Raw genomic sequence first — 115,343 nt, 5'->3', positions numbered from 1 at the left:
GACGAGCGCCCCGGGCGCTGGGTGGCGGAACCGTCCTGGCCGGGTCCCGGCATCGGCGAACATACGCTCGCGCTCTCGCCCGGCAAACTTGCCGAAGACGCCGGCAGCGACGACGTGCTGACGATCCGTTCGCCAATGACGGCGGGGCTCTCCTCTGGCGCGTGGTGCGGCTACGGCGTGCTGCCGACCTTGCCGGTCGACCAGCGCATGGAAGCCGGCAACGCGCTCGTCTTCGAGACCGAGCCGCTGGAGGAAGCCTTGGAGATCCTCGGCTTCCCGGAATTCGAGGTGAAGCTCGCCTTGGACAAGCCGGTCGCGCTGATCTCCGCGACCCTATCATTGGTGCTGGAAGATGGCGGGGCCTCGCGCATCAGCTACGGCATCCTCAACCTCACGCATCGGCATGACGATCTCGATCTCAAGCCGATGACACCGGGCAAAGCCGAGACGGTGCGCTTCAAATTGCGCTGCTGCGGCCAGCGCTTCGAGAAAGGCCAGCGCATCCGGCTCGCCATCGCCACCGGGCATTGGCCGATCGTCTTCCCGGGGCCGGAGAACGCGACGCTGTCGATCCATTGCGCCGGCAGCAGGCTGATCCTGCCGGTACGAAAGCCGCAGCCGTTGGATAAGACGCTCGCGGCATTCAAGGGGCCGGAAAGCGCCGCGCCGATGGCGCAGGACGTGATCAAGGCGGGTGAGCCTTTCCGGCGCGAGGTGACCACGAACCAGATCACCGGCGAGGCCACCTACACCATCATCAGCGACGCGGGAACGGTGCGCCATCCGCACACCGGCATGACTCTGACGCAGAGACAGACCGAGATCTTCATTGTCCATCCGGACGATCCGAATTCGGCGCGCGGGACCGTGACCTGGGACAAGACCTACGCGCGCGGCGACTGGAACGCCCATGTTTCGGTCTCCGCCACGGTGCGCGCATTGCGCGATGTCTGGCGCATGGAAACACATCTCGTCGCGCGCGCCGGTGACGAGGTCGTGGTCGACCGCGAGGAGGTCAAGGAATTTCCCCGCGACCTGAATTGATGTGATCGCGAATGGCGGGGCTGGTCAGCCGGGGCTTTTCAGCAGCATCTTTTCGGCGAAGGCCTCGACCTCCCCTGCGCGCGGTTCCTTACCGGTGTGCGTGAGCAGGTAGGCCGGCGTCAGGAAAAGACGGTTGCTCACCGGCTCGACGATCTCGAGCGAGTAATAGCCGATCTGGGTGAAGTAGAGCACGCGCGCCCGCACGAACGCTTCCGTGTCCGCATAGCCGTGCCGCGAGAACATCGCGCGGATGGCGTCGACCCGCGTATCGTCCTCCTCGTTGACGATCCGATGCACTTTTGCCGACTGGCGCGACCAGGCGCGCACGGCGAAGTCCAGCCGCGGATTGAACAGCGATTCATCCAGCCAGCACTCGAAGACATTGAGCACCGCCTGCGTGATCGACGCAGCCGGCCTACCGGCCTGCTCGACGATGAACCGCGTGTTGTTGTTGCGCCAATAATCCAGCAACTGGTCGAGCAGGTCCTGGCGGCTCTTGAAGTACCAGTAGAAACTGGAACGGGAGACGTTCAGCTTCAGCCCGAGCGCGAGAACACGCACCGCTTCCACGCCTTCGGAGATCAGCGTCTCCAGCGCGAGGTTCATCCAGTCCTCGCGCGTCACCTTGGTGTTGCCGATCAGACCGGACCGCCGCACGACTTCATCAGCATTGGAATCGGAGAACATAGCGGACCGGCCAAGATTGAACGCCGGCTAGATAGACCTGAAACCATGCCGCTACAACACTTGCGCCTGTTCAAGCCATTCCCAGAGATACGGGGCAAGACCCCGGTCGACATGGAGACGCGCCCGATCGGAGTTGCCGAACCGGTAGAAAAGGACGCTGACGCCGGCGAAAAGGATCGACGCCGAGCGGCTTGCCGCTGCCAGATCAAGCGCCGTCCCCATGGCGATCAGGCGATCCAGGTCCGGCCCCTCGATCTCGAACACATGCAGTCCGTCATCCATGACCGAAACCGCGAAACCGGCCGCGTGCCAGCCGGCAGCAATGGGGAACGGCTGCACGCCGACCGCAAGAACGCGGTCGCGCGCAACCCGCACCATGTATTTGTCGCCACTGGCGATCGCGCCGGCGCCAACACCGTCGCCGGCGAGCCCCGAAACCTTCGACCAGGCAGCAAGGTCGCCGCTGACCAGAAGCTGGCTCAGCCCGCCAAGTGTCCGCACGGTCACGCCATCCTTGTTCAGCGCCGCAGTGGCGAAGTCGGGTGCCGCCGGCCACTTTTCGGCAAGGTTACGCATGGAGCCGCCTCCCTTCCGGATCGAAGGCGCAAGGCGCGACGATCGTCGCCTGGCGCACGACACCCAGATGTTGAACGTCGATCGTCTCGCCATGCCGCGCCGCGCCCCGTTCGATGAGCGCGAGCGCAACAGGGCGCCCCAGGGTCGGGCTCTGATAGCTGGAAGTGACGAAGCCGATGCTTCTCGGCCGGCCCTCGCGCTTCTCCACGCCATGCGCGCCGGTCGCCAACGGCGCTTCGCCTTCGCGCAGCGCAAGGCCGACGAGCTGGTTGCGGTCCGTGCTGTTCCCCGCTTCGGTGAACAGCGAACGCCGGCCGACGAACTCGTTGGCGCGTTTGGTGCGTGGTCCGGCGACGCCCAGATCGTGCGGCATGGTGGTTCCGTCGGTATCCTTGCCGATGACGATGTATCCCTTCTCGGCGCGCAGGATCATCAGCGATTCAAGCCCGAGCAGCACGGCGTCGAAGGCGCGGCCCTCCTGCTGCATCCTTGTCCACAACGCCTCGGCCCGATCGGCGCGGATGGAAATCTCGTAACTGCGGTCGCCGGTGAAGGAGACACGCGCGATGCGCACCTCGTCGCCGGCAAAACGGCCGGCGGCGATCGCCATATGCGGCAGGCTGGCATCATCGAGTGCTGCGCCCAGATCAAGCGCTTCCACGACCTGGCGCGCATTCGGACCCGAAACGGTCAAGGTCGCGTATTGCGCGGTGGCGTTGTGGATATAGACCGCGTCGCGGCCGAAGCGGTCATGCCGCCATTCTTCGAGGCGCGCGTGGACGGCGGCGACATGCGACGACGAGCAGGAGACGATGAAGCGGTGCTCGTCCAGGCGGACCAGGACTCCGTCATCGAAGACGACGCCGTTTTCCGACAGCATGAAGCCGTAGCGGCAATGGCCCGGCTTCAGGGTCGACATGGTGTTGTAATAGATGAAGTCGACAAACTCGGCCGCGCGCGGGCCGATCACTTCGATCTTGCCCAGCGTCGAGCCGTCAAAGAGCGCGACCGACTGCCGGGCCCGCCGCGCCTCCTCCTGGATCGAGGCGCCTGCTTCCCCGCCACCATAATAGGCAGGCCTCAGCCAACCGCCATATTCCTGGAACACCCCTTTTGCGGCGCGGTGGTTTGCTTCCAGCGGCAGGCGGCGGACCGGGGCGTGCATGCTACCCCGGCGCGCTCCGGCCAGGCTGGCGAACGGAACGGGCGTGAATGGCGGCCGGTAGGTCGTGGTGCCGACGTCCGGGATGCCGCGCCCGGTGATGTCCGCCAGCAGCGCCAGGCCGTTCAGGTTCGAGGTCTTGCCCTGGTCGGTCGCCATGCCAAGCGTGGTGTAGCGCTTCAGGTGCTCGACCGAGACGAAGTTCTCCCGCGCCGCGAGCTCGACGTCCTTGGCGGTGACGTCGCTCTGGTAGTCGATCCAGACGCGGCCCTTGGCCTTGGGTTTCGGCCACAGGCTGGCGACGCCGAGTGTCGCTTCCGCTCCCGTGCCGCGAGGCGCCAGCGATGGCGAACCGAAGGTGCCGGGGGCAGCGGCGCCGCTGGCCAAGGCGTCAGAAAGCGAGACCGTGCCGGCGACGGCGCCGGCAACGCCAATCCCTTCGACAGCTTCTCCGGGGACGAACGCCGCCAGTTGATCGCTCCAGGCGAGCTTGCCTTTCGCCTGCGAGAACAAATGCACGGTGGGTGTCCAGCCGCCGGAGACGAGGACGCAATCGGCGGCAAGCGTCGTGCCGTCGTCGAGCAGGACGCCCTGGACGGCATTGCGCCCGCGCGCGCCGACTACCGTCCGGCCGGCCAGGACTCGAACACCTTCTTTTCCTTGAGCACCGCCGTCGCGCCGGCAATCGACCACCGTTACCGAAGCGCCGGCCGCAGCGAGCGCCGAGGCAGGCTCATAGGCGCTGTCGTTGTTGGTCGCGACCACGATTTCGCGGCCGACAAGCACGCCATGCCGGCGCAGATAGGCAAGCGCTGCATCGGCGGACAATATCCCCGGAAGGTCGTTGTTGGCGAACGGCACGGGCCGCTCGATCGCGCCCGTCGCCAGCACGATGCGGCGCGGCCGCACGCGCCAAAGCGTGTCCGGCCTGCCGTCGGTATGCCGCTGGTTGAGCGCGACCAGATTGTGGTCGTAGAGGCCGAAGGCGGTTGTGTCGCTGAGCACGAGCTGACCACCGCTCTTCAGCCCGGCAACTGTCGCCTCGACCCACGCCCTGCCCTCGACGCCGTCGACTTCGCCGGCGCGGTGGCGCAACGATCCGCCCGGATGCGTCCTGTCGTCGACCAGGACAACTGAATGTCCTGCCGCCGCCGCGCTGGCTGCCGCGGCAAGGCCGGCAGGCCCGGCGCCGACCACCAGGACGTCGCAATGATGGTTGATCTGGTCGGAGACCTGGCGCGGCTTCCAGTCTGGATCGACGATGCCAAGTCCCGCCATGGCGCGGATGCGCGGCTCGAACAGGTGCCAGTCCGGCCACATGAAGGTCTTGTAGTAGAAGGCGGCGGGCAGGAAGCGCGCGAAGCGATCCAGAACCGCGTTGCGGTCGCTCTCAGCTGTCGGCGAAGCGTTGACGCTCCTGACCTTGATGCCGTCGACGGCCTGCACGGTCGTCGCGCGCGCATTCGGCACACGGCCGACCGCGCTCTCGACATCGACCAGCGCGTTGGGCTCCTCGACGCCGGAGCCCCAGATGCCGCGCGGGCGGTGATATTTGAAACTGCGGCCGACGACGGTACGTCCACTCGCCAGCAAGGCGGAGGCGATCGTGTCGCCAGCGAAGCCTTCGACGCGCCTGCCGTCGAAGGTGAAGCTCAGCGGGCGAGCGCGATCGATGTCGCTGCCACCGGTGGTGAGACGGGAAGCGCTCATGCGCCGTGCTCCGCTTCGCCGAGCACGGAAGAGCCCGACACCTTGTGATTGACGCTGTCGCGGCTCATGGCGAAGAACTCGCCGCAAGTCAGATGCACCCAGATCTCCCGGGTCGGCCCCTTCGGATTGTCGCGCATGTGGAGATAGCCGGCCCAGCGCTCGGCGGTTACATCGCTGCCGTCCGGCCTCAGATTGCCGGCCTCGCCGCCATAGTGAAACTCACTTTCTTCGCGCGGCCCGCAGAAGGGGCAGGGAAAGAGCTGCATCTTTTCTATACCTTCAATGGGCAATGCCGGAGCCGGCGGCCTCGTCGATCAGGCGGCCGCGGGCGAAGCGATCGAGATCGAAGGGCCGGCTGATGTCGTGGTGCCTGCCTGTGGCAAGCAGGTGGGCAAGCAGGGTGCCGCCGGCGGGGATCGCCTTGAAGCCGCCCGTGCCCCAGCCGCAATTGAGGAAAAGGCCGGGCAGCGGCGACTCGCCAATGATGGGCGAGGAATCCGGGACCACGTCGACGATGCCGGCCCACTGCCGCATCATCTTCAACTGGCCGAAGATCGGGAACATCTCGAGCATGCCGGCGATGACGCCTTCCAGCACCGGCAGGTTGCCGCGCTGGCCGTAGGACGGGATGCGGTCGAGCGCCCCGCCGATCACCAACTCGCCCTTGTCCGATTGGCTGACATAGACGCCCGTGTCCGGCGAGATCACCACCGTGTCGATGATCGGCTTGACCGGTTCGGACACGCAGGCCTGGAGCGCGTAGGAATTGACCGGCAGCCGGAAGCCCGCTTTCGCCGCCAGCACCGATGAATGGCCGGCGACCGCCATGCCGGTGCGCTCGGCCCGGATCGCGCCGCGCGAGGTGACGACGCCGCGGCAGCGTCCGTCTTCGATGATGAAGTCGGTGATCTCGCAATTCTGGATGATGTCGACGCCGAGACGGCTTGCCGCGCGCGCGTAGCCCCAGGCGACGGCGTCGTGGCGGGCGGTGCCGCCGCTTGGCTGCCAGGTGCCGCCATAGACGGGGTAGCGTGTGCCCGGACTGAAATTGTAGATCGGCACGACGCGGCGCACGTCCTCGACCGAGAACAGCTCGCAATCGATGCCGTTGACCTGGATGGCGTTGACGGAGCGCGCAGCGGTTTCCATTCCCGCTTCGCTGTGCGCAAGGGTCAGGATGCCGCGCGCGGAAAACATCGCATTGTAGTTCAGGTCCGTCGACAGCGTCTTGTAGAGGCTGTGGGCCAGCCCGTAGATCGCCGCGCTTTCGGGGTAGAAATAGTTCGAACGCACCACCGTCGTGTTGCGGCCTGTGTTGCCGCCGCCGATCCAGCCTTTCTCCAGGAGCGCGACATTGGTGATGCCGTGATTTTTGGCGAGATAATAGGCGGTGGCAAGCCCATGCCCGCCGCCGCCGATTATGATCGCGTCGTAGCGCGGTTTCGGATCGGGAGAGCGCCAGGCCCTTTCCCAACCGGTCTGGCCGGCGATGCCTTCCTTGAAGAGCGAAAGCGCCGAATACTGCCTCGTCATGCGCGCAAGCCGCCTTCACAGGCCGGAGACATCGCTCCGCCGCAAGGGCCTGGCCGCCGTGTCTCCAGCTCGAACATGTGCATCGATCGCCCCATAAGATACCTGCTTTGCGGTTGGTGCAGAACATCCCAAAGCAGCGTCAGGCGCACATTTAGCGCGAATGTACACCTGTGTCCATTCAAAGCGTGTAGCGCGCTCCCGCGCATTTCGCAGATTTCGGGATGTTCGGTCAGACAAGCTGCGGCACGCTCATTGAAGCCACTTCGGTGGGCTCGGCGGCATGAAGGGAAAGCGCCCCGCAAGCAGGGCTCCTATAGCGTTTCACCGTTTCACGGAAACGGCGAACCGCTCTATCCCTTTGTTTTTACGCAATTCCGGACGGAAAACCGCTCACACTTTTCCTGGAATTGCTCTAGGGGCTGGACCGCTTTGGTTTGCGCCCGGCTCTCTCGGCAACTTCCGGTTCTAGATATCAGGCGACCACGTCGGCGGCACGCCGGCTTCTTGCTTCGGCGGCCTGCAGGAAAGCGGCGAGCTTTTCGTTGAAGGTCGCCGGCTTCAAAAGGAAAGGCGCGTGCTTGCCGTCATGGATATCGTCCGGCTCGCCGGTCCATTGCTCGAGCTTGAGGTCCCGGAAATACTGGTGGTTCAGGAACGGGTCGTTCGAGCCGTTCAGGATGGCGAACGGGACCGCGGCCGAGCGCAGGAAGCGCATCTGTCGCGGCCAGTCCACGATCTGGAGCTTGCCCAGCGTATAGGCGCGGGCACGCCCGTCTGTCCTTCGCACGGCGCGATGGAAGTGGAGCGTCTCGGCTGTCTTCGGACCGGTCGTCGACGCCGCGAAGTCGCGACTCTCGGCCGGCGACAGGAAGGTCTTGCTCGCCAGAACGAAATGGCTGGTCGCGTCATAGGCGCGGCCGACATCTTCCGGAACGACCCTGAGGGGCGGCGTGCCGGAAAGGGCAAGCGCCTTCACGGGATAGCTGCGGGCCGCAAGCTCGATGGCAATATAGCCACCCAGCGACCATCCGAACACAAAGGGGTTCGCCGTGCCGAGCGCCTTGAGCACATCTTCGGCGACGTCGGCGAACGCCTCGACGCTGTAATCCTTTTCCGGGTCGGCATTGTCGGACACGCCGTGACCGGGCAGGTCGAAGGAGATGACCCGGTAGCGGTCGCGGAACGCCTTGAACTGGTTGGCGAACACTTCCTTGGCGGAGGAGTTGCCGTGGATGAGGAGAAGCGCCGGCTTGTCGCCGCCGGTGTCGGCAACGGCGATCCTGCCATGGCGGGTGGCGACCATCGTCTCATGCGCTCCGGTCATCGCTTCGCGTTGGCCGAGGCCGAAGCGGCGGCGCAAGGTGGCCGTCGCCTGCGAACGCACCACGTCGAGGGCTTCGCGAAGCGTCTGCAGCAATGCCCACAGGCCACCCGGATAGAAGATCAGGATGACGATCAGCAACAGCGACATGATGATGTTGCGCCAGGCGCCGTAGGCGGCGAAGACCTCGGACACCATGGTCACGAAGAAGGCTGCAAGGATCGGACCCCAGATCGTCCCGGCGCCGCCAAGCAGAAGCATCGAGAGCAGCAGGCCGAGCAGCCCGAGGCCGAAATTGTCGGGAGAGGCAACGCGCATGTAGGAGCCGTAGAAGCCGCCGGCCACACCGCTCAGCGCGGCGCTCACCGTCAGCGTGAACAGCCGGGTGCGCGTTTCCGACATGCCGCGCGAGATGGCGTAGTATTTATGGTCGCGCATGGCCACGATGGCGCGGCCGAAACGCGAGCGGGTGATCTTGTAGAGGATGATGGTGGAGGCCACCAGCATCAGCAGGGCCAGATAGTAATAGCCGACCTTGCCGCCGCGGTTGAAGCGGTAGCCGAAGAGCTCGAGCGCCGGCAGGCTCACCATGCCCGACGTGCCGCCGGTGATGTCGGACTGGCTGATGATGATCTGGTAGAGCACCTGCGAGGCCGCGATGGTGACCAGAATGATGTAGATGCCTGAAAGCCTGAGGATGGGCAATGTTATGAGGGCCGCGACGAGGCCCGCGGCAACGCCGGCGAACGCGATGCCCAGCCATGGCGACAGGCCGAGAGTCTGGCCGACCAGCCCGAACGCATAGGTGCCGATGGTGAAGAGCGCGACATGGGCGAAATTGAACAGGCCGCCATAGCCGAGGCTGAGGTCCCAGCTCGAGGCGACGATGCCGAACACGAAGGCCAGCACCAGGAGATGCCGCAGATACATGCTCGACGAAAGCAGCGGCACAAGCGCCAGCACGGCCAGGACGATCAGGACCGGGATCAGCCCGGAACTGCGGGCGAAGGACGGGCTGTACCGCATCAGACGGATTTCCTGTATCGGCCAAACAGACCTTCTGGCTTGGCAACGAGCACGACGATCATGATGGCGAAGAGCACCGTCGGGCTCCAGTAGAGGCCGACGAGATAGGTCATGACAGCCTCAAGCAGGCCGACGATGAAGGCCGCGTAGATCGGGCCGGTGAAGCGCGCGATGCCGCCGAAGATCACCACGATCAGCGCTTTCATCAGCGGGTCGGAACCCATCGAAGGATTCATGAAGCGGGTCGATCCGATCAGGATGCCGGCCAGCGCCGCCAGCGCCGCCGACAGGCCGAAGGCGATGGCGTAGAGCCGCTCGACATCGATGCCCATGAGTTGAGCCGCCTCGCGGTTCTGCGCCACGGCGCGCATGGCTCGGCCAAGCGGCGCGCGCTGCAGGAACACGCCGAGCGCCGCCAGGATGACGAGCGCCAGCGCCACCACCGCCATCTCGTTGCGGGAAATGGTGATGCCGAGGAGCGACATGTCGCCGCCGAGCAGCGGCGAGAGCTGCTTGTTGCGCGGCCCCCAGACGAGGTTGATGACGTTCTCCAGGATGGTCGCGCCGGCAAGCGTGGTGATGACCGATTTCACCACGATGTCCGGGCTTCGTTCGAAAGGTTTGATCAGGAGGTAGTAGACGAGCATGCCGATGACGAACATGCCGATGATGGAAACCCCTGCCCCGGCCAGCAGGCCGGCGCCCGAAACCTCGGCGCTGGCGATCTGCCAGGCGATGTAGGCGCCGAGCGCGATGAAGGTGCCGTGGGCGAAATTGAAGATGCCGAGCGTCGTCCACACAAGCGCCAGCCCGGTCGCCATCAGCGCATAGAGCGCGCCCAGCACGATGCCGCCAATCAGGATCAGGTTAAGCGTCTCAAGGGTCAATGGTGATCCTCGCCGAACATCAGTTTCATGATCTCTTCATGCGTGGGCATGTCGGCCTTCTCGATGCGACGCGAGATGCGGCCGTGGTCGAAGAGGTAGAGCGTGTCGATCAGTTCCTCGAGGAAGGCGATGTCCTGATCGACCACGATCAGCGGCACGCCGGATCCGCGGATGGTCTGGATCGCCGAAGCGAGCTCGCCGCGCAGCTTTGGCGACAGCCCCAGCGTCGGCTCGTCGAGGATGAGAAGCTTCGGTGCGGCCATCAGGCCGACGCCTATGGCCACCATCTGGCGCTCGCCGCCCGAAAGGAAGCGGATCTTGTGGCCGAGCCGCTCGTGCACCCGAGGAAAGAGCCGGAAGACCTTGTCCAGCGTTTCGGCCGCGTTGGCGCGCCCGCGTGAAGCATAGGGCGCGATCGACAGAGTTTCGGCGACGGTCATGTCCGGGAAAAGCAGGTTCCCCTGCGGGACATGGATCAGCCCGGCGCGCGCTACGGCTTTCGGGTCCATCCGGCGCCAGGTTATGGCATCGTAGTTGAAATTGCGCCAGCGCCGGCTGCCGCGCGCGCCTGGACGGTTGAGTTGGACACCGTCGAAGAAAATATCCCCGTCCCACGGATCGATGATACCGGACAGGGTTCTCAGGAACGTCGTCTTGCCGTGACCGTTCGGGCCGAACAGCCCCACGCTCGCGCCTTGCACCAGCGAAAGGTCGATCTTGCGGAAAATCTGCAGCGGCTCGTAGCCGCCATCGAGGCCCCTGACATCGAGGAGAAGCGTGTCCGTCATCGTGCCTGCCCCAGATAGGCTTCGATCACCTTCGGATCGGCAACGACCTCGGAGGGAAGCCCCTGGGCGATCACCCGGCCCTGGTCGAGGACGATAAGCCGGTCGCAGACCGACATCAGCAGCGGCAGGACATGCTCTATGAGCAGGATGGCGATGCCGCGCTGGCGCAGCGCGAGAATGAGCGCCTTCATGTGCTCGATCTCGCCGGGCGTCAGGCTCGACGCCGGCTCGTCGAGCAAAAGCACGCGCGGCGACATGGCCAAGGCGCTGGCTATCATCAATATCTTGCGGAAGAAGATGGGAAGCGTTGCGGTCGGCGCGTTGTGCAGCGTCTGGGGAAAGCCCACGATGTCGAGCACCTCGATCGCGGCGATCTCATCCTGCTTTTGCCCCTGCCGCTTGCCGCTGTGCTCTATGGCCACCAGCACATTGTCGATGGCGCTCAGCGAGGTGAAGATGCTTTCGCGCTGGAAGGTGCGGGCGATGCCGGAACGGCTCACCTCCTCCGGCGCCACGTTCTGGATCTCCTTGCCTGCGAAAACGACGCGGCCGCTGTCGGCCGGAAAGGGGATGTTGGTCAGGATGTTGAACAGCGTGCTCTTGCCGCTGCCGTTCGGCCCGGCGACGCCGAGTATTTCGTTCTCGGCCAGCGCAAAGCTGACGCCGCCCACGGCGCGCAAGCCGCCGAAGGACTTGGTGAGATTTTCAGCCGTAAGGATCATGCAAGACTGCTTTGACGAAAGCGGAACGCTGTTGGGCTTCGGCGCCTGGAAAGACGTGCCGGCGCGATACGTCGCGCCGGCAGATCGGACATTTCGGGTACCGACCGAAAGGCTACTGCTTGATCCAAGGCGGAAGCTTGAAATCGCCCGTAGCGTATTTCTTCGGCCCGATCAGGAAGCGCTTGCCGTCCCAGATCTGGTAGAAGGTCACCGGAATGTGGTTCTCGTCCTGCACGGCGAGATGCGTCGCCGGATCGAATTCCACCGGCCCCGGCGCGGCGTCGACCTTGGTTTCGCCGAGCGCCTTGCCGATCGCGTCATGATCCTTGGGGTCGCCGACCTTCTCCAGCGCCGCGAAATACATCTCGGCCTCTTCATAGAGAGCCGAGCCGTAGACGCCCGGAGCGACCTTGTACTTGTCCTGGAACTTCTTCAGCACTTCCTGCCCGCGCGACCAGCCGGGCGAGTCGATGGCGCCGCCGATCAGGTTGTAGAGGATGCCGTTCGACTGTTCCTTGGTGAGGTCGACGAATTCCGGCACCGACGGCGCGTATTGCAGGAACACCAGGCTCTGGGTCGGTTGTTCCAGGAACTGCTTCAGGAACAGAGCGGAGTTCGAGGGCTGATAATCGGTGTTGACCACGAGGTCCGGCGGGTCCTGCCGCACCTTGGCAAGGATCGCGCGCCAATCGTTGACGGGGCCGAAAGGCACCATCTCGTCCACGGTCACGGTCCAGCCGGCGGCGGAGAAGGATTTCTTCATGCCTTCCGAGATGACCTTGGAATAAGGATTGTCGGACGAGATCATCGCCAGCTTCTTGCCGGTCGGCTTGAACTTGCCGTCGGCGATCAGCCCGTCCACCAGGGGAAGCACGTCCGTCTCGTAGCCCTTGTAGGACGGCGACAGCGACCAGCAGCAATTGTAGTTGCCAGGGTCCTTGGTCACGATGCCGGCAAACGAACCGGACGGGCCGGACGAGATGTAAGGCATGTTGGCGTCGGCGAAGAGATCGACCTCGAACAGCGACAGGCTGGCATAGCCGGTCAGCACGACCTGCACGCCTTCCGTGTTGATGAGACGCTGCGCGGCGCTGCTGACATTGTCGGGCGACCCGTCCTTGACGTCCGCCGAGATGATCTCGAACGTGTGGCCGGCCACGCCGCCCTTGGCGTTCCTTTCGTCGACGGCGAGCTCGACGCCCTTGATGAAGTCCGCGCCGTCGGAGGCCGAAGGTCCCGAAAGCGGCGCGAGCACGCCGATCTTGATGACGTCGGCCGCCGCCGCGCCCATTGCCGTGCCCAGAGCCGACGCGCCTAACGCGCCGACCAGAAGCAACTGTCTCAGTAGTCCCCTCTGCATGAGATCATTCCCCATTTTTGCGATGTTCAGTTCCACGGCATGCCCTCTCAGGCATGACGCGCATGGTCAATCAGCCGGTCGATGAAGCCGACACAACGTTCGAGCTGCTCGACGGTGATCCATTCGTCGGTTATGTGCGCCTCGCTGTCGCGCCCGGGGCCGCAGATGATGGTCGACATGCCGGCGGACTGGAAGATGCCGGCCTCGGATCCATAGTTCACGGCGGTCACCTCGTTGCGACCGGCAAAACGCTTGGCAAGCGTTTCAGCGTGCGAGCCCACGTGGGGGACGAAGGGCGGAACGTCATAGGCGATGTTGGTCACCACGCTGGAGTCGGCGAAGCCTTCCTTCATGGCCGGAACGACCTTGCCGTCGCTGAATGTCCGGAACCTTTCGACCAGCGTCTCCACGACGCCGCCGCTTGTGGCGCGGATGTCCCATTGGAAGGCGCAATCGCCGGGTATGGCGTTGCGCGCGGTGCCGCCCTGGACGACGCCGACGCTCACCGTCGTGTAGGGCACCTCGAACGGCGATCCGGTCTCCGGCGCCGAACGCAGTTCGTTCGCGTAGGAGCGCAATTCTCCCATCAGGTCCATGGCGTGGAAGATGGCGTTCACGCCGAGGTCGGGGCGCGACGAGTGACAGGCCTTGCCGGTCACGGTGGTGAGCAGGCCGGCGCTTCCCTTGTGACCGCCGACCACGCCCATGCCGGTCGGCTCGCCCACGAACACGGCAAGTTGCTGCGGCAAGGTCTTCGCCATGTGGTCGATAATGCCGTGCACGCCCAGGCATCCGACCTCTTCGTCATAGGACAAGGCAAAATGGATGGGCGCCGCAAGCGGCTCCTTCAGCATGGCGGGTACGCCGGCCAGCGCGCAGGCGATGAAACCCTTCATGTCCGAGGTGCCGCGGCCGTGGAGCCTGTCGCCGTCGCGCCACATGTTGAAGGGGTCGCGCGACCACTCCTGTCCAGCGACCGGGACGACGTCGGTATGGCCGCTCAAAACATAGCCTGGACGGTCGGCCGGTCCGATCGTGGCGAACAGGTTGGCCTTGGTGCCTGTCGCGTCGGGGATGATGATGCTCTCCACCCCGAAGCCGGCAAGGTAGGCCTTGATGAAGTCGATCGCTTCCAGATTCGACCGGCTGCTGACGGTGTTGAATCCCACCAGCCGGCTCAAGAGTTCGATCGCGGAAGAATGTGCCATTGTCTGTCCTGGTCCGTCCGGTTCTGCGCGGCGATTGCCGATCAAAGCCGGTAGAAGCGCTTGGCGTTGTCGTGGAACAATTGCGCTTGCTCCTGTGGCGACAGGACGGCCGCGATCTTCTTGAAGGTGTCGTAGATCTGGTTGAAGCTCATCTGGATCTTCGAGACCGGATAATCCGTGCCGAACATGCTGCGCCCGGTGCCGAAACAGTCGATGCAATGCATGGCGACGTCGCGCACGCTTTCCAGCGTCCAGTTGCGATCATAGGCGCCCGGGTTCGAGATCTTGATGGCGATGTTCGGACAGGCGGAGATATGCTTCAGGCCGTCGCGCCAGCGCTGCATGCCTTCCGGATCGCGGTCGATCGGACTGCCGCAATGATTGATGATGATCTGCAGGCCGGGAAGCGCCTCGGCGATCTCTCGCACGACGCCGGCCTGGTAGGGATACATCATCAGCTCGAGATTGAGCCCATGCTCCTGCAGCCGAGCGATATCGCGGCGCCACTGCGGGTTGCGACCGAGCTCGGGGTCGGTCACGAAGCATTTCTTCGGATCCGGATGCCAGCTCAAGATGCCCCGGATGCCGGTCACCCGGTCGAACGCCGCCTGTCTCGCGATGGCGTCTGCCGCTTCCGGCTTGCCCAGCGAAGCGCCGCCGACATAACGCGCGGCCACACCCTTCGACTTGTCCAGGGTTTCCAACCAGCGGGTCTCTCCCACCGGATCGCCGGCCCACAGCGCCTCTATATGAACCGTGGCAACGATATTATGTCCGCTGGAATCGCGCACATAATTGTCGACCAGATAGTCCGTGGCGATCTCGGAAAGACCGGCTACCGCCTGCACGGAAGGGTCGGTGGGCAGCAACCACGGATGCTTGCCCATGGAAAGATCCCACAGGTGATGGTGCGGATCGATGATCGGTCCCGAATACATGAACACTCCCGGTGTGGGGATGCGGCCAAACCGGGGAGGTCAGCGTTCACGACTCCCGCAGGAACCCGCATGCTAACCGTCCCTACCCGGTCCGCAACCCAAGCAGTCATAGTGATTGCAACAAAAAAGCCGGTATTGTCTTTCCGGGACAGGATTTCGCAGAAAGGACTCCACCGGCATCCATCTCATCTCAGTCCACGGCGACCGACCAGCCATGGCTGTCGGGCACGGTCCCGGCATGGAGCCCGGTCAGATGCTCGAACAACTTCGCCGCGACCGGCCCCGTCTGGCCGCCATTGACGACGATCTTTTCGCCACGCCAGGCGAGCTCGCCCACCGGAGAGATCACGGCGGCGGTGCCGACACCCCACATCTCCTCCAGCGTGCCCGTCCTCGACGCCGCTATGACATCCTCGATGTCGATGGGCGCCTCGGCCACCTCCATGGCCCAGTCGCGCATGAGCTTGAGCACGCTATCGCGCGTGATGCCCGGCAGGATCGAATCGCTCAATGGCGGCGTGAAGATGCGGCCGCCGATCTTGACCATGATATTCATGGTGCCGACCTCCTCCAGATAGCGGCGCTGGACGCTGTCCAGCCACAGGACCTGGCTGAAGCCGGCGGCGGCGGCCTCGCGGCCGACCTTGAGGCTGGCCGCATAGTTGGCACCGGCCTTGGCCGAGCCGATCGCGCCCTTGGCCGCGCGCACACGCGTCTCGGAAACGAGGATGCGGACTGGGCCGGCGCCTTCCGAATAATAGGAGCCGACCGGGCAGAGGAAGATGAGATAGGTGTAGGTCCTGGAAGGCCGCACCACCATGTAGCCCTCGGTTCCCACCATGGTCTGGCGCACATAGATGGCATTGCCACGCTTGGCCGGCACCCAGTCGCGGTCGAGATCGATCAACTGGCGCATCGCGGCAAGCACGAGGTCGGGATCGACCGCCGGCATGCACAACTCGCCCGCGCTGCGGTTAAGGCGCGCGATATGGGCCTGCGGCCGGAAGAGATGGATCGAGCCGTCTTCGCGGCGATAGCCCTTCGATCCGTCGAAGATCGCTTGGGCATATTGGATGACGGAGGACGAGGGGTGGAGCTGCAGCGGGCCGAACGGCACGATGCGGGGATCGTGCCAGCCAAGTCCCTCCGTGTACTCCATCTGGAACATGTGGTCGGAGAAGTAGTCGCCGAAGCTCGCCTTGAGGTCTTGCGGGATGGGCTTGTGCGCCGCGGCGCGCGTGACGGGAATGTCATGCATGATGCAATGGATGTCCTGATTGTCGATGAGGGCCGCGGGCCGTGCCCGCGCAACCGAGGGTGTCGCTCAGGCCGGAGACGCCAGATGCCCCAGGCAGTCGCCGGCTTCCACCAGCGAGAAGGTGCGGATGCAGACGGCGAAGCCGCCATGCCTGAAATAGACGGGCACCGGCTCGGCCCAGGGATTGTCCAGATCGTAGATCAGACCGGCAAGCGCGCCAGCCGGCACCTCGTCGCCGAGCGCGAAGCGCGGCTCGAAGAAACCCCGGCGCGGAGCGAAGGCATAGAGGCCTGGATCGTCCATCACCAGCCGGCGGACCTTTCCGCGGCGCTTCGGCAGCGATGTGGCGGGCGCCACCACCTTGAGATGCGACAGCACCGAGCGCAGGCCGTTCTCCACGACGGCCAGGCCCTCGATGTTGACGGTCGAGCCGCCGCCGAACTCTCCGGTGACGAAGAAGACGTTGTTCTGGTGCGCATAATTGCCGATGACGCGGTCTTCGCCGCTCAATGCACGGATGCTGTCGAAATACACCACGTTCGGCGGATCGAAGGCGTCGATGAATTCTTCCAGGCGCTCTTTCTGCGCGGGATCGGACCAGCGCGGCGCGAGCAGCGTCGGCAGGTATTGCAGCGAGCTGCCGCCGGCATGGAAATCGATCAGATAGTCAGAGCGCGGCAACAGCTCGGTGGTCACGTAATGCGCGATCATCTCCGTCGCGGTGCCGTTGCGCTTGCCCGGAAAGGTGCGATTGAGGTTGATGTCGTCGATGGGCGAGGTGCGGGTGCCGGCGACAAAGGCCGGATAGTTGACCGCCGGAACGACAATCAGCCGTCCCGAAAGCCGCGAAAGGTCAAGCTCGCGGACAAGCCGCGCCAGCGCGATCGGGCCCTCATATTCGTCGCCATGGACACCGCCCGTCAGCAGCACCGTCGGCCCTTCGCCATTCTTCGCGACTGCGATGGGGATGGCGATATGGCCATAGGCGGAGCGATGCACCGAATGCGGCAGCCGCAACGTGCCCGTCTGCAGCCCGTCGCGATCGAAGTCGATACTCGTTCCGATCATGGACTTGTCGTCGCTCATTGCATCTCTCCAGGCTTCGTCTGCATCGACTGGCGAGCGTAGGGCGAGCCGGAAAGGCAAGTCTTGCGCGATAGGGCCTAAAGCACACTGCGATCCTTGAGGTTCGCGGTGCGCTTTAGGTTCTTGATTTTATGCATGTCTTTGTCCCGGAACCGGTTCCCACTTTCGGGAGACATGCCTTGATCTTTCGCAGATCGGCCATGGCCGGCGCCGTCCGGGCCGGCCCGTCGCCTCAGACGAGCTCGCGCCGCCAGCGCAGCGGGGTCAGGCCGGTAGCCTTGCGGAAACAGGTGGTAAAATGGCTCTGATCGGCGAAACCGCAAGTGAGCGCGACGTCGGCCAGTTGCAGCTTCTGTTTCCTCAGCAAGTCCTTGGCGCGATCGACGCGTCTGTGCACAATGAAATTGTGCGGGGTCTGGCCTGTCGACTGGCGGAACATGCGGGTGAAATGCCGCACGCTCCACCCGGCCAGACGGGCGAGATCCGCGAGCGCGATTTCCTCCTGCAGATGGGCGTCGATGTAGTCGCAGACACGCCGCCAATCCCGCGAGGAGAAGGCGCCGGTCGCCGGATGCGGGGCCCCGGCTTTCGCAAGGATGAGAACCTGGCAGATCAGCGCAGCACCATGCTGTCCACCAACATGCGGCCCATCGGGCCTTCCGGATCGCCAAGCGTCCAAAGCTGCTGAAGCAGCGTGCTCACCACGGCGTTTGGCGCCGTGGATCCGGAAAGCGGCTCGAGCGCCGTTGACAGGTCGTCGGGACATTCCGGACCGAGCAAGCTTCTGACATGGTCGACCGGCACCGCCAATATGACCAGCTTGCGGGGACCGCCGACGCGCCAGCGACTCTCGACGTTGGGCGGCACCACGATAAGATCCCCGGTGCGGGACTTCCCCCCTGCCCATCCGGCCCCCATGTTCCAGTCGTAGGAACAGGCCGGCGCCGACAGCGGCGTGGATATGACGACTTCCTCGACGGCCGGGTCGGCAAGCTCATGCCGTCTCTGCTCGACCAGTATCATGCTGTAGCGTCCGGTGCCCTCGATGGTGCGATGCTGCTGGGGAAAGGCGGAATAGGAAGACTTGCGGTAGAATTCCGCATAGTTCTCATACGCTTCCCGCGCGACCTGCAAATTCTCGGTCCTCATGACGGGCCTCCAAGGAGCCAAACTTCGCCTCGCAAGTTCGACCTGAAGCGGGTCGGCGTTTCAAGGAAAACTCGCACTGTCCCGCTCTCGTTTGTAGCATGAACTTTTCCGGGGATCGCAAGATGCGCTCCCCGGATCGTGCTCCAAGTTTTTGTTTTTATGCATGTCGTTATCCCAGAACCGCAGCACACTTCTGGGCGACATGCATTAAGGACGCACTTTGCCGGCTCAACGGCCTGGTCGCTCAGACGAGCGGGTCGGGAGCGGCGCTTTCGCCGCGACCCTGCTGCAGGATCATCCGTCCGCGGTCGGAAGAGGCGCGGCGAAACTTCGACGCCGCCTGATAGTCGGTGTCGTCGTACCAGGCCTGGGCCGTAGCCTCGTCCGGAAACTCGAGGATGACCATGCGGTCGGTGAAGGTCTCGCCCTCGCAGGTGGTCACCGGATCGCCCCGCGTCAGGAACTTCCCGCCATACTTCTTCAGCGTGGCAGGGGTGAGCGCGGTGTACTTCTTGTACGTCTCGGGGTCGTGGACCCGCATCGTGCAGATCATATAAGCGGCCATGGCCTCCTCCTTGGTTTTCGATCGAGCTTATAGCTTTGTCGAAGCGCATTCACGATAAATTTCGGTTGTTATCGCCAGCTTTTCGCGCATAATCACCAAGGTATCAAGGAATTGTAGCTGAAAGCGCCATGGTCTCACTGGACGCCATCGACCATCGCATCCTGCGCGAGCTGCGGCAGGATGGCCGCATCTCGACGGTGGATCTGGCCGAGCGCGTCGGCCTTTCGCCCACGCCCTGCGCGCGCCGGCTGAAGAGGCTCGAGGAAACGGGCGTGATCCAGGGCTACGCGGCCCGCATTGATCCGGCAGCGCTGGGCCTCGGTGTCTGCGTGATGGTTTCCGTGCGTCTTGGACAGCAGGGCCCCGAAGGTGCCGGCCTGTTCCTGGACGAAGTGGCGAAACACCCGGAGATCACCGAATGCCTGCTCGTGACGGGGAATATCGACTACCTGTTGCGGGTGTGGGTCAAAGACATCGCGGCGCTTCGCGAATTCATCAGCAACGTGCTGCAATCAATTCCATCGGTGGCCGAGACGTCGACGATGGTCGTGCTCAACCCCGACGAGACCAATCTCTAGTTCGGGAAATCCTGATGCCGAAAACGCTTTGAGGGTTTGCGGCTTACGACGAAATTAGTCCGGCGAACCGTCGGACGGGAATGGAGAGACCTGACATGGCATTCGATATCGTTGGGGCCGCACAAGCGCTGGTGCGCGGCCATCGAGACAACACGCAGTTCGTGACGATCGAGGGGTTGTCGGACCTCGTCTCCGCCTACAAGGTGCAGGACGCCTACGTCGGGGCTATCATCGGGAACGACCGCATAGCCGGCTACAAGATCGGCTTGACCTCGCACAGCATGCAGAGCATGTGCGGGATCGATCACCCTGTCGCCGGCGCCGTTTTCGGGCGGCGGGTGATGCACAGCGGAGCGAAGCTCTCGCTGACCGGCTACGGCCATCTCGGCCTGGAATTCGAGATCTGCGCCCGGCTCGGCCGCGATCTCGCGCCGCGCGCCGCACTTTATACGCGCGACGAGGTCGCCGCGGCGGTCGATGGCGTCTGCGCGGCGGTCGAGGTGGTGGACGATCGCCATGCCGACTACTCGGTGCTGGATGTGCGCTCGCTGGTGGCCGACAATTCGTGGAATGCCGGCGTGGTGCTGGGCGATTTCGTCACCCCGCCGGCAGCATTGGAGAAAGTCGAGGCGATCGTCTACCAGGGCGGCGTCGAGATCGGCAGAGGGGTCGGCGCCGATGCGCTCGGCCACCCCTATGAGCCGCTGGCTTGGCTGGCAGACCATCTCGGCGCCTCCGGCAGGGGCATGAAGGCCGGCGACATCGTCATGACGGGCAGCATCGTGCGCACACGCTTCCCCGACAAGGCATTTTCCTATCGGTTCGACATTGCCGGTCTTGGCAGCGTCGAGGTCAGCGGCGCCTGAGGCGTAGCATCATCGGAGAGGACGGATGGATCTTGGATTGAAGGGCAGGAACGCGCTCGTGCTGGGCGCTTCGAAGGGACTCGGCCGCGCCGTGGCCAAGGAATTGCTGGACGAGGGCGCGCGTGTGGCAATCTGCGCCCGCACCGCCGCGGCGCTGGAGCAGACCGCCCGCGAGATCGGCGCGACGGCACTCGTCTGCGACCTCGCAAAGCCAGGCGCGGCGACGGAACTGGTGGAGCGGACCAAGGCGGCGCTGGGCGCGCCGGACATCGTTGTGGTCAACACCGGCGGCCCGCCGACCGCGCCCTTCGACGAAATCACCATCGAGCAATGGCGCGCGGCCTTCGACAATCTGTTCATGAGCGCCGTGGAGATCGTGCGGGCGGTGCTGCCGTCGATGCGCGAGAAGAAATGGGGCCGCGTGCTGTTCGTGACCTCCATCGCCGCGAAGGAGCCGATCAACCGCTTTGCACTCTCCAACTCGCTGCGCGCCGGCATCCACGGGCTGATCAACACGCTGAGCAAGGAAGAAGGGGCCAACGGCATCACCTTCAACGCGCTGATGCCGGGCTATACGCTGACCGAGAGGCTGGCGGACGCGAAGCTCGACCTGGAGAAGGTGAGCCAGGCGATACCCGCCAAGCGCATCGGCCGTCCCGAAGAGTTCGCGGCGCTGGCCGCCTTCCTTGCCTCCGACCGCGCCTCCTACATCACCGGCCAGGCCGTCGCCTGCGACGGCGGCGCGCTCTGGTCGATCTGAGGGCGGCATCCCTCACCATTGAGGCCTATTCGAACGCGTAGGTAAATCCTTCCGGCGACGCACCCACGATGACCTTCGCCATCTTCTTGCCCTCGAGCGAGCGGTTGAGCACGCCGCGGCTCAGTTCCGGCAGCAGCGTGTTGGTCAGGATGGCGTCGATCATGCGGCCGCCGGATTCGATCTCGGTGCAGCGCGCCTTGACCAGGTCCATCACGCCGTCGCCGATCACCAGCTCGGCGTCGTTGGTGGCCTTGAGGCGGCGCGCGATCTTGCCGAATTGATGGCGGGCGATCGCCTCGATCATGGAATCCGACAGCGGATAGTAGGGAATGGTCACCACGCGGCCAAGGAACGCCGCTGGAAACACTTTCAGCAACGGCGCGCGCAGCGCCGTGTCGAGATCGTCGATGCCGGTCCGCACCGTGCCGTTCCTGGTGCGATCCATGATGACGTCGGAGCCGACATTCGAGGTGAGCAGGATCAGCGTGTTCTTGAAGTCGATCCGGCGGCCTTCGCTGTCGTCCATCATGCCCTTGTCGAAGACCTGGAAGAAGATCTCGTGCACGTCGGGATGCGCCTTCTCGACCTCGTCGAGCAGGATCACCGAATAGGGTTTTCGGCGCACCGCCTCGGTCAGGATGCCGCCCTTGCCGTAGCCGACATAGCCGGGCGGCGCGCCCTTCAGCGTCGAGACGGTGTGCGCTTCCTGGAACTCCGACATGTTGATCGAGATCAGGTTCTGCTCGCCGCCGTAAAGCGTCTCGGCAAGCGCCAACGCAGTCTCGGTCTTGCCGACGCCGGAGGGGCCGCAGAGCAGGAACACGCCGACCGGCTTTTCCGGCGCGCCGAGGCCGGCGCGGCTGGTCTGCACGCGCTTCGCGATCATCTCCATCGCATGGTCCTGGCCGACCACGCGCTCGGACAGCGTTGCGGCGAGCCTGAGCGCCTTTTCGGTCTGGCTGGAGAGCATGCGCCCGGTCGGGATGCCGGTCCAATCCTGCACCACGGCGGCGACCGCATTGCGGTCGACTGACGGCAGGATGAGCGGCGTCTCGCCTTGCGCCGCGGCAAGTTCGGCCATCAGCTCGCGCAGCCGCTCAAGATCGGCGACAGCTTCATCCGCCGGTTTGGCGGAAGCTGTTTCGGCCTTCGCGGCCTTGGCCGCCTTGGCTTTAGAGGCTTTGGTCTTCTTGGTCTCGGCAGCCTTGCCATCGCCAGCCTTGCTTTCGGGAGCCTCCTGCTCGGGCTCCTTTGCCGTGCCCTCCGCCTCCACTGCGCCGTCATCGGCTGCTTCGTCGAGCGGCACACCCTCGCCGCGCAATTTTGCGCGCAGGTCGAGTATCTCGGTGACCAAGGCCTTTTCCCGATCCCAGCGTGCCTGGGCTGCGGCCAGACTTGTCTCGGTTTCCGCCAGCCCGGCATCGACGCGGGCCTGCCGGTCGGCGACGTCGATGCCGATCGCCGCCTCGCGGCCGATGATGCCGCTCTCGACCTCCAGCGCCTGGCGGCGGCGCAGGATATCCTCGACCTCGGCCGGCGTCGCATGCTGCGAGACCGCGACGCGGGCGCAGGCGGTGTCGAGCAGGCTGACGGCCTTGTCCGGCAATTGCCTGGCCGGGATATAGCGATGCGACAGCGAAACCGCCGCCTCGATCGCCTCGTCGAGGATCTGTACCTTGTGGTGCTGCTCCAGCACACCGGCGACGCCGCGCAGCATCAGCACGGCCACCGCTTCCGAGGGCTCGTCGATCTTGACCACCTGGAAACGGCGGGTGAGCGCCGGGTCCTTCTCGATGTGCTGCTTGTATTCTGCCCAGGTCGTGGCGGCGATGGTGCGAAGCTCGCCGCGCGCCAATGCCGGTTTCAAGAGATTGGCCGCATCGCCGGTGCCGGCCGCGCCGCCGGCGCCGATCAGCATGTGCGCCTCGTCGATGAACAGGATGATCGGCACCTCGGAGGCCTGGACCTCGTCGATGACCGCCTTCAGCCGCTTCTCGAACTCGCCCTTGACGCTGGCGCCCGCCTGCATAAGCCCGACATCAAGCATGCGCACGCTGACATTCTGCAATGTCGGCGGCACGTCGCCCTGGGCGATGCGCAGCGCAAATCCCTCGACCGCCGCCGTCTTGCCGACGCCGGCCTCGCCGGTCAGGATCGGGTTGTTTTGCCGGCGTCGCATCAGGATATCGACGATCTGCCGTATCTCAGGGTCGCGGCCGACGACCGGATCGATCTTGCCGTCGCGGGCGCGCTGGGTGAGGTCTGTAGCGTACTTGGCTAAAGCCGAATCCCCGCCCGGACCGTGCTTCTTCCGCGCCTCGGTGGCGGGCTCGGCAGGAGGTGAGCCGGCTTCGAGCGAGCCTTCCGTGACATCGGCGAAGCGGGAATCGACACTGTCGGCGTCGATCTTGTCGAACTCGGCGCTGATCTTGGACACCAGGCCTTCCAGCGCCGGCGTCTTCAGGCAGGCAAGCAGAATATGAGCGCTGCGCACCTCGTCCACGCCGAATTCCAGCGTCGCCAGGTTCCAACCCTCCTGGATGGCGTGGAAGATATGGTCGGAGAATTCCTCCACCGAGGTCGCGCCGTAAGGCAGCTTGTCGATGGCGCGGGTCATGTCGGCCGTCAGCCGGCTGACATCCAGTCCGGCGTCGGCGACGATCATCTGCACATCCGAGCGCTCGGACAGCACCAGCTGCTGGATGAAATGGGCGAGCTCGACATAGGGATTGCCGCGCAACTTGGCCGTGTCGGCCGCGGCCTTGAAGGCACGCACCCCCGTGGCGTTGAGCTTGGCGACCAGTTCCTTACGCTTGAAGCTCTGCGATGACCGGCGCTGTTCCATCGAACCTGCTCCCGCAATCTGCCGACCGTACCCTGCCATATAAGCGGCTGCTTGACAAAGCCGTGTGACGGATAAGGCGTTTGGACCTATCCGGGCGGCACCGCCCGGTTACACAAGCCTTGCAAACTCGTGGCCAACAAACACGATTGCTGTCCAGGCTATGCGAGCCATTTCACATACCGGGCCTGGCAATCGCGCAATGGGTTTCGCCGAAGAGAACGGTCGCGTTTAGCTTCCGTTAGTTTTTGCGCAGATGCTCAATTGTCGTCGCATGAGGCCGGTGATAACGTTACGTCACATAGGGGTCTCAGGGCCGCTGGCTGGGGGTTAGTGTGATTGATCTCGCACTCTGGCTGAATCCTCTGAACGGTGAGAATCCGTCGGGAGAGGACTTGCGCAACGACCCGGCCTTTCATGAGCTGGAGCGCCTGACCGAACCTCAGCTCAAAGTTGTTCACGACGGCAACGGCAAGCCCACATCGCAATCCAGTCCGGTCGACTGGGCGGCGGTGCTCGAAAGGGCCGAGGAGCTGCGCTCCCGCGGCCGGGACCTGCGCCTGCTCGTCATCGTCGCGCGGGCCTTGGCCAACGAGGAAGGGCTGGCCGGCCTCGCCCAGGGCCTGACGCTCATCGCCAGGACCTTCAACGAGCATTGGGACACGATGCATCCGGCATTGCGGGCGAACGCGCCGCCGCGCGACGCCGCCTTGCGCCGTATCAACGCGCTGCTCGATCTCCAGAATGCCCAGGAAGGCCTGCTGACGAACCTGCGCGGAACCGTCTTCTTCTCGCCGCGCCAGGTCGGGCCGATCAGCGGACGCGACCTGGAACAGGGCGCGCTCGACGAGCGCGTCATGCTGCAGGAAGCGGCCTCGGGACTGAACGCCGCCGAAAAGGCGGCGTTGGCAAGCGCCCACAACCAGATGCTGAACCGGGTACGCGCCGGATGCGCGGCGCAAATCGATCAGGCCGGCGAGGCGATGACGTCGCTGCTGGCCGACGCGCGTGCCGCGATCGCCGCCCTCGACGCGGTGGATGCCGCGCTCAACGCCCGCATCGAAGGCCATGGCGCCACTGTTCCGGAATTGAAGAAGTTCCTGCAGCGTTTGCTGACGACGCTGGAGCGGAATTCCGGTGCCGGCGCCATGGCGAACGGCGCCGCGAGGCCCGCTCCGCAGGCGGCAGCGGAACCAGCAATGCCCGCCCGCAACGGTCATGGAGCCGAGACGATGGCAAGTGTGGCAAGCCCCGTGGAAGCGAGCGCCGGTCTGCCGGACCGGATCAGCTCGCGCGACGAAGTCGTCAAATGCCTCGACCTCGTCGTCGCCTTCTACGACCGCACCGAACCCTCCAGCCCCATCCCGCATCTCGCCCGGCGCGTGCGCCGGATGGTGCACATGGATTTCGTGGAACTGATGGAAGATCTCGCCCCCTCGGGGCTGAAGGAGTTCCGGCAGCTTGCCGGCGTCCCCGATCCGAAGAAGCCGGCCCAGAAGGATGAAAGGTAGAAAAGCATGCCAGCAGAGAGCAAAGCGAAGGTCATCGAAAGAAACCGCGCGCCGCGCGTGCAGATCGCCTACGACGTCGAAACCTACGGCAGCCCAACGACGATCGAACTGCCGTTCGTCATGGCCGTGATGGCCGACCTTTCCGGCGCCTCGCAGACCAAGGAAGCGTCGAAGTCGGTGCTCGACCGCAACTTCGTCGAAACCGACGCCAACCGCTTCCCGAAATTCATGGAAGCGATGGGGCCGCGCGTGAAGGCGCGGGTGAAGAACACGCTGCCGCAGGCCGAGGGCCAGGAGCGCGACGAAGAGCTCGCCATCGACCTCACCTTCTCCAAGATGGGCGATTTCGCGCCGGACAAGATCGCCGAGCAGGTCCCGCAACTGGCCGAGATCCTGAAGATGCGTCGCCAGCTCGAGGAGCTGCTCGGCTTCATGGACGGCCGTGTCGACGCCGAAAAGCGCATCGCGCAGCTTCTGAACAACGAGCCGCTGCTGAGCAAGATCGCCAGCCAGGCGATGGATGACGGCAAGGGCGAGGAGTAAGTCATGGCCGAACAGCAAAAGACAGCAGCCGCCACCGCCGAGGCGGAAGCCATCGATCTCGGCGAATTCAGCGGACTCCTTGAAAAGGATTTCAAGGTCAAGAAGGACGACAGCGAGAAGCTGCAGCAACTGGTGCGCAACCTGGCTTTGGCCGCGCAATCGCGCTCCGAGACCACGACCATCTCTTCCAATGCGATCAAGTCGATCAAGTCGCTGATCGCCGGCATCGACAAGATGCTGACGACGCAGGTCAACGAGATCCTGCACGCGCCGGAAGTGCGCGAGATGGAAGGCACCTGGCGCGGCCTCTGGTACCTGATCAACAACACCGAGACGGATACCAAGCTCAAGATCCGGGTGATGAACATCTCCAAGGAGCAGCTGGCCGACACGCTGGAGGACTATGAAGGCCAGATGTGGGACCAGAGCCCGGTCTTCAAGAAGGTCTACACGGACGAGTATTCGATGCTGGGCGGCGAGCCGATCGGCTGCATCATCGGCGCCTATGAATTCTCGAACCACCCGCGCGACGTCGGCCTGCTGCGCAACATTTCCGGCGTCTGCGCCTCGGCGCATACGCCGTTCATCGCCGCCGCCTCGCCGCGTCTGTTCCGCATGGACAGCTGGCAGGAACTGCCGAACCCGCAAGACCTGCAGATGATCGTCAACAACCCGGCCTATGCGTCGTGGCAGTCGCTGCGCGAAAGCGAGGACGCCCGCTATATCGGCCTCACCATGCCGCGGGTGCTGGCGCGCCTGCCCTACGGCTCGGAAACCGTTCCGGTGAAGGGCTTCACCTTCGAGGAGGAGGTGGGCGGCGACCACAACAAATATGTCTGGATGAACGCCGCTTTCCCGATGGGCGTGAACATCAACCGCAGCCACAAGCTCTATGGCTGGGGCACGCAGATCCGCGGCGTCGAGAATGGCGGCACGGTGCTCAACCTGCCGGTGCACGCCTTCCCGACCGACGACGGCTCGATCGCGATGAAATGCCCGACCGAGGTCGCCATCGACGACCGGCGCGAGGCGGAGCTCGCCAAGCTCGGCCTGATGCCGATCCTGCATCGCAAGAACACCGACCTCGCGGCCTTCATCGGCGCGCATTCGCTGCAGGACGACGAGACGCGCGCCGGGCGCCTGGTCGACCCGGATGCGCAGTCGAACGAACGGCTCAGCGCCAACCTGCCTTACCTGTTCCCGGTCTCGCGCTTCGCGCATTACCTCAAGGCGATCGCGCGCGACAAGATCGGCTCGTTCAAGGAACGCACCGACATGGAGATCTGGTTGACCGAATGGATCAACCGGTACGTGCTGGCCAACCCTGCCTTCGCCGACGACAAGGCGCGCGCCAAGCGCCCGCTTGCCGCGGCCGAGGTCCAGGTCGACAGCGTCGAAGGCCGGCCCGGTTACTACAATGCCCGTTTCTACCTGCGTCCGCACTACCAGCTGGAAGGCATCAACGCCTCGCTCCGGCTGGTGTCGGAACTGCCGTCGGTGAAGGGCTGAACTCGTTAAGCAAAGTCATCTGTTTCGTAGCGGTGGAGAAAGACAATGCCAGACAGAACCGATGCGCCTTCGATGAAGATCGACGGCTTCCTGAAAGTCCCGGACATCAAGGGCCCGAGCAAGCGCGACGGCCATGAAGACGAGATCGAGATCCATGGCGTCGATTACAAGATGATCGCGCCCTACGACCCGAACTCGCTGTCGCGGCGCGGCCGCGTGTCGATGGGAATGATCAAATTCTTCAAGCATTACGACAAGTCGTCGCCCTACCTGAAGAAGGCGCTGTTCGAGAACAAGGCGCTGGACGAGGTGGTGTTCTCGGCACGCCGCACCATCGACGGCGAGACCAGCGACTATCTGGTGGTCACGCTCACCGACGCTTCGGTCATGGAATACGACATGCGGCAGGCCCACGATGAGGCGGACCTCATCGAGGAAGAGGTCAGCTTCGCCTACAAGAAGATCAAGTTCGTCTACAACAAGGACGACGAGATCGAAATGGACGTCTATGTCGGCAAGTGAGGCCAAGCGGCCTGGCGCGAAAGCGCAGCTTGCCGGCAGCTCGCGGGCAAAGCGCGAGGCGGTCCAGCCCTCCCTCTGGGACCGCCTCGTCAACGATCTGCCCGGGCTGACGTCGGAGATCGACGGGCTGCGCCGTCTGCTGGACGAAGAACTCGGCGCCGAGCGCGTCGAGGCTCTTCTTGCCGGCAGCGCGCGCGCCATCGATGCCGATGCGGAATTGACGCCGGAACAGAAACGGCGCCTGCACAGGCTGGTCTTTCAGACCGACCACCGCGCCGAGATCGAAAACCGCGGCGTGGTGGTGTCGGCGCGCGTGCTCAGGGAAGCGGTCCGTCGCGACATAGAGGCCCTGTTCAATACCGAGCGTTTCGAATCCGTGCCGATGCTTTCCGATGCCGAGCACGAACAGCCTTTGGATGAGTTGCCGCCGCTTGCCGACTTTCCGGAGGTGCGCCGCAGCGTCGTCAATTATGGCGTGCCGTCCTTTTCGGGTCGCTCGTCGCGGGATTTCGACCGCGATACGCTGGCGCGAGAGATCCGCGCTGTGCTCGCCACCTTCGAGCCGCGTCTCAAGGAAAGCGCCACGACGGTCAACGTCACCCTCGGCGACAAGAGCGTCGGTCTGAAGATCGAGATCGACGCCGTGCTGATCATGACGCCGACGCCGGAACGCATGCGGCTGCGCACCACGATCAATCTCGACAACGGCCTGGCGCGAACCGAATTCCGGGAGACCTGAGATGGATCGGGTCTTCGTGGAGTATTATGAAGAGGAACTGACCCATATCCGGGCGCTGGCCGCGGAATTCGCCGACATGCATCCGGCGGTCGCCCGCAACCTTTCCCTCGATACCGTCCCCTGCCCAGACCCTTATGTGGAGCGGCTGCTCGACGGCGTGGCCTTCCTTGCCGCGCGCACGCGGCTCAAGGTCGACGCGGAGCGCTCGCGCTTCTCGCGCGCCGTGCTCGACGTGCTCTATCCGGACCTGGTGACGCCAGCGCCGGCGACGGCGATGGCCGTGCTGAAACCCGGACAGCAGGTGCAGTCGATGATCGCAGGTCATGCTGTCGCGCGCGGCACGCGGCTGGTCTCCGGCCTGCATCCGGGGCTCTCGACGCGCTCGACCTTCACCACCGCGCAAGAGGTCACGCTGTGGCCGATCGCGATCACTTCGGTCAGCTATTTCCAGGACCGCAGCGCGCTGGCCGCCGCCGGCATCGCGCCGGTCGGCGGCGTGCGCGGCGAAGCGGCGTTCCGCATCGCGCTTACGCGAACCGGAAAAGGCAAGCTCGGCGAATTGTCGCTCGACCGTCTCGACCTCTATTTCGCCGGGCGCTCCAAGGCGCCGCTCATCTTCGACGCGATCTTCGGCGCCTGCTCGGCCGTCGGCGCGCGGGCGGAAGGCAAGACCAATCCGCTGACCGCGCTGCCCGAGCCCGAAATGATCGGGATCCACGACGACGAAGCGCTGATGCCGCGCACGCGGCCGACCTTCGAGGGATACCGGCTGCTGCGCGAGTATTTCATGATCCCCGAGCGCTTCCACTATGTGCGGGTCGCAGGCCTGCAGCCGGTGGTGCGCAAGTGTGATGCAGGGATCGAGATCATCTTCCTGTTCCGGCGCCCGGTGCCGGAACTCGCCGATGTGACGGCCGCCGATTTCGAGCTGTTCGCGACGCCGATCATCAATCTCTTCGAACGCGAGTGCAACGTCATCGAGATCGATCCGCGGCGGACGCGCCAGGTGCTGCATGCCGACCGCACGCGGGCGCGCGACTTCGAGATCTTCCGCGTCACCCGGGTGGAGGACGCCGAGGCCGAAGGCAGCGAAGCGGTCATTCCCGAATTGTTCAGCCTCGGCCAGAACCGCGGCAGCGGCTGGGTCTATTCGACGGAACGGCGCCCGCGCCGGGCCACGGAGGACGAGCGGCGCGACGGCCTGACCCGCACCTCCTACACCGGCGACGACGTCTTCCTTGCCGTCTCGCGGCCGGCCGGCAGCCAGCCCAACCGGCAGCTCAAGCGGCTCGACGTGATGGCGCTCTGCACCAACCGCGACCTGCCGATCTTGGACGACACGCCGACGCTGACGCTGGAGACCGCCGATCCGGTGGAAGCGGTGCGGCTGCTCGGCGCGCTGCGGCCGCCGCAGCCGGCGATCCCGGCAGCTCTGCCGGCCGGCGCCGAAGGCGAATCCCGCGCCGACAATCTTGCCTGGCGGCTGGTGGCGCAGCTCTCGCTCAACTTCCTCAGCCTCGCCAAGGAGGGCCGCGGCGTCGATCCCCTGCATGCCCTGCTCGACCTCTATGCCGACCGTGGCGATCCGAGCCTTGCCCGCAATGTGCATTCGATCACCCGCATCGACTCGCGTCCGGTGATCGAGCGGCTCAAGATCGACGGGCCCATGTGTTTCGGACGCGGCACGGAGGTCACGCTGCATGTCGACCAGTCGGTGCTGGCAGGCCAGAGCACGCTGCTGCTTTCGGCCCTGCTTGCGCGGCTGTTCGCCCGCCATGCCGGGATAAATGGTTTCGTGCGGACGCGTACGCGGCTGCTGCAGAAGCAGGAGGATGTGCCATGGCCGATGACGCCCGGCAATCGCTACCTGATCTAGCGCGGCCGGCCTCGAACGAAGCCGAAGCGCTGTCGGAGGGATACGATTTCTTCGAGCTGCTGCGCCGCCTGGAGCAGCGGCGCGGGCTGTTCGGTCATTCCGGAACCGCCGACCGCGAGCCGGCAAGGATCGGCCAGCATGTGCGCCTGAGCTTCTCGGCGCGGGACGTGGTCAAATTCCAGGATGCGGGTGAAAAGGCTCCGGCGCGGGTGACCGTCGCCAATCTCGGCCTGCTCGGGCCGGAAGGGCCGATGCCGCTGCATCTGACGCGCTGGGTGCTCGACCGGCTCTCGCAACGCTGGTTCACCGGTGCCGATGCCGAGCAGACCAGCGACACGACCTTCGTCGACTTCGTCAACATCCTGCAGCACCGTATGATCGCGCTCTACTATCGCGCGTGGGCGGATGCGCATCCGGCGGTGCAGGTCGAACGTTCAATCGGCGGGCGCGTCCGCGCCATGCTGGAGGCCATGGCGGGCATCGGCCTTCCCGGCACCCAGGATCCCGAGCTCGACACGGTGCGGCTGCGCCAGGCCGGCTCGCTGGCCAATCAAGTCGACGGCGCCGAGCGGCTGACGCTGTTTTTGGCCACGGCCTTCAAGGTGCCGGTTGAGATCAAGGAGTTCGTCGCCGCCTGGATCACCATTCCGAAGGCGCTGCAGAGCCAGGTCGGCAAGGCCTATGCGGCGCTGGGCAGCGGCGCGACGATAGGCCCGCGCGTCTTCAGCCGCCAGAGCCGGATCGAATTGCGCGTCGGGCCGCTCAGCCTCGACGACTTTAGGTCGTTCCTGCCCGGCGAACGTCGTCTAGCGCTGTTCAAGAAGGCGGTGCGCGACATGATCGGCGAGGCGCTCGACGTCGATCTCAGGATCGTGCTTGCGCGCGACGCCGTGCCGGCGCCGAAGATGGGAACCATCCAGCTCGGCCGGACCTCCTGGCTTTCGCGTCCCACCGAAATGGGGGACGCCGACGATCTCAGGCTGCGCACCATCGTCGGCTGGCGGCCGGACATGGCGGAGGCAGCCGCATGAGCCTGCTGCTGACGCTCGAACAAGGTCCGCGCTCGCAGGTGGTCAGGCAGACCCGGCTGGACGAGGGCGAACTGGTGATCGGTCGCAGCGCCGATGCCGGCTGGCAGATCGACGATCCGGACATGTTCGTCTCACGGGCGCACTGCAAGATCAGCGGCGGCCGCGACGGCTATTACGTCACCGACACGTCGAGCAGCGGGTTGTTCATCGACGATTCCGACAGCCCGCTCGGCACCGGCAGGTCGGCACGACTGCAAAGCGGCATGCGGCTGCGCCTGGGCGACTATGTGCTCCATGTCGAGGTTCAACCGAGCGCCGGCCACACCTCGATCGGTCAGGCGCCGATCGCCAACGCAGCGCCGGCATGGTCGTCGCCGCAATCGCGGACGCCAGCCAGCATCGGCGGGGACGATTTCTTCTCTGCCAAGGTCGAGGAGGAGCCGCAGCGGCCGCGTCCAGCCGGGCTGCCCGATCCGTTCGAGCAGCCAGTGCCCGGAGCCTACGATCGCGCCTCGAGCCAGCGCAGCTCGCCGGCCTTCGACGACCCGTTCAGCCTCGATCCGGTGGCAACGCCGGCCTCGGACGAAGGGGCCGCCGCCGGCCGGTCTGATCCGTTCGGCTTCGGCGACATGCCAATGCGCAGCGGCACGCCCGAACCGGTGCAGAGGCCGTCCGGCTTCGACGATTTCAGCTTCGGTTCGGCCGCGACGCCCGCTTCCGGCAACGGCGCCGATCGGGCCGATCGCGTTGAGCGGCCCGCCGAGAAGCCGAAGGCGGCCCGTCCGTGGGAGATACCGGCGCAGGCCGAACCCGCTGTGTCGCCGCCGCGCCGCGATCCCAAACCGTCACGCCCGACGTCACCGGCACCGAGCGACATGGCGCTGCGCGCGGCGTTCCTGCGCGGCATGGGCGTCGAGGAGGCCGATTTTCCCGGACGCGATCCGATCGCCGAGATGGAAAAGTTCGGGCGCGAATACCGGCTTATGCTCGATGGCCTGATGCAGCTCTTGCGCAAGCGCGCCGAGGAGAAGGGCAGCGCGCGCGTCGCCCAGACCATGGTCGGCGCTTCCGAGGTCAACCCGCTCAAGTTCCTGCCGACGGTCGAGGATGTCATCGTCACCATCATCGCGGAACGCAGCCCGGGCTTCCTCTCCGGCGAGGCGGCGATCGGCGACGCGGTCAAGGACCTCGCGCAGCATCACGTGCGCGCCTGGCGCGGCGTGCAAGCGGCGCTCCGGCGCATGATCGACCGCTTCGATCCGGCCGTGATCGAGGAAGAGCTCAAGTCCAATTCCGCGATCGGCAATCTGCTCGCCGGCGGGCGCAACGCCAAGCTGTGGGAGCTTTACCAGAAACGCCATCGCGACATCGCCCAGAGCGCGGAATCGAGCTTCCTGGGCGAGATCGGCGCAGACTTCAGGGACGCATATGAAGAGGAGTAGGGACATGATCGACAGACGCGAATTCATCGTTGCCATCGGCGCCACGGGGCTGCTTGCGGCTTGCCAGAGCGGCCCGCCGAAGCCATCGGTCATCTCGGTCAACGTGACCGGTGGCGCCGGCATGAACCCGGGACCAGGCGGCGGTGATCGGCCGGTGACGGTGCTGGTGATGCGGCTTGCCAGCACCGGCAAGTTCAATTCGGCCGATTATTTCGCGTTGCAGGGGGGCGCCAGCGCGGCGCTCGGGGCCGATCTGATCGGCATGGATACGATCTCGGTCGCACCGGGCAAGACGGCGGCCAAGACCATCACAGTCGAGCCGAACGCGACGGCGCTCGGCTTCGTCGCGCTGATCCGCGAACCGGGCGGACGCAATTGGCGCACGACCAAATCCGTTTCGCCAGGGTCGAAATTCACCATCAATGTCAGCCTCGGCAAGGGCGGCATCTCCGCCTAGCGACGCAACGACAAGGCAGTGCAGAGAGCAGTGGCATGAGCGACGCAAACAGGGTGCTGTGGTCCGAGGGCCTGTTTCTCAGGACCCAGCATTTCCAGCAGCAGGACCGGTTCTTCGAGGGGATGGTGCGCGGCGCCTTGCAGGCCGGCCAGCTCCATACGTTCGGCTTCCAGCAGCTGACGCTCGACCAGTCGCTGCTCGACGCCGGCCAGGTGTCGATCGTGTCCGCCCGGGGTATCTTCCCGGACGGCACACCCTTCTCCATCCCTGAGCTGATGGACGCGCCGAAGCCGTTGCCGGTCACGGCGGACACAGGCGCCGGGCCGGTGCTGGTGGCGCTGCCGCTCGAGCCGCCCGGCGGCGTCGGCTTCGATCCGGCGCATGCGGCATCGACGGGCGCACGCTACCACGGCAAGATCGTCCCGGTGCGCGATGCCGTGCAGGGCGGCGCCGATCCGGAAGAGATCGAGATCGCCCGGCCGCAGGCGGTGCTGCTGGCGCCCGGCAAATCAGTCGGCGGCTACACCGCGCTGCCGGTCGCCGACATCAAGGGTGTGCGCGCCGATGGCGGCGTCTCGCTCGACCCGGCCTTCCTGCCGCCGACGCTGATCACCGGCGCGGTCCACTGGTACCGGCAATTGCTGCAGGAGGTCGTCACCGGCCTCGACCAGATCGCCGAGGCGCATGGCAAGATGGTGATGGGCGGGGCAGGCCGCAGCGTCGAAGACTTGCTGATGCTGCACCTCGCCAATGCCGCGCGGCCGCGCCTTGCGCATATGCTGGCGCAGGATGTCTTCCATCCGGCCGAGCTCTATCTCGAGCTTGCCGGCCTCGCCGGCGAGATGGCCACCTACGGCTCAAGCTCGCGGCGGCTCGGCGAATTGCCGGCCTACGATCACATGGCGCCAGGCCCCGCCTATATGGCGCTCGCCGACGCGTTGCGTTCGCTCATCCTCAGCCTGCGCTACATCGAGCCGAAATCGCGCGCGCTGCCGGTCATGCGGCACGCGACCAATGTCTGGAAGGTGCGCATCGACAACCCGAAGCTGCTTGTCGCCAGCCGCATCGTCATCCGCGTCGGCTCCGAGCTTTCGGAGGACGCGCTGCGCAAGATCTTCGTCAACCAGGCGACCGTCGGCTCGGCGGACCAATTCGAGGGCCTGTGGAAGTCGCGACTGCCGGGCATTCCGCTGAAGCCGCTGCATTCGCAGCCGCGTGAGATCCCCTATGACGGCGACCGGCTCTGCCTGGAACTGGACCAGAAGAGCGAGCATTGGGCCTCGCTGCTCGACGCGCCGGGCTTCGTCATCGGCGTTTCCGGCGTGCTGCCCAGCGAGCCTCAGGTCGACTGCTATTCGGTGAACAGGTGAGGCCATGAGCCGGGATGATCCTTTCGGACTGTCGGAGGATCGCGAACGCACACGCATCCGGCTGACCGGTGCTGCGCCCCGGCCGATGGCGCCGCTGGCACCGGGCGCGCCGGTCAAGCGGGCGCGCGCCCACCCCAACACGCTGATCAATATCTTCGCGCCGCTGCTGGAATTCGCGCCCGAGCTCGAAAGCGCGCTGGCGCCGGAGAACCCGGAAGTGATGCGCACGCGCCTGCTCGACGAGCTGGTGCGGGCGCGCGATGCCGCTGTTGCCGCAGGCTCGTCGCTGGAGCGCGCGGACCAGGCGGCCTGGGCGGTAGCGGCGCTGCTCGACGATCTCGCGCTCAACACGCCATGGGGCGGCGCCAGCGCCTGGCCGCGCCAGCCGCTTGTGGTCATGCTGCGCGGGGATGTCGATGCCGGCACCCAGTTCTTCACGCGCCTCGACGAGCTGGAGCGACATCCCAACCGCGACCGCGAGATGCTGGAGCTGCAATATTACTGCCTGGCGCTCGGCTTCCGCGGCAAGTACCGCGTGCCCGGCCGCGCCGGCGACCGTTCGCTCAACGCCGTGCGTGTTGCGGCGGCACGCTTCCTGCGCAATGCGGACGCCGAGGACGCGCCGCTGTCGCCGAACTGGAAAGGCGTGACCGCCTCCGACGAGCCGCAACGCTTCATCGTGCCGATCTGGGTGATGGCGCTTGCCGCGGTCGTCGTCGCCGCAGCCGCCTATATCGGCCTGTCGATGGGCCTGAGCAGCCAGGCGGTCGAGCTGTCCGCGCTCGTGCGCACGCTGCCGCCGGCCTCGCGCGGCGACGTGACCCGCGCCGCGCCCAAGCAGGATGCCCCCGAACCCGAAGCGCCGCAGCCCGTCGATTTCGCGCTGCTGCCGGAGTTCAAAGCCGCGGCGCCGGACGAGCTGAAGGGCGCGCTCAGCGGCACCGAAAGCGTCTCGCTGGCCAAGCTTGTCATCCAGTCCTCCAACCCTGAGCTCTTCCAGTCGTCGCGGCCGACGCTGACGGAAGGCTACGAGCCGCTGATCGCTTCGATCGCCAAGGTGATCCTGGATAACAAGGAGCTGGTCGGGAAAATCACCGTCGTCGGCCATACCGACAATGTGCGCCTGCAAAAATCCAATCCGCTCGCCAGCAACCAGCGCCTGTCGGAAGCGCGCGCCGAAACCATAGCCAAGCTTCTGGTGCAGGCCGGCGTGCCACAGGAGAGTATTTCTTCCGAGGGCCGCGCCGAAACCGATCCGGTGGCCGACAACACGACGCGCGAGGGCCGCGCGCTCAACCGGCGCGTCGAGGTCTTGGTCGAGAAGAGGCTCTGAGATGTTCATCCTGCGCTTCCTCTGGGCCGTTATCACCTCGCGTTTTCTCTGGACGCTGATCGGCATCGCGCTGCTTTCGCTGTTGATCTGGGTGTTCGGCCCGATCGTGCAGGTCGGGCCTTACGCGCCGTTCGAGTCCGACAATGTGCGCATCGCCATCATCGCCGGGCTGATCATCCTGTGGCTCATCTGGCTGATCATCGCGCAACGTCGCGCGATCCGCGCCAACCGCATGTTCGTCGCCGAGATCGCGGCGCCGGTGACCGAAAAGCAGCTCACGCCCGGCGAGGAGAGCGTCGCGGCCGTCGGCGCCAAGTTCGGCGAGGTGATGGCAGAGCTCAAGCGGCGCAAGCTCGGCGGCAGGAAGTTCCTGCGCGAGATGCCCTGGTACGTGATTGTCGGACCGCCGGCGACCGGCAAGACCACGGCGCTGCGCCAATCCGGGCTCAACTTCCCGATCGACCTCACCGACGATCTGCAAGGCGTCGGCGGCACGCGCAATTGCGACTGGTTCTTCTCCGAGAACGCGGTGCTGATCGACACGGCGGGCCGCTACGTCCAGCAGGAGAGCCAGCCAGATATCGACGCGGCGGAGTGGCTGGGCTTCCTCGATCTTTTGAAGAAGCACCGGGGGCGCCGCGCGCTCAACGGCGTCATCGTCGCGCTGTCGATCGACGCGCTGTCGGAGGGCGACGACGCGATCAAGGCGCATGGCAGAAAAATCCGTCGCCGGCTGGCGGAGCTTAACGACCGGCTGGAGATCCGCCTGCCGGTCTACCTGATGCTGACCAAGGCCGACCTGATCAAAGGCTTCGAGGCATTCTTCGGCGGCTTGTCGACCACGGCGCGCGAGCAGGTGTGGGGAACCACCTTCCCGCTCGACGCCCGTGTCAACGCCGGCACGATCCAGACCGAGCTTGCCAGGCTCGCCGCCGAACTGGAGCGGCGGCTGGTGCCGCGGCTGGAAGACGAGGACAAGCTCGGGCAGCGCGCCGAGATCTTCCGTTTCCCGGCGCAGCTGGCGAGCCTCTCCGAGCCGATCCAGGTGCTGGTCGAGGCGATGTTCGGCGAAAGCCGCTATGAGGAGGCTGCCTGGCTGCGCGGCCTCTATCTGACCTCGGCAACGCAGGAGGGCGCGCCGATCGACCGGCTGACCGCAGCGCTGTCCTCATCCTTCGGGCTGCCGCCGCGTCGCGCCATGCCTGCGGCGCGCGTCGAGAAGCGCAGCTTCTTCCTGAGGAACCTGCTCACCGAAGTGATTTTCAAGGAAGCCGGGCTCGGCACATTCGATCCGCTGGCGCAGCGCCGCCGCGCCTGGATCTGGCGCGGCGCGGCCGCCGCCTGCGCGCTGGCCGCCCTGTTCGCCGGCGGGCTGTTCACCTGGTCCTATCTCGACAACCGTAATGCGATCACCGAACAGGCCGGCCAGTTCGAGGCACTGCAGCAGCCGCTGACCGATGTCGCCGCCATGCCGGCCGCGGTCGAGCAGCCGACCATGGATGGCGCGCTGGCGGCGATGGACGCGGTGGCGGCGGCTCGCACCGCGCCACCGGACGCGGTTCACAATCTGCTCGGCCCGACCGCCTCGGCCGAGCTGGTGCGCGCGCAGACCGACACCTATGAGCATGCGCTGCGCAACGTGCTCGAGCCGCATATGGTCGCGTTGCTCGAGGCCACGATGTGGCGGCAGATCCGCGATCCCGATTTCATGCTCGGCGCGCTGAAGACCTACCGGATGATGACCGGCCTGTCGCAGATGGACACCGACTTCGTCCAGAACTGGTGGGTGAACAGCCTGCCGCAATTCGCGCCGGCCGCGCCCTTCCCGACCGCGGACGCCGAGGAGCACCAGCTCGCCGCGATCCGCCGCATGGCGGTCGACGACAGCTACATCGCGCCGGACAAGGAACTGGTGGCCGAAGCGCTGAAGACGGTGTGCACGATCTCGCTGCCGGAGCGCGCCTACAAGCAGCTTCTGGCCGACCCGGAAGTGGCGGCGGTCAAAGAATGGGTGCCGGCCAATTTCGCCGGACCGAACGGCGCCAAAGTGTTCGCGCGCCGCTCCGACAAGACGCTGCGCGTCGGCGTTCCGGGCCCCTACACCTATGCCGGCTTCCATGACGCGATCCTCGACCGGGTCGAGGATGTCGCCGGGCAGGCGGCGCTCGACCGCGCGGTGTTTGCCGGCGGCTGCTCGGAGAATTCCGAGACGTCGGTCTCGGCGCTGTCGGAAGATATCCTGAAGCTCTATTACGACGACTATATCGCGCAATGGGATAGTTTCCTGCGCGACATGCGGCTGGCGCCGCTGACCGATCTCAATGTCGCCAGCGAGAACCTCAAGGATCTCTCGAGCGCCGACTCCGCGTTGAAGCGCTTGTTGACGGCGGTGGTGCAGGAGACCGACCTGACCCGCTCGGACGACGCAGCGGCCAACGACAAGAACGCCGCCAACACCGGTTCGAAGCTTTGGAGCAAGCTCGGCAAATTGGGCAAGGTGGTGAAGACGGGAGCGAAATTGCTGCCTCGCGCGGGCTCGGCCGATCAGGTCGACATGACCGGCAGCCTGGTGGCCGAGCATTTCAAGCCGCTCAAGGGCACGATCGCCCAGGTCGACGGCCAGCCGCCGGCGCTCGATGCCGCCGTGGTGGCACTGACGGCGCTGTCCAACGTGCTGCAGACGGTAACCGCCAACCCCGATCCGCAGGACGCCATCAAGAAGCAGGGTGGGCTTGCCGAACTGACAGGCGCGGTCGCCAGGCAGGCGCAGATCCTGCCCTCGCCGATCAACGACTGGCTGGGCGGCATTGCCGGCGACACAAGCGGCCTGTCGCAGAAGGCCGTCACCAACGAGCTCAACGCCATCTGGCGCGCCGACATCCTGCCCTTCTGCCAGGCGGCGCTCAACAACCGCTATCCGTTCAGCCCGGACAGCGCGGTCGACGTCAATGTGCGCGACTTCCAGCGCCTGTTCGGACCAACCGGACTGATCGATGCCTTCACCAACGACCACCTGATCAACTATGTCGACACCGCCAGCGAGCCGTGGAAATGGCGCGCCGATTTCGGTCTCGATCCGGCGGCGCTCGCGGCCTTCGAGCAGGCGCGCCACATCCGCGACGACCTCTTCCCCGGCGGCACCGGCCCGGTGATGAATTTTACGCTGGAGCCGAAGGACCTGTCGCCCAATGTGGCTCGCATGACGCTCAACCTCGATGGCCAGACCATGGAATACTACAACAACGCGACCAGGCCGCAGCCGATGACGTGGCCGGGCAAGGACGGCACCGGCGTGATCTCGCTCGCCTTCCAGCCGGTCGACGGCTCGCCCGAGGTGATGCTCAACGAAACCGGCAGCTGGGCGTGGCTGAGGATGCTGCGCGGCGGCCGCTTCAACGCGACCAAGCTCACCGACGTCTACAGCCTGCGGCTCGGCACCAAGGGGATGTGGGCCGATTTCGAGCTCAAGGCGGCCAGCGTCGAGAACCCCTACACGCTCGAGATGTTCAAGAAGTTCACATGTCCGCCGCAGATCTGATCCTGCCCGGCTTCTACGGCAAGATGCCCGCCGCCGGCGATTTCGTGACGCGGCGGTTGCCGGGCGATTTCGTACGCGTGTGGGACCGCTGGCTGGCGCAGCACATCGTGCCGCTGTTCGGGGTAGAGACCTGGCCGGCGGGCACGGCGCTGCGCTTCCTCAGCGGCCCTGGTTCCTTCGGCGCCTCCGCGGGCATCGTGCTGCAAAGCGCCGACAGGGTCGGCAGGCAATTTCCATTGAGCGTCGTCGCAAGGCTGTCGGAGGCGCCCCTTAAGCTGGCCTATGCCGACGCATGGTTCGAAAGCATCGAGGCCCCCGCTTTGGCCGCGCAGCGGGGGGAGCTGGCGCCCGACGAGCTCGACACGGCGCTGGGCGCGCTGCCGGTTCCACTTGTCGATGGCGATGTCATCGACGACCTGGTCATGTGGACCGCGCATACGGACATTTTCGACGTCGATCCGCAGGCGCCGCAACCGATGCTGGAGCAGATCTTCGCCGCGAGTTGGGAGACCAGCTGATGTTCGTCAGCCAGAACACCACGCCGTTTCTCGCCGAGACTTTTCCCTATCAGGATAAGCATTGCGTGAAGTTCTGCGTCGCGGTCGTTCGCGCGACATACGATGTCGATGAGCAAGGCAACTGCACGCCCAGCAAGACACAATCACCATTCGTCTACGCCGATACCCACTACGGCGATCCTGAAGTCACGTCCATTCGCGTCGAAACCGATTTTGCCCCCGTCAAACCCAAAAGCGAGGTCCTGCTCGATGCGGTGGCGATGGCGCCGCCTGGACAGCAGGCCGAATCGGTCGAAGTGCGCCTGGTTGGCCCAGGATTGGACAAGCGCGCGGTGGTTACCGGCCAACGGCGCTGGTTCAGAGGCGGGTTGGGCATCCAGGCTTCGCGGCCGACGCCCTTTGTTTCGATGCCGCTGGCATGGCACCTTGCCTTCGGCGGCACCGATCGAACGGATCCAGACCCGGCGAAGCATCGCAGCGACGCCATCAACCCGATCGGCAGCGGCTACCTTGCGGGTCAGGGCAATATTGATGGAACTCCGCTGCCTTGTGTCGAGCATCCCGATTCCCGAATGCGCATCTGGAACGATAGGCCCAAGCCGATCGGCTTTGGCCCCGTGCCGCGTTTTGCCAAGGAGCGCGCACGCTATGCCGGCACCTATGACAAACACTGGATGGAGAATGTGCTGCCGTTCCTGCCGCAGGATTTCGATGACCGCTACTTTCAGGCGGCGCCGGAGGACCAATGGCTCGACAAGCTCTCCGAGGGCATGATGTTCGGCTGCGCGGGCATGAACAAAGGTGGCATCTTCAAGGTGAAGCTGCCGGCGCTATCGGTGCCGGTGCGCTTCATGTTCGACGACAGGACCGAGCACAAGATGGCGACACCGGACACCCTGATCATAGTGCCGCATGAAAGCAGGATCGTGCTGGTGGGGCGGATCGGCGTCAGGCTACCTAGGAAGTTTGTGAAATTGCAGCAGGTCCAGGTGGGGAAGGAAACGAGGCATATCGGTCCGAAGACGCACTATGCCGGTTTGAAGGAGGCTGTTGCTGCGTTGGCCGGAAAGCGCAAGCAAAGATGACCGCTGTTACCTGCATCAGCCTCGTTTGCCCTGTTGGTTACACGCCGGCAAGCGCAGCCGCTGCAATGCGCGCGAGCATCTCGGTATTCGAAGAGCTGATGTATATGGACAGAGGCGGTCAGCCGCTGCGCGGCGCCAGGGTCGAAGCTGTTTCGCTTGAGATGCGCGGCCGCCACCGTCTCCGGGCGCTAGCCGAGCTCGCTGCCCGGCAGGTGGATGAAAAGGTGGCTGCCCTGCTTCCTTGGGGCGAGATGCCATTCTTCCTATGCATGCGGGACGCAGGCATGCCAGGGGCGCGCATCAACGGAATTCTGTCGGGCCTTGCGGTCATGGGTGGAAAGCCGTTGGTCGGGTCTCGTGCGTTCCAGGTCGCTCATGGGCAGATCTCGGCTTTTGTCGCGATGGAACAGGCACGCAAGCTACTCAATGAACGCGATGTCGAAGCTTGCGTTATCATGGCGATCGACAGTCTGATCGACGCTCGCTCGCTCAGTTGGCTGGATAGCCAGATGCGACTGAAGACGAGCGAGGTAACGGACGGCCTCATCCCCGGTGAAGCGGCCTGCATCCTGGTGGTCACCAAACGTCCGATCGTTGATGGCTCTTTGCGGTTGCGGGGGCTGGGGCTGGCGGTCGAAACGGCAACAGCCAGCAACGAGGAACCGCTGAGGGCCGAAGGCCTTGGAGCGGCGCTGAGAGCGGCGCTCGGTGAGGCTGGCGTCCAGATGCATGAGATCGCATTCCGCCTCAGCGATGTGGCAGGCGAATCCTACGCCTTTGAGGAAGTGGTGTTGGCGCAGATGCGCAACATGCGCCAGACACGACCGGAACAGCCGCTATGGCATGCTGCGGATTGCATGGGCGATTGCGGTTCGGCTGCCGGCCTTGTTCAATTCGCCTGGGCGGAGCAAGCGTTCAGGCGCGGTTACGCGCCTGGTCAACTTGCAGCCCTGCATGGCAGTTCGATGGGTTTCGGCGGTCGCGCTGCCGCCGTGGTTTCCGCGTAAAGGAGGCCACAATGACAAAAAACGTCTTCGCCGGAATGTGGGAAATTGCCGCCCAGAACGGCATGAACAAGTCGATCGCGCGGTTTCCCGACGTTTGCATGTCACCGCCTTCGCCACCAGCCGGACCCATTCCGATTCCGTACCCGGACACCTCGTTCTCGAACAATCTCAAGTCCGCTTCGTCCACCGTGCTGATTGGCGGCAACGGCGCGGCCTTGGCGCAGCAGTCCTACTATCAAGAGTCTGTCCTGGGAGACGAAGCGGCCACGCGCACCTTCGGGGCCAATGTCGTCACGCACCAGATCACCGGCAAGACCTATTTTCAGGCCTGGTGCATGGACGTGAAGTTCGAAGGCAAGAATGTATGCCGGCATCTCGACATCACGACCAGCAATCATGCTTCAGGCGGCACCACCACGGCACCGTTGACAACGGTTGAGACCATGAGCATGGCGGATCAAGATGCGTTGCTGGACAAGGGCATATGCCCTTGTTGCAAAGGGCCCATACACAATGCGGAACAGAAGAAGGGCAACAGCATCACTCCGCAGGAATTTTACAAGCCCGATCTGACGCAGAACAGGAAGGCGACCGGGCGTCCGGTGAAGAAGGATATTGTGGAGCGGGCGCAGTTGGCGATTACAGTGATGGATAAGATTCGCGACGAAGCCGCCAAGGCCGGCTGCGACGCCGCAATACCCGAAGACAATCCCGATGATGCCTGTGGTCGGCACTACATTATCAAGAGCGGCAAGAATTCCCGTGAGGAATTCATCGCCCAGGATAGCCCACTGACGCCCGAGGAGCACTATGACACGACCGGGCCGTACGGGGCGGCTGGTCCCGCGATCCTAACCCAGGCCAAGAAAATCCATGCCGCCAAGAAGGCTGGCGATGTGGCAATCGTGGGGCACAAGACCGCGCTTGGCGCGGGCGGCTGCCCCGTCGGGGCAGGCAATCATCAGGGTGTGAGCAATGAATGCGCGAAATTCGAAAAGCGACTGGCGACTGCCCAGAGCGATCTGATGAATTTCCACCGGGAAGTCCATTTCTAACATCGATTTTGGGCGCGAGAGCAAGGAGGTCTAGATGGCTGGAGCGGCACTTCCCAGCTTTCTTCATGGCACATTCGACTGGCGTTTTCGTGGACTGACCTTTGCGCGAGAGCCGCCCGAAGGCTTGCTGTCACGTGCCTCTCTGAACGATTCGAACCCGTGGATAGTGCTTGCAACGGTCGTGCAACTCGCAAGGCAAGGTGACCATACGCATGTTCCGGTGCTGAGCCGCTACTACGAGGACAGGGATGTTCCCGCATTGTCGCGCACGTCGCTCCTCCTCACCGGAGATCTCGCGACAAGCTCGGATCTGAAGTTGCTGCAGCAGGCGCTGCGCAGCGTCAGTCCCCTTACAAGAATGCATGCGGCAGAGGGGGCAGCGCTGTGTGGCCACCTGTGGCTTGTGGCCGATATGCTGAACGCGTGGGAGAATGCCGAGGACGTCAATGACCATGAAGTCATCGGCTACAAAATCAGCGAGTTGCTCGAAGAGCCAGGCGGCCCGCTCGAAACCTATGCGGGCACCTTCAGCTTCAGGAACGTCGATCAGCTCATTGCCGACATGCCCGGATTGAAAGAGGTCGAGAAGGAACTTCGGCTCCTCGCCGAAGGGCCCGTGGAATTCGTCGAGCAGACGAGAAAAACATATCGTGCCGTTCGCAAGCGTATCGACGATCAAAACCTATTCGTCAGCGAAGGCAAAATCTGGAGCATGGAGAGCTTCATCAACCGGCTCATGGTCGAGATTTCGAAAGAGGTCCCCCCGACCTTCTATAACTATCGACACCGCTTCGAAGCATATACCGGCATAGATTGCACCAATTTTTTCCGAGGCGGGTCCTCGGACAGGCTAGCGATCATAGCTACGATCGAGGAATTTCTTGAATCAGGCTCCATCGATACTTTCCTACCTGGGCAAAGATACTTCAATAGTCATCCCATCCCCAATTAAAGAAGATACCGAGAAAAACCCCGCCGGGAACTTGATCGCACAACCGCCTCACGGACCCAGCGAAACCGCTCTATCTTCTTTTTTACGGAAATCCGGATGGAAAGCGTTTCACGCTTCTTCTGGAGCAGCTCTAATCGCCCAAAATACCGGTGTTGCGGGCCCATGCCACGACCTTGTCCGCTATGGGCAAATTGACCAGTCGGGCTTCGAAATATTCCGTAAACTCGGGGCCTGCATCGGCGGGGTCCGTCGAAAAGAGCCCCTTCTCGTTGCGGGCTTCTGGAAAGAGCTCGACGAATGCCGCGCCGGCAGCGGCGGAAACGATGGGTTCTCGCATTCGTTCGATCAGCCATGACAGAGCGGATCGGTCGCCCAGCATGCCGATGCCGCGAACCGCTATGGGAGCGGTCAGGTGCGACTTCATCAGTCCTCCCATCCATCCGCGCAAGGCTGCATCGTCGCCTGAGCGAACCAACGTACGCAACGCCATCTGCGCATCGGGGCCTGCTCCTTCCACAACGTTGCGCAGTGCTTCTGTCGCGAGCGTGCCCGCGCCAAGCTCGGCCAAGGCCCAGCCCGCATGGAACCGCACAGTCTGATGGTCATCGTCGAGCGCAGCCTGCAGGTCACGGGCCAGATCCGAGCGCTTCACTTTACCCGCGAGACGAGCAGCCTGGCCCCGCACCTTCGCGTCGGGGTCTTGGATCAGTCGTACCAGCATCTGCCTTGGATCGACGTCGTGCGCGATGCATGCGGACACACCAACGAAGCGCCGGAAGCTGTCCGGTGCGACGATCCAATCGCGAACTGATGGTGCAATCGCGCGAGGGTCATGCCAGGCAAGCGCGCCGATCAAACCGCGCGCATCATCTTCCGCCGCCCTGCCGAGTTCCAACGCTTCAGAGATGCGCCGCTGGTCACGTTGCTCGATCGCCAGCCAGGAATATGCAAACAGTTCGCCCTTTTCCGGAAAATTTCGATACTGTTCCACAACAAACGGCCATGCATCCGCGCCGGCGAGGCGCAAGCCGTCCAAGTTGACCTCGACGCGACCCCGGATTTCCTCCGCTACTTTAACGTCAGGCGGGTCTTCGTTCAGAAGAGTGTCCCTTTGCGCCCAAAGGAACGCCACCAATTCGGAGTGCTGTCGAAGCACTTCGGATACGACGATCGAGGAGGAGTCGGCCTTCAAGGGTTTCGCCAGCATCAATTCAAGTCGATCGAGCCGCCGCGAATCCTGTTCGAACCGCTGGCATGGCTGACAAGACGTGTTCCGCGGATCGTGATCCGACCGTCTTTCTCCATGATGATAGTTGACTTGCCACAGCGCAGTTCGATGCTTTTCTCGCCGGTGATTTTGATGTGTTCCCCATCGTGGATGACGTGCACCGCATCATGATCATGCGAACGCTGCCCGGGTTTCACTATGCGCCCTACGATCAGCGGCTTGCGCGGGTCTCCGTCCTGGAACATCAGCGCAACCTCGCAGCCAATCATGTCCGGGGTGAGCTCGCACAAACTTCGTGCCGACTGCGCCGTCTCATCCGGATTTCCGGGGAATACGACCAAAGGCGCGTCTCCGCCGAAGCCGAGAAACGCACCGATGACCACACCCTCTATCCGTTCCCTGGCTTCGCTCATCGCCATCTCAATTCTGATTGATCTTCGAACCCTTGATGATCACGTCACTCGATGCCTTAATGCTGATCTTGCCCGATCCCTTGACCGAAATGTCCTTGCCTTCGATCGCGATCGTGCCGTCCTTCTTCATCATGATCTTCGCCGATCCGGTCTGGATCAGGATTTCGTCGCCGGCATCGATCACCAGCTTCTTGCCGACCTTGATCGAACTGTCTTCGCCGATGTCGATGGCGCTGCCTTTCGCTATGCCCAGCGAATGGGCGCCGCCCACACTTGTGGAATCGTCGGCCCCGATACTGGCGCTACGCGCCGCGCCGACGCTGAAAGTCTGGGCGCTTCCGACAGTGACACTTTGATCCGCGCCGACATTGACAGTCTGCGCCGCGCCAATGTCCCAACTGTCCGCGGCACCGATACTGTGGCTCTGACTGATCCCAACGCTCACCGAGCGGGTCGCGCCGATGGTGTTCGTCTGCGAAGCGCCTACGGTCCTCGCTTCCGCGGCCCCCACCGTATCCACGCGCGCCACGGCCACCGTTACCGTCTGATTGAGGCCCACGGTCTGCGAATGGTTGGCGTCTATGTTTTCCGTGGAATTGGCGACGACATGGATGGTTTCGTTCGCCATCACCGTCAGCGACCGGTTGGCGCCCACCGTCTCGGTATCGTTGCTGCCGATGTTGGTGGTCTGGTCGACGCCGATCTTGACCGTCTTGTTGTTGCCGACGTCCTCGTCGAGGTTGTGGCCGACGGAGTGCTTGGCGTCGTGGTCGATGCGGTCGGACTGGTCGTGCTGGACCGTCTTGTTGCGGTCGTGCTTGATGAGCAGGTGATGGTCCTTCTGGGCCTGGAAGTTGACCAGCTCGGAGCCCGCCTTGTCCTCGAACATCAGCTCGTTGTAGCCGCCGCCGCCTTTCGAGGAATTCGACTTCCAGCCGGATTGCGTGGCGTTGCCCGGCAGCCCGTAGGGCGGCATCTGCGAGGCGTTGTAGACGCGGCCGGTGATGATCGGCAGGTCGGGGTCGCCCTCGATGAAGTCGACGATGACCTCCTGGCCGATGCGCGGGATCTGGATGAAGCCCCAATTGCTGCCGGCCCAGGTCTGCGAGACGCGCACGAAGCAGGAAGAATTCTGGTCCTTCTTGCCGAGGCGGTCCCAGTGGAACTGCACCTTCACGCGGGCATATTTGTCGGTGAAGATCTCCTCGCCCGAAGGGCCGACGACGGTCGCCGTCTGCGGGCCGCGCATGATCGGGCGCGGCGTGATGCGCGGCGGCCGGTAGGGCAGTTTGGTGGGCGCCACGCCGAGCACCACCTTGAAATTCTCATTGTGGGCCTCGTTCTGGGTCCGGTAGCCCGGATCGAACAGCCGGTATTCGGCGCTGATCACCAGATAGTCCTGGTTCTGGTCGTCGCGCGGAAAGCTCTCCAGCGTGAACTTGCAGCCGGAAAAGAGGCCGCGCACCGTGCCAACCGCCGTGCTGTGCTGGTGCACGGCCTGGAGTTCCTCGCGGCGGATCCCGGCGATCTTGTCGCCGCGCCCGACATCGAGATGCGCGCCGGGCTGGCGATAGTTCTCGCCAGAGGCTTCCTTATGGGCGAAAGGCTGGGCGGACTTCGCCATCAGATCCGCGCCGGGCTTCTCGAAATCATAGTCGGTATGGGCATAGGCGCCCGGCCGCACTGCGCTGCCAGGGATCCATTCGGTGATGTATTCGACATCGCGCCGTGAAGCCTGGCCTTCGAAGTTGTAAAGCACCTTCTCGTAGCCGGGCGCCGGCTTCAGCTTGCTCATCGCGTCGCAGAGGATGAGCGTGTGCTTGCCCTCGTCATGCTCGAAGAAATAGAAGATGCCTTCGTGCTCGAGCAGCCGCTGGACGAAATCGAGATCGCTCTCATCGTACTGGACGCAATATTCGCGCGAGGGATAGGAACCCTGCAGCCGCTTATCGAATTTGGCGATGCCGTATTTCGAGAAGATCTTCTCGACGATCTCCACCGCCGTCATGTTCTGGAAGATACGGCAGTCGGTGGTGTTGCCGAGGAACCAGAGCCATGGCCTGACGGTGGCCTCGTAGAAGGCCAGCCGGTCTTCGATGCGGGTCAGCTTGAAATCCGACACAAGGCCGCTGAACCAGCGCTTCGGATCGGATTCGCCCTCGACCGAAACGGCCCCGCCCAGCATCGTCAACGGATCGACGTCGCGGTTCTTCGAGACGAAACCGACCGTATAGGCGAAACAGCGGCTGATCTCATCGCGGCCGATGAGATGGGTGAAGGTCAGGTCGGCGCCAGCCGGCGTCTGTACAACCGTGGCACGTTCGTTCGGCATGGGTCGTGCCCCTCCTCGACGCGGCCGCCAGTGTGATGGTTTGAAACCCCCGCTCTATTAACTGCATCACGTTCGGGAGCGTTCGAGTTCACCGCACCGTACCCTCCACAACCTAGCACATGTTTGATGGAGGCCAAATAACAGCGACAGCTAAAGCGCGCCCATGCGCCGATGTGAAACGCTCCTCTCCCGCTCAGCCTGCAAGCTGCTAGAATACCGAAGCAATTCCGGGAAAGCGCCTGGCGGCTTTTCGCCCGGAATTGCGCGAAAGATAAGCATTTGTTGACCAAGTTCGGCGACGCTTCCGGATGTTCATCTCGCTCCAGATCAGCAATGTCGACAGGCTGCCGGCCGGCACCAGCGCCAGCTATGCCGCCCGCGACCGCAGCTTCGAGATCGGCCGCGAGAATTGCGACTGGACGCTGTCCGATCCGGACAAGTTCATCTCGGGCCGGCACTGCGAGGTCCGCTACCAGGCCGGTTCGTTCTGGCTCTACGACCTCTCGCGCAACGGCACTTTCGTCAATGGATCGAGCCAGCGCGTGAGCGGGCCGCATCGGCTGGCCCAGGGCGACCGGCTGCTGATCGGCCGCTATGTCGTCGGCGTTTCGATCGAAGACGATCGGGCCGCGACCGGCCATCCGCAGACCAGGACCGGGTCGACGCAGCGCGAGTTGCCGCCTTCGACCGGCCGCCCGCGGGATCCCGGCCATGCGCCGTTCTTCAATCCGGCGGAGCAGCGCCCGAGCAGGGCGGCGCCTGTCTCGACATCCTCTGCCCTGCAGCCCGGGCCGGCGGCCCCGGCCAATCGGCCTGCCGAAGCGGACGCAATACTGCGGGAGATCGCCAAAGCTGCCGGCATCGCGCCGGACTTGCTGCAGGCGCGCGACCCGCACGAGGTCGCGGCCGAGATCGGCTCCGTGCTGAGGACCACGGTCGAGCAGCTGTCGCTGCTTCTCAAGGCGCGCGCGGCGGCAAAGGTGCTCGCCAAGAGCGCGCACCGCACGATGATCGGCGCCGAGGACAACAACCCGCTGAAATTCGTGCCAGGCACAGACGACATAATGGAGATCATGTTCGCCAGGCGAAGGGCGGGCTATCTCGATGCAAGACACAGCGTCGAGGATGCGTTCCGCGATCTGAAGACGCATGAGATCGCGACCTACGCCGCCATGCAGGCCGCGCTGTCGCGGCTGCTCGACGACCTGTCGCCGGAAGCGATCGCCAAGAAGATCCCGCCGGCGTCCTTCTCGTCCAGGAAGAGCCAGGCCTGGGATGCGCTCGTCGCGACCTGGCGGGCGATGGAAGACAAGCACGAAAACGGCATGCTGGATGTCTTCCTCGCCTATTTCGCCGAAGCCTACGCCAAGGCCGACAAGCAGAAATAGAAGCAAGGGCACGGACCGCACCCGCCGTATGTGATGGGTCTCATAGAAGAAGCCGCCTCTTCGAGCATCTTGCTTTCCGATTTCAATCGGCCCCGTTTCAATTGGGTATCCGGGCGACTAGAATGCGCAAGGACGCTTGCCCGGCGGGCAAAGCGGCGCGGCTTGGGGCGTGTGCAGCAATGTCATGTTTCAGCGAGATGAGCCTTTCCATGCGGGCCGCCGCCGGGGCTCAGCCTGAAGCGCGTTTCCCTGGGCAAAGGCATGGTCGTCGCGCCGCGACGCCTGGTTCTCGCCTATGAGCCCGAAGGACGATCCCTCCGGGCCGGCGGACAAGACCGTCATCCGCGCGTCGCGGCCGAAGCAGAAGCCGCTTGCGGCGCCTGAGAGGCCCGGTCCGGAAGGCGCGCGACCTGCTCCCTCGCCTTCCCGCGAAGCGACGGTGTTCGATCCCGTCGTCGGCCGACAGATGCCAGCCGGCTGGTCGTCCGGAACCGTGCTCTTCCAGGGGCCAACTCCGGGAGCGGCCGCGAATGCGGCGCCGGGGGTGCAGCAGGATGCCCTGCTCGACGCCGCCGGCAGCGTGCAATACGCCGCGGCAAATCCGATCCTTGCCGCCGCGGCGCCGCTGCTGATGCTCTTCGGCCAATTGCGGCTGATGCCGGTCGAACGGCAAGCGGCGTCCCTGGCGGAGCATATCGCCGACGCGATCGAGACCTTCGACCGTGCAATCGCCAAAGCCGGCGTAGCCGAGGAAGACGCGCGGGTCGCCAAATTCGCCCTTTGCGAAACCGCCGACGACCTCGTCGGCAATTTGCCGTGGCCAGGCAAGGACAGCTGGCTTCGGCACAGCCTCGTGGCGCAATTCTTCCACAGCCAACCGACGGGCGCCGGCTTCTACGAAGCGCTGAACAATATCCTCGCCAGGCCGGAAGCGCATTACGACCTGCTCGAGCTGATGCATGCCTGCCTGTCGCTGGGTTTCGAAGGCCAGTATCGCGGGCTCGCCAAAGAGCGAAACACGCTCGAACGCGTCCGGCGCGACGTCTACGACACGCTGCGCTACTTCAAGCCACGCGCCGGCGACGATATCTCGTCGCGCTGGCAGGGCATGGCGGCCGCGTTGCCGAAGCCAAGGTCGCGGCTGCCGCTCTGGGCGGTCGCGGCCGCCGCGGCGACGCTGGTGACGGCGGCCTTCTTCGGATTGCGGGTGCTGATCACCGACGAAGGCGACGCAACCGCCGGCGAGTTGCTGGCGCTCAATCCGTCGACGCCCGTCACCATCGAGCGCGCCAGCGTGGCGGCGCCCACTGAGCCGGCGCAAGCCAGCCCGCCGCCGCCCACGGTCCCGGATACCGCCCAGATCGACCGCATCCGCGCCGCGCTTGCCGAGGAGATCGCCGGCGGCGGACTGAACGTCGGCGAGAAGGGCGAATTCATCGTCGTCGAGATCAACAACCAGCGCTTGTTCGCGCCCGGCATGGCGGAGCTGAAGCCGCAGTTCCAGCCGATCGCGGCCGAGGTCGCCACGGCACTCGACGCCGAACCGGGGCCGATCCGGATCGTCGGCCACACCGACAATGTGAAGCCGAAAAAGTCGAGCACGTTCAAATCGAATTTTGACCTTTCCGTCGCTCGCGCCAAGGCCGTCCAGGCGGTGGTGGCCAAGCAATTGAAAGACCCGTCGCGGCTGAGTGCCGATGGCAGGGGCGAGGACGAACCGATCGCCGACAATGGAACGGCGGACGGCCGCGCCAGGAACCGCCGCGTCGACATAATGATCCCGAAACAGGAGACCTTGCAGACCGGCGCGGCGGAGAACGGCGACTGATGCGCTGGATGCTGCGGATCTTCAGCCTGGCTGCGCTCGCCGGCTTCTCGGCGGCGATCTGGTATGCCGGGCCGCTGATCCGCTTCGCCGATACACACCCGCTTGGGCCTGCGTGGCTCAGGGCCACGATCATCGGCGTCACCATCGCGGTGCTCGCCCTGTTCTACGGGGTCCGCTTCTGGCAGCGGCGCAAGGCGCAAAAGGCGCTCGAAACGGCCATCGCGCACAGCGACGAGCGCAACGACGATTCACAGGTGCTGGAAGCGCGGATGAGCGAAGCCATCGCGACGCTGAAGCGGACGAGCGGCAAGCGCAATTTCCTCTATGACATCCCCTGGTACATCATCATCGGCCCGCCGGGTGCCGGCAAGACGACGGCGCTGGTCAATTCCGGGCTGAAGTTCCCGCTTGCCGGCTCCGGCAGCGCGCAGCCGGTGGCTGGCGTCGGCGGCACGCGATCCTGCGACTGGTGGTTCACGGACGAGGCGGTGCTGATCGACACGGCCGGCCGCTACACGACGCAAGAATCGGACCGCGAGCGCGACAAAGCGAGCTGGCTCGCCTTCCTGGGGCTGCTCAAGAAACACCGCACCAGGCAACCTATCAACGGCGTGATTTTGGCCATCAGCCTTGCCGACCTGGTCGGCTTCGACGACCAACAGCTCGAGGCGCATGTCAGCGAGATCAGGAGCCGCCTGCGCGAACTGCACGAGACGCTGAAGATCCAGTTCCCAGTCTATCTCATCTTCACCAAGGCCGATCTCGTCTCCGGTTTCATGGACTATTTCGGCAACCTTGACGAGACGCGCAGGCGCAAGGTGTGGGGCGCGACATTCCAGACGGCCGACCGCACCAGGAACATGGCCGGCGAGGCGCCGGCGGAATTCGACGGGTTGGCGAAGCGGCTCGCCGAAGAGGTCGCCGACCGCCTGCAGGAAGAGCCCGACCCGGTGGCGCGGATCGCGCTGTTCGGTTTTCCGGCGCAGTTCGGCGCGCTGAGGACCCGGATAACGCAGTTTGTCGGCAGCCTGTTCGATACATCGCGCAGCCAGGTCAATGTCAGCCTGCGTGGGCTCTATTTCTCGTCGGGAACCCAGGAAGGCACGCCCTTCGACCAGGTGCTGGGCGTGATCGGCCGCAGTTTCGGCAGCGCTTCGCAAGCGCATCTTTCCGGCGCCGGCAAGAGCTTCTTCCTGCATGATCTGCTGACCAAGGTGATCTTCCCGGAATCGGGCTGGGTTTCCTTCGATCGGGCCGCCGAGCGGCGTGCCAGACTGGCGAGGTTCGGCGGCCTGGCCGCGATCGCCCTGGCGGCCTTGGCGGCGCTCGGTGTGCTTGGCCTCAGCTTCTTCGCCAACAAGCAGCTGATCGCCTCCACAAGGCAAGCCATGGCGCATTATCGTGACAGCGCCGATACGCTGCTCAAGAGCATGACGGTGACCGACGTCGACCTCGAAAACGTCATCGGTCCGCTCGACCAGTTGCGCAACCTGCCGGCCGGGTTCGAAAACGGCGACCAGGGCAAGCCGATCGAGGAGATGTTCGGGCTCAGCCAGCGCGAGAGGCTGCTGTCGGCCTCCAAGGCCGCCTACCGGCAGGCGCTGGAGCGTACCTTCCGCTCACGGCTGCTGGTGCAGGCCGAGCGGACGATCCAGGCCAGGATGGCCGATCCGATCGCGCTCTACGAGCCGCTCAAGATCTACCTGATGCTGGGCGGCAAGGCGCCGAAGGTCGACGATGAGCTGGTCGTCTCCTGGATGAAGCAGGACTGGGAGGAGAACCGCTACCCCGGCGAGAACAACCGCGAGGGCCGCGCGCAGCTCGAAAAGCATCTGCGCGCCATGCTTGCGCTCGACGACGCCTACGATCCAACCTTCGCGCTCAACCAGCCGCTGGTCGAGGCAGCGCAGCGCTCGCTCGGACGCATGAGCCTCGCCGACCGCGCTTCGGCGCAGATCAAGTCGGCGGTCTACGCGGCGAGGCTGCAGGATTTCTCCATCGCCGCGAAAGCCGGCCCGGAAGCGCAGCTGCTGTTCGAGCGCACGGATGGCAGCGAGCTGGCCGATCTCCAGGTCCCTGGCCTTTACACGCGCGCCGGGTTCAATCGCTTCTTCCTGCCGCAGCTCTCGCGTATCGCGCAGATGCTCGTCGACGACCGGTGGGTGCTTGGCGGTGGCGGCGAACAAGGCGGCATCGACCAGGACCTGCCCAAGCTCGGTCCCGAGCTCATCGACCGCTACGGCAAGGAATTCGCCGCCGCCTGGAACGGCGCGCTCGATCAGTTGAAGCTCAAGGCGATGCTGAAGGACAAGCCGCAATATCTGGCGCTCTCCGCCATCGCCGCGGCGGACTCGCCGCTCGACCAGCTCTTCAGCGCGATCGCCGATGAAACCGCATTGACGAAGGACAGCCTCGCCGAGGGCGATACCGGCACGTCGCAGCAGAACCCCGCCAGCATGGCCAAGGGCCTCGCCCGTATCGGCCTGCAGATCGCCGGCGGCAAATCGCAAAGCCGCGCCGGCGCAAGCTCGGCCGTCGCGCAGAATGCCGGCGCGAGCGTCGAGGCGCAGTTCCGCTCGTTCCAGGCGCTGGTCGGCGGGGCGGCCGGGCGCCGGCCGCTCGACGCGCTGACGCAGAATTTCCACGACATCTTCCAGAGCCTGAAGCTCGCGGCCGATGTCCCCACGCAGACCGAGCGCGTCAACGCCAACCTACAACTGCAGATCTCGACGCTTCGCGCCAATGTCTCGCGCCTGCCCAAGCCGCTGGCGCGCATGGTCAACGCGGCGGCGGACGAGCTCGAAGGCAATGTCGCCGAAACCTCCGTCGCCAACCTCAACCAGACCCTCGACCAGACGGTGACGCGCGCCTGCGAGGAGGCTGTCAACGGCCGCTATCCCTTCACCCGCGACAGCACCGACGAGATCTCGATGGCGGATTTCACCAAGCTTTTCGCGCCGGGCGGCCTGATGGACCGCTTCTTCGCGCAGAACCTCGCGCCGCTGATCGACATGACCGGCCAGGAATGGACCTGGAAGCAGGATGCGCGTTCCAGCCGCGCTTTGGCCAAATCGACCTTGAAGGCGTTCCAGGCGGCGGCGGAAATCCGCAGCGCCTTCTTCCCTTCCGGCGGCTCGGTGCCCTCGGTCTCGATCACCATCACTCCCACGTCGGTGAACAGCGAAGTCGACAGCGCCGTGCTCAACGTCGACGGGCAGACAGTCCAGAGCGCGCAGGCCGGCAACGCGCCGAGCATCGTGACATGGCCGAGCGGCGCTGCTTCCGGATCGGCGAGCCTCAGCCTGGTGCCGGAAATGCCTGGACGCGAGTCCGCGCTCAAATTCGAAGGACCGTGGGCGCTGAAGCGGCTGTTCGACAAGGCGACCATCACCGGCGACGGCGCCAACACGGAAGCCCGCTTCGTGATCGGCGGACGCGATGTCGCCTACACGATCCAGGCCGGCTCAGGCGCCAATCCCTTGCTGCTGCCGGCCTTGTCCGGCTTCAGCTGTCCGAAGGCGTTCTGAGATGGCTGGATCAAGCCTTCATTTCGATACTCTAATGTACACGCTTGTGGCAGAGTGGCCCGGGCATGCGGCCCGTGGCTGGTCACAGAGGACGCTTTCGAAGCGCTTGGTGGCAAATTGAGCACTGTCGCCCTCCCCATCGACAGCTTCGGCGTCAGCCACCAGGGCTGCGTGCGCGATCACAACGAGGACAACTACCTCATCGAACCGCAGACCGGCCTCTGGGTGGTGGCCGACGGCATGGGCGGGCATGAGGCCGGCGAGGTTGCCTCGGCCAGCATCGTCGATCACCTCGCGACAATCGGCATCGCGAGCTCCGCGCCGGACCTTCGCGCCCGCTTCGAGGATAGGCTCAGCCGCGCCAACGCCGAGATCCGCGATATATCGCGCTCGCGCGGCATCACCATCGGCTCCACTTTCGCGGCCCTGCTTGCCATGGACGGACGCTTCGCCTGCCTTTGGGCCGGCGACAGCCGCATCTACCTTGTCCGAAACGGCTCGATCTTCCAGGTTTCGAAGGACCACACCGAGGTGCAGGAACTGCTCGACCGCGGCATGATCAGCGCGGAGGAAGCGCTGACCTGGCCGCGCCGCAATGTGATCACGCATGCGGTCGGCGTCAGCGACGAGCTCGAGATCGATTTCCAGCAGGGCGAGCTGATGGCGGGCGACGTCTTCGTGCTGGGCACCGACGGACTGACCGCGCATGTCAGCGATGCCGAGATCGAGGCCGCGGTCAGATCCGCCACGCCGCGGGCCGCATGCCAGACGCTGCTGGACCTGGTGCTGGCGCGCGGCGGAACCGACAATGTGACAATCGTACTCGTGAAGATCGGCAGCGGGCGCAACGGAGCGCACCATTCGGATCGGTCCGGAGCGGAGGCCCTGGCCAGATGAGCGACGACGACAAGACGCGGATTGCGGCGAAGGTCACCTATGCGGGTGTCGGCACGCAGCTCAGCGGCATTTACGAGCTCGACGAGAGGATCGCCTCCGGCGGCATGGGCGAAGTCTATCGCGGCCACAACATCCAGACGGGCGACCATGTGGCGATCAAGATCGTGCTGCCCGAATTCGCCCGCGACCAGACGATCCTGTCGCTGTTCCGCAAGGAAGCGTCTATCCTCAATCACCTGTCGCATGACGCGGTGGTGCGCTACCACGTCTTCACCATCGATCCGGGGATTGGCCGCCCCTATCTCGCGATGGAGTTCGTGGACGGCCAATCGCTGTTCGACATCATGCGGCGCGGGCCGATGCCTGCGGAGGACGTACGCCGGCTATGCCATCGCCTCGCCTCCGCCTTGAGCGCCGTGCACCAGGCCGGCGCAGTGCATCGCGACCTCTCGCCGGACAACATCATCCTGCCCGGCGGACGGGTGGAGCGCGCCAAGATCATCGATTTCGGCATCGCCCGTTCAGCCACCGTCGGCGGCGAGACGCTGATCGGCGGAAAATTCGCCGGCAAATACAATTACGTCTCGCCGGAGCAGCTCGGCCTCTATGGCGGCGAGGTCAGCGAGCAGTCCGATATCTACAGCCTCGGGCTGGTGCTGGCCGCGGCGCTGCGCGGAAAGCCGCTCGACATGAGCGGGTCGCAATATGAGGTCATCGAAAAGCGCCGGGCGGTGCCGGACCTCTCGGATATCGATCCCGATTTCCACGAGCTCATCGAAGCAATGCTGCAGCCGGACCCGCGCGACCGTCCCGCCAGCATGGCCGAGATCGCCCGGGCGACGCGCAGCGAAGACCTCGAGCCGACATTGCCGCCACCGGTGCCGTTCGGCGCGCGCGAACGCTCCGGCCTGCCGCGTGCCGGCTGGACGGCGCCGCCGGACTCAAAGCCGCAGCCGCCGGAGCCTCAAGGCGAACCCCGCTTCGTCGAGCATGTGCGCCCCGCATATCTGTCGGAGCCACGGCCCGCGCCGGCGGCTACCCCCGCCAGCGTGCCCGCACCGGCCGCGCCCAAAAAGGCTTCGCGCATGCCAGCGATCGCGGGCAGCGTCGCGGCGCTCGCCGTCTTGGCGGGGGCAGGCCTTTATTTCAGCGGCGTGCTTTCGCCTCCGCCGGTGACGGAAACATCCAAGCCGCTGATGCCGAAGCCGGCCGCGGAAGCTGCCAAACCAGTGGCGGAAGCGCAGCAGCCGGAAGCGCCGCAACCGCAGGCCACGCCTCAGCCGGAACCGCCAAAACCCGACACTGCGAAGCCATCCGCCCAACCCGATGCGAAGGCCAAGACACCCGCCGTGCAGCCGACGCCGCCAGCCACGCAGCCGGAGACCGAAGCCAACAGCCAGGCGCATGTTCCCCCGGTCGAGACCAACCCCGTGCAACGCTCGGCGGAGCAATCACCGACGCTTGCGCCCGCACCGAAGGGCGCCGAGAGCCAGAAACCGGCACAGCCTGCAAGCGAACCGGCGGTCAAGACGCCGGAGCCGACCCAAACAGCCAAAAACCAGCCCGCGCAGGAGGCAAGCCCGCCGAAGCCCAGCGTGAAAGACCTCGTGGACATGCTTTCCAAGCTGCCCAAGCCGAACGCGTCCCCGCCCCCCGCCTCGGAAAGCCAGGCATCGGCGCAGCCGACCACCCCGCTGCCCGAGCCGAAGGCAAAGACCCCGACAGCCAGTCAATCGGAAACGCCAACCGCGCCGACGGCGCAGCAACCGCAGACGCCAGCGACCAAGCAGCCGGGCAACACCGACGTCGCCATTAATGTGCCGAAGCCGGCGGTTCCGTCGCAGGAAGACGATACGGCCAGGTGGAACGACCAGCGCTCCTGGGTGCGCGATTTCAGCGGTGGCAGTTGCTTTTACGCAAACCTGACATCGGGCCCCGGCGCCGCGCCGACGATCGAAGGATACGCAACCGCGGTCCAACCCTTCGAGCAATTGCTCAACGACTTCCAGGCGCGGTTCCATGTCGAGCCGGACATCAGCGTGCGCCTCATCACGCTCTCCCAGTGTGGCGTGCCTACCTTCCTTCGCTTCCTCGACCGGAGCTCGGCTGCGAAGCCGCAGCTTGTGCTGGACCGGACATCGGTTCCGGACGGCGCGCCAATCAGCGGCGCGCTCTATACGGGCGGCGGGCTCGTCTCGAACGTCATGCTGATCGACCACAAGGGCGTCGCCTTCAATCTCGACGACCGCATGGTGCCGCAGACCGACAAGGTGACCTTCAACATCCCGATCGGCCTCGCCGCCGCCGACAAGGCGGCCGGCAAATCGGTGCCGCAGATCATGCTGGTGATCACCGGACCTAAGGACATCCAGGCCGCCATGTTCTCCAGGCCGACGCCGGCCTCGGAGCTTTTGCCCAGGATCCTCGAAGAGATCGAGGCCGACGGATCGCAGTTCTCCGCCACGGCCACCTATTTCCGGCTTGGCGGATAGCATGAACGCCGATGGACCTTCGCACCCTGCGTATCTTGAGCCGGTCCTTGCCACGCAAGCAGCGTAGCCGGCTCCGATTGCTGTTGCCGGACCGCATGCCGCTTGCCGCGCTGCTCGGCGCGGCGCTGTTCTCGATCCTTTCGCCCGGCAAGGCGCATGCCGAATTCACCGTCTGCAACCAGACGCTCGACGTCGTCAATCTGGCGGTCGGACAGAAGGTCGACAACGCCGACCAGACCGATGGCTGGTGGACCATCGGCGCCAACCAGTGCGTCAACGTCATCCGCGAGGAGCTGACAAACCGCTATATCTACCTCTACGCGACGGACGTCTTCGGCCACGCGATTCTCAACGGATCGACCGAGATGTGCATCGACCGGCGGCGCTTCTCGATCCGCGGCATCGAGGAGTGCTGGCAGCGCGGCCATATCGCGGCGCGCTTCGTCGAGGTCGACACGCTCGAGCAGGTGCGCTGGACCTATTTCCTGACCGGAAACAGCCCGTGACGCACTCGATCGACACGAGCTTCAAAAAGAAGAAGCAGGCGCGCGTAGCCGAGCGCCGGCGCAAGCTCTGGCGCCGGGCTCTGGCCGGCCTTGCCACGCTCGCCGTCGTCGCTTTAGCCACCGGCTTCTACCTGACCAAGGACTATTGGTCGTTCGGCGACGAGGACGAAGAATTGCATCCGGTCGAGGGCATGGAAGACGTGCCGCCTGACGCCTCTGTCTATGTGCCGGCGATCATCGATCTCGCCGGCGATCCGATGTGGATCACGCTGGCGCCCGATGCCGAGACCGCGACCAAGGGCAAGACCGTCGCGCGCCCGGCCGAGCTCGACAGTTCGGGCGCCTCGCCGCAGATCGAAATCATGTCCGACGTGATGTTGAGCGCCAGCGAAAAGTTCATGACGACGATCCCGTCGACGCAGGAGGATTTCGCCTTCTTCCAGGCGCAGCGCCAGGCCGCTCCGAAGCCTTCGGCAACGGCGCCCGACGATCAGCAACCGGCGGCGCCCGCTCCGGCCGCTGCGCCGAGCGACCAACAGGGCGATCCGCAAGGCGACCTTGAGAACGACCTGCAGGCGGCACCTGACGCGAGCGACGCCGCCTCGGCGCCCAAAGCCGATGCCGACGACCCCGAGGCGGGCTGGGGCGAGACCATCGACCAGGGCGAGGCAGCGCTCCCGGCTTTCAAGAAAACAGCGATCGAGAACAACACGACCGTTGCGACCGTCACCAGCGAATATCAGCGCTTCGAGGCGACCGAGGACACTTTCGTGAAGATCCTCAACGACCGCAGCCTGGACGGCGTGGCGCTCGACGCGCATTTCTCCGCCGACGACGCGAAACTCGCGGGCGAAGCGCTGAAGGCGCTATTCAACCGCGACGGGCTGGAGTCCGGCTTTGTGGTGGCCATGCGCGGGTTCCGGCCGAACCGCGAGACGACGACCATGTCGCTGATGCAGGTCTCGATCTACGCCAAGAACGTCTATGTCGGCACGCTGACGCGCAATGCGGCCGGCGCCTTCGTGTCGGGCGTCGACCCTTGGGTCCGCGAGGATCTGTTCAATTATTCCGGCGCTTCGGACCAGGGCGGCCCGAAGCGTCAGTACCGCCTGCTCGATGCGATCTATTCGACCGCGGCGCGCAACAAGGTGCCGACCAACGTCATCGGCGAGGCGATCATGTATCTGTCGCGCGGGCAGGACCTCGACGCCTTCGCCAGCGAGGACCAGCGCCTGGTGCTGATCTATTCGCAGACGCCGCGCGGCCAAAGCGAGATCTCCGGGCGGGTGCTCTATGTCGGCGTCCACGGCACGGACAAGAGCCTCGATTGTTTCGTCTTCCAGCAGAGCGACGGCCAGTATGCCTGTGTGACCGGCGACGACCAGGTCCGTTCGCTGACCGTCACCAACGGCATGGTCACGCCGGTCGCCGGGGTGATGACCTCGACCTTCGGCCCGCGCAAGCATCCGATCCTCGGCACGGTGCGTATCCACAAGGGCGTCGATTGGGCGGCGCCGGTCGGCACGCCGGTGATGGCCGCCTTCGACGGCGAGATCTCCTTCCAGGGGGATGGCGGCAGCTATGGCAATCTGGTGAAGATCGCGCATGCCAACGGCCGCGAGACGCGTTACGCGCACATGCAGAAATTCGCCATTGCCAGCGGCGTCGGCACCAAGGTGAAGGCAGGCGACGTCATCGGCTATATCGGCACCACAGGACTTTCGACCGGCCCGCATCTGCATTTCGAGCTCTATCAGAATGGCGAGGCGATCGACCCGCTGGGGACAGTCACCACGGTCGCCACCGCCGTCTCCGTCAGCTCCGGCGGCTCCGGCGATTCAGCGGTCGAGACGCTGACCGATCGGATCGTGCATGTCGAAAGCGGCGGCAGCTCCCGCGCCAAGAACCCGCTTTCCTCGGCAACCGGCGCCGGCCAGTTCATCTCTAAGACCTGGATCCGGATGATGAACACCTATCGGCCCGACCTTGCCGGCTCGCTGTCGACGGCCGATCTGCTCGCGCTTCGCTACGACGCGACGCTGTCGCGCGAAATGGTGCGCAACCTGGCGCGCGAGGGCGAGGCCTATCTTCGCGCCCGCGGCCACCAGATTACGGCCGGTCGGCTTTATCTTTGCCATTTCCTCGGCATGGAAGGCGCGGCTCAGGTTCTGGCGGCCCCCGGCTCGACGCAACTGAGCGCCGTGCTGGGGTCGGCCGTCATCCAGGCCAACCCGTTCCTGACCGGCAAGACCGCCAGCTACGTGGTCGACTGGGCCGAGCGAAAAATGGGGCAGAAAGCGCCACGCGTGGCAACCGACCAGGGCCAACCCACGACGACCACGACCGAAGTCCGGCAGACGTCGCCGGAATTCGAAAAATACAAGCAGGCGATCACGGCGCTGATAGGCTCCGTCCAGGATACGCTGGAGCCCGGTTAGCGCTTAGCCGTTCGGGGAAAGCGGCCGGCTCACATCCGAGGCTGGAACATTTCAGAGGATTCTACGTTGCCCGCCATGGTCAAAAAGCAATCCGACGACAACGTTTCATACTTCGAATTCGACGTCATGCGCGAAGCGTTCAAACGCTGGGTCGACGAGGATAAGGTTCCTGAAGAACAATGGCGGCCGCGCGCAACGAAGCTTGTCCGTATCGTGACCGGGGACGATTATGTCGACCCCAACTTGGTCGAATGGATCATACGTAAAAAGCTCCAGCGCTGAGGGGGGGTCGGCGCCAAGGCTCTTGGGCAGTACGCTGCAACAGTTGGTCAGCGCCAGCGGCCTATTCCGTCCTGATCCGCATTTCCACACGGCGGTTGACTGGGTCGTAGGGATCGGCGACGCGCGGGTGCGACTTGCCGAGGCCGATCGCTTCGAGCCGCGCCGATTGAACGCCGTTCGCTTCGAGGAAGGAGGCCACCGATTGCGCCCTTCGCTGCGACAGGTCCTGGTTGTAGCGGTCCGTGCCGGTCGCGTCGGTGTGACCCTCGACGACGAAGCTGAACGTGCTCAGCCTATTGTCCTTCAGCGCCTTGGCGAATTCGTCCAGTTCGGTGCGTGCGGTCTGGTCGAGCTGGGCCGAATCCAGGGCAAAATTGATCATCATGTCGAGGCCGGCCTTCTGGGGAGGCGCCTCGTTCTTCGCGGTCTTGCTCTTGCACTCTTCCTCGGTGCCGACGCAGATGCCGCGTGAGGCGCCAAGGTTGCCCTGACCGGCGAAGAACTTCACAATGTCTTCCGATTTCTGAAGCGGATCGGCGTAAACGTGCGTTGAAAAAAGCACGGTCGCCAATGCCAAGGCTGAGCTGCCCCACCGCATGACCGTCACTCCTGTTTGAGCCCTTGTTTGAGCGGGTTTTCGCTGGCGCGGACTATATCAAATCCCGAAACGATTGTCTGTGAACAAGCGCACGTTGCCGATGGCCGCCGCCTGTTAAAGGTTGAGGCTTGACCGGCACTCAGCCGCGGATTTGAGTGCTAGAATGTTTCGCCGTTTCGCTGAAACGGCGAACATTCTAACTGTTTTGTTTTTACGCAATTCCGGACGGAAAACCGCTTCACACTTTTCCTGGAATTGCTCTATTTCTGCCTGTGCTCGGGGTGTGGCGGCCATGGCCAATGAACTCGGATACAGAACGGCGAGGGATCTGTTTCTCGCCTGTCCCGCGATCGCCCGGGACATGAAATCGCCGGCCGCCGCCCAACCCCCGCTGGAATTCTGCCGCGCTCTGCTCGCCGGGCGCGTGCCGGAGGAAGCCGTCACGTTCTGCGCCTATCTCCTGCCCGAGCGCGCCGCGGTGTGGTGGGCGCATGAATGCCTCAGCAATCTTGCCGAGCTCCTTGCCGAAAGGGATCTCGAATTGCTCGCCCTCGTCAATGACTGGGTGGGCGAGCCCGGCAATCCCCGCCATCGAGCAGCGCTCAGCAGCGCCGTCGATCCGTCGCCAGCGACGCCGGCTGCATGGATCGCCCTGTCCGCAGCATGGCGCGACCCGGTTTTCGATATGCTGTCGACTGGATTTCCCGCCGCCCACGCCGTCAATGCGGGGATCCTGGCGGGGCTGGCGCGCGTCTCGACCGCAGACCGCTTTGGCGTGCTTTCCGCCTTCGTCGAAATGGGCATCCAGATGGTGGAGATGGAGACGCAGCGGCCATCGGTCGACGCCTATTAGGGCTTTCCGTCAGGCATGGCTGCCAAAGCCCTGATTCACGATCATTTGCAGCCACCTTGCGCCCACCTGGCCAAAGCCACCTTGAAGCGGGTGCCGAGCGGATGCTGCAGCCGCAGGACGGAAACGTCGTTGGCGGCGAAATTCTTCGCCTGATCGCAGAGGCGGGTCTCGTTCCACTCGTGACATCCGTCGCAGTGCTTGCCTTGCCATACCGATTTGTCGAGGCCCTCGACCGGGCTGAAAAGCGGCTCCCCCTTGATCAATTGGGCAATGCTCTTGCCGTCGATCGCCGGGTCGCCGAACTTGACCGGGCGATCGAAAAGGATCGGCCCGTCCGTCGCCAGCTTCGGGATCTTCTCGCGCAGCGCGTTGAGCGCAAGCTGGTCGCCGGCCTGGCCGGCCGCGCCCGTATTGCGCGTTTCGGAACCCGCTTCGGCCTGCGGCGCGCTCGCCTCGCCGACGATCAGCGGCGCATTGAGATCGACCTTGTGCAGCACGACCTCGGTGGTCAGCGAGACATTGATCCAGGGACGCTGCTTGCCAGCGGTCGCCTTGAAGACGTCGCTGGTCACCCTGTTCATGGCTTCGGTGATGGAGACGTTGGATTCGCCGATATGCTGGAGCAACCCCATGGTGAAAGGCGAGTGGTCGCCCGACCCGTCATAGGCGAGTTGGTTCGGGCTGGCGGCGAAAGCGACCAGCGTGCCGGCACCGCCATTCTCGATCGGGATTTCGGCAAGGCCGCTGCTTGCGCTTTTGATGCCCGCGCTCTTCGCCAGCACGTCGGCAAGCGGATTGTCCCGGCACGCATCCAGGAACACCAGCCTTATGCTGGTCTCGCGCGACATCTGGCGCAGGATGAAATCGACCGAGACAGCCTCGAAATCGAGCGAGGTCTCGTCCTCGAGCGCGGCGTCGACCGGAAGCAGATAGTTCTTGCCGGAGACCTGCAGGCCATGGCCGGCATAGAAGAAAAGTGCGATGTCGGCGCCGCGTACCTCCCTGGCGAACTGCGCGACCGTGGCTTGCGTCTGCTGCTTGGTGAGGTCGAAGCCGGAGACCACCTCGAAGCCGAGGTCCTTGAGCCGCTCGGCCATGGCCTGCCCATCCCTTGCCGGATTGGCGAGGGGTGCGGCGTGCTGATATTGCGAGTTGCCGAGCACCAGCGCGACGCGCCGCTCGGCGCTCGCGGCCGCCAGCGTCAAGAGCAGGACCAACGCGGCCAGCCCCGCAGCGCGAAGCAGGCCACCGCAAAAAGCGAACGGAGCGGAACTCACCGCCACCTCAGTTGGCGAGCTTGTTGGCGGAGAATTCGATCCGCCGGTTGAGCGCCTTGTTCTTGGGCGTGTCGTTGGCGGCGACCGGCTTGTCCTCGCCATAGCCGGCAGAGCTGATCTGGCTGCTCGGAACGCCATCGGCGACCAAAGCATCGGCGACTGCCTTGGCGCGCTTCTCGGAAAGCACCTTGTTCGCCTCAGGCGATCCGTCGGAATCGGTATAGCCGGACACTTCGACCTTGAGGGTCGGGCATTTGCCGACGACACCTTCCACCTCGGCCAGCAGCGGGCGGCTCTTCGCGTCGAGCCTGGCGCTCGCCTGGCGGAAATAGATGGCGCCGGTACGCGAGAGCACGGCAAACCGGTTGAGGCACTCCTCGTCGCTGAAATTGGCCTTCGCCGCATCCGTGGCGACGGGGCCAACCTCGGCAGTCGAGGCCGCGACGGTCTGCACGGCGGCCGGCTTGCCGCCGTCGGCGGTGAAGACGAAATCGAAAGACACCGAAGCGGTGGGCACGATGTTGGTCACGTTGGCGGCCTGCTGCAATTTGTCGATGTTGGGCAAGAGCCCGAAATCCTCGACATGGACGGCGACAGGCGCCTCCGAAGCGACGGAAACCTGGGTATCGCTGATCATGGTGACGACGACGCTTGCCTCGAGATCCTTGTCGACGCCGTGCAGGCTGAGACGGAACGGCAAGGTCGTCTTCACCCGGCGCTTGGTCGGCAGGTCGGCGAACGCGGCGGGGTCCACCTTCGCCGTCACCTCGGCCGTCGGATAGGTGAATGTCTCGAAGAACAGGAAGCGCATGCGGACATTGCGCAGGTCGACGCCCGTATCGACGGAATTGAGGTCGAAGCTGATCCTGGCCTCGCCGGCGGAACTCAGCGTGCCGGTGATGTTCCTGATCTTGTTGGTCTCGACGATCGTGTTCTTCTTGACCGACTGGTAGGTGAGCACGGATGCGGACGGATCGAGCGTCCAGTTGGGCGCAGCACCCGCAGCCTGCGATCCGAAGGCCAGCAACGCGGCAACGATAAAGCCAAAAGCCACGGCCTTGGCCCGCGCTTTGCAGCACAATGCAACGACTTCGAACATGGAACGCCCCCGCCAGGACAACCCTATCTCGATACCGGCACGTGGATTGAGCATAGAGCACTTGGTCCTGCTTGGCGAGCGGTTCCAGCGGGCTGCAGAAAAGCGACTACAATCGCCATGCGTCGGGAAAGCACGGGTGTCGGGCGTTGTCACCACCCGCCACTACCGCCGCCACCATTGCCGCCGCTGCCACCCAGGGGCGCAATGACAGGTGGGGGTTCGTTCTTGACCGGTTTGATCACTTTCTTGGCAGTCACCTTATTCTGTTTGACCACCTTCGGCGTCGTCGCCACGCGAACGTGCTTGGTACGGTGTTTTGTTATCGGCGCCGGCTCGACCCTGGGCGCCACGGTCGTGCATCCAGCAACCGCAAAGGATAGGAATGTTGAGATGACCGCCTGCTTCAATGCCCTGCCCACCATTGCCTCCTTGTTGATCAGAACAGGTCCCGACGCGGATTGGCTTGCTCCCAAACGGCTCTGGCCGTCTGGATCAGTTGGTCGTCGACCGAGCCGCCCGCGGGGATTTTCGATTTGAGTTCCGAGCGCAGCTGTTTCAACGCAGCCGACTTCGGCTTCGCGCCGAACTGCGCTAGCGTCGTGCGCGCGCCCGGCAACTCGTTGCGGAGGTCAAGCCCGGCGGCGAACGCCAGATAGCGCACGGCGACGGCCTGATCGGATTTGTCGCCTTTCTGCATTTCGATGGCCGCCCGATCATATGCCGCCGAGTAGTCGCCACGGTCTGTCGCCACTTCGAACAGCTTTTGCGCCTCGGCTAGGTTCCGGTCCACGCCATCACCGTCCCGGTACATGCGCGCGAGGCTGCCTGGCGCATAAGGCTGACCAAGATCCATCGCCTTCTGGAAAAGCGCCTGCGCCTGCTTGGTATCCCTCTCCACGCCGCGTCCACTGAGATAGCTGCGGCCGAGGATATTCATCGAATACATGTCCTCGCGTTCCACGCCCGCCTTCAGGAAGGCAACTGCGCGAGCCGGGTCGGCGGGCACACCATTGCGGCCTTCAGTGAAGATCGCGGCGAGATCGTTCATGGCATAGGTGTGGCCCATGGCCGCCGCCTTGAGCAGCAGGTCCAGGCCCTTGCCGGTGTCGCGTTGGACGCCAAGACCATTGAACAGCGCGCGTCCCCAGGCGGTCATTCCATAGGGATCGCCTTTGTCAGACGCCTTGGCATAAAAGCTATTCGCCTTCGCTGGATCCACGGCCGTTCCTATGCCGGACGAAGCGATATAACCAAGCTCGAACACCGCGCGGACATGCCCCTTGTCGGCGGCCTCCTCGATCGCCTTCTTGGCCTCGTCGACCTTGCCGGCGGCGAGCAGCGCCCGTCCGAGCTCGTAGTGGAAGCGCGCGACATCGGGATAGGCTTTCACCGCCGCCCGGCAGGCCTCCACCGCGCCGGCGCCGATCTCGTTCGGCAAAAGGCCGGGGACGACGCCCTGCAGGTCCAAGGGTTCGCCTGCCTGCGTGTCGCACGGGTCGACGCTTGGCGACAGCTTCATCGTCGCCGGCTTTGACGGTGTGTTGTCGGCCCTGATTTCGACGCCGACTATCAATGGCTTGGCCTCGCCTATCTGCGGTTCGTAGCGCAGTTTGTCGACTTCGTCGGCCATCAGGCTCGATTGAGGCGACAAGGTCCGATCCGGCAGGGACAGCGTCCCGGTTGCCGGATAGCTCGCAAGCTTCACGCTTACGGCCGGATCCTTGGTCGGGAAATCCAGCTTCAGCGGCACGGGACCGACACCGACCGGAATCTTGACATCGCGGTTCTCGATCGCCTCGGCGGCGCCGGCGATGTGGATGCCGCGCTCCACCACCTCCTGCTTCTGCTCGGACTCCAGCGAAGCCACGAGCTGCTTGCCCGCGGCACCCTCGCCGTTCTTGACCCGGAACACCAATATGCCCTGCGATCCGCCGCCCCATTCGTCATGCGTGGCGTATGCCAACATATCGACCTGGTCCTCGGCGTCGGCGCCCTTCGGCACATCCATCTGAAGCCGCGGCAGATCCTTGCCCTCTATCGGCTCGCCCGTCGCGACCGGCTTGCCGTCCAGGATCAGGCGCCCCACCGCCGGCGGCCTTTCGATGCTGATGGTGACCGCGCCGCCGTCGACGTCGACCGGCACCGGCAGGTCGAGCGCGACCGGGCCGACGCCCGACGGCACGGTCTTTTCCAGCACCGGCGGCAAAGCCGGCCGGCTGGCGCGGCGCATCAGCACCACCTCGTCGATCAGCGAGGAATTCTCCCATGGAACCTGCGCGCCCTTGGTGACCTCGACGACGTCGCGGCGCACAGCCGCCATCACCGCGCGTATCTCCTGGTTCGGCGCCAGCGCGCGGCGCGAGAAGGCGGATGAGAACGGACTGAGATCGCCGGAACCATCATAGGCGACGGCGCCGGGCTCGGTGGCGAAGGCGATCAGCGTGTTCAGCGAGCTTTTCACCTGCGCAAGGCCAGTGCCGCCGGCCGCGATCAACTGGTCGCGCAGCCAGTAATCCTTGCGCGGGAACGGATTGTTGCGGCAGGCATCGAGGATGATCACCTGGATCTTCGATTTGGCGCGTAATTGCTGCAGGACATCGTCCAGCTTGACCGCCTGGACCTCGATGTCGGCCGCGTCCTTGAGCGACGCGTCGACAGGGATCAGGAAATTCTCGCCGCCGATCTGAAAGCCGTGACCGGAATAATAGACGACCGCCAGATCGGCGCCGTCCGCCGCAGCGAGATAGTTGCGGAACTCCCTCTCGAACTGGAGCTTGGTCAGGTCCTTGGCGACGAACACATCGAAACCGGCCAGCCGGAATGTGTTCGACACGTCCTCGGCATCCTTGTCCGGATTCTTGAGCGCCGGGATTTCGCGATATTCTGAATTGCCGATGACAAGCGCAACCCTTCGATCGGCCTGAGCCTGCACCGTCGTGAGGCCCACGAGGATCAAGGCTGCAATCAGCGCGCAGCGTCGCAGCATGGCAAAATCCCTAACCGCTATGACCTGTCGGCCACAAGAACGCAGCTTGCGACGCGGAGGTCTGTTAAAGAGTTCACAATCCGCCCAGACTGGATGGAACCCTTGCACTAACGACAGGATGCATGCGTATCGTCCAAACCCCCTGAGATTACCGCAGGGGCTTCGGCGCCGCAACGACGAACGGATTCGCAACAACGAACCGGATCGCGACCTTGGGCGAGCTCTCAGCCCGGCCATTGCCTCCGCGCCGCACTGCGCGTTTATTAGAGGCGCCGAACGCAGCCGCCGAGAACCAGATGCTGATAGAGACGAAGCTCCAGCCGCCTCATTTGCGCGATGCCCTGGTCCGGAGGCCGCGGCTGCTGCGCACGCTGGATGCAGCGACCGCGGGCAAGCTGACGGTGGTGACCTCGCCCGCCGGCTTCGGCAAATCGACCCTGCTCTCGCAATGGGCGGCCGGCATATCCAGCGGCATCGCCCAGGTCGCCTGGCTGTCGATCGACCGGCTCGACAACGATCTCGCCCGCTTCCTCAAATATCTCGCCGCCGCCTTCCACCGCGTCGACCCCGACATTGCCGGCAATGCGGAATCGCTGATCGACTCCAGCCCGGTGACGCCGGTCGATTCCATCCTCACCGCCATCATCAACCAATTGTCGCGTCGCGCCGCGCCGATCTTCCTCGTTCTCGACGACGCGCATCTGATCGTCTCCGGCGAGATCGCCGCCTGCATCAACATGCTGGTCGCCTATGCGCCGCCGGCCTTGCGCATCGTGCTCGCCACCCGCGGCGAGCTGCCGCTCGAACTCGCCCATATGAAGATGAAGGGGCATGTCGTCAGCCTCGGCGACAGCGACCTGCGCTTTTCGCTCGAGGAGACAGAGGACTACCTTGCCAATGTCTGCGGCCTCGACCTTGCCGTCTCGGCCGTGGTGGCGCTCCACCACAAGACCGAAGGCTGGCCGGCCGGCCTGCAGCTGGCCGCCTTGGCGTTGGCGCATGAGGGATCGAGAGAAGCCTTCATCGCCGAATTTTCCGGCAGCCAGCGTGACGTGGCGATGTTCCTGACCCACGACGTGCTTGCCCGGCAGGCCCCCGAGATCCAGGACTTCCTGCTCAGGACCTCGATCCTCGACCGCTTCTGCCTGGGCCTCGTCGAGGCGGTTTGCCCCGGACGGGACTGCGCCGCGGCGCTGGCGGCCATCGAGCACTCGAACCTTTTCCTGATCGCCCTCGATTCCTCTGGACAATGGTTCCGTTATCACCACCTGTTCTCCGAATTCCTGCGCAACAGGCTGGATGCCTGGGCGCCGGAGGCACGCAGGGACCTGCATCGGGCCGCCGCCACGTGGCTGGCGGCCCGGGGCCATATCTCCGACGCGGTCGACCATGCGCTTGCCAGCGGCGATGCCGACCATGCCGCGCGCCTGGTCGAGGAATGCGCCATGCCGCTCACCATGCAGGGCCACATCCCCAGGCTGACGGAGTGGCTGAACCAGCTTCCCCCGGACCTCATCGCCGCCCGCCCTCGCCTGCTCCTGGCACGTGTCTGGGCGCAGTTCCACATGAGCCGGCCGCGCCAGGCGGTCCGTATCCTCAAACAGGCCAAAACCCTTGTCGGGCAGCTTTCCGAGCGAGGCGAGATCGACCGTGCGACCACCCGCTCGCTGAAGGCCGAGCTGCAGACGCTGACGGCCGGCGTCATCAGCGCCACCGATCGTTCCCGCACCGCCACCCGCGTCGCCTCGCGCTGGCTGGCGGATTTCCCCGAAGACGAGCCCTTCGCGCGCGGCACGCTCGCCAATATCTGCGCCTTCAGCCACTATTCGCTCGGCGAGCTGGACGCCGCGCGCCTGCGCAGTCTCGCGGCGCGCGACCATCACGCCGCCGCCAATTCCGTCTTCGGCATCGTCTATTGCGACCTCCTGCTGGGGCTGGTCGAGATTTCCGCCGGCAACCTCGCCGAGGCGCACCAATTGCTCGACCGCGCCTGCCGGCTGGCCCGCGAGCGCCTCGGGTCCGGCTCCTACACCGAAGCGATGACGGCGATCTTCCATGTCGAGCTCGCCTATGAATGGAACGACCTGCAGGGCGCAGAGCGCATCCTGCACCAGCACCGGCAGATCATCGAGGAATGCGGCCTCGTCGTGCACGAGATGGCCTGCAAGCTGCACCTGGCGCGGCTCTCCGCCGCCCATGGCCGGCACGACGAGGCCATCGTCTTCCTCGAGCGCGCCGAGCGGCTGGGCATCGAGAAGCGCTATCGCCGCCTGACGGCCGCGGCGCTGAACGAGCGGGTGCGGCTGCTTCTGTCGCGCGGCGACGTCCGCGCCGCCCGGCTGGCGCTGCGTTCGCGCGGGATCGAGCCCTCGGCCGAAAGCCGGCCTGCCCCGATCCATCCGCTCGACGAATACGCCCATATCGGCGCCGCGCGCGTGTTGATCGCCGAAGGTCATCCGGCCAAGGCAATCGCCGTGCTCGACCGCATCGCCGAACGCATGCGCCGTGACGGCCGCCTGCGCGGCTTCATGCAGGTGCGGGCGCTTGTCGCGATCGCGGCGCACGGCGCGGGCGAAACGCTTCTGGCGCTCGCGGCGGCGGTCGACGTCATCACCCTGGCGCTGCCGCAGAACGCATTGCGCTCGCTGATCGACGAGGGCCTGCCGATGCGCGAGGTGCTCGAATTCGCCCGGGCGCGCATTCCGGCATGGTCGCGCAATTCCAGCACCGCGACCTTTGTCGACGCGCTGCTGCGCGAGCTCGGCAAGACCGCGCCCGAACGCGCGCGCCCGATAGCGATCGCCGCCAAGAAGCAGATGCTGAGCAGCAAGGAAACCGATGTCGCCGCCCTGCTTCTGCGCGCCTACACCAACCGCCAGCTGGCCGAGACGCTGTCGATGGCGCCCGATACCGTGAAATGGCACCTGAAGAACATCTTCGGCAAGCTCGGCGTCTCAAGCCGGACGGAAGCCGTCCTTAAGCTCAAGGAAATCGGGCTCGACGCCGCTGCCGAGCGACAATTGGCGGGTTAGAGCAATTCCAGGAAAAGTGCATGGCGGTTTTCCGTCCGGAATTGCGCAATGACAAATAGCCACCCGAATGGGTGGGCTCAAAAAACCACCCATTACCCGAAGGTGTCGGGACAGCGCCCCCATAGCGAGCCATCATCCGGCCGACATACGCTGGGTGGAGCCGCATGGCGACTGGTTTCGTTTTCCACGAACTTTATCTTTGGCACAACACCTGGAACTGGAACCAGGTCTTCCCGCCGAGCCTGACGGTTCAGCCCGGCACCCATGCCGAAAATCCCGAGACCAAGCGGCGCCTGCGCAACCTCCTGGAAGTGAGCGGCATCCTCGACCATCTGGTCACCATCAAGCCGCGGCGCGCCAGCGTCGAGGAACTGTCGCGGGTCCACACGCCGGCGCATATCGCCAAGATCAGGGAGATCAGCGACCGCGGCTATGGCGACGCCAGCTCGCTGACGCCGCTCGGCGCCGGCAGCTATGAGATCGCGCTCCTGGCAGCGGGCGGCGCCATCAAGGCCATCGAAGCCGTCATCACGGGCCAGGTGGACAACGCCTATGCGCTGATCCGCCCGCCGGGCCATCACGCCACCGCCGATGTCGGCATGGGCTTCTGCCTGTTCTCGAACGCCGCCATCGCCATCCGGCACGCGCAGCAATTGCACGGCCTCACCCGCATCGCGACCGTCGACTGGGACGTGCATCACGGCAACGGCACGCAGTCGATCTTCTACGACGATCCAAGCGTGCTTTCGATCTCGCTGCACCAGGACAATCTGTTCCCGGCCAATTCCGGCGCGATCGCCGAAAATGGCGAGGGCAAGGGCAAGGGCTTCAACATCAACGTGCCTTTGCCGCCCGGGTCCGGCCCCGGCGCCTACGCCACGGCGTTCGAGCGCGTGGTTATCCCGGCGCTGATGCGCTTCAAGCCGGAGCTGATCGTGGTGCCCTCGGGCTTCGACGCTTCCGGCGTCGATCCGATGGGACGCATGCTGATGAATTCCAGCGGCTACCGCAGGTTGGCGCGCATGCTGCTCGACGCGGCGCGCGAGTTGTGCGGCGGGCGCCTGGTGATGACGCATGAGGGCGGCTACTCCGAAATGTACGTGCCCTACTGCGGTCTCGCCGTGATCGAGGAGCTTTGCGGGCACCGGACGGGCGTCGAGGACCCGTGGGACCAACTGATGGGACAATGGGGTGGAATGTCGGCGCAGCCGCATCAGACGGCGATCATCGACCAGGCCGCCGAACTGGTCAAAAACATAAACTGACAAAAACTTAACAGGGGAATCGAGATGAAGCGCAGTTCGAAACTCACTACGCCGAACGTCATTGCCGGCTCTCGCCGCAACTTCCTGATCAAGGGCGGACTTGCGACCGCCGCGACGCTGACCGGTATGCCGGCGATGCTGCTTGCGATGAACAACGAGGCGCGCGCCGAAGGCGATCCGATACCGGTCGGCCAGTGCGGCCCGACCACCGACTTCGCCGCGCCTGACGGCATCGAGTTCAAGAACGGCCTGACGCTGGCCTGCGAGGAGATCAACGCGCTGGGCGGCATCCTCGGCCGGCCGCTCGAACCGTCCTTCGAGGACACCGCGCAGATGGGCGACGCCACCAACGTGCAGGCGGCGCAGCGCCTCGTCGACCGGCACGGCGTGCATGCCATCCTCAACGGCTACAATATCGGCTCGGGCGCGGCGATCCAGGAGGTCGCCGCCGACAACGGCATCATCTATGTCCACTACGACACCACGATCGGCCACAACAATCTGGTGAAGTCCAACCCCGACCGCTACTGGGGTTCCTTCCAGGGCGATCCCGCCGAATACTGGTATGGTCCGGGCTTCCTGAAGTTCCTGCAGCAACTGGAGGAAAACGGCGAGTGGAAGCGCAAGAACAACAAGATGGCGGTGATCCTGTCGGCCGGCGTCTATGCCTCCAACATCGCCAACGCCGTCAAGGAACAGGCCAAGAGCTATGGCTGGGACATCAGCCTGTTCGAGACCGTCAGCGTGCCGGCTTCCGAATGGGGACCGACGCTGGCCAAGATCCGCCAGGATCCGCCTGCGGTGATCTGCATCACCCACTTCCTGCCCGCCGATCTCGGGCAGTTCGCGCTGCAGTTCGCCTCGAACCCGACGCCAAGCCTGATCTATATGCAATACGGCCCGTCGATCCCGGCTTTCCGCGACATCGCCAAGCAGGCGGCCAACGGCATCATCTACGCCACCGTCGTCGGCGCGCTGCAGGACGAGATCGGCACCGCCTTCGAGAAGCGTTACAAGGCGAAGTTCGGCCCGAACGCCGGCCACAATTCCGGCGCGCAGCCCTATGACGGCGCCTATGTCTGGGCGACCGCCGCGGCGCTTGCCGGCGGCACGGGCGAACCCGGAAACAACGACCAGAACCGCAAGGTTGCGGCCCGGATGAGCGCGATGATATGGCGCGGCGTCACCGGCACGACCCGCTTCATGCCGCTCGAGAACGCCGCCTACACCTATCCGACCCAAGTCAACGATTCATCGCTCGGCATGCCGCATCAGTTCCTGCAGATCCAGGACTACACCAAGGGGCCTGGCCTGATCGCGCCGGCGCCATACGGCACGACCAAGTTCATGATGCCGCCATGGATCAAGGCATAGCCGTATGACGGGAGACGCCGCCGCGACGCCATTGCTGTCGTGCAGGCATGTCGGCAAGTCCTTCGGCGCGCTTGCGGCGGTCCGCGATCTGTCCTTCGATGTCGGGGCTGGAGAAATCCTCGGCATCGGCGGACCGAACGGCGCCGGCAAGACGACGCTGTTCGAGGTGATATCGGGACTGAACCCGGCCACCAAAGGCGCGATCGTGCTCGACGGCCAGGACATCACCAAGCATACGCCCGAGCAGATCTGCCATGCCGGCGTTGCCCGCACCTTCCAGCTCAACGCCGGCTTCGACAGCATGACCGCGCGCGAGAACGTTTTGGTCGGCGCCTATTTCGGGCAAAGCAACCGCGCCGTGCCCACGCTGCGCGCTGGCCGTGTGGCGCATGAGGCCGCCGATGCCGCGCTTGAAATGCTGGGCATCGCCGACCGCGCCGACAAGATCACCGGAAAGCTGCCGGTGCTCGACCGCAAGCTGCTGATGATGGCGAGCGCCATGGCGACGAAACCTAAACTGCTTCTGATGGACGAGCCTGTCGGCGGCCTCACCGCACGCGAGGTCGACCGCGTGATGGATGCCGTGCGCGCCATCAAGGCGGCGGGCGTCACCATCATCCTCATCGAGCACGTCATGCGCTTCCTGGTGCGCCTGTCCGACCGCATCATGATCATGCATCACGGCGAAAAGATCTTCGAAGGCCTGCCGACAAAGCTCCTCGACGATCGCACGGTCGTCGACGTGTATCTCGGCCAGGGTGCCTCCGAGCGGCTGCGCTCCTTCATGGAAAACGCGCATGGCTGAGGCGGCGCTCGAAATCGTCGACGCCAGCGCCGGCTATGCCGGCCGGATCGTGCTCGACGCCATCAGATTGTCGGCCAGGAAGGGCGAGCTCACCGCCATCGTCGGCCCCAACGGCCATGGCAAGAGCACCCTGCTCAAGGCGATTTCCGGACTTGTCCCGGTGACGTCGGGCGAGATCCGCCTCGACGGGTCGCGCATCGACCGCCTGCGCCCCGACCAGATCGTCGAACGCGGCGTCATCCAGGTTCCGCAGGGCGACCTGCTCTTCCCCGCGATGACCGTGCACGAGAACCTTCTGATGGGCGCCTATGCCAACAGCGGCGGTTCAGCCGAACGGCTCGACTTCGTCTTTGCGCTGCTGCCCAAGCTGAAGGAGCGCCGCAACCAGACCGCCGGCACGCTTTCGGGCGGCGAGCGCCGCATGTGCGGCATCGGCCGCGGCCTGATGGCGGGTGGTGAAGTGCTGATGCTGGACGAGCCCTCGCTCGGACTGGCGCCGATCGTCATCGAGCATATCTACGAGGTCATCTTCAACCTCAGGCGCGAAGGCCGCACCATTCTTCTGGTCGAGGAGAATGCCGAGCGCATCGCCGAGCATGCCGACATGATCCACCTGCTCGACAATGGCCGCATCGCCTGGTCGGGCCTGGGCGCGGAACTGATGGCGCGCCCGGAAATCGTCGAAACCTATCTCGGAGTGTGAGCGATGGACGTCCTGATCCAGATCGTCGCTTCCGGCCTGACGCTCGGCGCCATGTATGCGGTGGCCACCATCGGCCTCTCGCTGGTCTACGGCTCGCTCAACATGCTCAACATGGCGCACGGCGCCATCCTGACGCTCGGCGGCTATATCTGCTATGCGGCCATCGTCCATGCCGGCCTCAATCCGGCGTTGGCGCTTCTTGCCGCCGCGCTCGTCTGCGCGCTGGTCGGGCTGCTGATCTATTTCAGCGCGGCGCTGCCGTTGCTCAGGGCCGAGAATTTCGAGACCAACATCTTCATCGCCACGATCGGCATCGGCAGCGTCATCGAGAATTTGATGCTGAAGGGTTTTGGACCTTATCCGATCCCGCAGCCGCTCGCGGTTGGCGGCCAGGTCGTCATCGGCAATGTGCATATACCGCTGCAGAACGTGTTCATCCTCGGCGTCGCCATCGTGCTGATGGTGGCGGTGGCAATCCTCCTGCAGCGCACCCGCACCGGCCGCGCCATCCGCGCCACCTCGATGAACCGCGAGGCGGCGCAGCTCATGGGCGTCAGGGTCGGCCGCGTCTACGCGCAGGTGCTGGCGCTCTCGGGCGCGCTCGCCGCCGTTTCCGGCATCATGATCAGCTCGATCGCGACGCTGACGCCGGTGATGGGCGGCGACCCGATGCTGAAGGCCTTCATCGTCTGCGTGGTCGCGGGGCTCGGCAATGTCTACGGCGCCGTGATCGCGGCGATCGCGCTCGGCCTGCTCGAGGCAGCCACGCAATATGTGCTCGGCGTGCGCTGGAGCTTCGCCACCTTGCTGCTTCTCGTCATCCTCGTGCTGATCTGGCGGCCCTACGGCCTGTTCGGCAAACAGCAGGTCGTGCGCCTATGACATCCATCCGCCGCGATATCCTGATCGGCCTTGTCTGCCTGGCTCTCGCCGCCGCGCTGCCGCTCGCCATGCCCGGGCGCTACGTCATCACCCAGTCGACGCTGTTCTTCATCTGGGCGATCGTGGTGGTGCAGTGGAACCTCGTGCTCGGCATAGGCGGCATCTTCTCGCTGGCGCAGATGGCGCTGTTCGCCACCGGCGCCTACGCCACCGCGATGCTGGGCTTTTACTGGAAGGTGCCGATGCTTGCCGCCATCCCGATGGCCGGCGTGGTCACCGTCGCGGTCGGCATGCTGATCGGCCTCGCCTGCCTGCGCCTGCGCGGCCCCTATGTGGCGCTGCTGACGCTGGCGATCGCGCAGGTGATGTATGTGCTCATCGTCAACGACACCGACTGCTTCACCACTGTCGGCGGCTGCATGCCGCTGTTCGGCGGTGTGCGCGGCATCGGCCAGTTCGGTGATATCGGCCTGCGTGCGCTGTTCCCGTCAAAATGGTACGTCGCCCACTATTATGTCGGGCTGGCGCTGCTGGCGGTCGCGGTCACTATCTCGATCATCGTCATCAGGGGACCGCTGGGCCTCGCCTTCCGGGCGCTGCGCGACAATCCGGGCTATGCCATGTCGCGCGGCATCAGCCGTTTCAAATACCAGCTCTGGATCTTCGCGGTCTCCGCCTTCTTCACCGGCATCGCCGGCGGCTTCTACGCCGTCCATTTCCGCGTCGTCGGCCCAACGGTGTTTTCCTTCTCGACGCTCTTGTTGCTGATCGCGATGATCGTCATCGGCGGCCTCGGCTCGATATGGGGTCCCTTGCTCGGCGCCGCCGTGCTGATGTTGGCCGACGAAGGCATGCGGGAACTGTCCGACTACCGCAACATCGGCCTTGGGCTGCTGCTGGCCGTCTTCGTCATCGCATGGCCGAACGGGCTGAACGGCTGGCTACAGCGAAGCCGAACCAGCCGCAATTGACGACGGTTTTCCCAGCGAGGACGCCCGGTCTCGGCCGGGCATCCACGGATACGCACGCCTGGGCGACAGATTACTTCTCCGCGTAGGTCGGCTTGCCGTCCGCGCCCTTCTTCCATTCATAGATGACATAGTCGGGACGCGTGATGTCGCCCTTCTCGTCATAGCCGATGTCGCCGATCGCCGTCTTCCACGGACCGCCCGCCTTGATGGTCGCGCCGACCTTCTGCGCGTCGTCGGCCGAGCCGGTCTTGCCGATCGCGGCGGCGACGATCTGGACCGCCGCGTAGGAGTAGAGCGTGTAGGCTTCCGGCTCGAAACCAGCGGCACGGAACTTTTCGACGATATCCTTGGCGGCCGGGTTCTTCCGCGGATCCGGCGAGAAGGTGTTCAAGGTGCCGATAACCGAATCGCCGGCAATCGAGGCAAGCTCGTTCGAGACCATCCCGTCGCCCGAGAACAGCGTCGCCTTCAGACCCTGGTCCGCCGACTGGCGCATGATCAGGCCCGCCTCGGTGTGGAGGCCGCCGAAATAGATCAGCGTGACGCCCGCCGCCTTCATCTTGGCGATGAGCGCGGCGAAGTCCTTGTCGCCGACATTGATGCCTTCATACATCACCTCGGTGATGCCGTCGGCGTTCAGATCCTTCTTGGCGACATCGACGAGGCCCTGGCCGTAAGGCGTCTTGTCGTGGACGATGGCGATCTTGGCGTCCTTGAAGTTCGCGGCGATATAGTCGCCCGCGACCTTGCCCTGCTGGTCGTCGCGACCGCAGGTGCGGAACGTGTTCCAAAGGCCGCGCTCGGTATATTGCGGATTGGTCGAGGCCGGCGAGATCTCGAGCACGCCGTTTTCGGCATAGACTTCCGAGGCGGGGATCGACACGCCCGAGTTGAAGTGGCCGACCACGTATTTCACACCGTCCGCGACGAATTTGTTGGCTACCGAAATGCCCTGCTTCGGATCGGAGACATCGTCGCCGATCTCGATCTTGATCTTCTGGCCGAGAACGCCGCCGGCTGCATTGATGTCGGCGGCCGCCTGCTCGGCGCCTTTCTGGAATTGCGCGCCGAAAGCCGCGTTCGGACCGGTGATCGGACCGGCGACGCCGATGACGATGTCCGCCCAGGCATTGCCCGCGAAGGCGACGAGCGCGGCCGCGGCCACCGCCGACAAGAGATGTTTCTTCATATGAGGCTCCCATTTTCGTGGTGGGCACTGGTTGCGGCTTCGATGCGATGCCCACGTCCGACGCATCGAGCTGACTTGAATTGGGCGGGCCGGGTTTTGCCGTTGGGCAAGGTCAAGCCCAGGCGAGCGGGTCAGGTCATGAGGCCGGAGCAGGCTCCAGTCGCCGGAGATGTCTTGCCTTCAATCCGCATCCAAAATGCCCCGCCTTCAGGGCATATTGGCTGCAAGCGAAGTGGCATACGATGACCGTAAGACCCAGATTTGGTGATCGATTTTGCAATGTTTCGGGAGTGCGTCGGCAGCCTGCTAATTCGCGGGCGCGTTGTTGCGCGCGTCGACGTCGGGAGAGGCCTCGCGGCGGAACAAGGCGGGGCTCTTGCCGGTCCATTTGTGGAAGGCGCGATGGAAAGCGCTCGGCTCGGAAAAGCCAATGTCGGCGGCGAGATCGGCGACGCTGCGGCTGCCATTGAGCAGAGCCTCCATCGCCAGCGCCCTGCGCATCTCGTCCTTGATCGAGCGATAGCTCTGGCCCTCCGACTGAAGCCTGCGGCGCAAGGTCGGAGGCTGCATGCGCATGCCGGCGGCAAGCCGCTCGAAGCTTGGCCATGAAGCCGGAGCGGTGGCGTGCAGGCGTCCGCGTATGGCCGCAGAGAGTCCCTCGTCATGGCGGTAGCGCACCAGGATGTTGGCCGGGGCCCTGCGCAGGAATTCCCGCAAGGCGCAGGCGTCGCGGATGACCGGCAGCTTCAGGAATTCGGCATCGAAGACGAGGCGGCTTTCGGGCTGATCGAACCGTACCGGCGCGCCGAAGAACAGACGGTAGTCGCTCCCGGTCGGCGGGATGCTGCATTTGAAATCCACCCAGCGGATCGGAAGGCGCCGGCCCACCAGCCAGCAATTCACGCCATGGACGATGATCCAGAAGGTGCGATAGGCGAAGGCCGACCGCAGTGGCCCGGAATCGCTCAGCCTGATTTCGGCGAGCCCGTCGCCAACGGTCAGTTCGCCATGCGGATCGTCGAGCACGACGCGCAGGAAGCGCAATCCCCTGCGCAAGGCATGCTCCAGCGTCTCGGTGGTAAGCAGCGCCTGGCAAAGCAGCGCGAAGCTGCCGGCCCGCATCGGCCGCGCGCCTTCGCCGAAGAACTCGTCGTCCATCTCCTGCGCAACGGCATGCCAGAGCGCGCCATATTGTTCGGCCGAGATCGGCTCGGAAATCACCGTCGGCAGTCCGACGCTCGCCAAAAGAGGCTCCGCCTCGACATTGTGGCGGCAAAGGCATTCGAGCGTATCGTCCATGAAACAGGGGGCGATCATCCGGCGCTGCATCGCGTGGTGCTCCGTCCTCCTTCTGCCTGAGCCTTGCTAGCGCTCGCCGCGATCGAAAGTGGCGGCGCCGACACCCCGCTGCCGCAGCATGGTCCTGGCGATCTTCTCCGTCGGTGTTCGCGGCAGCGGCGTGTCGGTGACCTCGATGTAGCGCGGCACCATGTGGCGCGGCGCCAGCGCCCTGAAATGCGCCAGAAGCTCGGCCGGCTCCAGCGTCGAGCCTTGCCGCCGCTGGGCCACGACCATGATGTCTTCTTCGGTGAATTCCGACGGGATCCCGAACGCCGCGCTTTCGATGATCTCGGGATGCTTCTCGGCGACGGTTTCCACTTCGTAGGCGGATATATTCTCGCCGCGCCGCCGGATCGCCTCGTTCAGGCGGTGCTTGAAATAGAGCCAGCCATCCGCGTCCAGGCAACCGGCGTCGCCGGAGTGATACCAGAGGTTCCGCAACGTCTGCACCGTCTTGGCGTCCGCCCGGTAGTAGCCGGAAAACATGCTCCAGTTCTTGCGCGGGCGCGATACGATCTCGCCAACGGACCCATGCGGCAGCGGCCGGTCCTTGTCGTCGACGATGGCGACTTCCCAATCGGGGTGTGGGCGGCCGCAGGAGCCCTCCTTCGTGTCATCCACGGTGTCGAGGGTGACGAAACCCGTCTCCGTCTGCCCGTAGCCGGTGACGAGCCGCATGCCGAAGCGCCGCTCGAACGCTTCCTTGTCCGGCACCATGGGGATGCACTGGCATATGCGCACCGGATTGGCGCTGTCGGCCTCGGACGGCGGCTGACGCGACAGGATCACCGCCATCGCGCCGAGCAGGTTCGTCGCCGTGGCTCCGCTTTCGCGGACCTGGTTCCAGAAGCGCGAGACGCTGAAGCCGTCGACCAGCGTCGTGCGGGTGCCATAGATCAGCGGCAGGTAGACGCCGAACATCTGCGCGTCGGTGTGGAACAGCGGCAATGCCGAGAAATAGCTGTCGCCGGTCGTGTAGCCGAGATTGAGCGCCATCGCCGCCGCCCAGGAATAGCAGTGATGGTGGGACATCAATGCGCCCTTGGCCGGGCCGGTGGTGCCCGAGGTGTAGAGGATCGCCATCGGATCGGAATAGTGGATGTCGGCGAGGTCGAAATCCGGCTGCCCGGCCATGCATTCCTCAAAGCCGACGATGCGGCCGATCCGGATGCCGACCGCCCGGGCTTCGCTCGGATCGACGCCGACGAGGATGAGGGTGCGTAGGGCCGGCAATCGGTCCTGGACCCTGGTGAGTTCCTCAAGGGCGCTGGCGTCGGCGACGAGGACCTCGGCGCCGCAATTGTTCAGGTTGTGGCAAAGCAAGTCACCCTTGAGGCCTGGATTGCTGGGCACCTCGATGGCGCCCAGGCTCGACACGGCGAACCACGTCGTAACCAGCTCGAAGCAGTTGGGCAATAGCATCGCCACACGGTCGGACTTGCCGATGCCAAGGCCGCGCAGGCCCCGCGCCAGCCGCGCTGAAGCGACCTGCATCTCCTCGAAGCTGGCGGAGCGTCCGCAAATGTCGATGAACGGGCTACTGCCCAGGCGCTCGGCCTGCCTGCGCAGGATTTTCGGCAGCACCCGGTTCTCCAGATCGTCGTCGCGCTGGCCAGGGATGTAGAAGGAAGGGGCGAGTTCAAGCATGGTCATGGATCAAAAATTCTTCGCCCGCGCCTGCGCATCTGGAGAGAGGAAGCCGCTCACGGTGGCCTTGGTCTCGAGCGCCATCGCATCGGCAAGCGAGGAGTGGAAGCCGTTGTTGATGGCGTGCTTGATATCGGCCACTGCGCCTTCCGGGCGCTCCGCTATCGCCAAAGCGAGCTTCCTTGCCTCATCCAGCAATTGCGCCTCGGGAAAGAGCTTCCAGGCGATGCCGACCTCGAGCGCTTTCCTGGCATCGTGCTTCTCGCCCAGGATCATCAGTTCCTTGGCGACCTGCGGCCCCGTCTGCTTGGTCAGCAACGCAGTGACGCCACCGGTGACGAACAACCCGTAGGTGACTTCGGGGAAGAACCAGCGCGCATTGTCGGCGAACAGCGTGAAGTCGCAATTCACCGCCCATTCGAGCGCGCCGCCCACGCACCAGCCATGCACCGCGGCGATGACGATCTTGCGTGACTGCATGATTTGCAAGGTGATGTTCTGGATGGCGTCCACCCAGGCCTGTGTCGTGGCTTCTGAGGTGGTCTGGTCATCGAGGTCCTTGAGGTCGTCGCCGGAGCAGAAGGCGCGTCCCTCGCCGTGCAGGATGACGGCGCGGATAGACGGGTCCGCTTCGGCTTGCGCCAGCGCCTCGGACAGCCCGTCGACGAGCTGCCTGTTCATCGCGTTCAGCCGTTCGGGGCGGTTGAGCTTGACCCAGGCGATTGCGCCGTCGTGCCTGGAAATGACTGCGCCCATTGGTGTCCTCCTCAAACGATCATCGGTTCGGCGTAAGCGCCCCAGACCTCGCGCAGCGCGGCGCAGATCTCGCCAAGCGTCGCCTTCGCCTTCACGGCCTCGATGGTCTTCGGCAGAAGATTGATCTCGTCGGACCTTGCCTGCTCGGCGAGTTCCTTCAGCAATTCTCGGACACGGACATTGTCGCGCCCCGCCCGCACCGCGTTGAGCCGGTCGATCTGCAACTGCGTGCACGCTTCGTCATAAGGATGGATGTGCACCTCGGCCGAGCTGCTGGCCTCATCGACATAGCGATTGACGCCGACGGAGATCTTCTCGCCGGCATCGATCTTCTGGAATGTCGCGTAGGCGGAATCCGCCAGCTTCTGTTGGAACCAGCCTTCCTCGACCAGCTTCACGGCGCCGCCGCGTTCGTCGACTTCGTCCAAGAGCTTCCATATCTCGGTCTCCATGTCGCGCGTGAGGCGCTCGATGAAGTACGACCCGCCGAGCGGGTCGATCACAGAGGTGACGTTGATCTCGTCGCGGATGATCTGCTGGGTGCGAATGGCCAGCTTCATGGCCTCTTCGGTCGGAATGGCGAAGGCTTCGTCGAGGCCGTTGGTGTGCATACTCTGGCAGCCGCCCAGCACGGCGCCGAGCGCCTGGATGGCAGTGCGCATGAGGTTGTTGTGGTGCTCGACCTTGGTCAGGCTCATCGCCGCGGTCTGCACATGTACCCGCAGCCGCATGGATTCCGGCTTCCTGGCCTTGAAGCGCTGCGCCATGATCTTGGCGTAGACCCGCCTCGCCGCCCTGAACTTGCAGATCTGCTCGAAGAAGTCCTGGTGGCTGATGAAGAAGAAGGACAGCCTGGGCGCGAAGTCGTCGATGTCCATGCCGGCGCTGGTGACCTCCTCGCAATAGGCGATGGTGAAGGCCATGATGAAGGCGATCTCCTGCAAGGCGTTGCCGCCCACGTCCGACAGGTGGTAGCCGCTGAGGCTGATCGGATTGATCTTCGGCGTCGCCTTGGCGCTGTACATGATGAGGTCGCGCAGCAACCTCACCGCGGGGCGCACCGGATAGATCCACTCCTTCTGCGCGACATATTCCTTCAGCGGATCCGCTTGCAGCGTTCCCGCCAGCTTGTGGAGGTCGTAACCGCGCCGTTCCGCGACGGCGACATACATGGCGTAGACCACCCAGGCCGACGGATTGATGGTGAGCGAGACCGAGATCTTTTCGAGGTCGATCCCATCGAAAAGCCGGTCGACGTCGTCGACCGTATCGATGGCGACGCCGACGCGCCCGACTTCGCCGAAGGCCCGCGGATCGTCCGAGTCCAGGCCGAGCAGCGTCGGCAGGTCGAAGTCGGTGGACAGACCGGTCTGGCCGGTCTGGATCATGTATTTGTAGCGCTGGTTCGTGGCCTCGGGATTGCCGAAGCCGGCGACCTGCCGGATGGTCCAGGGCCGTCCGCGATACATCGTCGGATAGGCGCCACGGGTGAAGGGATAGGCGCCGGGGAAACCAAGCTCGTCGGCGGGAATATCGGCGATGTCCGCGGCCGTGTAGACGCGCTTCAGCGGAATGCCGCATTCCGTCTCGTAGGCCGGCTTTTCCTCCGGCCGGCTGCCGAGCGCGGCGGCGAGTTCCTTCTCTTCCCACGCCGCCTGTTTCTCGCGGATGTCCTCGATCGCGGTTTGCGAGAACAGGTTCATGTCGCTTGCCCCTCATTCGTCCAGCCGAGCAGAAGGCGAGCCGCGCCGGCGGGGTCCATATCCCTGTTCACGACGGCCTGGATATGTTCTCCGATCTCGCCGGCCCGCTCATCGAATTTGCGCTGGAAAAGATATTTGGCCGCGCCGAGGATCCGCGTCCGGCAAATGCCGCGCTGCCGCTCGGCCAGCTCGCCGCTGTCGCGCAGATGCGCCCAGTGCCTGGAAATGGCATCCTTCAACTCGCCGATCCGCTCGCCCGAGACTGCGCTGACGGGAAGGACAGGCGGCGTCCATTTCGACCGCGCCGTTTCCGAACCGAGGGTCATCATGCCGCGCAGGGCCGCGACCGTCGCGGTCGCTTCCGGCTTGTCGGCCTTGCTGACGGCATGGATATCCGCGATTTCCAATATGCCGGCCTTGATCGCCTGTATGTCGTCGCCGAGCCCGGGTGCCGAGAGAACGACGATGCTGTGCGCCGCCGTCACCACTTCCACCTCGTCCTGGCCGACTCCGACGGTCTCGATAATGATGGGCGAATAGCCGGCGGCGTCGAGGACATCGACCGCCTGCAGCGTAGACCGCGCGAGGCCGCCGAGATGGCCGCGCGTCGCCATGCTGCGGACGAAGGCCTGGGAGGACGAGGCCGCCTCGCTCATGCGCACCCTGTCGCCCAGGATCGCGCCGCCGGAGAACGGGCTGCTCGGATCGACGGCGACGACGCCGACCTTGCGCCCCTCCGAGGCGAACGCCCGGATGAGAGAGGACGCAAGCGTGGACTTGCCCGCCCCCGGAACGCCGGTGATGCCGACGACATGCGCCTTGCCGGTGTGCCGGTAGATCTGCGCCAGGGCGGGCGCGGCTTCCGCATAGCCGGCCTCGGCGCGCGTGATCATGCGGGCGATAGCGGCGACATTGCCCGCGAGGATCTCGGGCACGAGCTCCATCGAGGGCCTGTATGCCCCGCGCCTCACCGGTCTCGAAGGCATGAAGACGGTCATACCCGGCCACGAGCGGCGATCAGGTTCCTGATCGTCGTCACGATCAGTTCGGCCCGCGCCTCCTGCGGCACGATCGCGTCGACGCCGCTATCCGACAAAGCGGCATAATCCTGTTCGGGGATGACCCCGCCGGCGACGACGAAGATGTGATCGGCCTTCTGCTCGCGCAGGCAGCGTCCCAGTTCCCGGAACAGCGGAACATGCGAACCGGAAAGCAGGCTGACGCCGATGACGTCGACGTCTTCCTGGACCGCCGCCGCCACGACTTCGTCCGGCGCTTTGTAGAGGCCGGTATAGACGACTTCCATGCCGGCATCGCGCAGGATCCGCGCAACCACCTTGGCGCCTCGGTCGTGTCCGTCCAGCCCGAGCTTGGCCACAAGCACGCGGATGGTGCCGGTCGTCGCGTCCTGCATCGGCGCGTCGCCAGAGGCCGGTTTGGTCATGCTTGCTTCGTTCATTGGTCCCTGCCCGTTACTCGGCGGCGATGCCGGGGCGGCCGGCGCCGGTGGACAGCACCGCCTCGATGGCGTCGGAGATCGTGCGCAATCCGAGGTCGAGCTCGTCTTCGGAGATCGTCAGCGGCGGGGCGATGCGGAACACGCCGCCCATGCCGGGCAGCTTGACGATGTTCATGCTGAGCCCTCGCCTGAACGCCTCCGCGGCAATTTTCGCGCCGAGCTCATGATCGGGCTCGCGGCTCTCTCCGTTCTTGACGATCTCGACCCCCAGCATCAGGCCGCGCCCGCGCACGTCGCCGACGCATTCGAAGCGCTGCTTCAGCTCGGACAGGCCGTCGAAAAGCCTTTTGCCGAGATGGCGCGCGCGCTCGACGAGACGTTCCTCTTCCACGACATCGAGCACGGTCAGACCGACGGCGGCCGGCAGCGGATCGGACACATGGGTGGTGTAGAACAGGAAGCCGCGCTCATGCGCGGTTTCCTCGATCTCGGCGCTCGTCATGACGGCCGCCAGCGGAAGGCCGGCGCCGATGGTCTTCGACAAAGTGAGGATGTCCGGCGTGACGCCGTCGCGCTGGAAGGCGAACATATCGCCGGTGCGGCCGACGCCGGTCTGCGCCTCGTCGAGGATGAGCAGCATGCCGCGCTCGCGGCATTTCTGCTTCAGCGCCGCGAGGTAACCTGGCGGCAGCTCCAGCATGCCGCCGCTCGACAGGATCGGCTCGGCGATGAAGGCCGCGAGGCTGCCGGTCGACTGGCTGTCGACCAGGGCGAAGGCATCGTCGAGCTCGGCAACCCAGTCGAGCGAGCCGTCGGGTTTCTTGAAGCGCGGCCGGAAGCTGTTCGGCGCCGGGATCGCGATCGAGCCGACCGCCGCGGGCCCGTAGCCCTTGCGCCCGGCGCTGTAGGTGGCGGAAGCCGCGACGCCGGTCATGCCGTGCCAGCTCTTGGAGAAGGCGACGATCTCGTGCTTGCCGGTCACCAGCTTCGCCATGCGGATGGCCGCCTCGTTCGACTCCGCGCCTGTCGAAAGCAGGAGCGCCCTGTCGAGACCGGGCGCCAGCGCGGCGAGGCGCTCGGCAAGCTCGACGACCGGGCGGGACAGCATGCCGCTGAAGAGATGCGCGACCGTTTCGACCTGGCGGCGCACCGTCGCGACGATCCGCGGATGAGCATGCCCAAGCAGCGCGCTCATCTGGCCGGAGGTGAAGTCGAGTATGGGCCGGGCGTCGGCATCGTAAACGAACGACCCTTCGGCCCGCTCGATGATGGCGGGCTCGAAGGCGCCGCCATAGCGGATGAGGTGCTTTCGCGCCGCCGACCAGAAGGCATTATCCAGATTTCTCGACATCTCGCAGCCCTCACCAAAAACGCAGGCCCGAAGATTAGCGGCTGGCGGTGCAGCAGTAAAATTGATAGATGTTGGACTCCGATATCAATGGAATTGATATGCCCGCACCCCTCGATCTCAGATTGCTGTCGACCTTCGTCCGCGCGGCGCATTCGGGAACGCTGAGCGCCACCGCCGTGCAGGTCGGGCGCACGCAATCGGCGGTGACGATGCAGATACAGCGGCTCGAAGACGCGCTCGGCGGCCAGAGCCTGTTCCATCGAAGCGGCAGTGGCGTGCGCCTTACCGGCAGCGGCGAGCGCTTCCTTGCCTATGCCGAGCGCATCCTCAAAATCCACGACGAAGCGGTTTCGGCCTTCTCCGGCAAAGGCCTGCAGGGATCGATCATCTTCGGCAGCCCGGAAGACTATCTGAGCGCCTTCTTTCCGACGCTCTTGAGAAGCTTCGGGAGTCTTTATCCGGACATCGAGATCAAAGTGGTGTCGGCGCCGACCGTCGAGTTGCACAATCTTCTGCATGCGCGCCAGGTCGATCTTGCGCTGGTCTCCATTCCGGACGCGAGCGCCTCCAGGGAGGTCGTGCGCACGGAAGCGATGGTCTGGGTCGGCAGCAAGCCGGCCTTGGAGATGCATGAGTTCGGCGAGACCGTGCCGCTGGCGCTGCCGGCGTCGAACGCCATGGACCACAAGGCGGCCTGCGATGCCATGGCCCGCGCCGGGCTGCGCTACAAGATAGCCTATGCCAGCAACAGCCTTACCGGCCTGATAGCGGTGGCGCGCTCCGGCCTTGCGATAAGCGTGATGACACAGAAAGCCGTCCCGCCGGATCTGTTCATCCTCAACGCCCCGCTTCCGAGACTGTCCCGGCTCGGCGTGCTGATCGCCTTTGCCGAGACCACGCGATCACCGGCCATCGAGGCTTTTGCCAGCCACATCCGAGGTATCCTCCCGTCGCTTTAGAAAATCGACCCGCCAGAAGCCTGATCATCGATTAGGCCCTCCACAGGCACCAGCAATCCCCGCTAGATGTGGGGGCGCAATCGGACGAATTATCGGGAGCAAAAATGATCTTACTGACGAGAGCTGTGGTTCAGCCCTGGAATTGCGACATGATGGGCCACATGACGACGCGGTTCTACGTCGCCTTTTTCGACGACGCCATCAACATCCTGCTTGGACAGGCGACCGGCTGGGCGCCGACGACCCCTGAATGGGCCGACAGAGGTTGGGCGGACGTCCGGCACGAGATCGACTTCGTCGGCGAGGTGCCATCGGGGGTCATCGTGGAAATCTACGGCACTGTCCGTACTGTCGGCCGCACCTCCATCCAGACGGATTACGAGATGCGCAGGCTGCATGGCGGCGAACTCGCGGCCAAGCTGGCCGCCAAGACGGTCTTCTTCAACCTTGCGGAACGGAAATCGACCCCGCTGACGGAGCCAATGCTCGAGCGCCTGAAATCCTGGGGAACTTGATCGCGGCAATGTCCTCCAGCACCTGGTGGAGGTTGGAGCGGGCGCCTTCCTTGGCGGCGGGCGCGACAGCAACTTTGGAGATCGACGATCTCCTCGTTGTCGACGTCCTTGAACATCAAGCGCTCCGCGCGGCACGTGTCTGGGGACGGGCGTCTCGGGCGACTTCAAACAAGCCCAGCGAGCGCACCGGACGGTTTTCCGGCAGTACAAGGATGGCGCCGATCAATTCGTCGGCTCGGGCTTGCGAACTGCCGCCGGCAACGAGCTGTGCCCGCGCTTTCTCGGAGAGCTCGGCGGCCTTCACCGGATTGCCGGGATCCCCCTTGGCATCGTGTCGTACGGCGGAAAGACGCCGGCCGGAAGCCGTCTCCACCACGATTTCGGCGCCCCACGACTCCGGGTAGGCAGCCTCGATCCCAGGCGCCAGCTCGACATCGACCTTCTTGCGTTCGCCGGCCATCCGCCGCCGGGCATCGGCATCGAAGCTCGCCTGGTCGACGCGGCCCTCCGCCAGCGCGATCGCCACCGTGTGCTGGAGCGAAAATTTGGCGCTGTAGGGGTCCTCGGGGTTGGGGCGGTCGCACACGTCCAGCGCGGCCCGGTAAGCACCGACCTTCACCTTGGCGATGGCTTCGCCGCCTATCTCGCCATGCAAGGCGATGGCGCCGTCGATGGCCGGATGGGTATGACGGCAGCAGGGCCAAGGCTTGATCGAGGTGTTGATCAATTGCCAGGCCCGTTTGGGCGCGGCCGTCACGGCGTCCGGGATCGGGTCCGGACACAGGCCTGAATAGAAGCCCTTTTCGCCCTCCAGGATGTTTTGCGCGCCCGTGAACCCTTCCCTAGCCAGGAACGATGCCAGCACGCCCGATTCCGCGGCCCGGGCGGTGTGAAGATGTTTGCTCATGGCGCCTTCAGCCAGGAACTCCCAAAGTCCCGATGACTGGGTTCCGGCGTTGCCGAGCGCCCAAACGGTCCGTTCGTCATCGAGGCCGATGAGTTCAGCCACGGCGAAGGCCGCGCCGAACGGCCCGCAGGTCGAGGTGTTGTGCCAGACCCGGTAATGCTTCTTGCCGACGGACATGCCGACGCGGCAACAGGCTTCATATCCCGCGAGAACCGCGCGGAGGAACGCTTCGCCGCCGAGGTCGTGATCGTGGGCCACGGCCCAGGCCGCGGGAACGACGACGCTGCCGGGATGGGTCACCGAATCCCGGTGCAGGTCGTCCATCTCCAGGATATGGGACAGACCGCCGAGATAGAACGCCTTGCGGGCCGTATCCGCCTGCGCCGGCGGCGCGACCGCCTTGAGCATGCGGGCAGGCTCGGTCGGCAACGCGCCGAGCGCGCAGCCAAGCGTATCCAGGACGAACAGCGATGCCCATTCCAGGTCGCGTTCGGTCACCGGCTTTTCGCGGATCAACCGGGTCAGGTCGCGGGTCAGGCTCATGGCGTTCCATTCCCTTTCCGTTGGGATCCGGCCGTATCGGCGGACCGAACTCCGATCACAAAGCTACATCATGTTCGTCGGCCAGCCGGGACGTCGCCAAGGGCGCGGCTAAGGCTTGCTCCAGCGAGACGACGGTCGTTCCCTCCAGCGCGCCTGGCATGGTTCGCTCCTTATCCTGCTTTTCCAGCGTCAGCGGCATGATCGGGGACCGGAGAGGGCTGGCGCGGCTCCCACACTCCCAGCTTGCGCAGGACGCGCACCTCATCGCGGATGAGGGTCGTCAGCGCGCGTATGACCGTCGTGGTCGGCCGCTGGCTGGATGTCGCCAGAAGCAGTTCCCGTTCGATCGGCGGGTTGCGGATGCGCCAGTAGTTGATCCTGCCCTCCGCGACGAGGTTGTGGCAGCTCGAATAGGACAGGATGGTGTAGCCTATCCCCGCTTCGACAAGCCGCAAGGTCGAAGGCATGGCGTCGACCTCAACTTCGATGTTGGGCTCGATGCCGGCGGATCCGAGGATGTGATCCAGCACCACGCGCAGCCCATGCGGCCTGGCCGGCAGGATCATCGGCAAGCGGGACATCACGTCAGCGTCGACCGGGCCGGGGCCGAGATTGTGCGGGTCGTTCTTGGCGCCGAGCAGGAATAGCTCGTCGCGCAGGATGGGCTCGGCCAGAAGATTGTTCATCCTCGGGGCGTTGTACAGGACCGCGACGTCGATCTTGCCCATCACCAGCCATTCGAGCAGATGGCCGCTGAAGCCTTCGATTACCCTCAGGCTCACCTGCGGGAACTGGGCGCGGAAATTCTGCACCAGGGGCGCCGTCAGCACCACGCCGACCGATGGCGGCATTCCGAGCACGATCGTGCCGCGCGGGTTCGAGCGCAGCGCCGCCAGTTCCGTCTCGGCGCGCGCGGCCTGCTCGAGCAAGGCCACGGCGTAGCTTTGGAGGATCTTGCCGGCTTCCGTAAGCACAATGCCGCGGCCGTTGCGGTAGAGCAGCGCGACACCGACCTTGTCCTCGAGCGACTTGATCTGGCGGCTGAGCACCGGCTGGCTGATCGACAGCGCCACCGCCGCGCGCGAGAAACTGCCGAACTCGGCCACGGCGGTGAAGAGCTGCAGTTGCTTCAGATCGAACATCTAGATGCGGCCTCTGGCTCGAATGCGGTAACCGCATTGTCGAAGCACGCGGCAAACGCCGGAGTTTGGGGCACAGAGCGATGGTTGACAAGTGAGGCCCAACCGGCGTGCTGCAAAGCTGTTATGCGGCGAGCGAAGCTTATGCTGCGCTCCGGAATTGGCTTATTTGCTAGCCCATGGCCCTCTGAACGAGCACGGCCTTCCCGGAGTAAAAACTTTGCAGACTCGAACGCTTGGGTTCGTTGGGCTCGGCCGCATGGGCGCGCCCATGGTAAGACGGCTTGCGGAAGCGGGCCACCACGTCATCGTCCATGATCGCAGGCCGGATGCGGCCGCGGACCTGCCGAGCAATTCGATAAGCGTGGCCGCCACGGCCGCCGCCGTCGCGGACGAGGCCGAGGTGGTGTTCTGCAGCCTGCCGACGCCGCCCATCGTCAAGGACGTGGTGCTCGGCGCCGACGGTCTGACGTCGGGCTCGAAGGCCAAGGTGGTGATCGACCTGTCGACGACCGGGCCCAGCATGGCCAAGACCATCGCGGCGGAACTGGCCGGTCGCGGCATCGCCTGGGTCGACGCGCCGGTTTCGGGCGGCATCGCCGGAGCCAGCAACGGCTCGCTGGCGGTGATGGTCTCGTGCAAGAAGTCGGTGTTCGACGAGATCGAGCCGGTGCTGGCCAATTTCGGCAAGCGGTTCTACTGTGGCGAGAACCCCGGTACCGCGCAGGTCGCCAAGCTCGGCAACAACATGATCGCGGCCGCCGTCATCCTGCTCTCCGCCGAGGCGCTTGCGATGGGCGTGAAGTCCGGGCTCGACCCGCGCATCATGTGCGACATCATCAATGCGTCGAGCGGCCGCAACAGCGCCACCCAGGACAAGTTTCCCCGCGCGGTGCTGCCGGGAACGTTCGATTTCGGTTTCGCCACCGCCCTTTCCTACAAGGACGTCCGCATGTGCGTCGACGAGGCGGAAAATCTCGGCGTGCCGATGGTCGCGGGATCGCTGGTAAGACAGATGCTCGCCGCCACGAATGCGCGTTTCGGACCGGACTCGGACTTCACCTCGATGGTGCGTATCGTCGAAGAATGGGCGGGAATAGAAATCCGCGCCTAAGAAAGTAGGAACCGCGGAGGACTTGGGATGGCAAGCTTCACGAAGCAATTGGCCGACACGCTGGCCGACCTGCCGTTGGAGGTGTTCAGTCCGGCCGCCACCGCCAAGGCCAAGCTTTGCCTGCTCGATTTCCTCGGCTGCGCCTTCGAGGCGTCCGCGCTCGATCCGAGCCAGCAGGCGCTGGCCGCGGTGACGCCGGCGCGCAGCGGCCACATCATCGGCGAAACAAGGCAAGCCACTCCGGCGGACGCGGCCTTCGTCAACGCGGTCAAGGGGCACGGACTGGTCCGCGAGGACATGCATGCCGGATCGGTATGCCATCACGGCGTCGTCGTCTGGCCGTTGCTCCTGGCGCTGGCCGAGACGAAGACGGTCTCGGGAGCGGATCTGCTGCGGGCGGCGATCGTCGCCTACGAGGTCGGGGGCAGGCTCGGCCGGATGCTGATCGACCGCGAGCTTTCGACGCTGTTCAGGCCGACTGGGCTGGTGGCGCCGATCGGCGCGGGATGCGCCGCCGCGCGGCTTCTCGGCCTCGACAAGGGACAGACCGCGGCGGCGATCGCCTTTGCCGCCAACACGTCCTCCGGCCTCAACCAGTGGCCGCAGAGCGGTGGATCGGACATGTTCTTCCATCCCGGCTTCGCCGCGCGCAACGCCTGGATGGCCGTCCAGCTTGCGGCCGCCGGCGCCTATGGCAGCCCGGACGTGCTCGAGGGAAAGTCCGGTTACTTCGCCGCCTTCGCGCGCCGGCCGATGCCGGGGCCGGTGCAGCTCTTCCCCGACGGCGAGGCCGATATCCTGGCCGTCTACCACAAGGCGGCGCCCGCCTGTAATTTCGCGCAGACGGCTTGCCAGACCGCGTTGAAACTCGTCGAGATGATCGGTCCCGGCGCAGCACCCGTCGAACGCATCCACATCCGCGTCCCCGCCGCCGCAGCCGCCTATCCGGGCTGCGACAACACCGGACCCTTCGAGCGTTCGCTGCAGGCCAAGATGAGTATTCCCTATGGCGTCGCGGCGGTGTTCGCCAGCGGCCGCCTGTCGGAAGACAATTATCGGGACCTGCGGGACAGGGAGACGCTGCGGCTGATCGGTGCCTGCGACCTCTCGGCGAGCGAGGAATTGACGGCGCAGTTTCCGGCCAGGCAAGGCGCCAGCATCGATGTCTTGCTCGGCGACGGGCGGCAGTTGTCGATGGGCCTTCAGGACGTCATACCGGCCACCGAGGCCGAAATCCGCGAGCGCTTCCGGTCGGCTGCCGCACCGATCGTGGGCGGCGAGGTGGCCCGGTCGATCGAGGATTTCGTCGACCGGTTGGACTCCAAGAAGGATGCCGGCCGGCTGATGCCGCTCTGCGCCACCAAGGAAAAGGCGAAGCAGCGAAAAGCCGCTTGAATGCCAAGGCCCGTGGAGGGGTCTGAATGACAGTTCGGCAGAGGACAGCTTTCGTAACCGGGGCGGCGAGCGGCATCGGCCGCGCCATCGCGACAAGTCTCCAGGCCGAGAGCGTTCGCATCGTGCTTGCGGACCGGCAAGCCGGCGCGATTCAGGCCTTGGCAAGCCAGTTGGATGGCGATGTCTTTCCGCTTCCGCTGGACATTACCGACGCGTCGGCCGTCGATGCTTGCCTGGAGCGAGTGCCGGCGGAATTCCGAGACATCGACATACTGGTCAACAATGCCGGCCACGATATCGGCGGCCGCATCCGCTTCGACCAGGGATCGCCTGACGACTGGTCGGCGATCATCGAGACCAACCTGATCGGCCTGATGCGCGTGACGCGCGCGATCCTGCCAGGCATGATCGCGCGCGGCCACGGCGATATCGTCAACATGAGCTCGATCAGCGCGCTGCGGATCGTGCCGGAGCAGGCACCCTACTCCGCCAGCAAGGCCGGCGTGCACATGCTGAGCGACATCATCCGCGGCGAGCTCGCGGAGACGCCGCTGCGCGTCATCGAGATCATGCCCGGCCTGACGCGCACCAACATCGTCACGACCAGGCATCGCGGCGACGAGGAAGCGGCGCGGCAGTATTTCGAACGCTTCGGCATGGCACTCGATCCCGAGGACGTAGCGCGTTGCGTGATGTTCGCGCTGAGCCAGCCACCGCATGTCCAGATCGCGCAGATGTTCGTGCTGCCGACGAACAGGTGGTAGGTCCCGAACGACGACCGTAGTCGCCGTTCAGGCCTGCATCGAACCGGCTGGCGCCAGCGTGCTCAGTGCACGGCCGCGTACATGATGCGGCTTTCGGTTGCCTCGGCGATGTCCATCTCCTCGACGACGCGTCCCTGCCGCGCAACGAGGATACGATCCGAGAGAGCGAGGATCTCGGGCAGATAGGACGAGATCACCACCACCGCCATGCCGCTGTCGGCAAGCTCATTGATGAAGTTGTGTATCTCGACGATGGTGCCGACGTCCACGCCGCGCGTCGGCTCGTCCAGCACGACCAGCTTCGGCTTCTGGATCAATGCTTTCGACAACACCACCTTCTGCTGATTGCCGCCCGACAGTTCGATGACGCGCGCGTCGGCGTCGATTGCCTTGACGCCCAGCCGCTTGGTCCAGGCGGTGGCAAGCTCGCGCGCGTTGCGCGGCGTGACCGCCGTCAGCGGATTGGTGCCGGTCGCAAGCGCGCCGAGCTGGACGTTGGCGGCGATGGTCATCGTCTCGAAGAAGCCTTCGATCTTGCGGTCCTCGGTGACGTAGACGATGCCGTCGCGCACCGCGGGGCGCGGCGTGCGGTAGCGGACCGGCCGGTCCTCGAAGCGCACGGTGCCGCCGTGGAAATAGTCGCGCTTCAAGACGCCGGCGACGATCTTCATCGTCTCCGTGCGCCCCGCCCCGACCAGGCCGAACATGCCGGTGACCTGTCCAGCGAACACCGAGAACGAGGTGTTGCGGACCGTGTTGCCCATCGAGAGATTCTCGACGCTCAGGATCTTCTTGCCCATCGGCCGCGCCTTGCGCTTCTCGCCGGCGTAGAGCTCGCCGGACAGGCTTCGCCCGACCATCGCCTGCACGATGCGATCGCGGTCGAAATTGCGCGTGTCGTCGGTGACGACGACCTTGGCGTCGCGCATCACCGTGATGCGGTCCGACAGATAAAGCGCTTCCTCCAGCGCATGGCTGATGAAGATGATGGCGATGCCCTGCTCCTTTAGCCGGCGCGCGAGGTTGAAGAAGTGGAATTTCTCCTCCGGCGTCAGCGTCGCCGTCGGCTCGTCGAAGATGATCAGCCGGGCATGGTGGTGCACGGCACGCGCGATCTCGACCATCTGCTTCTTGCCGGCGCCCAGGGTGGAGACCTGCGAGGTGGGATCGACGTAGAAATTGAGCGACAAGAGATAGCGCTGCGCCTGGATGTTGAGGCCGCGCAAGCGGTTGAAGAGTTTTTCATCGCCGAGATAGATGTTCTGCGCCACCGACATCGCCGGAACCAGATTGGTCTCCTGGAAGACCATGGCAACGCCGTGCGCCAGCGCGTCGGAGGGCGAGTTGAAAACCGTCGGCTTGCCGTCCAGGACCATCTCGCCCGAGGACGGTTGATAGACCCCGGCCAGCACCTTCATCAGCGTCGACTTGCCGGCGCCATTTTCGCCGAGGATGGCGTGGATCTCGCCCGGACGGACGTCGAGGTTGACGTCCGAGATAGCGAGCACGCCGCGAAAGTCCTTGGACACCCCGCGCAATTGAACCAGTGAATTCATGCCGCCGTCTCGTCGTCGATTGCCACGATCTTGCCCGAGCCCCTGGCGCCGGCGATCAGCCTGCCGCCTGCCTCGCAGAGCGACGTCACGCCATGGACATCGCCATCGGCGCGGCTCTGGTAGCTGCGCAGCATGGCCATGCGATCGTCGCACCGCACCACCAGGCCGGTCGACCATGTCGGCGACCACGGCTTCAGCATGTTGAGCTTCTTGCGGGCGCCGCCCTGTATCGGTTCGAGAAAGCTCTTTCCAGTCGCCAGCGCCGGCGCGATCCAGTATGCCGGCTCGATCGTGTCGACCATGCGGCGCCGGTATTCGTCCTCCTTGAGCACGAACTCGACCAGCGGATTGCGCGGCGCGAACATCGCGAGCCAGAAGCCGCCCGAAGCGGATGGCGTCATGCGGCCCGGATAGGCAGGCAGAGCCGCGAGCGCGACGCGGGGTTGTGAGCCGCTCGTCAGCGCAAGGACACGATGCCGCCACGCTTCGGCGACGAAGATGTCCTTTCCGGAAAGCGCCAGGCCGGCCGCGAATTCCAGGCCGCCGAGAAGCCGTTCGGCGCGACCGCTGCCGGTGTCAATCCGCCAGACCGAGCCGCTCGCCGACTTCGTCATCAGGTCGCGCTTCCACTCGCTCGCCGCGTGGCTATCCGATCCGACGGCGACGAACAACGTCGTCGGATCGGCGAAGACCATGGCCGTCACGCAGGACGGATTGAGGCCTTCGACGGTCAGCGGCCGCGAGGCGGCGCCGGGGCTTTCCAGGAGAATTCCGCTACCTTCCACCGCAATCGCAACGCTCTCGCCAAAGGCGGCGATGCTGGTGATCGGTCCATCCATCGGACAACGCGCACTCAATTGCAGTTGGGGGACATCGCCGGTGGTCGACAGCGTCAGCAGATCGTTGCCGCAGGAGCAGAGCAGGCCGTCATGCGCGGCCGTGAGGTTGTCAACGCCGTCGAGCTGCATCAACACCGGCATCGCGTCCAGCTTCGCGTTCGGGCGCAAGGGCCCGTCCATCGGCGGCACGGTGCTGCCAGTGAGATCGAAGCCGCGAAAGTTGGCCCAGGCTTTATAGATGGCGGCGATCATGAGCGGGCGCCCCAATAGGCGTCCTGCGCGCACCAGTTCGGATCGGCATCGGGCAGGCGGTAGCGGCCGATGCGATTGTTGGAGACTCCGCCGAGATAGAGCCATCCGCGGTGCTCGCGCATCGACGTGATCATGGGATGGTTGAGGCCGCCAAGGTCCCAGAGATTGTCGAGGATCTCGCCCTTCTCGTTGAACTTCACCACGCAGCCGGTGTTGATGTTGGGATAGAGCCACTGGTCCGGCGCGACGCGACGGGCCATGCGCTTGCGGAAGCCGGGCATGCGCAGCGCCAGATCGAGCGCTGGCCCGCGCATGCCGAGCAGCGCCAGCCAGTAATTGCCGTCGGAGGAGCGGTTGATGTTATCGGGATAGCCCGGAAGGTTGGAGATCACCTTCTCGGTCCTGCCCTTCTTCGGGCCATCGAAATAGTAGCGGCTGATCGAGCAGGTCCAGCTCTCGGCGAACATGAAGGATTGGCCGTCGGAGCACATGGCGACGCCGTTGGCGAACACCAGTTTCGGGATTTCCGTATGCGTCTTGCCGGTGCGGGGATCGTAGCAGATGATGCGGCCGCTGGCGCGGCTCTCGAGCGCGTCGGTCGCCCAGTCCTCCTGCTCGTAGCGGATGGTCGCTTCGCTGAAATAGATGCGGCCGTCGGGCGCCACATCGACGTCGTCGGCTAGGCGAAGGCGCGAATCGTCCACCACCGAGAACCAGCTGCGGTTGGTCTCGTCGGTCAGCTTGGTGACCGTCTTGTCGGGCGCCACCTGGAAAAGCCCCATGCCGCCGATGCAGACGAGCAGATTGCCGGCCTTGTCGAAGGCCATGCCGAGCGGATGGCCGCCGATATGCGCGAACACTTCCGAGCGCTTATGGTCGGGACCGAAGAAGCGCACGATATCGCCATGGCGCGTGCCGCAATAGAGGTTGTCGTCGCGGTCGAGGATGACATCCTCCGGCCCTTCGATCTCGCCGAGGCCGATGATCTCGACGGAACGCAGGCGATCGTTGAGCACATAGGGCGAGCCCGGCGCATCGACCTGCGGCGAAGGCGGCAGCGACAGATAGGCGGGCGAGACATAGACCTTGGCCAGGATGCGATGGCGATGCTTCTGCCAGCGCATGTCGACGAAGACGGCGAGCAAAAGGATCGCGCCAAGGATCGTCGAGGTGACCGGACCGCTGATGCCGAGATTGATCAGGCCGTTGGTCAGCATGAGCACGAGCAGGCTGCCGATGATGGCCTTGGCGACGGAGCCGCGGCCGCCGCCGATGGCGGTGCCGCCGAGCACGGCGGCAGTCAGCGCCTGTACCTCCAGGCCGACGCCGGTGTCGGACCCGGTGCTGCCGAGCCGTGCCGCGAACAGGAAGCCGGCCAGCGCGCACATGGTGCTCGAGGCGACATAGGTGAGGAATACCATGAAGCGCACATTGATGCCGGCGTTGAAGGCGGAGCGACGCGCCCCGCCGACGGCGGTCAAGCGCCAGCCCGGTCGCATGCGCGACAGCACCAGATGCCAGGCGAGCGCGATGACCAGCGTGATCACCAGCGACACTGGAATGCCGAGCACCGTGCCTTCGCCGATGAACACCCACAGGTCCGACATCGAGAACCCCGACATGATCGAGGTGGACATGCGCACGAAGACGATCTCGTAGAGCGAGCGGAAGATGATCAGGCTGACCAGTGTCGTCAGGAAGGCGCGCAGCCGCAGATAGCCGATCAGCACGCCGTTGATGGCGCCGCAGACCATTCCCATGCCGAGAATGCCGGCGAGAACCGCCGGCACCGGCAGCTCGTAGACATTCACGCCGATGAGCGAGGACAGGACGGCAAGCGAAAAGACCGAGGCCACCGAAAGATCGATACCGCCCGAGATCATGACGACGGTGAGCGCCAGGACGACAAGCCCGAATTCGGCGAACTGGCGCGCCAGGTCCGAGAGGCTGGACAGCGACAGGAAGTCGGGAATGATCGATCCCATCACCAGCACCGTGAGAACCAGCGCGGTGAACGGGATGGCGTTGTCGATCCATCGCTTGGACATGATCTCCCCGATCAGATGATCGGGGAGATAGCGCGAACGCAGTGACGCTAGGGTGTCGCTGGACATGATGCTGATTGACTTGTCCCGGCTCACTTCAGCTGGTCGAGCGACCAGCAGGTGCGCGGACCGATATTGTCCTTGGTCAGCAGCGTCAGCGGCGTGTAGTAGGAGGTCTTCGATTCGCCGGCTTTGGCGGGCGACAGCAGCGTCTGGACGATCTGCTGGTTGATCGCGTTGCCCTGCAGCGGCACGTCATAGCTGATGATCAGGTCCAGAAGCCCCTTCTGGATGTTGTCGCAGCCGATCTGGCTGCCGCCGCCCGAGGTCACGACATAGACGTCGTTGGCTTTGCCCGCCGCCTGAATGGCGGCGCCCGCGCCGACATCCTGGTTGTCCCAGTTGCCGACCACGCCGCAGAGGTCAGGGTGCTGCTGCAGCACCGTTTCCATGATGGCGCGCGCCTTGGCAGGGTCATACTGGGCGGCCTGCTCGGACACGATCTTGATCGCCGGGTCCTTGGCGAAGGTCTGCTTGTAGGCGTAGAGCTCATAGAGATCCGACGCCGCGGTCGGCTGGCCGCGGATGATCGCGATCTTGCCGGACTTGCCCGATCCCGTGCCGCACTGCTTCACCAGCGCGTCCGCCTCGATATAGCCGACGCGCGACCAGTCGGCGCCGACATAGGCGTCGGTCGGAACGACCGACTCCAGGTTGAGCTGGACGACCTTGATGCCGGCGTCCATCGCGCGCTTCAGCAGGCGGGCATAGGACTGGACGTCGGGATTGTGGGCGATGATCAGGTCGGGCTTTTCGGCGATCAGCGCCGTCAGCGCCCGCGTGCCGGCGTCGGTGCTCCAGTTCGGGTCGCGGATCTCGAGCGTGTAGCCGAGATCGGCCGCCTGCTTGCGCATGATCGCCGCCCAGCCTTCGGTAAGGTCGAAGCCCATGGCCAGCGGAATGAAGACGACGCGCTTGCCCTTGAGGCCGTCGTAGAATGGATTGCGCGACGGATTGTCGAGGCCGTCATCGGCGTGAGCGGCCCCGGCCAGCCCGAGCGCCATCAGCCCGGCCGCCAGGATACTTCTGAATTTCATGGTTTCCTCCCGTTGAGATTGCAAGCTTTGTTCAGATGTCGCCCTGGCTCTGTTGCGAAGTCTGCTCGTCCCTCGGGTTGATGAAGCTATCGACCGTGATGGCGAGCAGCAGGATCAGGCTCTTGATGAGGTTCTGCGTCGTGTAGGTGATGTCGAGAATGGTCATGCCGTTGAGGAGCACGCCGACCAACAGCGTTCCCACCAGCACGTTGCGCACGCTGCCGCGGCCGCCGCTGAGGCTGATGCCGCCGAGCACGACGACCAGCAGCACGTCGTAGATCATCGTCGAGTTGTAGACGCGGGTGCTCATCCCCGAGACGGCGGCGGCCATCACCACGCCGGCGAGGAAGGCGATGAGCGCGCAGATCACATATTGCGCTACAATCAACGGTCGCAACGGCAGGCCGGTGATGCGCGCGGCGAGCGCGTTGTCGCCGGCCGCGTAGACGAAGCGGCCGAAGCGCGTGCGCATCAGCACGAGCGCGACCAGCGCGGCCAGCACCGCGAAGGCGACGATGGGCATCGGCAGGCCGAGGAAAGCCCCCTGCCCGAGTGCATCGAACCACGCGACCCCGGCAGGCGAATTCTGGACGTCGATCTGGAACAGGAAGGCACGTCCCGAGCCGTACATCACGAGGCCCATCGCAAGTGTCGTGAAGATGGCGGGAATATCGGCGTAGGCGATCAGGATGCCGCTGGCCAGGCCGATGGCGAGCGCCAGCAGAGCGCCGTAGACCAGGGCCGTGTCGAAGGGCGTGCCGGCCTGCGCCATCGAAAGCACCCAGGACAACGACACCACCATCGTCGCCACCATGGCGAGGTCGATGCCGCGGCCGATGACGACCAGCCCCATGCCGAGGCCCAATATGCCGAGGATGGAGACACTGCGCACCAGCGCGATCAGATTTCCCGCGGTCAGGAAATTGTTCAGCGTGGCCGCAAAAACCACGAACAGCGCGACGGCGAGCGCGAACACCACGCCCTCCTGCGACAACCGCGCCTTGGCCATTGCGCCACCTCCCGAACCAGGCCTTGCCGGCCCGGTCGCGAACCCCCTTCGCGACCTGCATTCCTCGCGGCGACCATCCCCTTTTTGGCTGGCTCAAGACATATCCGCCCAGGGAATATCAGTTATGTTTCATGCCTGATCGGTATGGGGCGCCCTAGCTGTGCGGTGGGTTGGAAGGCCGGACATGCTCGGCAGCGTCGGCAGGACCCGTCATGCGATAAGCGCCATAGCTGTTATCCGGATTCCGCACGGCCTCATCGCTTCACTCCGCCTTGCCAATCGCGCAAAACTGCTGAGCGACAAGAGGAGGCGCCAAAGGCGCCTGTCGCACCGGGAGGAAATGATGACGGACGAGCCGCGCAAACAGTCGCCGGGGGTCTACAGACGCCGAGTGGGCGATGCCATGGTCACCGTCATCAATGACGGCTTCCTCGATATCAGCGTGGCCATCCTGCGCGGAACGGAGCGCGGCGACATGGAAGGCCTGATGCGCGAGCAGTTCCGCCACACCGAGCCGCGTCTCACCGTCAACGCCTTCGTGATCGAGACGGGCAAGAACACCGTCCTGGTCGATGCCGGAGGCGGATCGACCACGGTCTATTCCATGGGGCTGCTGCCGCAGAATCTCGAGGCAGCCGGTTTCAAGCCGACAGACTTCGACACCGTTCTTTTGACACACATCCATCCCGATCATTCGAGCGGCCTGATGGACAGGTCGGGCAAGCCGCTCTTTCCGCGGGCCGAAGTCATCGTTCACCGGGATGATCTCGACTTCTGGTCCAATCCCGAGAAGCGTGAAAGGTCAGCCGCGGCGCGGCCTTATACCGGTTCGGCCGATGCCCTGCTGTCCAGCTATCGGGGTCATTTCCATCCCGCCGAGGGCGGGGAAGTGGTGCCGGGCATCAGGCAGCTGCCGCTGCCTGGGCACACGCCCGGCCACAGCGGCTATCAGCTCGACTCGGCCGGCGAGACGCTGGTGATGTGGGGCGACACGGTGCATGTGCCCGAAATCCAGATTCCGCGGCCGCAGGTCACCAGCGAGTTCGATGTCGACGAAGCGCTGGCGCATGAAAACCGCCGCAAGATCTTCCAGCATGTCGCCAATGAGCGGCTGCTCGTCACCGGCGGGCACCTGCATCTGCCCGGCTTCGCGCATCTGGTGAAAGCCGGGGATGGCTTCCGCCTTGTGCCTGAAGCCTGGCTGGTTCAGCTCTGAGAGCAGACGTCCGAGACAGATAAGGGCCGGCCCGATCGGACCGGCCCTGTCGTTTGCATCCAGACGTCAGTCGGCGACTTCGACCCAGGTCTTGCTCTTGGCGTCGTATTTGACGAGTGTCACCTGCTCGGCGGTGATGGTGATGTGGCTCTGCTCGGAAAAGCCGATGGTGCCGGTCATGCCCTTGAAGCCCTGGACCGCGTTGAAGCCTTTCTGCAGGTCTTCCGGCTTCGTCGACTTCACGTCCTTGATGACCTGCGCCAGCATCTTGATGCTGTCATAGGCGCCGGCCGAGAACGGCGTGGCATCGACGTTGAACTTCTTCTTGTAGGCGTCCTTGAATGCCAGAAGCTCCGGACCCGGATGCAGTTCCGTCGTCAGCATCGCGGTGATCGTCCCGTCGGCAAGGTCGCCGGCCAGTTTCGAGTAGGTGTCGTCGGCATTGGTTTCGTCATTGCCGTAGACGATGGCGTCATAGCCGATCGAATGCAGGTCCTGCACGAAGGCGGCCTGGTCCTGCGGCGTCAGCCAGACGTCGACGCATTTGATGCCCGCCGCCTTGATGGCGTTGACCTCCGGCATCAGGCCGGCGGTCGCGCCCGTCGACCAGTTCTCGGTGATGGTGTGATCCATGGCGATCTTCTTGCCGGCCTTGTCATAGGCAAGCTGGATGCCGAACAGACCGCCCTGCCCGTAGGTGGATGGATCATGCAGCACCGCGAGGCCATCGGGGCAATGCTTGAGCGCGTGCTGGCCGATCTTCTCGCCCCAGGCAAAGGTGTTGAGGCCGAAGTCGAAGACCCATGGGTTCGGCGGGCTGGTCGGGCCGTCCGGATTGACGGTCAGGCCGCCATCGTCGACGACGCCGATGGTCGGGAACTTGTGGCGCTGCGCCAGCTGAGCCGTGACCGGACCCGTGTCCGGCGAGCCGGCGATAGCGATCGCGCCCTGCGACATCAGCTTCTCATAGAGCTGGCCGGACAACGTGGCCGACGCATTGTCGTTATGCGGGTCGAGCTTGAAGGTGTGGCCGTCGATGCCGCCGGCGGCATTGACCTCGTCGACCGCCATCTGCGAGCCGTTCACCGTGGCGATGCCGGTCGAACCATAGGCGCCGGTCGTTCCCGCGATCAGGCCGATAAGATATTCGTCCGCGGCGCCGGCCTGAACGCCGATCGTCCAGAATGCCGTCGTGGCCAGCAGCATCGCGGAAGTCGTCGCGAGTTTTCTCATGTCTGATTTCCCTCCCTGCGATCGGTGGGCATGATCCGACAAACCCGATCGCTCAATTTGCCCTGCGCTTCCAGCGCCCTCTCGGTGGTGAATTTTGCTATCCCGTTGCCCGGCCTTGTCAACGCGAGCGCCAGTGCCCCGGAGCCGGTTCAACGGCCTTCCAAGCGCTGCTGGAAAACCCGCCGCGCATGATCGTCGGCGCGACCGGAAGGAAGCTCGACGCCCGGTATAACTTATTATTTTTATTCGCTTTTATGCCAGACTGATCTGATTTCTTCGCGCGCAAAAGCATGCCCCGGTCGGGCCTCGTCGGTCCCGCATTTCACCGTTCCGAAACGCCGTCCAATCGCTGCGCTCATAGCTGTTATGTCACTGGCATCAGCTATTTCCGGACGGTCATTTTCGACTAGGTATTTTGGTACCGGTGCAGAATGCCAGAGCTGGACATTGCAGCATGGAACCCCGGCCCGACGGTTCACAACTGAACCGCGGACGGCTCTCCGACGGAAGCGTCTCCCGCGAGGCGATCAAGCCGGCTGAGGAGGCTACGCCGGCGGGAGGAGAGGGGAAAGCCACCAGTGCTGCAATTCGTGTTGAGCGGAGTAGCGATAGGATCGATCTACGGTCTGATCGGCATGGCGCTCGCGATCTCCTTCTACGTCACCCGCATTATCAACTTCGCGCAAGGCCAGCTGATGATGGTGACCGTCATGGTCACCGCAGAGCTCGCCTCTTCCGGCTATCCGGTTTTGCTTGCCGCGCTTGCCGGCCTGGCGTGTTCGTGCACCGTCGGCATCCTGTCCTATGTCATCGCGGTGCGGCCGATCCTTTTGTCGAACCGTTTCAGCTTCGGCTGGCTGGTGTCGACGCTGGGCTTCGCCGTGATCGTGGAGAATGCGGCGGCCTATATCTGGGGCCCGACCTCGCAAGCCTTCCCGCCCATCCTCAACGGCTTCAGCCTGCCGATCGGCGGCGCGGTGCTGACCGCCCAGCAGCTTCTCGCCATCGTCACCGCCGCGGTGCTTGCCGCCGGCTTCGAGATCGTGCGGCGCTATACGCTGTTCGGCAAGCTCGGCATGGCGACGGCGGCCGACCCCGAGATGGCGTCGGCCATCGGCGCCAACACCACAATCGTCGCCATTGTCGCCTTCGCGGTCTCCGCCGTTTACGCCGGGATCGCGGGCCTGCTCATTGGCCCATCGACCTTCGCCAATCCCTATCTCGGCGATACGTTCGGGACCTACGGCTTCATCGCCATGATGATCGGAGGCGGCACCGAGCGGCCGATAGCGGCGATGTTCGGCGGCCTGCTGCTAGGCGTCTGCGCCGAAGGCGCCAACGCGCTGATCAATTCGCAGGCCTCGGACTGGTTCCCCTTCATCGTGCTCGTGCTGATCCTCATCGTCTCGCCGAAGGGCCTGTTCAGCACCAGCAACCCCCTGTTTCGCCCGCGCCGCGCGGCCGTGACGCGCGGCCGAGGTCGAGCATGGTTTCCACATTCGATACACAACCGGCCGATCCGCAGCCAGGCGCCACCGCCGCCCCGAGGCTTCGCATCGGCCGCTGGCGCGCCGCCGGGCTGGCCGCTGTCCTGATCGCCTATCTGGCTGCCACCGCCTATGTCGCCCACACCGACCTTGGCCTCCAGAGCCTGGTGCTGGTGGCCGTGGTCTTCGGCATCCTCGCCATAAGCCTCGATCTGGTGGCCGGAATGCTGGGCCTCTATTCGCTCGGCCAAGGGGGCTTTTTCGGCATCGGCGCCTATGCGACGACGATCCTTGCCAACGACTATGGCTGGAACGTCTTCGGCCTGCTCGTGCTGGTCCTGGCGGCGACGGGCTTGATCGGAATGGCCGTGGGCGCGATGTCGCTCAGGGTCAGCGGCCTCTACTTCGCCATCACCACCTTCATCTTCACGCTGGTGCTGACGGTCCTGGCGACCGACATGGTCACCGTCACAGGCGGCCTGCAGGGCCTGCTCGGTCCGGCCTTTCCGGATTTCCCGGCAAGCCTGGAATGGCTCGGCACACCGCTGGTGTGGTGCATCATGCTGGCGCTGCTTGCCTGCCTTGGCCTGGTCTGGAACATCCGCCATTCGCCGCTCTATCCGATCCTGCTTTCGATCCGCGATGCCGAGCCGTTTGCCGAAGCCGCCGGCGCGCGCACGGCGGCGATCAAGGTCGGCGTCTTCGGCGTCTCGGCCGCGATGGCCGGAGGAGCCGGCTGGCTCTTTTCGTTCCTCGGCGTCGTTTCGCCCAGCCAGTTCGACTGGTCGGTGTCGTTGAACGTGCTCGTGATGGTGCTGATCGGCGGCATCAACACCAGCATCGGTCCGGTCGTCGGCGCGATGTTCGTCTCGATGTTCCCGAATGTCGTCAACATCAATCCCTGGCTGCAGGAGATCGTCTACGGAGCGCTGTCGATCCTGGCGATCACGCTGTTGCCCGACGGCGTCGTCGGCATCGCGCGGCGAGCGCTTGCACGGCGTGCCGGCGGCATCGCTCCGGCGGCGGATGTCGCTGCGGCCGAAGCCCTGCCCGCCGCGCCCGATATCGCAGCCTCACCGGCTTCGCCGAAAGACTCCGAGATCATCGTGGAATGCCGGGGCATCGAATTCGGCTACGGGCTCGGCCCGAAGGTCCTGCGCAATGTCGACCTCGCCGTCCGTCGCGGCCACATCCATGGCCTGATCGGCCCGAACGGCTCAGGAAAGAGCACCTTGGCCAATGTGATATCGGGCCGCCTGACGCCGCATGCCGGGGAAGTCCTGCTGAAGGGCACGCGCGTCGACGGCATGCCGGCGAGCAGCCGCTCGCGTCTGGGGCTCCGGCGCACCTTCCAGGCCGCGCAACTGGTGAAGGAACTGACGCCGACGCAGAACGTCATGGTCGGGCTCTTCGACCGCGTGCCGCGCATTGTCGGCCGCGCGCCGCTCTGGCCGATGCTTGCCTCTGGCCGGCGCGACCTCGCGGCCATGCAACGCCGCGCCAGCGAGGCTCTCAGCCTCGTCGGCGCCGGCGACTGGACGGCGAGGCAGGTGGCGGACGTGCCGCACGGCATCGAGCAGCTGACGCAGCTCGCCTCGGTCTGCGTGGCCGGGCCGGATATCATCGTGCTCGACGAGCCGGCGACCGGCCTGTCCGCCAAGGAGGTCAGGCATCTGGCCGCGATCCTGGCCAATTTGAAGACCCAAGGCGTGACGATGATCATCATCGAGCACCAGACGCGCTTCCTGTTCCCGCTCTGCGATCGCGTGACGGTGCTCAACGCCGGCGAAGTGATCCTCACCGGCTCTGCCGACGAAGTGCGCGCCGACCCGGTGGTAAGACAGGTGTATCTCGGCGAATGAGCGAACAGCCCACTCTCGAAATCAGTGCGTTGAGCGCCGGCTACGGCCGCTTCGATGTTGTGCGCGACGTGGCGCTCAGCGTCGGCAAGGGCGAGGCCGTCGCCTTGCTCGGCCCGAACGGCGCCGGCAAGACCACGGTGCTGCGCGCGATCATGGGCCTCGTCAAGCAGCGGCGCGGCCTGATCCGGATCGGCGGCACTGACGTCTCGGCGCTGCCCACCCATCGCATCGCGCGCGGGCTGGCCGCGATCGCGCCCGAGGGACGTCGCCTGTTCCTCGACCAGTCCGTGGAGGACAATCTGCTCCTGGGGGCACTCCATCTGCGCCACGACCGGGCTCGCACCCAGGCCTTGCTCGCCTCGGTCTACGATCTCTTCCCGGTGCTCAAGACCTATCGCCAGCGGCTGTCGTCTTTCCTGAGCGGTGGCGAGCAGCAGATGGTCGCGATCGGCCGCATGCTGATGAGCGACCCCGAGATCATGCTGCTCGACGAACCCTCGGTAGCGCTTTCCCCGGTCGCCGTCGACATCGTGGTCAAGGCGATGCTGGAGCTGCGCAAGCGCGGCGCCTCGCTGCTCCTGGTCGAGCAACGCACCGACGTCGCCACCCGCGTCTGCGACCGGCTCTACGTCATGACGCATGGCGAGATCGTCGACGAGATGAAGCCGGAGACGATCCGCTCCGGCGGCATGTCGATCCTCAACAAATATCTCGGCTGAAACCCGAGACTGTCTCGGTCGACGTCACGCCTCTCAGGCCGAGGCGGCGTAGCGCCGCGCGAGCGCCGACATGCCGACGGCCAGCACCAGGATCCCGCCCTTGAAGATCGGCTGGAAATGGGTGGGCGCGCCGAAGATGCTGAGCCCGTTGAAGCCGACCGCCAGGATCAGCACGCCGACCAGCGTTCCGGTGATGTGGAACTCGCCCTCGCGCAAGGTGGCGGAACCGAGAAACACCGCGGCGAAGGCGTCGAGCAGATAGCCGTCGGCGGCAGCCAGCGTGCCGCTGCCGAGCAGCGACGACAGCAGCGTGCCGGTGAGCGCGGCGCAGAAGCCGGCGGTGGCGAAAGCGAAGATCTTGATGCGGTCGACCCGGATGCCCGAGAGCCTGGCCGCCTCCATGTTGCTGCCCACGGCCTGCATCTTCTGGCCGATGTCGGTCTTGTTGAGCACCGTCCAGAGCGCCAGCAGCACCACGACCATGATGATCCCCGGGTTGGGCAGGCCGAAGACGATGCGGCCGAGCGAGATGTCAGTGAAGGCGCGCGGGATGCCGGTGGCGATCGGGAAGGCGCTGTAGGTGAAACCGATGCCCGTCAGCATCGTGCCGATGCCAAGCGTCGAGATCACCGCATTGATCCTGACCTTGGTCACGAGCAGGCCGTTGAGGATGCCGATGCCGGCACCGAGGGCCAGAGCGCACAGGATGCTCAGCCAGATCGGAAAGCCTTCATACGCCATCAGGCCTGTGACGATGAGGCCGACGAAGCTAGCGACATAGCCGATGCTGAGATCGAACTCGCCGACCACCAGCGTGTAGGTCAGCCCGCTGGCGATGATCGCGGTGAGCGAGGCCTGGCTCAGGATGTTGAGGAAGTTCGCGCGCGACAGGAAAACGCCGGGTGCATTGATGGAGAAGAACAGCACCATCAAGAGCAGCCCGATGATCGTCCCGTAGCGCGACAGGCCGATCAGCGTGGTCCGCTTCCACGAGGATTTGCGGGGCTGTGGCGCTTCCTTTGCCACGGGCACAGTCTCGGCCGTCATGCCGCTTCTCCCTGATCGTCATGCGAGTCTTGGTAGCTCAGCTCGATGATGCGCGCTTCGGTGATGTCGGCGCCGGTGAGCTCGCCGGTGATGCGGCCCTCGCGCATCACCAGGACGCGGTCGGCCAGCAGCGTGAGTTCCTCGACGTCGGAGGAGATCACCAGGATGCCGACGCCGGAACGGGCAAGCGCGCGGATGGCGTCATGGATCTCCTCGCGCGCGCCGACGTCGACACCGCGCGACGGCTCGTCGAGAATGAGCAGCTTGGTGCCGGCATTCAGCCAGCGCGCGATCAACGCCTTCTGCTGGTTGCCGCCGGAAAGGCCGGCGATCTTGGCCGTGACGCCCGGCGTCTTGATGCCGAGATGGGCGACGAGGCTCTCCGCCTGCCGCCGGCTCTTGGCGTCGGAAAGGAACGGAAAGCCGGGCACGCTGCGCAGCAGCTTCAGCGTCGAGATGTTGATGTTGAAGGCAACGGACTGCTGCAGCATGACGCCTTGCGAGCGGCGCTCCTCGGGCACCAGCGCGATGCCCGCCTTCACCGCCTCGGACGGGTTGGCGACGTCGAGCTGCTTGCCCTCCAGCTCGAAATGGCCGGCCTCGGGGCGAGTTAGACCCGCGACGAGATGAGCGAATTCGGTGCGGCCGGCGCCGACCAGCCCGCCCAGCGCCAGAACCTCGCCCTTGTAGAGATCGAGGCTCACATCCTTCACCGCCTGCTTCCAGGCAATGGAGCGCGCGGAAAAGACCGGCTGCCGGCTGCGATCGGCGGCGAGCCGGTCGCGTTCATCCGGCGTGCGGATGGCGTGGCCGATGATGGCGCGGACAAGTCCCTTCTTGTCCAGCGCGCCGCGCTCGGCCTCGCTGATGATACGGCCGTCGCGGAGCACGGTGATCCTGTCGCAAAGCTGCAGCACCTCCTCCAGCCGATGCGACACGTAGAGGATGGCGACGCCCTGGGCGGCGAGGTCGCGGATGATGGCGAAGAGCTGCTCGCTCTCCGGCTCGGAGAGCGAGGCCGTAGGCTCGTCCATGGCGATCATGCTGGCGTCGCGGGTGAGCGCCTTGCTGATCATGACCAGCCAGCGCTGGGCGACCGACAGCTCGGAGACTTTGGTATCGAGCGGAAACCGGATGCCGACGCGCTCGGCCGCGGCGCGCGCGGCGACGCCCGAGCGTTTCCAGTCGATCATGCCGAACCGCGTCACCTTCGGCGCGCCGAGCAGCATGTTCTGCAGCGCGCTGAAATGCGGGATCAGGTTGAGCTCCTGATGGATGAAGGCGAGCCCGGCGCGCTCGGAAGCCTGCGGCGAACCCATCTGCAGGTCGGAGCCCGCGATTGTGACGCTGCCCTGATCCGGACTGGTGACGCCGGCGAGGCAGCGGATCAGCGTCGACTTGCCGGCGCCATTGGCGCCGACAAGGCCGTGCACCCGGCCGCGCTCGATGTCGAGATCGGCGCGGTCTAGCGCGAGTTCACCTGCAAAGGATTTGGTCAGGCCGCGGATGCGCATCCATGCGTCGGCGGCCGAAACGGTCGCCGACACCTAGCCGCTCCGTTTCGCGGAGCGGCCCGACCGGCAGGTTTCACATGCCATTGGGATGTTCGGCCATGAACTTGTCGACATTGTCTTTCGTCACCACCACGCCGGGGATCTCGATGGTCTTCGGCTGCCAGGAATCGCCGGCCTTCATGGAGTCGAGAATGGCCTGGAACACTTCCTTGCCCTCCTGATAGGCGGGCTGCCAGACGGTGGCCGTCATGTCGCCTTCCTTGACCAGTTGCAGGGCCTGGGCGCTGCCGTTGATCGACACGGTGGTCACGTCGGTGCGGCCGGCCTGGCGCAGCGCCGCTACGGCACCCTGCATCGGCTCGTCCCAGCACGACCAGATGGCGAGCGGGGCATCGCCGCCGGCCGGATGCGCGGTCAGCCAGGCCGCGGCCGTGGCGTTGCCGAACTGGACCTGCCCCGGCGCGACCACTTCGCTGTAGTCCACCTTGACGCCCGACTTGCCCTTGACGCCTTCGTCGAAGGCCACGCCGCGGTCGATGCAAAGCTTGCCGGGATGGAAGGTCATGGCGAGCACATTGGCCTTCTCGCCGGCCTTCTCCAGCAGGTACTTCACCGAATCGTCGCCGACCTGCCGGCCGCTGGTCGTCGCCACGATGCCGGGGACAATCTCACCACCCCAGGTGCCGACGGGGATATGCGCGTCGCGCGCGGCCGCCAGGCCGGAGCCGATCGAGCTGCTGGCGAAGGCCAGCACGAAGATGGCGTCGACATGCTGGGCAGCGAAGTTATTCATCGCCGCATTGGCCTGATCTGCGCTGGCCTGGGTGTCGGTGACCTTGACGTCCCAGCCGGCGGCCTTGGCGGCGTCCGTCGCCCCGCCGATGACCGCGATGTTGAGCGCGTCGTTGGCCAGCAGCGCGACGATGCCGAGCGTCTTGTGGTCCTGCGCCTGCACGGCGGTTGAAACGATCATCGTTCCGGCGGTCAGTAAGGCAAGCAAAAGCCTTTTCATCTGGGAAATCCTCCTCTCCCGTTGGTGCCGGCCCATGGCGGGCCGACCGTTCCCTCTCCTCGGGCTCCGATCAGGGGCGCCCGGACACCGGCTTGCCGTATCCGTCGGGCACCCCCTATCGGCCGCTTGCATGCACGGCTCCGTCGCGGCTCCGTGAGCCAACATGAGACGGAGGTGTCTGTCGCTTTATCTTGGTACCGGTACCATATGAGAGTTTTAGCAGGCCGGCAATAGCCTACATCGCCTGCCTCGCAAAATTCGCCTTTGCGGCGTCATATGTGATTTGAAACGGGCAAGATCGGGTTGTTAAGCTGATTTCTCTTGTTATCGGTATCAAGCTAAAGCTATGGCTGAGGCAACCGAAATGGAAAGCGCCGCGAGCGCGTAACAGCTCGAACGAGATGGGAGCAGACATGAAAGTGACCTATGACTTTTCCGGCAAGAACGTCATCCTGATCGGCGGGACGACCGGCATCGGGCGGGCAACGGCGCTGGCCTTCGCCAAGGCCGGAGCCAATCTCTATGTTTCCGGCATCGGCGCGGACTCCGGAGAAAGCCTCAAGAGCGAGGTCAAGCCGCTTGGCGTCGAGATCGAGTTCGAGGAAGTCGACGTTCGCGACAGCAAGGCGATGGCGGCCCTGCACAAGCATGCCTTCGAGCGCTTCGGGCGCATCGACATCGCCTTCAACAATGCAGGCGTCCCGGGCAAGACCGCGCCGGTGCACGAGCTCGAGGACGAAGATTACGACCTGCTGATGGACGTCAATCTGCGCGGCATCTTCAATGGCCTGAGGCACCAGATCCCGCATATGATCGCCAATGGCGGCGGCGCGATCGTCAACACCTCCTCGCTGTTCGGCGTCATGGGCTTCGCCACCACCGCGGTCTATTGCGCCAGCAAATGGGGCGTGATCGGCCTCACCAACTCGGTGGCGCTGGAAGTCGCGCGCAAGAACATCCGCGTCAACGCCATCGCGCCCGGCTCGGTCATGACGCCGCTGCTGCGCGGCATGTTCGGCAGCGAGCAGGGCGCCAAGGACACGGTGCTGCCGATGATCCCGATGGGCCGGATCAGCGACCCGTCCGAAATCGCGCAACTGGTGCTTTTCCTGTCGTCCGACGCCGCGTCCTTCATCACCGGACAGGCCATGGTGATCGACGGCGGCGGCTTCGTTGCGGGCGCCGACAAGCTCTGATGCTCCGAGGCTGGGGTTCAAACCCCAGCCTTGCTCTTCCCGTTCAGGCTACGCAGCTCTTCTCGCCCTTGGCGAGGGCGATCTCCACCACCTGAAGGCCCCTGTCCGTCAGCCGCGACGGGAATGTCGTGCGCAACCGGTCCTCATGCACCGGGATCACCCGCCGCACCTCGCCGCCGACCGATTTCAGCATCTCGGCGCTGGAGAAGATCAGATTGTGCTGGCTGCCGACGGCAAGGCCGATGGGTACGATCTGCGGCGCGGCCGGATCCAGCCCGGTCAAATTGTCATAGGTGTAGATGAGGTCGCCGGCAAAGATCCAGCGATCCTCTCCGCCGCTGGTGCCGTCGTTGCGCACGGTCACATACATGCTGCCATAGGTGTGGGTGTCGGCGGCGAGATGGACGTCGATCCCCGGCAGCACGTTTTCCTGGTCGCCCTCGATGCAGATCATGCGGCCTTCCTTCGCCGCCTCGACCGCGCGCACGATATCGGCCGGATCGCCGCCGCCCACCAGGAAGCGGTATTCCGGCCCGAGCGTGAGCGCCCAGACCCATTTGTCCAGCTCGCTCTTCTGGACGTAGAACTTGGCGTTGGGAAACAGGTGCATGGCGCCCATATGGTCGAAATGGGCATGGGTGATGAAGACGCTGGTCACGTCCTCAGGCTTCACGCCGCATTCGGCAAGAACCGCCCGCGGGCCGTGATAGTTCGAAACGCCATAGGCGGTCGCCAGCTGCTCGCCATAGGCGACATGGTCATAGCCGGTATCGATCAGGATGGTCTCGCCGCCGCCCTTCAGAAGCGCATAGGCATAGGGAAGCTTGCGGGTGCCCTGGTGCTGCGGCCCGTACATCATGACGCTGAAGGGGAATTTCTCCACCGCCGCGTATTCGAGCACCCAGATCGAGTAGTGTGCCATTCAATCCTCCCTTGACAGATTCAGATGCCTTGCCCGGGCAGGCGCGGCGCGTGGGCCGCACAGCAGGCCTGGCCGAAATCGATCAGCTCGAAGCCGGGCAACAGGCGGGCCGTCGCCCGCAGATGATCGCTCGTCGCGCGCAGCGCGCGCGTCAGCGTGTCGAACCGCTTGTCCGATCTGTCCTGCGCCCCGCGGCAGGCCGTCGCCGCGGCACAGGCTTCCATGAGCGTCTCGGCGGCACCGCGCATATGATGATAGTGATGCGCGGCAGGCTCCGGCGCCTGCAAGGCGCGAACGGCTTCGGCCGCCTGCATGACAGCCTGCCTCGCGCCCGCCAAGGCGCCTTCGGCCAGCCCCGTCTGGCGGCGCGACGTCAGCAGGAGCAGCGCATAGCCCGAGAGCTGGGTCAGGGTCTGGCTGATCAATTGCTGTGCCGAACGCGCGGAATCGGCATAGCGCAGCAGCGACTGCTCCGTCACGCCGACGCAGGAATACACGCCCATCGCAAATCCTCCACGCCGGCATCGCGGCGTCCTCCTCCTGGGCATTACCCGATTTTGATATCGGTAACAACAGAATTGCTCCAACCGGTGCCGGCTGCTTGTTTGTTCGACAAGGTAGTGGTTTGATGCGGGCCGGCCGGACCGAGCGATAACAAACATGCCCAAGCGATCATCCGAGGACTCAAACAAGCGCAACGGAAGCGCCAGGATGCGCGACGTCGCGGTTCGCGCCGGCGTCTCCACCATGACCGTGTCGCGGGTCCTGAACGAGCCGGGCAAAGTGTCCGAGGAGATGCGCGAGAGGGTCCTGAAGGCGGTTCGCGAGATCGGCTACCTGCCGAACCACCTGGCGGGAAGCCTGTCCTCGAACCGCTCGACGACCATCGGGCTCATCGTGCCCAGCATCGACAATTCGATCTACACGCAGACGGTCAAGGGCCTGTCGGAGGTGCTGAAGCGCTCCGGCTTCCAGCTGATGATCGCGGAATCGGGATATGATCCCAATGAGGAAGAGGAGCTCATCACCGTCTTTCTCAGCCATCGGGTCGGCGGGCTTGTCCTGCACAGCACGGAGCATACGCCCCAGGCGGTCGAGAAGATCCGCAAGTCGGGCATTCCGGTGGTCGAGAACGGAAACATCCCCAAAGAACCGCTCGACATGGTCGTAAGTTATTCAAATCGCGATGCTTCTTACGCAATGACCATGCATCTCGGCAGGCTTGGTTATCGCAAGATCGCCTTCGCCAGTCTCTATTCCGTGCACAATGACCGCTCGCAGGACCGCCTCAAGGGATACCTGGCGGCGCTCAAGCAACTGGGACACGATCCCGACCCGCGCATGGTCCTGGAGACGGGACGCGGGCTTGCCGCCGGCGCCGAAGTCGTCGCGCGCGTGATGCAGAGCGTGCCGGAGGTCGACGCGCTTTTCTGCGCTGGCGAAGTTCTGGCCGCCGGCGCGCTGTTCGAGTGCCAGCGCCGCAACTGGTCGGTGCCCGGCCGCATCGCGCTCGCCAGCTTCGACGATGTCGACCTGTTGCGGCATGTCAGCCCTTCCATCACCACCTTGCGGCTGCCGCGCTACGACATCGGCGAGCGGACGGCGCGAATCCTTTTGAGCCGCATCATCGACGGCGCCGACCACCTGCGCGGCAGCATCGTCGACCTCAAGTTCGAAGTCATCCAGCGCGAGAGCACCTGACCTGTCCTTGGAAACGGTGCACGACACCGCTTTCCGCTTTTCGGCGATTGCAATTTGTTACCGGTACCAATATAAAGTCGAGACATGCATGGCAGTCGCGTGCCTGGCGGGCTGTCGGTAGGAA

Annotated in this window: 94 protein-coding genes (1 of these 94 only partly in view); 48 read left to right on the top strand and 46 right to left on the bottom strand. The window is 64.9% G+C overall.

Annotated elements, in window-relative coordinates; all coding sequences use genetic code 11:
• On the top strand, positions 1 to 1,044 hold the 3' portion of the coding sequence (locus tag RFM41_RS22825) for a CocE/NonD family hydrolase (protein WP_320251133.1). The gene continues 984 nt to the left of window position 1, outside the view; only the last 1,044 of its 2,028 coding nucleotides appear in the window; the start codon falls outside the window, past its left edge; it ends in the stop codon at positions 1,042 to 1,044.
• 24 nt (positions 1,045 to 1,068) lie between these two features.
• Here the strand turns inward: RFM41_RS22825 and RFM41_RS22820 are convergent, their stop codons facing one another.
• The 17 genes from RFM41_RS22820 to RFM41_RS22740 form a co-directional block, all read right to left on the bottom strand.
• A complete protein-coding gene (locus RFM41_RS22820; protein WP_320251134.1) occupies positions 1,069 to 1,701 on the bottom strand; it encodes a TetR/AcrR family transcriptional regulator in 633 nt (210 codons plus the stop codon).
• Positions 1,702 to 1,782: 81 nt separating this feature from the next.
• Positions 1,783 to 2,307: a hypothetical protein gene (locus RFM41_RS22815; RefSeq protein ID WP_320251135.1), complete on the bottom strand. Its 525-nt coding sequence runs from the start codon at positions 2,305 to 2,307 to the stop codon at positions 1,783 to 1,785.
• A complete protein-coding gene (locus RFM41_RS22810; RefSeq protein ID WP_320251136.1) occupies positions 2,300 to 5,179 on the bottom strand; it encodes a sarcosine oxidase subunit alpha family protein in 2,880 nt (959 codons plus the stop codon). The genes RFM41_RS22815 and RFM41_RS22810 overlap by 8 nt, the downstream gene beginning before the upstream one ends.
• On the bottom strand, positions 5,176 to 5,445 hold the full coding sequence (locus RFM41_RS22805; protein ID WP_320251138.1) for a sarcosine oxidase subunit delta: 270 nt from the start codon (positions 5,443 to 5,445) through the stop codon (positions 5,176 to 5,178). The genes RFM41_RS22810 and RFM41_RS22805 overlap by 4 nt, the downstream gene beginning before the upstream one ends.
• A 13-nt stretch (positions 5,446 to 5,458) precedes the next feature.
• On the bottom strand, positions 5,459 to 6,712 hold the full coding sequence (locus RFM41_RS22800; RefSeq protein ID WP_320251139.1) for a sarcosine oxidase subunit beta family protein: 1,254 nt from the start codon (positions 6,710 to 6,712) through the stop codon (positions 5,459 to 5,461).
• A 472-nt stretch (positions 6,713 to 7,184) separates the two neighbouring features.
• Positions 7,185 to 9,059 (bottom strand): alpha/beta fold hydrolase, encoded by a 1,875-nt coding sequence (locus RFM41_RS22795; RefSeq protein ID WP_320251141.1) that lies wholly within the window; start codon positions 9,057 to 9,059, stop codon positions 7,185 to 7,187.
• Positions 9,059 to 9,946: a branched-chain amino acid ABC transporter permease gene (locus tag RFM41_RS22790; protein WP_320251143.1), complete on the bottom strand. Its 888-nt coding sequence runs from the start codon at positions 9,944 to 9,946 to the stop codon at positions 9,059 to 9,061. Before RFM41_RS22790 ends, RFM41_RS22795 begins: the two co-directional genes overlap by 1 nt.
• A complete protein-coding gene (locus RFM41_RS22785; RefSeq protein ID WP_320251145.1) occupies positions 9,943 to 10,734 on the bottom strand; it encodes an ABC transporter ATP-binding protein in 792 nt (263 codons plus the stop codon). Before RFM41_RS22785 ends, RFM41_RS22790 begins: the two co-directional genes overlap by 4 nt.
• The gene (locus tag RFM41_RS22780) at positions 10,731 to 11,456 is read right to left on the bottom strand and encodes an ABC transporter ATP-binding protein (protein WP_320251146.1); all 726 of its coding nucleotides are present in this window, start codon (positions 11,454 to 11,456) and stop codon (positions 10,731 to 10,733) included. The genes RFM41_RS22785 and RFM41_RS22780 overlap by 4 nt, the downstream gene beginning before the upstream one ends.
• 112 nt (positions 11,457 to 11,568) lie before the next feature.
• A complete protein-coding gene (locus tag RFM41_RS22775; protein WP_320251147.1) occupies positions 11,569 to 12,816 on the bottom strand; it encodes an ABC transporter substrate-binding protein in 1,248 nt (415 codons plus the stop codon).
• 47 nt (positions 12,817 to 12,863) lie between these two features.
• Positions 12,864 to 14,024: an acetylornithine deacetylase gene (argE, locus tag RFM41_RS22770; protein WP_320251148.1), complete on the bottom strand. Its 1,161-nt coding sequence runs from the start codon at positions 14,022 to 14,024 to the stop codon at positions 12,864 to 12,866.
• A 41-nt stretch (positions 14,025 to 14,065) separates the two neighbouring features.
• On the bottom strand, positions 14,066 to 14,962 hold the full coding sequence (locus RFM41_RS22765) for an amidohydrolase family protein (protein WP_320251149.1): 897 nt from the start codon (positions 14,960 to 14,962) through the stop codon (positions 14,066 to 14,068).
• 190 nt (positions 14,963 to 15,152) lie between these two features.
• Positions 15,153 to 16,220 (bottom strand): branched-chain amino acid aminotransferase, encoded by a 1,068-nt coding sequence (locus RFM41_RS22760; protein WP_320251151.1) that lies wholly within the window; start codon positions 16,218 to 16,220, stop codon positions 15,153 to 15,155.
• 66 nt (positions 16,221 to 16,286) lie between these two features.
• Positions 16,287 to 17,306, bottom strand: a complete 1,020-nt coding sequence (locus RFM41_RS22755) for a succinylglutamate desuccinylase/aspartoacylase family protein (RefSeq protein ID WP_320251152.1) — start codon at positions 17,304 to 17,306, stop codon at positions 16,287 to 16,289.
• Between the two features lie 232 nt (positions 17,307 to 17,538).
• The gene (locus tag RFM41_RS22750) at positions 17,539 to 17,985 is read right to left on the bottom strand and encodes a helix-turn-helix domain-containing protein (protein WP_320251153.1); all 447 of its coding nucleotides are present in this window, start codon (positions 17,983 to 17,985) and stop codon (positions 17,539 to 17,541) included.
• Positions 17,919 to 18,455, bottom strand: coding sequence for a cupin domain-containing protein (locus tag RFM41_RS22745; protein ID WP_320251154.1), 537 nt, complete (start codon positions 18,453 to 18,455; stop codon positions 17,919 to 17,921). Before RFM41_RS22745 ends, RFM41_RS22750 begins: the two co-directional genes overlap by 67 nt.
• A gap of 244 nt (positions 18,456 to 18,699) precedes the next feature.
• The gene (locus RFM41_RS22740; protein WP_320251155.1) at positions 18,700 to 19,020 is read right to left on the bottom strand and encodes a DUF1330 domain-containing protein; all 321 of its coding nucleotides are present in this window, start codon (positions 19,018 to 19,020) and stop codon (positions 18,700 to 18,702) included.
• A 128-nt stretch (positions 19,021 to 19,148) separates the two neighbouring features.
• Between RFM41_RS22740 and RFM41_RS22735 the strand changes: the two genes are divergently transcribed.
• The 3 genes from RFM41_RS22735 to RFM41_RS22725 all read left to right on the top strand — a co-directional run bounded on the left by RFM41_RS22735 (position 19,149) and on the right by RFM41_RS22725 (position 21,224).
• Entirely contained in the window at positions 19,149 to 19,598 is a 450-nt protein-coding gene (locus RFM41_RS22735) for an Lrp/AsnC family transcriptional regulator (RefSeq protein ID WP_320251157.1), read from the top strand.
• 95 nt (positions 19,599 to 19,693) lie between these two features.
• Positions 19,694 to 20,464 (top strand): 2-keto-4-pentenoate hydratase, encoded by a 771-nt coding sequence (locus tag RFM41_RS22730; protein WP_320251159.1) that lies wholly within the window; start codon positions 19,694 to 19,696, stop codon positions 20,462 to 20,464.
• 25 nt (positions 20,465 to 20,489) lie between these two features.
• A complete protein-coding gene (locus RFM41_RS22725; RefSeq protein WP_320251160.1) occupies positions 20,490 to 21,224 on the top strand; it encodes an SDR family oxidoreductase in 735 nt (244 codons plus the stop codon).
• 25 nt (positions 21,225 to 21,249) lie between these two features.
• Here RFM41_RS22725 and tssH read toward each other — a convergent pair whose 3' ends face one another.
• Entirely contained in the window at positions 21,250 to 24,069 is a 2,820-nt protein-coding gene (gene tssH / locus RFM41_RS22720) for a type VI secretion system ATPase TssH (protein ID WP_320251161.1), read from the bottom strand.
• Between the two features lie 332 nt (positions 24,070 to 24,401).
• Here tssH and tssA point away from each other — a divergent pair, with 332 nt between their 5' ends.
• From tssA to RFM41_RS22635, 17 genes are all read left to right on the top strand, one after another.
• A complete protein-coding gene (gene tssA / locus RFM41_RS22715; protein WP_320251163.1) occupies positions 24,402 to 25,577 on the top strand; it encodes a type VI secretion system protein TssA in 1,176 nt (391 codons plus the stop codon).
• Positions 25,578 to 25,583: 6 nt separating this feature from the next.
• Positions 25,584 to 26,120 carry a type VI secretion system contractile sheath small subunit gene (tssB, locus tag RFM41_RS22710; RefSeq protein ID WP_149790589.1) on the top strand — a complete coding sequence of 179 codons (537 nt, stop codon included), beginning with the start codon at positions 25,584 to 25,586 and terminating at the stop codon, positions 26,118 to 26,120.
• Between the two features lie 3 nt (positions 26,121 to 26,123).
• Positions 26,124 to 27,629 (top strand): type VI secretion system contractile sheath large subunit, encoded by a 1,506-nt coding sequence (gene tssC / locus RFM41_RS22705; protein ID WP_320251167.1) that lies wholly within the window; start codon positions 26,124 to 26,126, stop codon positions 27,627 to 27,629.
• Between the two features lie 72 nt (positions 27,630 to 27,701).
• Positions 27,702 to 28,151, top strand: coding sequence for an Hcp family type VI secretion system effector (locus RFM41_RS22700; RefSeq protein WP_320251378.1), 450 nt, complete (start codon positions 27,702 to 27,704; stop codon positions 28,149 to 28,151).
• Positions 28,138 to 28,890: a type VI secretion system baseplate subunit TssE gene (gene tssE / locus RFM41_RS22695; RefSeq protein ID WP_320251170.1), complete on the top strand. Its 753-nt coding sequence runs from the start codon at positions 28,138 to 28,140 to the stop codon at positions 28,888 to 28,890. Before RFM41_RS22700 ends, tssE begins: the two co-directional genes overlap by 14 nt.
• A 1-nt stretch (position 28,891) precedes the next feature.
• Positions 28,892 to 30,766, top strand: a complete 1,875-nt coding sequence (tssF, locus tag RFM41_RS22690) for a type VI secretion system baseplate subunit TssF (RefSeq protein WP_320251174.1) — start codon at positions 28,892 to 28,894, stop codon at positions 30,764 to 30,766.
• The gene (tssG, locus tag RFM41_RS22685; protein WP_320251175.1) at positions 30,730 to 31,797 is read left to right on the top strand and encodes a type VI secretion system baseplate subunit TssG; all 1,068 of its coding nucleotides are present in this window, start codon (positions 30,730 to 30,732) and stop codon (positions 31,795 to 31,797) included. The genes tssF and tssG overlap by 37 nt, the downstream gene beginning before the upstream one ends.
• Positions 31,794 to 33,239, top strand: coding sequence for a type VI secretion system-associated FHA domain protein TagH (gene tagH / locus RFM41_RS22680; RefSeq protein WP_320251176.1), 1,446 nt, complete (start codon positions 31,794 to 31,796; stop codon positions 33,237 to 33,239). Before tssG ends, tagH (RFM41_RS22680) begins: the two co-directional genes overlap by 4 nt.
• A 4-nt stretch (positions 33,240 to 33,243) precedes the next feature.
• Positions 33,244 to 33,696 (top strand): type VI secretion system lipoprotein TssJ, encoded by a 453-nt coding sequence (gene tssJ / locus RFM41_RS22675; RefSeq protein ID WP_320251177.1) that lies wholly within the window; start codon positions 33,244 to 33,246, stop codon positions 33,694 to 33,696.
• Positions 33,697 to 33,731: 35 nt separating this feature from the next.
• Positions 33,732 to 35,066: a type VI secretion system baseplate subunit TssK gene (gene tssK, locus RFM41_RS22670; RefSeq protein WP_320251179.1), complete on the top strand. Its 1,335-nt coding sequence runs from the start codon at positions 33,732 to 33,734 to the stop codon at positions 35,064 to 35,066.
• Between the two features lie 4 nt (positions 35,067 to 35,070).
• Positions 35,071 to 36,399, top strand: coding sequence for a type VI secretion system protein TssL, long form (tssL, locus tag RFM41_RS22665; RefSeq protein WP_320251181.1), 1,329 nt, complete (start codon positions 35,071 to 35,073; stop codon positions 36,397 to 36,399).
• A gap of 1 nt (position 36,400) precedes the next feature.
• Complete coding sequence (gene tssM, locus RFM41_RS22660) at positions 36,401 to 39,937, top strand: type VI secretion system membrane subunit TssM (protein WP_320251183.1); 3,537 nt, start codon at positions 36,401 to 36,403, stop codon at positions 39,935 to 39,937.
• Positions 39,919 to 40,455, top strand: a complete 537-nt coding sequence (gene tagF, locus RFM41_RS22655; protein ID WP_320251185.1) for a type VI secretion system-associated protein TagF — start codon at positions 39,919 to 39,921, stop codon at positions 40,453 to 40,455. Before tssM (RFM41_RS22660) ends, tagF begins: the two co-directional genes overlap by 19 nt.
• Entirely contained in the window at positions 40,455 to 41,540 is a 1,086-nt protein-coding gene (locus tag RFM41_RS22650; protein WP_320251186.1) for a DUF2169 family type VI secretion system accessory protein, read from the top strand. Before tagF ends, RFM41_RS22650 begins: the two co-directional genes overlap by 1 nt.
• Positions 41,537 to 42,547, top strand: a complete 1,011-nt coding sequence (locus RFM41_RS22645) for a hypothetical protein (protein ID WP_320251188.1) — start codon at positions 41,537 to 41,539, stop codon at positions 42,545 to 42,547. The genes RFM41_RS22650 and RFM41_RS22645 overlap by 4 nt, the downstream gene beginning before the upstream one ends.
• Before the next feature lie 11 nt (positions 42,548 to 42,558).
• On the top strand, positions 42,559 to 43,602 hold the full coding sequence (locus RFM41_RS22640; protein ID WP_320251190.1) for a PAAR-like domain-containing protein: 1,044 nt from the start codon (positions 42,559 to 42,561) through the stop codon (positions 43,600 to 43,602).
• 34 nt (positions 43,603 to 43,636) lie between these two features.
• On the top strand, positions 43,637 to 44,554 hold the full coding sequence (locus RFM41_RS22635) for a HEAT repeat domain-containing protein (RefSeq protein ID WP_320251192.1): 918 nt from the start codon (positions 43,637 to 43,639) through the stop codon (positions 44,552 to 44,554).
• Between the two features lie 130 nt (positions 44,555 to 44,684).
• Here the strand turns inward: RFM41_RS22635 and RFM41_RS22630 are convergent, their stop codons facing one another.
• The 3 genes from RFM41_RS22630 to RFM41_RS22620 are packed head-to-tail and all read right to left on the bottom strand — an operon-like array spanning position 44,685 to position 48,527.
• Positions 44,685 to 45,761 carry a HEAT repeat domain-containing protein gene (locus RFM41_RS22630; protein WP_320251194.1) on the bottom strand — a complete coding sequence of 359 codons (1,077 nt, stop codon included), beginning with the start codon at positions 45,759 to 45,761 and terminating at the stop codon, positions 44,685 to 44,687.
• Positions 45,761 to 46,195 (bottom strand): DUF6484 domain-containing protein, encoded by a 435-nt coding sequence (locus RFM41_RS22625; protein WP_320251196.1) that lies wholly within the window; start codon positions 46,193 to 46,195, stop codon positions 45,761 to 45,763. The genes RFM41_RS22630 and RFM41_RS22625 overlap by 1 nt, the downstream gene beginning before the upstream one ends.
• Positions 46,196 to 46,202: 7 nt before the next feature.
• Complete coding sequence (locus tag RFM41_RS22620) at positions 46,203 to 48,527, bottom strand: type VI secretion system Vgr family protein (RefSeq protein WP_320251198.1); 2,325 nt, start codon at positions 48,525 to 48,527, stop codon at positions 46,203 to 46,205.
• Between the two features lie 308 nt (positions 48,528 to 48,835).
• Here RFM41_RS22620 and tagH (RFM41_RS22615) point away from each other — a divergent pair, with 308 nt between their 5' ends.
• The 8 genes from tagH (RFM41_RS22615) (at position 48,836) to RFM41_RS22580 (ending at position 61,885) form a co-directional block, all read left to right on the top strand.
• On the top strand, positions 48,836 to 49,915 hold the full coding sequence (gene tagH / locus RFM41_RS22615) for a type VI secretion system-associated FHA domain protein TagH (protein ID WP_320251199.1): 1,080 nt from the start codon (positions 48,836 to 48,838) through the stop codon (positions 49,913 to 49,915).
• Between the two features lie 295 nt (positions 49,916 to 50,210).
• Entirely contained in the window at positions 50,211 to 51,743 is a 1,533-nt protein-coding gene (gene tssL / locus RFM41_RS22610) for a type VI secretion system protein TssL, long form (protein ID WP_320251201.1), read from the top strand.
• Positions 51,743 to 55,270 (top strand): type VI secretion system membrane subunit TssM, encoded by a 3,528-nt coding sequence (gene tssM, locus RFM41_RS22605; protein WP_320251203.1) that lies wholly within the window; start codon positions 51,743 to 51,745, stop codon positions 55,268 to 55,270. The genes tssL (RFM41_RS22610) and tssM (RFM41_RS22605) overlap by 1 nt, the downstream gene beginning before the upstream one ends.
• Before the next feature lie 117 nt (positions 55,271 to 55,387).
• A complete protein-coding gene (locus RFM41_RS22600) occupies positions 55,388 to 56,167 on the top strand; it encodes a PP2C family protein-serine/threonine phosphatase (protein ID WP_320251204.1) in 780 nt (259 codons plus the stop codon).
• Positions 56,164 to 58,659 carry a protein kinase domain-containing protein gene (locus RFM41_RS22595; RefSeq protein ID WP_320251205.1) on the top strand — a complete coding sequence of 832 codons (2,496 nt, stop codon included), beginning with the start codon at positions 56,164 to 56,166 and terminating at the stop codon, positions 58,657 to 58,659. Before RFM41_RS22600 ends, RFM41_RS22595 begins: the two co-directional genes overlap by 4 nt.
• Before the next feature lie 11 nt (positions 58,660 to 58,670).
• Complete coding sequence (locus tag RFM41_RS22590; RefSeq protein WP_320251206.1) at positions 58,671 to 59,165, top strand: DUF1036 domain-containing protein; 495 nt, start codon at positions 58,671 to 58,673, stop codon at positions 59,163 to 59,165.
• Positions 59,162 to 61,603, top strand: a complete 2,442-nt coding sequence (locus RFM41_RS22585) for a M23 family metallopeptidase (RefSeq protein WP_320251208.1) — start codon at positions 59,162 to 59,164, stop codon at positions 61,601 to 61,603. The genes RFM41_RS22590 and RFM41_RS22585 overlap by 4 nt, the downstream gene beginning before the upstream one ends.
• 66 nt (positions 61,604 to 61,669) lie before the next feature.
• Entirely contained in the window at positions 61,670 to 61,885 is a 216-nt protein-coding gene (locus tag RFM41_RS22580) for a hypothetical protein (protein ID WP_320251210.1), read from the top strand.
• 61 nt (positions 61,886 to 61,946) lie between these two features.
• On the opposite strand, the gene RFM41_RS22575 is transcribed toward RFM41_RS22580, so the two are convergent.
• The gene (locus tag RFM41_RS22575; RefSeq protein ID WP_320251212.1) at positions 61,947 to 62,483 is read right to left on the bottom strand and encodes an OmpA family protein; all 537 of its coding nucleotides are present in this window, start codon (positions 62,481 to 62,483) and stop codon (positions 61,947 to 61,949) included.
• Between the two features lie 163 nt (positions 62,484 to 62,646).
• Here RFM41_RS22575 and RFM41_RS22570 point away from each other — a divergent pair, with 163 nt between their 5' ends.
• Entirely contained in the window at positions 62,647 to 63,336 is a 690-nt protein-coding gene (locus tag RFM41_RS22570) for a DUF6931 family protein (protein WP_320251214.1), read from the top strand.
• 41 nt (positions 63,337 to 63,377) lie between these two features.
• Here the strand turns inward: RFM41_RS22570 and RFM41_RS22565 are convergent, their stop codons facing one another.
• The 3 genes from RFM41_RS22565 to RFM41_RS22555 form a co-directional block, all read right to left on the bottom strand.
• Positions 63,378 to 64,613 (bottom strand): caspase family protein, encoded by a 1,236-nt coding sequence (locus RFM41_RS22565; protein WP_320251215.1) that lies wholly within the window; start codon positions 64,611 to 64,613, stop codon positions 63,378 to 63,380.
• Positions 64,614 to 64,620: 7 nt separating this feature from the next.
• Complete coding sequence (locus RFM41_RS22560) at positions 64,621 to 65,712, bottom strand: OmpA family protein (protein ID WP_320251216.1); 1,092 nt, start codon at positions 65,710 to 65,712, stop codon at positions 64,621 to 64,623.
• Between the two features lie 436 nt (positions 65,713 to 66,148).
• Positions 66,149 to 68,698: a caspase family protein gene (locus RFM41_RS22555; RefSeq protein ID WP_320251220.1), complete on the bottom strand. Its 2,550-nt coding sequence runs from the start codon at positions 68,696 to 68,698 to the stop codon at positions 66,149 to 66,151.
• 296 nt (positions 68,699 to 68,994) lie between these two features.
• Here RFM41_RS22555 and RFM41_RS22550 point away from each other — a divergent pair, with 296 nt between their 5' ends.
• From RFM41_RS22550 to RFM41_RS22520, 7 genes are all read left to right on the top strand, one after another.
• Positions 68,995 to 71,730 (top strand): winged helix-turn-helix domain-containing protein, encoded by a 2,736-nt coding sequence (locus tag RFM41_RS22550; RefSeq protein WP_320251222.1) that lies wholly within the window; start codon positions 68,995 to 68,997, stop codon positions 71,728 to 71,730.
• A gap of 164 nt (positions 71,731 to 71,894) precedes the next feature.
• Positions 71,895 to 72,995, top strand: a complete 1,101-nt coding sequence (locus RFM41_RS22545; protein WP_320251224.1) for a histone deacetylase-like amidohydrolase — start codon at positions 71,895 to 71,897, stop codon at positions 72,993 to 72,995.
• A gap of 24 nt (positions 72,996 to 73,019) precedes the next feature.
• Positions 73,020 to 74,369 (top strand): ABC transporter substrate-binding protein, encoded by a 1,350-nt coding sequence (locus tag RFM41_RS22540; protein WP_320251225.1) that lies wholly within the window; start codon positions 73,020 to 73,022, stop codon positions 74,367 to 74,369.
• Positions 74,370 to 74,373: 4 nt separating this feature from the next.
• Complete coding sequence (locus RFM41_RS22535) at positions 74,374 to 75,174, top strand: ABC transporter ATP-binding protein (RefSeq protein ID WP_320251227.1); 801 nt, start codon at positions 74,374 to 74,376, stop codon at positions 75,172 to 75,174.
• Positions 75,167 to 75,877 carry an ABC transporter ATP-binding protein gene (locus RFM41_RS22530; RefSeq protein ID WP_320251229.1) on the top strand — a complete coding sequence of 237 codons (711 nt, stop codon included), beginning with the start codon at positions 75,167 to 75,169 and terminating at the stop codon, positions 75,875 to 75,877. Before RFM41_RS22535 ends, RFM41_RS22530 begins: the two co-directional genes overlap by 8 nt.
• Positions 75,878 to 75,880: 3 nt before the next feature.
• A complete protein-coding gene (locus RFM41_RS22525; RefSeq protein WP_320251231.1) occupies positions 75,881 to 76,759 on the top strand; it encodes a branched-chain amino acid ABC transporter permease in 879 nt (292 codons plus the stop codon).
• Complete coding sequence (locus tag RFM41_RS22520; protein WP_320251233.1) at positions 76,756 to 77,730, top strand: branched-chain amino acid ABC transporter permease; 975 nt, start codon at positions 76,756 to 76,758, stop codon at positions 77,728 to 77,730. The genes RFM41_RS22525 and RFM41_RS22520 overlap by 4 nt, the downstream gene beginning before the upstream one ends.
• Positions 77,731 to 77,800: 70 nt before the next feature.
• Here RFM41_RS22520 and RFM41_RS22515 read toward each other — a convergent pair whose 3' ends face one another.
• The 8 genes from RFM41_RS22515 to RFM41_RS22480 all read right to left on the bottom strand — a co-directional run bounded on the left by RFM41_RS22515 (position 77,801) and on the right by RFM41_RS22480 (position 87,176).
• Complete coding sequence (locus RFM41_RS22515; protein WP_320251235.1) at positions 77,801 to 78,919, bottom strand: branched-chain amino acid ABC transporter substrate-binding protein; 1,119 nt, start codon at positions 78,917 to 78,919, stop codon at positions 77,801 to 77,803.
• Positions 78,920 to 79,225: 306 nt separating this feature from the next.
• Positions 79,226 to 80,248 carry an AraC family transcriptional regulator gene (locus tag RFM41_RS22510; protein ID WP_320251237.1) on the bottom strand — a complete coding sequence of 341 codons (1,023 nt, stop codon included), beginning with the start codon at positions 80,246 to 80,248 and terminating at the stop codon, positions 79,226 to 79,228.
• A 36-nt stretch (positions 80,249 to 80,284) separates the two neighbouring features.
• A complete protein-coding gene (locus tag RFM41_RS22505) occupies positions 80,285 to 81,913 on the bottom strand; it encodes an AMP-binding protein (RefSeq protein ID WP_320251239.1) in 1,629 nt (542 codons plus the stop codon).
• Positions 81,914 to 81,916: 3 nt separating this feature from the next.
• Complete coding sequence (locus RFM41_RS22500) at positions 81,917 to 82,663, bottom strand: enoyl-CoA hydratase/isomerase family protein (RefSeq protein ID WP_320251241.1); 747 nt, start codon at positions 82,661 to 82,663, stop codon at positions 81,917 to 81,919.
• Positions 82,664 to 82,674: 11 nt separating this feature from the next.
• Positions 82,675 to 84,366 carry a methylmalonyl-CoA mutase family protein gene (locus RFM41_RS22495; RefSeq protein WP_320251242.1) on the bottom strand — a complete coding sequence of 564 codons (1,692 nt, stop codon included), beginning with the start codon at positions 84,364 to 84,366 and terminating at the stop codon, positions 82,675 to 82,677.
• Positions 84,363 to 85,310 (bottom strand): methylmalonyl Co-A mutase-associated GTPase MeaB, encoded by a 948-nt coding sequence (gene meaB / locus RFM41_RS22490; RefSeq protein WP_320251244.1) that lies wholly within the window; start codon positions 85,308 to 85,310, stop codon positions 84,363 to 84,365. Before meaB ends, RFM41_RS22495 begins: the two co-directional genes overlap by 4 nt.
• A gap of 50 nt (positions 85,311 to 85,360) precedes the next feature.
• Positions 85,361 to 85,825: a cobalamin B12-binding domain-containing protein gene (locus tag RFM41_RS22485; RefSeq protein ID WP_430708737.1), complete on the bottom strand. Its 465-nt coding sequence runs from the start codon at positions 85,823 to 85,825 to the stop codon at positions 85,361 to 85,363.
• A gap of 13 nt (positions 85,826 to 85,838) precedes the next feature.
• A complete protein-coding gene (locus RFM41_RS22480; protein ID WP_320251248.1) occupies positions 85,839 to 87,176 on the bottom strand; it encodes an aspartate aminotransferase family protein in 1,338 nt (445 codons plus the stop codon).
• Positions 87,177 to 87,274: 98 nt separating this feature from the next.
• On the opposite strand from RFM41_RS22480, the gene RFM41_RS22475 reads away from it, so the two are divergent.
• A complete protein-coding gene (locus RFM41_RS22475; RefSeq protein WP_320251250.1) occupies positions 87,275 to 88,135 on the top strand; it encodes a LysR family transcriptional regulator in 861 nt (286 codons plus the stop codon).
• 104 nt (positions 88,136 to 88,239) lie between these two features.
• On the top strand, positions 88,240 to 88,650 hold the full coding sequence (locus RFM41_RS22470; RefSeq protein ID WP_320251252.1) for an acyl-CoA thioesterase: 411 nt from the start codon (positions 88,240 to 88,242) through the stop codon (positions 88,648 to 88,650).
• 115 nt (positions 88,651 to 88,765) lie between these two features.
• On the opposite strand, the gene RFM41_RS22465 is transcribed toward RFM41_RS22470, so the two are convergent.
• Both RFM41_RS22465 and RFM41_RS22460 read right to left on the bottom strand, forming a co-directional pair.
• Positions 88,766 to 90,100, bottom strand: coding sequence for an MmgE/PrpD family protein (locus tag RFM41_RS22465; protein WP_320251254.1), 1,335 nt, complete (start codon positions 90,098 to 90,100; stop codon positions 88,766 to 88,768).
• Positions 90,101 to 90,270: 170 nt separating this feature from the next.
• On the bottom strand, positions 90,271 to 91,242 hold the full coding sequence (locus RFM41_RS22460) for a LysR family transcriptional regulator (protein WP_320251256.1): 972 nt from the start codon (positions 91,240 to 91,242) through the stop codon (positions 90,271 to 90,273).
• 157 nt (positions 91,243 to 91,399) lie between these two features.
• Here RFM41_RS22460 and RFM41_RS22455 point away from each other — a divergent pair, with 157 nt between their 5' ends.
• The 3 genes from RFM41_RS22455 to RFM41_RS22445 are packed head-to-tail and all read left to right on the top strand — an operon-like array spanning position 91,400 to position 94,512.
• On the top strand, positions 91,400 to 92,353 hold the full coding sequence (locus RFM41_RS22455) for an NAD(P)-dependent oxidoreductase (protein ID WP_320319298.1): 954 nt from the start codon (positions 91,400 to 91,402) through the stop codon (positions 92,351 to 92,353).
• 27 nt (positions 92,354 to 92,380) lie between these two features.
• Entirely contained in the window at positions 92,381 to 93,748 is a 1,368-nt protein-coding gene (locus RFM41_RS22450; protein ID WP_320251260.1) for an MmgE/PrpD family protein, read from the top strand.
• A 26-nt stretch (positions 93,749 to 93,774) separates the two neighbouring features.
• Complete coding sequence (locus RFM41_RS22445) at positions 93,775 to 94,512, top strand: SDR family oxidoreductase (protein ID WP_320251262.1); 738 nt, start codon at positions 93,775 to 93,777, stop codon at positions 94,510 to 94,512.
• Between the two features lie 62 nt (positions 94,513 to 94,574).
• Here the strand turns inward: RFM41_RS22445 and RFM41_RS22440 are convergent, their stop codons facing one another.
• Genes RFM41_RS22440 through RFM41_RS22420 form a run of 5 tightly spaced genes read right to left on the bottom strand, consistent with a single transcriptional unit; the run spans position 94,575 to position 101,310 of the window.
• On the bottom strand, positions 94,575 to 96,068 hold the full coding sequence (locus RFM41_RS22440; protein WP_320251263.1) for a sugar ABC transporter ATP-binding protein: 1,494 nt from the start codon (positions 96,066 to 96,068) through the stop codon (positions 94,575 to 94,577).
• Positions 96,065 to 97,159: a hypothetical protein gene (locus RFM41_RS22435; RefSeq protein WP_320251264.1), complete on the bottom strand. Its 1,095-nt coding sequence runs from the start codon at positions 97,157 to 97,159 to the stop codon at positions 96,065 to 96,067. Before RFM41_RS22435 ends, RFM41_RS22440 begins: the two co-directional genes overlap by 4 nt.
• A complete protein-coding gene (locus RFM41_RS22430; protein ID WP_320251266.1) occupies positions 97,156 to 99,273 on the bottom strand; it encodes an ABC transporter permease in 2,118 nt (705 codons plus the stop codon). The genes RFM41_RS22435 and RFM41_RS22430 overlap by 4 nt, the downstream gene beginning before the upstream one ends.
• 23 nt (positions 99,274 to 99,296) lie before the next feature.
• Complete coding sequence (locus RFM41_RS22425; RefSeq protein WP_320251267.1) at positions 99,297 to 100,301, bottom strand: sugar ABC transporter substrate-binding protein; 1,005 nt, start codon at positions 100,299 to 100,301, stop codon at positions 99,297 to 99,299.
• A 31-nt stretch (positions 100,302 to 100,332) separates the two neighbouring features.
• On the bottom strand, positions 100,333 to 101,310 hold the full coding sequence (locus RFM41_RS22420) for an ABC transporter permease (protein WP_320251269.1): 978 nt from the start codon (positions 101,308 to 101,310) through the stop codon (positions 100,333 to 100,335).
• Positions 101,311 to 101,653: 343 nt separating this feature from the next.
• On the opposite strand from RFM41_RS22420, the gene RFM41_RS22415 reads away from it, so the two are divergent.
• The gene (locus RFM41_RS22415) at positions 101,654 to 102,526 is read left to right on the top strand and encodes an MBL fold metallo-hydrolase (RefSeq protein WP_320251271.1); all 873 of its coding nucleotides are present in this window, start codon (positions 101,654 to 101,656) and stop codon (positions 102,524 to 102,526) included.
• A gap of 66 nt (positions 102,527 to 102,592) precedes the next feature.
• Here the strand turns inward: RFM41_RS22415 and RFM41_RS22410 are convergent, their stop codons facing one another.
• Positions 102,593 to 103,759: an ABC transporter substrate-binding protein gene (locus tag RFM41_RS22410; RefSeq protein ID WP_320251273.1), complete on the bottom strand. Its 1,167-nt coding sequence runs from the start codon at positions 103,757 to 103,759 to the stop codon at positions 102,593 to 102,595.
• Positions 103,760 to 104,337: 578 nt separating this feature from the next.
• Between RFM41_RS22410 and RFM41_RS22405 the strand changes: the two genes are divergently transcribed.
• Genes RFM41_RS22405 through RFM41_RS22395 form a run of 3 tightly spaced genes read left to right on the top strand, consistent with a single transcriptional unit; the run spans position 104,338 to position 107,827 of the window.
• Entirely contained in the window at positions 104,338 to 105,354 is a 1,017-nt protein-coding gene (locus tag RFM41_RS22405; protein WP_320251274.1) for a branched-chain amino acid ABC transporter permease, read from the top strand.
• A complete protein-coding gene (locus tag RFM41_RS22400) occupies positions 105,246 to 107,108 on the top strand; it encodes a branched-chain amino acid ABC transporter ATP-binding protein/permease (RefSeq protein ID WP_320251276.1) in 1,863 nt (620 codons plus the stop codon). The genes RFM41_RS22405 and RFM41_RS22400 overlap by 109 nt, the downstream gene beginning before the upstream one ends.
• Positions 107,105 to 107,827, top strand: coding sequence for an ABC transporter ATP-binding protein (locus tag RFM41_RS22395; RefSeq protein ID WP_320251278.1), 723 nt, complete (start codon positions 107,105 to 107,107; stop codon positions 107,825 to 107,827). Before RFM41_RS22400 ends, RFM41_RS22395 begins: the two co-directional genes overlap by 4 nt.
• Before the next feature lie 33 nt (positions 107,828 to 107,860).
• Here the strand turns inward: RFM41_RS22395 and RFM41_RS22390 are convergent, their stop codons facing one another.
• The 3 genes from RFM41_RS22390 to RFM41_RS22380 are packed head-to-tail and all read right to left on the bottom strand — an operon-like array spanning position 107,861 to position 111,400.
• Entirely contained in the window at positions 107,861 to 108,874 is a 1,014-nt protein-coding gene (locus tag RFM41_RS22390; protein ID WP_320251279.1) for an ABC transporter permease, read from the bottom strand.
• Positions 108,871 to 110,421 carry a sugar ABC transporter ATP-binding protein gene (locus tag RFM41_RS22385; RefSeq protein WP_320251280.1) on the bottom strand — a complete coding sequence of 517 codons (1,551 nt, stop codon included), beginning with the start codon at positions 110,419 to 110,421 and terminating at the stop codon, positions 108,871 to 108,873. Before RFM41_RS22385 ends, RFM41_RS22390 begins: the two co-directional genes overlap by 4 nt.
• 40 nt (positions 110,422 to 110,461) lie before the next feature.
• Positions 110,462 to 111,400, bottom strand: a complete 939-nt coding sequence (locus RFM41_RS22380; RefSeq protein WP_320251283.1) for a sugar ABC transporter substrate-binding protein — start codon at positions 111,398 to 111,400, stop codon at positions 110,462 to 110,464.
• 413 nt (positions 111,401 to 111,813) lie between these two features.
• Between RFM41_RS22380 and RFM41_RS22375 the strand changes: the two genes are divergently transcribed.
• The gene (locus RFM41_RS22375) at positions 111,814 to 112,596 is read left to right on the top strand and encodes an SDR family NAD(P)-dependent oxidoreductase (RefSeq protein ID WP_320251285.1); all 783 of its coding nucleotides are present in this window, start codon (positions 111,814 to 111,816) and stop codon (positions 112,594 to 112,596) included.
• 43 nt (positions 112,597 to 112,639) lie between these two features.
• Here the strand turns inward: RFM41_RS22375 and RFM41_RS22370 are convergent, their stop codons facing one another.
• Positions 112,640 to 113,518 (bottom strand): N-acyl homoserine lactonase family protein, encoded by an 879-nt coding sequence (locus RFM41_RS22370; RefSeq protein WP_320251287.1) that lies wholly within the window; start codon positions 113,516 to 113,518, stop codon positions 112,640 to 112,642.
• A 20-nt stretch (positions 113,519 to 113,538) separates the two neighbouring features.
• A complete protein-coding gene (locus RFM41_RS22365; RefSeq protein WP_320251289.1) occupies positions 113,539 to 114,021 on the bottom strand; it encodes a hypothetical protein in 483 nt (160 codons plus the stop codon).
• A 208-nt stretch (positions 114,022 to 114,229) separates the two neighbouring features.
• Between RFM41_RS22365 and RFM41_RS22360 the strand changes: the two genes are divergently transcribed.
• Positions 114,230 to 115,219: a LacI family DNA-binding transcriptional regulator gene (locus tag RFM41_RS22360; protein WP_320251291.1), complete on the top strand. Its 990-nt coding sequence runs from the start codon at positions 114,230 to 114,232 to the stop codon at positions 115,217 to 115,219.
• Positions 115,220 to 115,343: the final 124 nt, after the last annotated feature.

Source organism: Mesorhizobium vachelliae (assembly GCF_033977325.1).
In the GTDB taxonomy this organism is placed as follows: Bacteria; Pseudomonadota; Alphaproteobacteria; order Rhizobiales; family Rhizobiaceae; genus Mesorhizobium; species Mesorhizobium vachelliae.
This window is presented reverse-complemented; position numbering and strand designations above follow the sequence as displayed.

Coding starts and splice junctions, on each gene's coding strand:
- RFM41_RS22440 (WP_320251263.1), bottom strand. CDS start 96,068: ATGAATTCACTGGTTCAATTGCGCGGGGTGTCCAAGGACTTTCGCGGC.
- tssH (WP_320251161.1), bottom strand. CDS start 24,069: ATGGAACAGCGCCGGTCATCGCAGAGCTTCAAGCGTAAGGAACTGGTC.
- RFM41_RS22815 (WP_320251135.1), bottom strand. CDS start 2,307: ATGCGTAACCTTGCCGAAAAGTGGCCGGCGGCACCCGACTTCGCCACT.
- RFM41_RS22520 (WP_320251233.1), top strand. CDS start 76,756: ATGACATCCATCCGCCGCGATATCCTGATCGGCCTTGTCTGCCTGGCT.
- tssF (WP_320251174.1), top strand. CDS start 28,892: ATGGATCGGGTCTTCGTGGAGTATTATGAAGAGGAACTGACCCATATC.
- RFM41_RS22545 (WP_320251224.1), top strand. CDS start 71,895: ATGGCGACTGGTTTCGTTTTCCACGAACTTTATCTTTGGCACAACACC.
- tssE (WP_320251170.1), top strand. CDS start 28,138: ATGTCGGCAAGTGAGGCCAAGCGGCCTGGCGCGAAAGCGCAGCTTGCC.
- RFM41_RS22475 (WP_320251250.1), top strand. CDS start 87,275: ATGCCCGCACCCCTCGATCTCAGATTGCTGTCGACCTTCGTCCGCGCG.
- RFM41_RS22765 (WP_320251149.1), bottom strand. CDS start 14,962: ATGTATTCGGGACCGATCATCGATCCGCACCATCACCTGTGGGATCTT.
- RFM41_RS22445 (WP_320251262.1), top strand. CDS start 93,775: ATGACAGTTCGGCAGAGGACAGCTTTCGTAACCGGGGCGGCGAGCGGC.
- RFM41_RS22360 (WP_320251291.1), top strand. CDS start 114,230: ATGCGCGACGTCGCGGTTCGCGCCGGCGTCTCCACCATGACCGTGTCG.
- meaB (WP_320251244.1), bottom strand. CDS start 85,310: ATGGAGCTCGTGCCCGAGATCCTCGCGGGCAATGTCGCCGCTATCGCC.
- RFM41_RS22410 (WP_320251273.1), bottom strand. CDS start 103,759: ATGAGAAAACTCGCGACGACTTCCGCGATGCTGCTGGCCACGACGGCA.
- RFM41_RS22730 (WP_320251159.1), top strand. CDS start 19,694: ATGGCATTCGATATCGTTGGGGCCGCACAAGCGCTGGTGCGCGGCCAT.
- RFM41_RS22510 (WP_320251237.1), bottom strand. CDS start 80,248: ATGCAGCGCCGGATGATCGCCCCCTGTTTCATGGACGATACGCTCGAA.
- RFM41_RS22485 (WP_430708737.1), bottom strand. CDS start 85,825: ATGAACGAAGCAAGCATGACCAAACCGGCCTCTGGCGACGCGCCGATG.
- tssK (WP_320251179.1), top strand. CDS start 33,732: ATGAGCGACGCAAACAGGGTGCTGTGGTCCGAGGGCCTGTTTCTCAGG.
- RFM41_RS22590 (WP_320251206.1), top strand. CDS start 58,671: ATGGACCTTCGCACCCTGCGTATCTTGAGCCGGTCCTTGCCACGCAAG.
- tssG (WP_320251175.1), top strand. CDS start 30,730: ATGGCCGATGACGCCCGGCAATCGCTACCTGATCTAGCGCGGCCGGCC.
- RFM41_RS22460 (WP_320251256.1), bottom strand. CDS start 91,242: ATGTTCGATCTGAAGCAACTGCAGCTCTTCACCGCCGTGGCCGAGTTC.
- RFM41_RS22465 (WP_320251254.1), bottom strand. CDS start 90,100: ATGAGCCTGACCCGCGACCTGACCCGGTTGATCCGCGAAAAGCCGGTG.
- RFM41_RS22775 (WP_320251147.1), bottom strand. CDS start 12,816: ATGCAGAGGGGACTACTGAGACAGTTGCTTCTGGTCGGCGCGTTAGGC.
- RFM41_RS22525 (WP_320251231.1), top strand. CDS start 75,881: ATGGACGTCCTGATCCAGATCGTCGCTTCCGGCCTGACGCTCGGCGCC.
- tssL (WP_320251181.1), top strand. CDS start 35,071: ATGAGCCGGGATGATCCTTTCGGACTGTCGGAGGATCGCGAACGCACA.
- RFM41_RS22700 (WP_320251378.1), top strand. CDS start 27,702: ATGAAGATCGACGGCTTCCTGAAAGTCCCGGACATCAAGGGCCCGAGC.
- tssC (WP_320251167.1), top strand. CDS start 26,124: ATGGCCGAACAGCAAAAGACAGCAGCCGCCACCGCCGAGGCGGAAGCC.
- RFM41_RS22555 (WP_320251220.1), bottom strand. CDS start 68,698: ATGCTGCGACGCTGCGCGCTGATTGCAGCCTTGATCCTCGTGGGCCTC.
- RFM41_RS22745 (WP_320251154.1), bottom strand. CDS start 18,455: ATGAGGACCGAGAATTTGCAGGTCGCGCGGGAAGCGTATGAGAACTAT.
- RFM41_RS22425 (WP_320251267.1), bottom strand. CDS start 100,301: ATGAAATTCAGAAGTATCCTGGCGGCCGGGCTGATGGCGCTCGGGCTG.
- RFM41_RS22535 (WP_320251227.1), top strand. CDS start 74,374: ATGACGGGAGACGCCGCCGCGACGCCATTGCTGTCGTGCAGGCATGTC.
- RFM41_RS22625 (WP_320251196.1), bottom strand. CDS start 46,195: ATGAGCGAAGCCAGGGAACGGATAGAGGGTGTGGTCATCGGTGCGTTT.
- RFM41_RS22380 (WP_320251283.1), bottom strand. CDS start 111,400: ATGAAAAGGCTTTTGCTTGCCTTACTGACCGCCGGAACGATGATCGTT.
- RFM41_RS22450 (WP_320251260.1), top strand. CDS start 92,381: ATGGCAAGCTTCACGAAGCAATTGGCCGACACGCTGGCCGACCTGCCG.
- tagH (WP_320251176.1), top strand. CDS start 31,794: ATGAGCCTGCTGCTGACGCTCGAACAAGGTCCGCGCTCGCAGGTGGTC.
- RFM41_RS22595 (WP_320251205.1), top strand. CDS start 56,164: ATGAGCGACGACGACAAGACGCGGATTGCGGCGAAGGTCACCTATGCG.
- RFM41_RS22375 (WP_320251285.1), top strand. CDS start 111,814: ATGAAAGTGACCTATGACTTTTCCGGCAAGAACGTCATCCTGATCGGC.
- RFM41_RS22505 (WP_320251239.1), bottom strand. CDS start 81,913: ATGACCATGCTTGAACTCGCCCCTTCCTTCTACATCCCTGGCCAGCGC.
- RFM41_RS22470 (WP_320251252.1), top strand. CDS start 88,240: ATGATCTTACTGACGAGAGCTGTGGTTCAGCCCTGGAATTGCGACATG.
- RFM41_RS22395 (WP_320251278.1), top strand. CDS start 107,105: ATGAGCGAACAGCCCACTCTCGAAATCAGTGCGTTGAGCGCCGGCTAC.
- RFM41_RS22725 (WP_320251160.1), top strand. CDS start 20,490: ATGGATCTTGGATTGAAGGGCAGGAACGCGCTCGTGCTGGGCGCTTCG.
- RFM41_RS22390 (WP_320251279.1), bottom strand. CDS start 108,874: ATGACGGCCGAGACTGTGCCCGTGGCAAAGGAAGCGCCACAGCCCCGC.
- tssB (WP_149790589.1), top strand. CDS start 25,584: ATGCCAGCAGAGAGCAAAGCGAAGGTCATCGAAAGAAACCGCGCGCCG.
- RFM41_RS22415 (WP_320251271.1), top strand. CDS start 101,654: ATGACGGACGAGCCGCGCAAACAGTCGCCGGGGGTCTACAGACGCCGA.
- RFM41_RS22550 (WP_320251222.1), top strand. CDS start 68,995: ATGCTGATAGAGACGAAGCTCCAGCCGCCTCATTTGCGCGATGCCCTG.
- RFM41_RS22495 (WP_320251242.1), bottom strand. CDS start 84,366: ATGAACCTGTTCTCGCAAACCGCGATCGAGGACATCCGCGAGAAACAG.
- RFM41_RS22795 (WP_320251141.1), bottom strand. CDS start 9,059: ATGCGGTACAGCCCGTCCTTCGCCCGCAGTTCCGGGCTGATCCCGGTC.
- RFM41_RS22435 (WP_320251264.1), bottom strand. CDS start 97,159: ATGATCGCCGCCATCTATAAAGCCTGGGCCAACTTTCGCGGCTTCGAT.
- RFM41_RS22620 (WP_320251198.1), bottom strand. CDS start 48,527: ATGCCGAACGAACGTGCCACGGTTGTACAGACGCCGGCTGGCGCCGAC.
- RFM41_RS22755 (WP_320251152.1), bottom strand. CDS start 17,306: ATGAGCGACGACAAGTCCATGATCGGAACGAGTATCGACTTCGATCGC.
- RFM41_RS22540 (WP_320251225.1), top strand. CDS start 73,020: ATGAAGCGCAGTTCGAAACTCACTACGCCGAACGTCATTGCCGGCTCT.
- RFM41_RS22575 (WP_320251212.1), bottom strand. CDS start 62,483: ATGCGGTGGGGCAGCTCAGCCTTGGCATTGGCGACCGTGCTTTTTTCA.
- RFM41_RS22370 (WP_320251287.1), bottom strand. CDS start 113,518: ATGGCACACTACTCGATCTGGGTGCTCGAATACGCGGCGGTGGAGAAA.
- RFM41_RS22480 (WP_320251248.1), bottom strand. CDS start 87,176: ATGTCGAGAAATCTGGATAATGCCTTCTGGTCGGCGGCGCGAAAGCAC.
- RFM41_RS22640 (WP_320251190.1), top strand. CDS start 42,559: ATGACAAAAAACGTCTTCGCCGGAATGTGGGAAATTGCCGCCCAGAAC.
- argE (WP_320251148.1), bottom strand. CDS start 14,024: ATGGCACATTCTTCCGCGATCGAACTCTTGAGCCGGCTGGTGGGATTC.
- RFM41_RS22800 (WP_320251139.1), bottom strand. CDS start 6,712: ATGACGAGGCAGTATTCGGCGCTTTCGCTCTTCAAGGAAGGCATCGCC.
- RFM41_RS22780 (WP_320251146.1), bottom strand. CDS start 11,456: ATGATCCTTACGGCTGAAAATCTCACCAAGTCCTTCGGCGGCTTGCGC.
- RFM41_RS22760 (WP_320251151.1), bottom strand. CDS start 16,220: ATGCATGACATTCCCGTCACGCGCGCCGCGGCGCACAAGCCCATCCCG.
- RFM41_RS22430 (WP_320251266.1), bottom strand. CDS start 99,273: ATGTCCAGCGACACCCTAGCGTCACTGCGTTCGCGCTATCTCCCCGAT.
- RFM41_RS22650 (WP_320251186.1), top strand. CDS start 40,455: ATGTTCGTCAGCCAGAACACCACGCCGTTTCTCGCCGAGACTTTTCCC.
- tssM (WP_320251183.1), top strand. CDS start 36,401: ATGTTCATCCTGCGCTTCCTCTGGGCCGTTATCACCTCGCGTTTTCTC.
- RFM41_RS22785 (WP_320251145.1), bottom strand. CDS start 10,734: ATGACGGACACGCTTCTCCTCGATGTCAGGGGCCTCGATGGCGGCTAC.
- RFM41_RS22570 (WP_320251214.1), top strand. CDS start 62,647: ATGTTTCGCCGTTTCGCTGAAACGGCGAACATTCTAACTGTTTTGTTT.
- RFM41_RS22560 (WP_320251216.1), bottom strand. CDS start 65,712: ATGTTCGAAGTCGTTGCATTGTGCTGCAAAGCGCGGGCCAAGGCCGTG.
- RFM41_RS22740 (WP_320251155.1), bottom strand. CDS start 19,020: ATGGCCGCTTATATGATCTGCACGATGCGGGTCCACGACCCCGAGACG.
- tssL (WP_320251201.1), top strand. CDS start 50,211: ATGAGCCCGAAGGACGATCCCTCCGGGCCGGCGGACAAGACCGTCATC.
- RFM41_RS22630 (WP_320251194.1), bottom strand. CDS start 45,761: ATGCTGGCGAAACCCTTGAAGGCCGACTCCTCCTCGATCGTCGTATCC.
- RFM41_RS22810 (WP_320251136.1), bottom strand. CDS start 5,179: ATGAGCGCTTCCCGTCTCACCACCGGTGGCAGCGACATCGATCGCGCT.
- tagF (WP_320251185.1), top strand. CDS start 39,919: ATGTCCGCCGCAGATCTGATCCTGCCCGGCTTCTACGGCAAGATGCCC.
- RFM41_RS22735 (WP_320251157.1), top strand. CDS start 19,149: ATGGTCTCACTGGACGCCATCGACCATCGCATCCTGCGCGAGCTGCGG.
- tssM (WP_320251203.1), top strand. CDS start 51,743: ATGCGCTGGATGCTGCGGATCTTCAGCCTGGCTGCGCTCGCCGGCTTC.
- RFM41_RS22420 (WP_320251269.1), bottom strand. CDS start 101,310: ATGGCCAAGGCGCGGTTGTCGCAGGAGGGCGTGGTGTTCGCGCTCGCC.
- tssJ (WP_320251177.1), top strand. CDS start 33,244: ATGATCGACAGACGCGAATTCATCGTTGCCATCGGCGCCACGGGGCTG.
- RFM41_RS22645 (WP_320251188.1), top strand. CDS start 41,537: ATGACCGCTGTTACCTGCATCAGCCTCGTTTGCCCTGTTGGTTACACG.
- RFM41_RS22500 (WP_320251241.1), bottom strand. CDS start 82,663: ATGGGCGCAGTCATTTCCAGGCACGACGGCGCAATCGCCTGGGTCAAG.
- RFM41_RS22805 (WP_320251138.1), bottom strand. CDS start 5,445: ATGCAGCTCTTTCCCTGCCCCTTCTGCGGGCCGCGCGAAGAAAGTGAG.
- RFM41_RS22365 (WP_320251289.1), bottom strand. CDS start 114,021: ATGGGCGTGTATTCCTGCGTCGGCGTGACGGAGCAGTCGCTGCTGCGC.
- tagH (WP_320251199.1), top strand. CDS start 48,836: ATGTTCATCTCGCTCCAGATCAGCAATGTCGACAGGCTGCCGGCCGGC.
- RFM41_RS22635 (WP_320251192.1), top strand. CDS start 43,637: ATGGCTGGAGCGGCACTTCCCAGCTTTCTTCATGGCACATTCGACTGG.
- RFM41_RS22530 (WP_320251229.1), top strand. CDS start 75,167: ATGGCTGAGGCGGCGCTCGAAATCGTCGACGCCAGCGCCGGCTATGCC.
- RFM41_RS22515 (WP_320251235.1), bottom strand. CDS start 78,919: ATGAAGAAACATCTCTTGTCGGCGGTGGCCGCGGCCGCGCTCGTCGCC.
- RFM41_RS22400 (WP_320251276.1), top strand. CDS start 105,246: ATGGTTTCCACATTCGATACACAACCGGCCGATCCGCAGCCAGGCGCC.